The sequence below is a fragment of the Streptomyces sp. NPDC018026 genome, from assembly GCF_044327745.1.
GTDB lineage: Bacteria > Actinomycetota > Actinomycetes > Streptomycetales > Streptomycetaceae > Streptomyces > Streptomyces rubrogriseus.
This window is the reverse complement of the sequence record NZ_JBIRFY010000001.1, coordinates 1,041,230-1,154,721: the sequence shown is the minus strand read 5'-3', so window position 1 is coordinate 1,154,721 and position 113,492 is coordinate 1,041,230. Positions and strand designations below refer to the sequence as shown.

Below are 113,492 nucleotides of genomic sequence, written 5' to 3'. Positions count from 1 at the left end.
CGACCGGGCCGGGCGCCTCGGAAGCGGGAACGGGAGCGGACGTGGGCGCGGGTGCGGACGGGGCGGGCGCCGGGATCACCGGCCCCGGCGTGGCCGGTGCGGCCGGAGCAGGTGTGTCGAAGGCCGGGGCCGGTGCGCCGAAGGCCGGTGCGTCCAGGGACGGTACGTGCGCCGTGGCGGACGCGTCCGGAGCCGGTGGCACCGCGGGCGGCACGGCCCGCAACTGCTGCCGGGGCGACGCCACGGTCACCGGTCCGGCACCGCTGACCGTGGCCGGGTGGGCGGCACCCCCGGGGAGCGCACCCGGCTCGGTGCCCAGCAGCGCCTGCGGCACGACCAGGACGGCCTGGACACCGCCGTAGATGTTGGTCTGCAGCCGCACGGTGATCCCGTGCCGCTTGGCGAGCTGGGAGACGACGAACAGTCCGATGCGCCCGTCCGCGAGCAGGCGGGCGACGTTGACCTGGTCGGGGTCGGCGAGCAGGGCGTTCATCCGGTCCTGCTCACCGACGGACATGCCCAGCCCGCGGTCCTCGACCTCGACGGCGAGGCCCGAGGTGACGAGGTTGGCGCGCATCAGCACCTGGGTCTGCGGGGCGGAGAACAGGGTGGCGTTCTCGACGAGTTCGGCCAGCAGGTGAATGACGTCGGCGACCGCGTGGCCGCGCAGGGTGCCGTCGATCGGCGGGACCAGCCGGACCCGGGAGTACTGCTCGACCTCGGCGATGGCCGAGCGCAGCACCTCGGTCATGTCGACCGGGTTGCTCCACTGGCGGCGGGAGACGGCACCGCCGAGCACGGCGAGGTTCTCGGCGTGGCGCCGGATGCGGGTGGCGAGGTGGTCGACGTGGAAGAGGCCCTTGAGGAGGTCGGGGTCCTCGATCTCGTTCTCCAGCTCGTCCAGGATGGAGATCTCCCGGTGCACCAGGGACTGCAGACGCCGCGCGAGGTTGACGAAGACCTCCAGCTTCTGTTCGCTGCCCGCCTGGCTGGAGAGCTGGGCGGCCCGGACGACGGCGGTGACGGCGCCGTCGTGCGCGCGGGAGAGGTCGGCGGCGAGCAGTTCGAAGTCGTCGGCGTCGTCCGGCGGTCCGCCGCGCGGTGTGCGCGGGGTCGGGGACTCGCCCCGGCGCAACGCCTCCACGACGGCGCGCAGGTCGCCCTCCTGGCGCGCGGTGCTGCGGCGCAGTGCCCCGACGCGGTCGTGCACGGATCGCGCGGCGCGGTCGGCGGCGACGGCCGCGATGACGACGGCCGCGACGGTCACCGACACCGCCCCGGCGAGCACCGCCCACAGGACGGGGCCGGGCCGGGTGCCGGTGGACCGGACGGTGAAGAGGACGACCGCGCAGGCGCTGAGGGCGACCGCGACCGGTGGCAGGACGGCGAGCCTCAGGAGTTGGGGCCGTATGTGGGTCTCGGGCAGCGCGGCGGTGGTACGTGGGGCCGGCCGGCCGTGCCGTCCGCCCTCGCGGCGGTCTGCTCGCGCGGCCGGGGCGCGGAGGTGAGACATCGGTGTCCTCGTACTGGTCCGTGTACTGGTCCGTCGGCCCTACGTCGCCCGACGGACACTGACAGTAGTCGGCTGCCCCTCATGTGCGGTGGGCAGTTGCCAAAGTCCCTCGGACAACGTCCCGCTCTGGTATGAGGCCTCGTACGACAGACCGATAAGCCGGAAACGTAACCGTTCCGGCATGACCGAGAACCGGTCGGACCCGATCAGAAACGGTCACCGTCAGTGACGTCCGGCGGAGAGCCGGAGGCGCACCCCGGCGCACGATGCGCCTGACACCGGACCGTTCACCCCGCCAGGATCCCAACTTTATGCACGGTCGTTCGTGCTAATATCGCGCTCCCCTTGCATCGACGAAGGAGCCGCGGACATGAAGCTCAGCGAGACAGTGCCGGGTGTTGCCCTGAACGCCCTCTCCCGCGTCGCGGGCCGTACCGCGGGCGCGGCCACGTTCACCCTGTTCCACATGCCCCTCGCCCGCAGCGCGGCCCGGCCTGCCGAACGGGAACTGATCGAGCGGGCGCGTGTCGGCCGGGTGGAGCTGGAGGGCAAGCACGCCGTCACCTACGAGTGGGGCGAGGGCACGCGGACCGTCCTGCTGGTGCACGGATGGCAGTCGCGGGGCTCGCGCCTGTCCGACCTGGTCACGGCGTTCCTGGACCGGGGATTCCGCGTCGTCGCGTTCGACGCGCCCGGGCACGGCGCCGCCTCCGGCCGCAGCGCGACGATCCTCGACTACCGCACCGTCCTGACCACCCTCCACGAGCGGTACGGCGCGTTCGACGGTCTGGTGGCCCACTCCCTGGGCACCCTGGCGGCGTTCTTCGCGCTGCGGCACGGGGTGAAGGCGGAGCGGATCGTCACCGTCAGCGGAGTCTGCGACTTCGACTACCTGGTCGAGGAGTTCGCCACCGCACTGGGGCTTCGCCCCCGGCTCAAGGCCGAGCTGCACCGGCGGATCGCGAGGGACCTCTTCCCCGGCCTCCCGGCGGACCGGTCACCCTTCTCCGCGGCCCACACCGCCGAGGAGGTGGCCGCGCCGCTGCTGGTGATCCACGATGCGGACGACACCCGCATCGGGGTCGAGCAGGGGCGGCGGCTGTCCGGCGCCTTCGGCGAGCGGGCCCGCCTGGTCGTCACCAGCGGACTCGGACACCGTCGCATTCTCGGCGACCCCGAGGTCGTACGGGCCGCGGTGGACTTCGTCGAGCACGGGCCCGACCCCTCCCACCTGCCACGACACTGACCGCACGGACGTCCGTCCGTTCGCTACACTCGGGCAGTCCCATCGGCGCCGAGGGGTCGGGAGTCAAGTCCGGGAGAGCAGGTAAGACATGGGCACGACCGAACGCGTCGACGGCCGGATCGCGCGGGGCAACGAGACCCGTCGGCTGATCCTGGAGCGCGCCGTGCGGACCGCTTCGGTCGAGGGCCTGGAGGGACTGTCCCTGGGGCGCCTGGCGAGCGAACTCAAGCTGAGCAAGAGCGGTGTCTTCGCCCTGTTCGGCTCCAAGGAGGACCTCCAGCTCGCCACCGTACGCGCGGCGATCGACGTGTACGTGGACGTCGTGGTCCAGCCGGCCCGCGACCTGCCGCCCGGCATCGGCCGCCTGTGGCGCCTGTGCACCGGCTGGCTCGCCTACTCGCGCGACCGCGTCTTCCCCGGCGGCTGCTTCTTCTACTCGGTCACCGCCGAGTACGACTCCCGCCAGGGCAAGGTCCACGACGCGCTGGCGGGCGCCCGGACCAACTGGCTCGCGTACGTGGAGCAGACGGCCCTCGAGGCCCGGCAGGCCGGTGAGGTCGCGGAGGGGACGGACGTCTCCCAGCTCGCGTTCGAACTCGTCGCCCTCCTGGAGATGGCGAACGCCGAGTCGGTACTGCACAACGAGTTCACCAGCTACGACAAGGCGGGCAGGGCCATCCTGGACCGGCTGCGCGCCGTGGCCACCGACGTCTCCACGCTGCCCGACAGCCTCTGAAACCCCAAACCGACCCCGGGCACCGGTCTCCTGCTCGCCGCACTGTTCGACGAGGCCGTGCCCGGGATGGCGCGCGAGGTGACGGCGGTCTGCGCCGAGACGCGGTGTTCTGCGCCAGCCGGCGCACCGGGGCCGCGATCGTTCCTCCATGTTCGGCAGCGCGGTCCCCGCTTGGTCCAGGCGCTGGCAGAACGCGGGACGGGTTCGCCAACGTCACCAACGGCCGGAGCACCAGCGGACGACGGGCTCAACCGACCCCGGTATCGGCTCGGACGACCGAGCCGGCCCCGGTTGCCAGGAGATCGCGCACATGGTCGGACTCGGAGGCATTCGTCGCCTCGAAGACATCCAACGCCTCCTGCCAGCAGGCGCGCGCACGATCAGCGGCGCCCACCGCATGAAGAGCCTTCCCGAGAACGACGAGAACGTTGGCCAGGCGCCAGGCGCCACCGATGTCACGCAGGACAAGGGCCTGCTCAGCCTGCGCGGCGGCCTGAGAGGGTCGGTTCGCTGCCAGGTGAGCCTCAGCCAGCCGGAGGTGGGTCATGCCCTCCCACAGGACCTGGTGACCATCACGGAAGAGCGGCAATGCCTCGCCGAGTTGGTGCGTTGCCTCGTCGATCCGACCAGCCCGGGTGAGGGCGATGCCGAGCGTATAGCGGCCGTTGGCGAGACGCAGGGGCAGACCCATCCGCTCGTAGATGGCGATGCCCTGCCGGGCGAGTTCGATGGCGCTGTCCAGTCGGCCCATGGCGACATGGACGCGAGAGAGATTGCACAGGGCGCTGGCCTCGCCAACCAAGTTGGCGTCGGCCCGGAAGCCGTCAATGGCATCGGACAGGTAGCGCTCGCCGTCGTCGTAACGTCCCTGGTGAACAGCGATGATTCCACGGTCGTTGGGGGCCCAGCAGCTGAGCAGAGGATCGTTGGCCCGGTGCGCCAACTCCATGGCCTGGCGCGCTTCGTCGTCGGCCTCGGTGAAGCGGCCCGCGACGATGTGGACGTTGGTGAGCGTGGTGCGGGCGCGGCCCTCAGCACCCCGGTCACCGGCGGCGCAGGCAGCGTCGCGCAGGGCCACCGCAGCTGCCTCGTACTGCTTGGCACGGGCTCCGGATTCAACGAGGTCCTTGGCCGCCCACAGCAGGTCCACGGCTCGGCGCAGCATCCCAGGTCGTCCAGTGACTTGCTGAACGCACGCCAGCAGCGGGCCGGCCTCACGATAGAGCCAGTCCTGGGCGGCCTGTGGCTCAGCGAAGGTCAGTCCGGTGTGGCCAGGGTCGGACAGGTGCGCAGGGAACCGATCGCCGGGGCGTTCCAGAGCGTAGACACCGGAAGCGGTGGCCAGGTAGAAGCCCAGCAGGCGCTCCAGCGCCGCCTCCCGCTCGCTCGCCTGCTCGTCACGCTCGGCGCACGCGCGCGCGTAGAGACGGACGAGGTCGTGGAAGCGGTAGCGGCCGGGTGTGACCGACTCGAGAAGGGAGCAGTCCGCCAGGGTTTCGAGGAGGTCCTCGGTGTCCCGTTCGGGCAGGTCGAGGACGGCGGCCGCGGCGGCAAGAGAAATGTCGGGGCCGTCGGCGAGGCCGAGGAGACGGAAGGCGCGGGCCTGGGTCGGCTCCAGTTGGCCGTAGCCGAGTTCGAAGGTGGACTTGACCGCCAGGTCGCCGGCCTGGAGTTCGTCGAGGCGGCGACGCTCGTCGACGAGCTTGGCCGCGAGGACGGAGACGGTCCAGGTGCGGCGGGCGGCGAGACGGGATGCGGCGATACGGATGGCGAGCGGCAGGAAGCCGCATGCCTCGACAACGTCGAGGGCGGCCCGCCGGTCGGCACGTACACGCTCCTCTCCGACGATCCGGGTGAAGAGCAGCAGCGCCTCCTCCGGGCTCATCACGTCCAGGTCGACCAGGTGCGCGCCGGCCAGCCCCGCCATCCTCGCTCGGCTGGTGACCAGAGCCGCGCAGCCGGCGGTGCCCGGCAGTAGCGGGCGGACCTGCGCGGCGTCGCGAGCATTGTCGAGCAGGACCAGGACGCGACGGTCGTCGAGGAGTGAACGGTACAGAGCAGACCGCGCCTGCAAGCTGTCGGGGAGATCCGCGGAACGGACCCCCAGTGTGTGCAGGAAGTCGCCCAGGACAGCCTCCGGTTCGGCTGGACGAAGTCCTGTGCCTTGCAGGTCGGCGTAGAGCTGGCCGTCGGGAAAGTGCCGGCGTGCGGCGTGCGCGACGTGGACGGCGAGAGTGGTCTTGCCGATGCCACCGATTCCGGAGAGCGCGGAGATCGCCATGGCCTGACCCTCGGCACCCGTGGACAAGGTGTCCCTGAGTTCCTCGACGAAGCCGGTGAGCCCTGTGAAGTCGGGTACAGCCGCCGGTAGTTGTGCGGGCCTTACTCGAACAGGCACGACAGGCGCACTCGGTGGCTCGGGGTGGGAGAGTTCCACATCGGCGTGCAGGATGCGCTGCTGAAGGTCGGACAGTTCGGGACGCGGGTCGACACCGAGCTCGTCGGCGAGGAGTCGGCGGGTGTCCGCGTAGACGGCGAGAGCCTCGGCCTGCCGACCGCTTCGGTACAAGGCGACCATGAGCAGTTCACGCAGCCGTTCCCGCAGCGGGTAGGCGGCGGTCAGAGCGGTGAGCTCGGAGACGATCTCCGCGTGGTGGCCGAGCTCCAGGTCGAGCTCGAGGCGGATCTCCAGCAGCTGAAGGCGCCATTCGAGAAGCCGCGTACGCTCGGTTTCGGCACGCGGACCGGGCACCCCGGCGAGAGGCTCGCCGTCCCACAGGCTCAGCGAGCGGTCCAGCAGAGTGCGGGCAGACTCGCGGTCACCGGACGTGCGGGCCGATTCGGCTTGGTCGGCGAGACTCTGGGCGAGACCGAGGTCCACCGAACCTGGGGGAAGGCGGAGGGCGTAGCCGCCGGACTCGCTCACGAGGTGCGCACTCGAGAGGGTTTTCCTGAGCCGGGACATATACGTGCGCATGACGGCCAGGGCTTGCGACGGCGGATCATCACCCCAGACGGCATCGATCAGTTCCGGCGCGGTGGCGGTGCGGCCGTCCCGCAGGAGGAGGGCGGCGAGCAGGGCGCGCTGCTGGGGGCTGCCGGAGGGAAGGGCGTCGGATCCGCGCCAGGCGCGAACCGGGCCGAGCACCGCGAACCTCAGACTCGCCTCACCTGCAGCTGTCACCTCGTCTCGGACCACGGTTCCTCCGACGACGCCCGGCCCGTATGCAGGACGTACATCATTCGTATATCTCCAAAGGCCAGCATGGTTGTCCTGACGTCCGCCACCAGACTGCCCAGTCCGGAGGATCACGCGTCGCGAAGGGTACCCCGGGATGGCTTCCCGGGGCCCTTGGCGTACCATTTTCCCTCAACTCTAGTGCGCACAGGTGGCTTTGAGCTACCTTCGGAGCGTCGTCACGCCGTCGCAGGGTGCCGAGGGTCCTCCAGCCAAGGACCCGCTGACGCAGCTCTCCCGCAGCGTGCCGATGCCGTAACGGACTGGGCATTCGGACGTTAGGAGCGCGCACTCTCATGCATCTCACGAACTCAACAGCCGGATTACTGGCCGGCGTGATCATTTCGCTGGCCTACTTCGCACTCGTGGCCCACCTGGTCAGGTCGCTGCGCACCACCCACCAACTTCCCACGGTCATCGTGGCGGTTTCAGGCCTGATCGGAGCACTTCCGGCAATCCTCTACGCGCTGTACCGCGCCCTCAACGTGATCGCCTAGCGCAGGCGGGCGCGCCTGACATCAACAGGGTTGGGGCCGCGGCACGGTGCGTGTCGTGGCCCTGAACCAAGGGTCGCGCGCAGTGCAGTCGACGCACTTGAGCTCGGTGAATTCGAGCCGGTGCCTCGCTCATGCCATGATCCGGCCTCATGAGTGACCGACCGCTTGCGCGCGCCTGGCTCGCCTCGTGGGCGGAGAGAGTCTCCACGAACCTCACGGCCATGACAGACGAGTTCGAGGACCGGCACGGCTTCCCTCCCGGGACCAACGAGGTCCGGCCGGCTGACCGCGATGATCAAGTCGCGGCTCGCAGACTTGCTCAAGTCGCCCCCGCGTCGGCTGATCTGGTCACCTTCTACACCAGCATCGGCGATGTCACCTGGGAAGACGTCGGCAACGGCTGATTCCTTGAGTCGGCCCTTGACGTCATGCGGCGGTTCCAGGAGGACGGCATCGTCGATGCCGGCACAGACCGAAAGGTCCATGGCCTGGTCATCGGCTCGAACGGCGGTGGCCAGGCCTACATCGCGGCCCCTGACGGGGCGGTCCACCGGACGCGGACGGCGTCGCTGGACGAACCGGAACTCGACAGGGTGGCCGCTGACCTACGGCAGTTCCTGGAACTGCTGGAGCACTCCCTTGCACGGTTCGTCGCCGACGGCGAGACGGGAAACCTATGACCGCACGCACCAAGCGCCCACTCTGTCGGGCGCTGTTACCCGGACCCTCACCGCTCCCCCGCGAGATCGAGATCGCCCTTGCTCGTCCCGGCCACGCCTTCAGCGATCCGGGGACTGCGCCACGGGTGCGCGATCGGCTGCGACACCGCCCGCCACCACGCCTCGACCGGCAGCTCCCCCGCCGGCTCGAACGGCTCCCCCGGCCGTGGGAACGCCACCGCCTGGCCGACCTCCTCTGCCGCGTCCTTCGTCCACTCCCCAGGCTCCGCCCACGCGTGCGGCGCCAGGTTGAAGGTGCCCCAGTGGATCGGCAGCAGGGCACCGTGCGGGCTGCCGCCCTGGAGGTCGAGGTGGGCCCGGACGCCCTCCTCGGGGGTCATGTGGATGTCCGGCCAGAACTCGGCGTACGCCCCGAGCTGGATCATCGTGGCGTCGAACGGGCCGTGCGCGGCGCCGATGTCGCGGAATCCGTCGAAGTATCCGGTGTCCCCGCTGTGGTACACGCGGTGCTCGGCACCGGCGACGACCCAGGACGCCCAGAGGGTGTGCTGGGTGTTGCGCAGGCCGCGCCCGCAGAAGTGCCGGGCCGGGGTGGCGGTGAGTGTGAGGCCGCCGACGCGCGTCGACTCGTGCCAGTCCAGCTCGCGCAGCCGGTCGGGGGAGACACCCCAGTGTTCGAGGTGGCCGCCGACGCCGAGCGGCACGGCGAACACGGTGTCCGTGCCGGCCAGTGCCTTGATGGTGGGCATGTCCAGGTGGTCGTAGTGGTCGTGGGAGATGACGACCACGTCGACCGGGCCCAGGGCGGCCAGTGGCAGCGGGACCGGATGCAGGCGCTTGGGGCCGGCGAAGGGGAACGGGGAGCAGCGCTCGCCCCACACCGGGTCGAAGAGCACGCGCTGCCCGTCGATCTCGGCAAGCACGCTGGAGTGGCCCATCCAGGTCAGCCGGAGCCCGGTGGCGGGTGGCCGGTTGAGGTCGGCCAGGGTGGTGGCGTGCACCGGGACCGGCCCCTGCGGGGACCGGCGCAGCCGCGCCTCCTTGTTGAAGTAGATCTTGGCGAATTCGGCGGCCGATCCGGAAGGCCGGGTCCGTGCCGTGCCCCCGGGGTTCTGGAAGACGCCGTCGCGGAAGTGCGGCGATCTGCGGATGCGCGCCATGCGCTCACCGCTCGGGTCGGCGCCGAAGGCCGCGGGCCGGGGCACGCTGAACCCGGGACTCGGGGATCGGAAAGCGGCCACGGTACCTCCAGGTGGAGTGGTTCAGGCTCTCATTGTGTTCGTCTCGTCCTACGTCACCTCGAACGACGGATGTGACATCCGTGTTCCCCCGGGCCGCCGCGATCTGGAAGCGCGTCGGCGCAGGTCCTGGTGCCTGTATAGGGTGACGTGCGTGGGGAGAGTGCGGTTGAGCGTGGCGGAGCGGCGCGAGGAGCTGCTGGGCGCCGCCATCGAGCAGATATCGGCGCGGGGCGTGGCGGCGTTGCGGATCGCCGACGTGGCCGCGGCGCTCGGCGTCAGCAACGCCCTGGTGCTCTATCACTTCTCCACGAAGGAGCGCCTGGTCGCCGCCGCGTTCACGCATGCCGCCGAGGACGACCTGGCCCATCTGCGGGGGCTGCTCGCCCGTCGTACGTCGGCGCTGCGCCGTCTGCGGGCGGCCGTGCGGTGGTACGCGCCGACCGGGCCGGCCAAGGGCTGGCGGCTGTGGATCGAGGGCTGGGCGGCGGCGCCGCGCGAGCCCGCGCTGCGGGAGGTCACGCGCGAGCTGGACCGCCAGTGGAAGGCGGCGATCGCCGGGGTCATCGCCGAGGGGGTGGCCGCCGGTGAGTTCTCCTGTCCCGAGCCGGACGCCGCGGCCCTGCGGCTGACCGCGTTGCTGGACGGGCTGGCGGTGCAGCTCACCTCGTACACGGGCACGGTCTCGCGGGCCCGGGCGCAGGAGTGGGTGGACGACGCCCTTGCCCGGGAACTGGGCCTGGAGCGGGCGGCGTTGACAGCGACGACGCGGCGTTAGCGCCCGCCGGGACACCGGCCCCGCCGGTGCACCGCCCCCGCGCCGGGACAGCACCGGCCGTCGCGTCAGGCCACCGAGGCGATCCGCGTCTTGATGTCGTCCGGCGACAGCGTCCCCTTGGCCGTCACGTGGTCGCCCGACGACTCGCCCCGCAGCCGGCGCCCGATCCACGGCACCAGGTACTCGCGCGCCCAGTGCACGTCGTCGCGCCGTACGTCGAGCGTGCCGCGCGGCGGCAGGGGCGACCAGGGCTGGTCCGGGTCGGCCGGGACGCGCAGGCCCAGGGCCTGCCCCGCGCGCAGCGCCACCCGGGTGTGCCCCTCCGGCGACAGGTGCAGCCGGTCGGCGTCCCACGCCCTGCGGTCCTGGACGCTCCGCAGCGACCACAGGTCGAGCACCGGGCAGCCGTAGCGGTCGGCGATGGCGCGGACGTGCCCGTTGTACGTGGCGATCTTGCCGCGCAGGTGCTTGAGGACGGGCACCCCGCGGGTGTCGAACCCGGTGGTCACCAGGACGGTTCCGGCCGCGGCGGTCAGCGCGGCCACCGCCAGCTCGAACCGCTCGGCGACCTCGTCGGGATCGGTGCCGGGCCGCAGGATGTCGTTGCCGCCGGCCGCGAACGAGACGAGGTCCGGCGCGAGTCCGACGACCCGCGGGAGCTGTTCCGCCACGATCTGGTCGAGGAGCCTGCCGCGCACGGCGAGGTTCGTGTACGTGAAGTCGCCCTCGGGGCGCCGGTCCGCGAGCAGTACGGCGAGCCGGTCGGCCCAGCCGACGAACGCCCCGTCGGGGCCGTGGTCGCCGACGCCCTCGGTGAAGCTGTCCCCCACCGCCACGTACGACCCGATCACTGCTCTGCTGTCACTCTTCGAATCGTCTGCCACATCGGCCCATGATTCACCCTGGAATGTGACCTACGCGACCGTAGGAAGGGATTGACGGGCGGTGAGAAAGGCCACGCCTAAAGTATTCGTCAATTCCGGAATACGCCGGGTCCGGACACACCGAAGGCCGGACCCGGGGATCGGGGTCCGGCCTTCGGGGCGCGGAGGCCGCGCGGCGGAACCGGTCGTCAGACGGAGACGCCGTGCGAGCGCAGGAACGCCAGCGGGTCGATGTCCGAGCCGTAGTCCGGCGTGGTGCGGATCTCGAAGTGCAGGTGCGGGCCGGTCACGTTGCCGGTGGCACCCGAGAGGCCGACCTGCTGACCCGCCGTCACCGACTGACCGGCGGAGACGGAGAGCGAGGAGAGGTGGGCGTACTGGGCGTAGTGGCCGTCGGCGAGCTGGATGACGACCTGGTTGCCGTACGCGCCGCCCCAGCCGGCGGAGACGACGGTGCCCGCGCCGACGGCCTTGAGGGAGGTGCCGGTCGGGACGACGAAGTCGGTGCCGGTGTGGTAGCCGCTGGACCACATGCTGCCGGACTGGTGGTACGGGGTGCCGACGGTGCCGCCCGCGACGGGGGAGGTGTAGCCGCTGGTGGTGCCCGTGGACTGGCTGCCGGTGTCCGAGGAGGAGGCCTTCTCGGCATCCGTCGACTTCTCGGCCGGCTTCGCGGCGGCGGACTTCTCGACGGACTTCTCGGCAGGCTTCTCGGCGGACTTCTGCGCGGGCTTCTGCGACTGCGCGGAGGACGGCGCCGACGACTTGGCGGCCTGGCCGCCGATCGAGAGCTTGAGGCCGGGGTGGATCAGCGACGGGTCGGAACCGACGGCCTCGCGGTTGTCCGCGTAGAGCTTCTTCCAGCCGCCGTCGACGTCCTGCTCGTCGGCGATCTTCGAGAGGTAGTCGCCGCTCTTCACGGTGTAGGTGTGCGAGTCGGAGTTCTTCTCGGCGGCGGCCTTCTTGGCCGACGCCGGAACGGACTGCACGGCCTGCTCGGAAACGGAGTGCGCGGGGGCGGCGTTGGCGGCGGCGGCACCCATCAGCGGGAGCGCGAGCGCGGCGCCACCGGTCCCGGCGACGGCGATGGTGCGGGTCAGGCGCATGGCCCTGGTACGGCGGTGCTTACCCTTCGCGGGCATGGCGAATTCCTCTCCGGCGCCTGCGAGGTGAGCTGTCGGGTGCGGGCTGGAGATGCCCGGCCGCGCCGAAACGCGGCTTTACCCCAAGCCGTTCCGGGAACCGGAACAGGCAGTTCTACCTGTGGGTCCCCCGCTCCTGCCGTGTACGGGTGGTCGATGAGTGCGGGCTCCGGTCGGCGGCAGGATTAGGCGTCCGTCCGGATCGGTGGTGAACGTAAGGGACCAAGACGCACAGGGACAAGCGAGGGGTTGCCCCGACAGGTGTTCCGATTGATCCTTTACGGGAATATCCGGTAACCCTGCGTCGATTTCCACCGCGCGCTTTTACTTGAAGCCCCTTGAGAAACACTTGAATTACGTGAACATGACGGGCAACGCACGGTCACGGATATGACGCTGCTCACGCGCCTCTCATTCACCCTCCGCCATTTCAGGGCCACTTGTCATCAAGGCCGCCAATTCGGACAGAAGGCTCTTATTGGAGCGGAATATGCCTCGGGGCGCCATTTCGCGCACAGGTGATGCCGTATCGTCGGGTGGAGCCCGCCGGCGAGCAGCGGCGGCGGGGCGGAGTGGGAGGAGCCCCCGTGACGCAGCAGGTCCCGTCGACCGAACCCGAGCTGACCGGTGTGCGCAACTTCCGGGACGTGGGCGGACTGCCCACCGTGGACGGGCGGCGGGTGCGGCAGGGGGTGCTGTTCCGCAGCGGTCACCTGGCTCACGCCACCGGGGAGGACGCCGCGTTCCTGGCCTCGCTGGGCCTGCACACGATCTTCGACTTCCGCAACGCGGCCGACCAGAAGCTGGAGGGCCCGGACGTCGACCTGCCGGGCGTGCGCAATGTGAACCTGCCGCTGAGCGACCCGGCCGACGGCGCCGAGTTCTGGAAGATGGTCCGCGACGGCGACCTCGACCAGCTGCGCGGGATCCTGGCCGACGGCAGGGCCGCGGACCGGATGATCGCCTCCTACCGCGCGATCGTCACGGAGCGCACCGCGGAGCACTCCCGCATCCTGCACGCGCTCGCCGAGGACAGCGTCCCGGCCTTGATGCACTGCGCCGCCGGGAAGGACCGCGCGGGCCTGTCGATCGCCGTCACCCTGCTCGCCCTGGGTGTCGAGCGCGAGGCCGTCGTCGAGGACTACCTGAAGTCGAACGCCGCGCACCGCCGCTACAAGGTGCGCCGCAGCGGCTCCGCCGCCTCCGCCTACTCCCCCGAGGTCATGGAGCTGCTCGGTCCGCTGTTCGACGCGCGCGCCGAGTACCTGGCGGCGGCCTTCGAGACCGTCGAGGAGACGTGGGGCGGCGTCGACGCCTACCTGGAGCAGGGCCTGCGGCTCACTCCCGGGACCCGGGAGCGGCTGCGCGAGCGGATGCTGGACTGAGCCACCCGCCCGTGGCGGCGCTACTTGGCGCCCACCTCGAACAGCAGGTAGAGGAAGCCGCCGAAGACGTGCCCCAGGGCGATGTAGATGACCAGCCGCACCCACAGGGCGCGCGGGAACTTCTCCTGCATGGTGCTCATGGCGTCTCTCCAGGGGTCGGGCCGAGGCACAGGGCGGCCGTCGGGCTCTGCAGCAGGGTGTGGACGAACAGCAGCTCGACCCCGTCGGGGTCCTGCGCGGCGATCCGGTGCGGGGTCATCGAGTCGAAGTGGGCGCTGTCCCCCGCGGTGAGCCGGTGCTCGGTGTCCCCGAGGCGCAGTCGCAGCCGGCCCCGCAAGACGTGCAGCCACTCCTCACCGGGGTGCACCCGCACGACGTCGCCCTGGGAGCCGTACGGAACCTGGACGCGCAGGGCCTGCATGCCGCGGCCCGGGGCTCCGGCCCGCCAGTACGTCCAGCCGCCCGCGGCGGTGGGTTCCATGTCGGCGGCGCGCACGACGGCGTCCCGGTCGGCGGCCGTCTCGCCCAGCAGCTCGGCGACGGTCGTACCGTAGACCCGGGCCAGGGAGAGCAGCATCGGCAGCGAGGGCTGGCGCTGCCCGGTCTCCAGCCGGGAGAGGTGGGCGGGCGAGAGCCCTGCGGCGCGGGCCGCGGCCTCCAGGGTGAGGACGGCCCGCCGCCGCAGCTCACGCAGCTGGGGCGCGACGGCGGCGACCGTCCCCTCGGCGGGGCCGGTCTCGGAGGAGCTCATGCCTCCATTCAGCCCGAATCTTGCCCACCAGGCAAATTCCTTGCCTCTGAGGCAAAGACGCCGGAGGGTGCGCTCAGCGGTTGGCCACCGCCTGCTTGACCAGGGTCTTCCCGAAGTCCCACATCAGGCCACCGCCATTGTGCGCGTCCTCCATCACCTCCGTGAAGGCGTCGACGAACCGGTCGGCGTCGTCGGTGTCGACGATCAGCGGCGGGATCAGCTTGATCACCTCCAGGTGGTCGCCGGACACCTGGGTCAGGATCCGGTGCCGTTGCAGCAGCGGCACGACCACCATCTGCGCGAACAGTCCCTTCCGCGCCGCCTGCAGCATCGTCCAGCGGCTGCGCAGCTTCAGGGACCTGGGCCGGCCGAACTCGATGCCGATCATCAGTCCGCGGCCCCGGACGTCGGCGAGCAGCTCGTAGCGGTCCACCAGCTCCGCGAGCCGGGACTTCAGCCGCTCCCCCACCGCGGCGGCGTTCGCGACGATCTCCTCGTTCTCCATCACCGACAGCACCGCGAGCCCGGCGGCCATGGCCTGTGCGTTGGACCCGAAGCTCGCCGAGTGGACCTGCACGCGGTCCATCGAGGAGTACACCTTCTGGAAGATCCAGTCCTTGCCCAGGGTGGCCCCCAACGGCACGTATCCGCCGGACAGCGCCTTGGCCACGCAGACCAGGTCGGGCTCCACCCCGTCCGAGTGCTGGTAGGCGTAGAACTTGCCGGTGCGGCCGAGGCCCGTCTGCACCTCGTCCGCGATCAGCAGCGCCTTGTGCCGGTGCAGCAGCTCCTGCGCGGCGAGCAGGTAGCCGGGCGGGGCCTCGTGCACGCCCTTGCCCTGGACCGGCTCCACGATCAGGGCGGCCACGTCGCCCTTCCTCAGCTCCCGCGCCAGGGCGTCCAGGTCGCCGAGTGGGACGGCGGTGTCGGGCAGCAGCGGCGCGAAGCCCTTGCGGAAGCCGTCCTCGCCGTTGACGGAGAGAGAGCCGGTGGTCAGTCCGTGGAAGGCGTGCGAGCAGTACAGGATCCGCTGTCTGCCGGTCGCGTACCGGGCGAACTTCAGCGCGGTCTCGACGGCCTCGGTGCCGCTGTTGCCGAAGAAGACGCGGTCCAGGTGCGGGCTGTAGGAGAGCAGTTTCTCGGCCAGCAGGCCCGGCAGCGGCGGGCAGTCGAAGCGGGTCAGGTCGGCGAGCGAGGCGTCGAGCACGTCGTGCAGCGCCTTGCGGACGACCGGATGGTGACGGCCGAGGCCCATCACCGCGAACCCGGCGAGCATGTCCAGGTAGTCGTTGCCGTCCGCGTCCCAGAAGTGCGCGCCCTCGGCACGCTCGTAGACCTTGTCGAAGCCGATGGTGTGCAGCATGCGCGGCAGCTGGTGGTTGAGGTGCTTGGCGTGCAGCTCGTACCGCTCGGCCCCGCGCTCGGCCAAGAGCGCGGCGAGGTCGAACTCCTTGGTCATTCAGTTCTCTCCTTGCGCTGGCATGACGATCCGTCCGTCGCCGGACATCCGGCCGTCGCCGGACACCCTTCGGTCGCCGGGCTGTTCCACTGCCGGTTCCGCCGCCCGGTCCACGGCCGGTTCGGCGAGGGCCAGGCTCGCGGCGATCCGGCCGGCGACGTCGACCGGGGTGAGGCCGATGTCCGCGAGCACCTCGGCGCGCTTGGCGTGCGCGAGGAACTGCTCGGGGATGCCGAAGCGGCGTACGGGGACGTCGACCTCGGCGTCGCCGAGCGCCAGCGCCACCGCGGAACCGACGCCGGCGGCCCGGCTGTTGTCCTCGACCACGGCCACCAGCCGGTGCCGGGCCGCGAGCGGTGCGAGCGCCGGGTCGACGGGCTTGACCCAGCGCGGGTCGACGACGGTGCAGCCGATGCCGCGGGCCTCAAGGAGTTCGGCGGCACCGAGGCAGACGGGTGCCATCACGCCCACCGCCACGAGCAGCACCTCGGGCCGGTCCGCGGCGTGCAGGACGTCCAGGCCGCCGATCCGGTCGACGGCGGGTACGGCGGGGCCGACGGACTCCTTCGGGAAGCGCAGCACTGTCGGCGCGTCGTCCACGGCGACCGCCTCGCGCAGCTGGGCGCGCAGCTGGTCGGCGTCGCGCGGCGCGGCGATCCGCAGCCCGGGGACGACCTGGAGCACGGACATGTCCCACATGCCGTTGTGCGAGGCCCCGTCGACGCCGGTGACGCCGGCCCGGTCCAGCACGAAGGTGACGCCGCAGCGGTGCAGGGCCACGTCCATGAGGAGCTGGTCGAAGGCGCGGTTGAGGAAGGTGGCGTAGACGGCGACGACCGGGTGCAGTCCGCCGGTGGCGAGACCGGCGGCGGACACGGCGGCGTGCTGCTCGGCGATGCCGACGTCCCAGACCCGGTCGGGGAAGCGCGCGGCGAAGGGCGCCAGGCCGACCGGGTGCAGCATGGCCGCGGTGATCGCCACCACGTCCTCGCGCTCCCCGCCGATCCGGACGATCTCCTCCCCGAACACCGAGGTCCAGGAGGGCCCGCCCGCCGGGCTGAGCGGCTCGCAGGTGAGGGGGTCCATCACGCCGACCGTGTGGAAGTGGTCCTCCTCGTCGCGCAGGGCGGGTTCGTAGCCGCGCCCCTTCTCGGTGAGGCAGTGCACCAGCACCGGTCCGTGGAAGCGTTTCGCACGCCGCAGTGCCGACTCGACGGCGCCGATGTCGTGCCCGTCGATCGGGCCGAGGTACTTCAGCCCGAGGTCCTCGAAGAGGCCCTGCGGGGCGAAGGCGTCCTTGAAGCCCTTCTTGGCGCCGTGCAGGGCCTCGTAGACGGTGTTGCCGACCACGGGCGTGCGCTGGAGCACGTCCTTGCCCCAGGCCAGGGCACGCTCGTAGCTGTCGGTGGTGCGCAGGGTCGCGAGGTGGTTGGCGAGGCCGCCGATGGTCGGGGCGTACGAGCGTTCGTTGTCGTTGACGACGATGATCAGCGGCCGGTCCCTGGCCGCCGCGATGTTGTTCAGCGCCTCCCAGGCCATGCCGCCGGTGAGCGCGCCGTCACCGATGACGGCGACGACGTGGCTGCGCTCCCCCCGCACCTGGCGGGCCTTGGCGAGGCCGTCGGCCCAGCCGAGGACGGTGGAGGCGTGGCTGTTCTCGATGACGTCGTGCTCGGACTCCTCGCGCGAGGGATAGCCGGACAGGCCGCCCTTGCTCCGCAGCTTGGAGAAGTCCTGACGCCCGGTCAGGAGTTTGTGTACGTAGCTCTGGTGGCCGGTGTCCCACAGGATGCGGTCGTCCGGCGACTCGAAGACCCGGTGCAGGGCGACGGTGAGTTCCACCACGCCGAGGTTGGGTCCGAGGTGGCCGCCGGTGCGGGCGACCGCGTGCACCAGGAAGTCACGTATCTCGTCGGACAGTTCACCGAGTTCCGCCTCGGACAGCGACTTCAGGTCGCGTGGTCCCCGGATGTTCTCCAGAATCGTCACGCTCGGGCCCCCTTCGGTCCGCGTTTCAGCTCACGGTGACGGCCGGCGCCCCCGAGGCGCCGTCCTTCTCCATCTGCTCCGCGATCCTCATCGCCTCCTCGATGAGGGTCTCCACGATCTTCGACTCGGGCACGGTCTTGACGACTTCGCCCTTGACGAAGATCTGCCCCTTGCCGTTGCCGGAGGCGACGCCGAGGTCGGCCTCGCGGGCCTCGCCGGGGCCGTTGACGACGCAGCCCATGACGGCCACGCGCAGCGGCACCTCCATGCCCTCCAGACCGGCGGTGACCTCCTCGGCCAGCTTGTAGACGTCGACCTGGGCGCGGCCGCAGGACGGGCAGGAGACGATCTCCAGCCGGCGTTCCCTGAGCCCCAGCGACTGGAGGATCTGGATGCCGACCTTGACCTCCTCGACCGGCGGCGCGCTCAGCGACACCCGGATGGTGTCGCCGATGCCCTGCGAGAGCAGCGCGCCGAAGGCGACGGCCGACTTGATCGTGCCCTGGAACGCGGGCCCGGCCTCCGTCACCCCCAGGTGCAGCGGGTAGTCGCACTGGGCGGCGAGTTGCCGGTAGGCCTCGACCATCACGACCGGGTCGTTGTGCTTGACCGAGATCTTGATGTCCCGGAAGTCGTGCTCCTCGAAGAGCGAGGCCTCCCACAGCGCGGACTCCGCCAGCGCCTCGGGAGTGGCCCTGCCGTACTTCTGGAGCAGCCGCCGGTCCAGCGAGCCCGCGTTCACACCGATGCGGATCGGGGTGCCGTGGTCGCGGGCCGCCTTCGCGATCTCCCTGACCTGGTCGTCGAACTTCTTGATGTTGCCCGGGTTCACCCGGACCGCCGCGCAGCCCGCCTCGATCGCGGCGAAGACGTACTTGGGCTGGAAGTGGATGTCCGCGATCACCGGGATCTGCGACTTCCTGGCGATGACGGGCAGCGCGTCGGCGTCGTCCTGGGTGGGGCAGGCCACCCGGACGATCTGGCAGCCGGACGCCGTCAGCTCGGCGATCTGCTGGAGCGTCGCCCCGATGTCGGACGTGCGGGTCGTCGTCATCGACTGCACCGACACCGGGGCCCCGCCCCCGACCGCCACCGGCCCGACCTGGATCCGCCGCGACACGCGCCGCTCGGCGATCGGCCGGACCGGTACCCCGGGGAGCCCCAAGGGGATGGCGGTCACGACGTCACTCCCGGTTCCCGGAGACCGTCTCCCGCATGGCGCGCAGGGACTCCTTGAGGGAGCCCATGGTGGCCAGGACGGCGGTGGGTTCGTAGCCGCAGTGCGCCATGCAGTTGTCGCAGCGCGGGTCCTTGCCGCGGCCGTACTTGTCCCAGTCGGTCTTCTCGATCAGCTCCCGGTACGTGGGGACGTAGCCGTCGCTCATCAGGTAGCAGGGGCGCTGCCAGCCGAAGAGGGAGTAGTTCGGGATCGCCCACGCGGTGCACGGGAAGTCGACCTTGCCCTCCAGGAAGTCGAGGAACAGCGGGGAGTGGTTGAGCCGCCAGCGGGCCCGGTTGCCGCCGGAGAAGGCCTTCTTGAACAGCTCGCGGGTCTGCTCCACGCCCAGGAAGTGCTCCTGGTCGGGTGCCTTCTCGTAGGCGTAGGCGGGCGAGATCATCATCTCGTCGACCTTGAGGTCGTCGTTGAGGAAGTTGAGCACCTCGACGATGGTCTGCGGGGTGTCGGTGTTGAAAAAGGTCGAGTTGGTGGTCACCCTGAAGCCGCGCCGCTTGGCCTCCTTGATGGCCTCCACGGCCTCGTCGAACACGCCCTCCTTCGCCACGGACTCGTCGTGCCGCTCGCGCAGGCCGTCGATGTGCACCGCGAAGGCGAAGTACGGCGAGGGCTTGAACTTGTCCATCTTCTTGCGCATGAGCATGGCGTTGGTGCAGAGGAAGACGTACTTCCGCTTGGCCACCAACTGCCGCACGATCTCGTCGATCTGCGGGTGCATCAGGGGCTCGCCACCGGCGATGGAGACCATCGGCGCGCCCGATTCCAGCACCGCCCCGACGGCCTGCGCGACCGGCATGCGCTGCTTGAGCACACCGGCGGGGTGCTGGATCTTGCCGCATCCCTCGCACGCCAGGTTGCAGGCGAAGAGCGGTTCCAACTCCACGATGAGCGGGAACTTGTCCCGTCGGCGAATCTTCTGTTCGGCCAGGTATGTAGCGACCTTGATGGACTGGCGCAGCGGCATGGCCATCTGGGCTCACCTCCGGGGAAGCAACAAAGAACGGTGCCATTCGAAAAATGCGGGAAGAACGGATCGAAGAACGCGGAAAGCAGATATTCCACCGCGCACGGTGCCGATCCGGACGAGTTCGTGTTCTGGAGCGTCGACGACCACCCGGACGGCCGCAACCGGGCGCGGGCCGGTGCGGACGGCGCTGAGGAGCGTGGCCGCGGACTCCATGTCCACGGCGATCGCGCCGGTCGCGAGCAGGTCGGCGCGTTCGGGGCCGCGGACGACGTGGTCCGAGCCGGTCAGCGGCCCGGTGTGGACGGTGCGCCCCGGGACGGCTCGCGCGAGTTCCTTGACGAGCCGGTCGGTCGCGACGCAGGGGACGGTGGCGCGCGGGTCCCGGGTCTCCTCGGCGACGACCACGTCACCGGGGTGCATGCCGGGCGAGAGTCCGGCGCAGAAGCCCGTGGCGAGCACGGCGGCGCCGTCGAGCGCCGGGTCGGCGAGGACCCGGGTGACGGAGCGTTCGGCCGCCTTGGGGCCCATGCCGGTGCGCAGGACGGTGACCGGCCCGCCGGCGCCGGCGCGGTCGCCGGTGCGCAGGGCGAGGTGCTCGATGCCGAGCGCACAGGCGATCAGCAGCGGGGACGGGCCGGTCTGCGGGGTCATCAGCTGCCCTTCACCTCGGCCGGGGCGGCTGCGGCGGGGGCCTCGGCCGCGCGGGACTTCTTGGCGAAGGGCTCCCCGTGGACGTACCGGCCCAGCGCGGTGAGCGGGAAGACCTGGCGGTAGAGGTTGTAGTTGATGGAGAAGTCCCACGGGAAACCGGTACCCGTGAAGTACGGCTCGTCCCAGGAGCCGTCCTCCCGCTGGGTGGCCGCGAGCCATTCGACGCCGCGCTCGACGGCCTTGGAGTCCCGCTCCCCCGCCGCCAGCAGGGCCATCAGCGCCCAGCCGGTCTGCGAGGCGGTCGAGGCGCCCCGGCCGCTCCACTCCCGGACGTAGCGGTAGGAGCGCAGGTCCTCGCCCCAGCCGCCGTCCTCGTTCTGGACGGACTCCAGCCAGCGCACCGCCCGGCGGATGGCCGGGTGCGAGGTGGGCAGTCCGGCCGCGGTCAGCGCGGGGATCACGGAACCGGTGCCGTAGACGTAGTTGACGCCCCAGCGGCCGAACCACGAGCCGTCCGATTCCTGGGCGTCGAGCAGCCACTGGATGCCGCGGCGGGTGCGCGGGTCGTGGGCGAGGCCCTCGACGGCGAGCATCTCGACCACGTGCGCGGTGACGTCGGCGGACGGCGGGTCGATGACCTCGCCGAAGTCGCAGAACGGCAGCCGGTTGGGGAAGGCACTGGTGTTGTCGACGTCGAAGGCGCCCCAGGCGCCGTTCTTCGACTGCATGCCGAGGTTCCAGCGCACCCCGCGCCCGATCGCCTTCTCCACCCGCTCCGGGTCGTGATGCCTGACCCGGCGCAGGGCGAGGACCACCTCGGCGGTGTCGTCGATGTCGGGGTAGTTGTCGTTGTGGAACTCGAACGCCCAGCCGCCGGGCGGCAGTCCGGGGCGCTTCACCGACCAGTCGCCGGGGCGCACGATCTGCTCGCCGAGCATCCAGTCCGAGGCCTTCACCAGCTGCGGGTGGTCCTCGGGGACGCCCGCGTCGGCCAGCGCGATGGTGGCCAGGCAGGTGTCCCAGACCGGGGACTGGCAGGCCTCGATCATCCGGGCGCCGTCCTCGCGCCACACGGCGAAGCGGTCCAGCGACTCCAGGCCCGCGCGCATCACGGGGTGTTCGAGGTCGTAGCCGAGCAGGTAGAGGGCGATGACCGAATAGACGGCCGGGGGCTGGATGCCGCCCCAGCAGCCGTCGTTCTCCTGCCGCTCGATGATCCAGCGGGCGGCGCTGTTCATCGCGGCCCGGCGCAGCCGGCGCGGGGCGACCTTGCGGTAGGCGTGCAGGGCCTTGTCGATGCGCTGGAAGGCGCCGTCCCAGCTGGCCGCCGGGGCCAGGGGGCGCGGCGGGTTGGGGCGGACCGGGTCGGTGTGCAGTTCGTCCAGCGGGAACGGCGCGGGACGCACCGGACGCTTCGCGGAGACGATGGTGAGCGGCACGATGGTCTGCCGGGCCCAGCAGCCGAAGTCGTAGATGTTGAGCGGGACCCAGGTGGGGAAGTAGATGAGCTCCGGCGGGAGTTCGGGCAGGTCGTCCCACTTCCACCAGCCGAACAGGGCCAGCCAGATCCGGGTGAAGACGCGGGCCGAGGCGATGCCGCCGCGGGACCTGATCCACTCGGCGGCCCGCGTCATGTGGGGCGCGTCTGGCGAGTCTCCGGCCAGCCGGAGGGCGACGTAGGCCTCGATGGTGGTGGACAGTTCGCCGGGGCCGCCGTAGAAGGTGGCCCAGGTGCCGTCCTCGCGCTGCTCGCCGCGGATGAACAGCGCGGCGGCGCGGGTGGTCTCCTCGTCCTGGATGCCCAGGAACTGACGCAGGAGCAGGTCCTCGGCGTCCATCGTGACGTTCGTCTCGAGGTCGCCCTTCCACCAGCCCTCGGCGTCCTGCTTGGCGAGCAGGAAGTCGGTGGCACGCCGGGTGGCGCGGGCGGCGGCTTCGGGTACCCCGGCCGCCGCGGCGGGGATCGTGATGTCGGTGTCGCTGGCCGAGGCTGCCAGGGGCCGCAGGGAGGCTCCGGTGCTTCCGTCGGTCGTCGCTGTCATGGCTTCCCCTTCGTGCAGTGTGCATGTGGTGCGTCTGCTGGGTCCGCCGTCGGCCGGTGCTCGTGTCTCCACGGCACCGGCCGGCGACTACGCGAGGGCTATTCGACCGATAATGATCATCTCTTTCGTACGACGACGAAGTCCGCGAGTGCCGTGAACCGGTCCCGCACCCGGTCGGGCATGTCGACGGCGTCGAGGGCTTCGATGGCGATGGTGTGCTGGCGACGCGCCTCGTCGGCGGTCCACTCCCGCCCGCCCGCTTCCTCGATGAGGGCGGCGCGGGCCGCGAACTCCTCCTCGGAGAAGTTCGCGAAGTCGCTGGCCTTGGCGTCGGCCGTGAGGATCTCGCCGAGCCGCTCGGAGGCGGGCCCGCCGGCCGCGAGGGCGGCGACGACCGGCAGCGACTTCTTGCGCTGGCGCAGGTCGCTCCAGGTCTGCTTGCCGGTGGCGTCCGGGTCGCCCCAGATGCCGAGCAGGTCGTCGACGGCCTGGAAGGCGAGACCGAGGTGGTAGCCGTACTTCTCGAGGGTGTCGGCGGTGTGTTCGTCGGCGCCGCCGAGCACCGCTCCGACGGAGCTGGCGCAGGCGAGCAGGGCGCCGGTCTTGTTGCCCTCCATCTCCAGGCACTCCTCGACGCTGACGCGGTCGCGGTGCTCGTAGGAGATGTCCTGGGCCTGGCCGTCGATCAGGGAGCGGCTGGCCTTGGTCAGACGGCGGGTGGCCCGCCCGGCCTCGACGGTGCCCAGTTCGAGCAGCACCTCGTTGGCCAGGGCGAACAGGGCGTCGCCGACCAGGATGGCCTGGGCGGGGCCGTGCACCTTCCAGACGGTGTCGCGGTGGCGGCGCTGCTCGTCGCCGTCCATCAGGTCGTCGTGCAGGAGGGAGAAGTTGTGGACCAGTTCCACGGCCACCGCGCCGGGCACGCCGACCTCGGGCGCGGCGCCGGTGACCTCGGCGGAGAGCACGGCGAGCGCGGGGCGGACGGCCTTGCCGCCATCGCCGTCCGCGGGGTTGCCCTGGGCGTCGATCCAGCCGAAGTGGTAGGCGGCGACGGTGTCCATGGGAGGGGCCAGGCGGTCGACCGCGGCCCTCAGGACAGGCGTGGCCAGGGTCCGGCCGCGCTCCAGAAGCGCGGTCACGTCCACCGTGGTCCGTCGATCGGCCTTCGGGGCCGGGGGCACAGTGGGCACAGTCTTTCCTCCAGTTGCGGTGCCGGGAGTGCGGGAGCCGGTCCCGCGCGGATCGGCTTTCACGCCGCCTCCTCGAAGAAATCGGGAAGGAGGCCGCGGGACCGGCCCAGGGCGCCGAGCGCGGCGGCCGCCGCCCCGACGCCGCTGCGAACCGCACTCTCCATGGTCGCGGGCCACCCGGTGGCGGTCCACGCTCCGGCCAGGTAGAGGCCGGGTGCCTTGGTGCGGGCGCCGGGCCGCAGACGGCCGACGCCGGGGGCGGGGGCGAACGTGGCGGTGCGCTCCCTGGTCACGAAGAAGTCCTTCACCTCGGCACCCCGGGTGCGCGGCAGCAGCCGCTCCAGTTCGGGCAGGTACCGCTCGCGCAGTACGGCCACGGGCTCGTCGATGTCGTTCTGCGCGGTCGACTGGGACAGCGCCAGGTATTGACCCTCCTTCAGCCCGGAGGCGTCGGTGCGGTCGAACACCCACTGGACCGGGGTGCCCAGGGCCGTGAGGAACGGCGTGGCGAGCACCTTGCGGTCGTAGATCACGTGGATGTTGAGGATCGGCGCGGTGCCGATCCGCAGAAGATTTTCCGGGGCGTCCAGCGCACCGTCCGGCAGCAGGTCGTGGGCCTCGCGCTGGGGTACGGCGAGGACGACGGCGTCCGCTTCGAGCGTCTCGCCGGGAACCTGAACGCTCCAGCCTCCGTTCTCGTTTACGGAGACGGAGGTGACGCGTGTACGGACCTCGGTACGGACGCCCGCGGAGTCGAGCGCCTTGCGGGCCAGCCGGTCGTGCAGTTCGCCCAGCGGGACACGGGCCCACCCGATGTCGGCCGCTCCCGGGTCGGACAGCAGACCGGTCTTGAACACCATCGCGGCGAGCCCCAGCGAGGCGTCGCCCGCGACCGCGTTGAGGGTGGCGACCCCGACCAGGTCCCACAGGGCCTCGACGGCACGCGCCGACTGACCGTGCGCGGTCAGCCAGCTGCCGAAGTCCTGGGTGTCCAGGCTCGGATCGGCGAGGTCGAGCCCCTTGAGCGCGAGCGCGGCGCGCCCCACCGAGGCGCGTTCGGCGAGGGAGAGGTGCGGGTAGGTCGCCAGGCTGCGCCCCAGATGCAGGGGGACGGGCAGCGCGTCGCGCCGCAGTCTGCCGAGCCGGTTGCCCTCGGTCCTCGCCAGGTCGACCACGGGCACGTCGAGACGTTCCTGCACCGGTGCGAGCGCGGCTCCGCCGATCCGGTCGAGGAACCACCGGTAGGCGGTGCAGCAGCGCAGGTACACGTGCTGGCCGTTGTCGACGGTGAGGTCGCCGCGCTGGAAGGAGAAGGCGAGCCCGCCGAGCCGGGGGCGCCCTTCGAGCAGGGTGACGCGCACACCGGCGTCCGCCAGTGCCAGCGCGGTGGTGACCCCCGCGAGTCCGCCGCCGACCACGACGGCATGCCCGCCGGGGCCGAGGGCCGAGACGTCCGCGAGCACTCCGCCCTCGCGCGTGCCCTTGCCCTGCGTCATGGTGCGCCCTTCCCTGTCCGGCCGCCGCGGTGTTTGAACGGCGTACGGCTGACCGTCTCAGTCAGGGACGCCGACCGCCACCGCAGGGTTGCCCGCCGCCGCCCGCCGCCGGTTTTGTGCGGGTCCCGGGTGTCGAGTGTGCCCGGTGTGTCCATCAGGCGCGCCTCCTGACGGTCCGCCGGGTGACGTGCCGGGCGTCGAGGCCGGACAGGCCGCGCACGGCGACGTACGCCTTCTCGCGTCCCGGCAGGGAGACCCGGCCGCGCAGTACGGCCTCGGGGTCGCGCTCGATGCGGTCCAGGAGACGGCGGTAGATCCCGGCCATGGCGGCCACGCAGGCGCCGCTGCGCCGGTCGAGCATGGGCAGCAGCCGGTAGCCCTCGGCGAAAAGGGCGCGGGCCCGACGCACTTCGAAGTGCACGAGGCCCGCGAAGTCGGAGCCCTCGGGTGGGGTCGGCCCGTCGAACCCGGCCGAGCAGCCGAACTTGGCCAGGTCGTCGGCGGGCAGGTAGGTACGCCCGCCCTCGGCGTCCTCCCGGACGTCGCGCAGGATGTTGGTGAGCTGCAGCGCGAGACCGAGCGTGTCGGCGTACTCGGGCGCGCGCTCGGCGCCGCGCGCCCCCGGTTCGGTGCCGAACACGCCGAGCGAGAGGCGTCCGATGGCGCCCGCCACGCAGCGGCAGTAGACCTTCAGGTCGTCCCAGGTCTCGTAGGTCTCGCCGCGCAGGTCCATCTGGACGCCGTCGATCAACTCGTCGAGGCCGCCGAGCGGGATGGGAAACCGCCGGGCGGCGTCGGCGAGGGCGACGGCGACCGGGTCGGTGTCGTCCTCGTCGACCGCGCCGTCCTGGATCCGGGCGAGCACGGCCCGGGTCTCGTCCAGCCGGGCGGCCTTGACGTCGTCCGCCAGCACCCCGTCGCCGATGTCGTCGACCCGGCGCGAGAACGCGTACAGCGCGGACATCGCCCGCCGCTTGGGCGTGGGCAGCAGCCGGATGCCGTAGGCGAAGTTGCGTGCCTGCTGACCGGTGACGGCCTCGCAGTAGCTGTAGGCGGCGAGCACCGGTGCCGGCATGTTCGCTGACGACTCCACGGACCCGATCACCCCTCTCCTCGCAGGACCACGCCCGCCTCGCGCAGCAAGTGGACCTTGCCTGACTTGGGCGGGCCGGGAAGTACGTCGTGATCCGCCGCGGCGATCGCGTTCAGCGCCGCCCTGCCACCCGCCACGAAGCCCGCGAGGAGCAGTCGCAGCCTGCCGTGGACGCTACCCACCAGGGGGGCACCTTCATTCAGCAGGTCGCGGGCGCGGGCGGCCTCGTAGGCGATCAGTGCGCGCACGGAGGCGTTCGCGCTGGGCGCGGCGAGGTCCGTCTCCTGGACGTGGAAGCGCTTCATGTCCTCGGCGGGCAGGTAGATCCGGTCCCGTGCGAGGTCCTCGGCGACGTCCTGGAGGTGCTCGACGATCTGCAGGGCGGTGCAGATCTCGTCGGAGCGGCGGATCCGTTCGGGGGTCGAGGTGCCGGTGACGGCGAGGACGAGACGGCCGACGGGGTTGGCGGACAGCTCGCAGTAGGCGAGGAGGTCGTCGTAGGTCTCGTACCGTGCGACCAGCTGGTCCTGGCGGTTGGCGGCGATCAGGCCGAGGAAGGGCTCGGGGGTCAGCGCGCGGCGGCGCACGGTGGGCACCAGACGGCGCAGCAGCGGGTGGCGGGGCGAACCGTCGGAGCCGTCGAAGACACGACGCAGGTCCGCCTCGAAGGCGTCCAGCATCAGCAGCCGGTCGTCGGCGCGGCCCTCGGGGACACCGAGCAGGCGGGCGTCCGCTCCGCCCGGGGCGAGGTCGCCGTCGCCGATGTCGTCGACGAGGCGGGCGAAGCCGTAGACGGCCATGAGGTCGGTGCGCCAGGCGCGGGGCAGGAAGAAGGGGGCGACGGGGAAGTTCTCGTCCGCGGCCTTGGCGAGGGTGCCGCGCTCCGGGTCGACGGCGTGCGCCGTGTCGGTGACCGTCATCGCGGGCTGCCCTGGGCGGGGACGGCGCACGCTTCGCGGAGCTGGGGAGTTTCCGTAGCCATTGCCGTCACATCTCCCGTTCTACACTGCCGACCCAATACACACTATTTCGGACACGCCGCCCCGCCACCCGCGCGGCAGGCCCGCTCCAGGGTGTCGGGCATTATCGCCCCATGTGCCGCGTTTCGGGACCGGTACAGCTTACGTTGTACAACTCACGGGCGTGCGCCGGGGTGCACAGCGCATCACAACAACACACCGATTGACTTCAAGATTCCTGAGAAAGCCAGGAGTTGACGCTTCCTTTGCAGACGCGGGGCCTCGCCGGAACAGTTCCGGCGAGGCCCTGGCGTGTCGGACTAGGGCCTAGCGGCCCGTGAACTTCTCGTACTCCTTGAGCACCTCGTCGGTCGGGCCGTCCATGCGCAGTTCGCCGCGTTCCAGCCACAGGACCCGGTTGCAGGTGTCACGGATGGACTTGTTGTTGTGGCTGACCAGGAAGATGGTGCCGGCCTGCTTCTTCAGCTCCCGGATGCGCTCCTCGGAGCGGGTCTGGAACTTGCGGTCGCCGGTGGCCAGCGCCTCGTCGATCATCAGCACGTCGTGGTCCTTGGCGGCGGCGATGGAGAACCGCAGCCGGGCGGCCATGCCGGAGGAGTACGTGCGCATCGGCAGGGTGATGAAGTCGCCCTTCTCGTTGATCCCGGAGAAGTCGACGATCTCCTGGTAGCGCTCCTTGATCTGCTCGCGGGACATGCCCATGGCCAGGCCGCCGAGGATGACGTTCCGCTCGCCGGTCAGGTCGTTCATCAGGGCCGCGTTCACGCCGAGCAGGGAGGGCTGCCCGTCCGTGTAGACCTTGCCGCGCTCGGCGGGCAGCAGCCCGGCGATGGCCCGCAGCAGGGTCGACTTGCCGGAGCCGTTGGAGCCGATCAGGCCGATGGCCTCGCCCCGGTAGGCGGTGAAGGAGACGCCGCGCACGGCGTGCACCTTGCGCACCCCCCGCTTCGCGTCGTCGGAGCCCTTCTTGAGCATGCGGCTGAGGGCGGCCGTCGCGCTGCCCTTGCCGGTCCTGGCGCCGTTGACGCGGTAGACGATGTGCACCTCGTCCGCGATGACCGTCGGCACCCGCTGGTCCTGCTGCTGTTCAGCCACGGCCGTACCTCTCCTCCGCCTTCCAGAAGTACACGAAGCCGCCCACGGCGAGGACCACGGCCCAGCCGAGCGCGACCGCCCACACGTGCGGCGGCAGGTTCTCGGAGCCGTACCCGTCGATCAGCGCGAAGCGCATCAGGTCCATGTAGACGGCGGTCGGGTTCCACTGGAGCACGTCCGCGATCCAGGCCGGCTTGTCCTCCAGCATGATCGGGATGGAGAACATGACGCCCGACGCGTACATCCAGGTCCGCATGATGAACGGCATCAGCTGGGCCAGGTCCGGCGTCTTGGCGCCCATCCTGGCCACGACCAGCGCGAGGCCCACGTTGAAGAGGAACTGCAGGACCAGGACCGGCACGGTCAGCAGCCAGGACAGCGAGGGGTAGCTGCCGAAGCCGATGACCACCGCGAACAGCACGATCATGGAGGCCAGCAGCTGCTGGAGCTGCTGCAGCGCGAAGGAGACCGGCAGCGAGGCCCGCGGGAAGTGCAGCGCCCGCACCAGCCCGAGGTTGCCGGCGATGGCGCGCACCCCCGCCATCGCCGAGGACTGGGTGAAGGTGAAGACGAACACACCGGTGACCAGGAACGGGATGTAGACGTCCTTCTCCATGCCCCGGCCCGCGTTGAGGATCAGGCCGAAGATCAGGAAGTAGACGAGCGCGTTCAGCAGCGGCGTGGCCACCTGCCACAGCTGGCCGAGCTTGGCCTGGCTGTACTGGGCGGTCAGCTTCGCCTGGGAGAAGGCGAGGATGAAGTGCCGCCGCCCCCAGAGCTGACGGACGTACTCCCTGAGGCTCGGTCGGGCGCCGCTCACGGACAGCCCGTACTTGGCGGCGAGCCGGGCCGGTGTGAGGCCCTCGTCGGGCGACACGGGCTTGGTCATGGCGACCGTGCCGTCGTGCGTTGTCTCACTCACTGGTGGAAACTTTCGTCTTCGAAAATGCTCGGCCGCGCGGGCCTGGCATGGACCTGGTGGCCCCGTGCGGGGCCGGAACACTCTCGGGTACGAGCTTGTCAGATCACCGGGGGGCGGCCCAGCCGGGTCAGGCGCCACACCGTACGCCACCGCATGGGCCGGCGGGGACCGCACGGGGTGGCCCAGCCCTCGCGGAAGCCGCCGAACCAGGCCTTCAGCGCGGGTCGCGACGGCCGGCGCAGCAGCGTGAGGGCCATCCAGACGCCGAGGTAGACCGGGACCAGCAGGGCGGGGAGGTTGCGGCGGGCCAGCCACACGCGGTTGCGGGCGACCATGCGGTGGTAGACCGCGTGCCGGGACGGCGCGGTCGTGGGGTGGTTCAGCACCATGTCGGACCGGTAGTCGATCATCCAGCCCGCGTCGAGGGCCCGCCAGGCCAGGTCCGTCTCCTCGTGGGCGTAGAAGAAGGCGTCCGGCAAGCCGCCGACCTGGGTGAGGACGCGGGTGCGCACCGCGTTGGCGCCGCCGAGGAAGGTGGTGACCCGGGAGGAGCGCATCGGGTCGGAGGCGCGCAGCCGCGGGACGTGCCGGCGCTGGGTCTCGCCGGTGTCCGGGTCGGCGATGCGGAAGCTGATGATGCCCAGCTCGTCGTCGGCCGCGAACGCCTCGCGGCACAGCTCGGCGGTGTCGGTGCGGGCGAGCAGGCCGTCGTCGTCGAGGAAGAGCAGGATGTCGACGTCGCCGCCGCCGGGGCCGAAGGCCTCGATGCCGACGTTGCGGCCGCCGGGGATGCCCAGGTTCTCGGGCAGCTCGACGGTGCGCACGCCTTCGGGCACCTCCGGGACGGGCGAGCCGTTGCCGACCACGACCACCTCGACCGGGTCGCCGTCCTGCCCCGCGACCGAGTCGAGCAGGGCACGCAGCTCCTCGGGGCGGTTGCCCATCGTGATGACGACGGCGCCGACCTTCACGGGCGCGCTCACTTCAGCCTGCTGGAGGCGAGGACGGACACCAGGTGCAGCAGGGTCTGCAGCAGCGCGATGCCGGCGAGCACGGCGGTGCCGAGGCGGGTGAAGAACAGGTCGCCGCGCGCCTGGTCGACGATCGCGAGGACCAGGATCAGCAGGGAGGCCTCGATGCCCAGGATCAGCCGGTGGAACTTGAGCGCGCCGGCGGCCCGGCGGGCCAGCGCCATGCCGGAGGAACGGATCTCGGAGGCGGCCTCCTTGACCGGCGGCATCCCGTTCTGGTGCCGGGCGACGCCCACCAGGTCCGTCTCGGCCTTGATCAGGATGGCGCCGAGCGCGGCCAGGGTGCCGAGGAAGGCCCACAGCCAGTCGATGCGTCCGGTGCCCCAGATGTCGGCGGCGCGCATGCCGAGGCCGACCAGGACCGCGGCGTCGGTCAGGTAGGCGCCGACCCGGTCCAGGTAGACGCCGCCGAGCGAGTACTGCTTGCGCCAGCGCGCGATCTCACCGTCGACGCAGTCGAGGAGCAGGTACAGCTGGACCGCGACCACGCCGAGCACGGCGCCCCAGATGCCCGGCACGAGCAGCGCCGGGGCCGCCAGCACGCCGCAGACGGTCATCAGGTACGTGAGCTGGTTGGGCGTGATCCTGGTGTTCACCAGGTAGCGGTCGATCCGCAGCGAGACCTCGCGCATGTAGAGGCGTCCCGCCCAGTGCTCACCGCTGCGCCGGTCCTTGACCCCCGCGGGATGGACGACCGGGCGTAGTTCAGCTACCGATGGCCTTGACATAGTCGGCGTACAGGTCCTTGATCTGGTCGGTGGTGAGGTCGAGGTGCTCGAGGATCGTGTAGCGGCCGGGCCGCGTCTGGGGGGCGAACTCCACGGCCCGGAAGAACTCCTCGGGCGTGAACCCGATCTCCTCGGGCAGGACCGGCAGCCCGTGCCGCCGCAGGACCCGGGCCATGTTGGCGGACTCCTCGTGGGCCCCGCGCAGGTACATCGCGAAGGCCGCGCCCAGGCCGCACTGCTCGCCGTGGGCGGCCGCGCGCTCGGGGAAGAGCAGGTCGAAGGCGTGGTTGATCTCGTGGCAGGCGCCCGAGGAGGGCCGCGAGTCGCCGGAGACCGACATGGCGATGCCGCTGAGCACCAGCGCCTCGGCGAGCACCTGGAGGAAGTCGTTGTCGCCGATGCCGCCGGGGTGGCGCAGGACGGCCTCACCGGCCTGGCGGGCCATCGCGGCGGCCAGGCCGTCGATCCGCTCGCCCTTGACCCGGTTGGCCAGCTCCCAGTCCGCGATCGCGGAGACGTTGGAGACGGCGTCGCCGATGCCGGCGCGTACGAAGCGGGCCGGTGCCGCGCGGATGACGTCCAGGTCGATGACGACGGCGATCGGGTTCGGCACACCGTAGGAGCCGCGGCCCGCGTCGTTGTCGAGGGTGGCGACCGGCGAGCACAGTCCGTCGTGCGCGAGGTTGGTCGGCACGGCGACCAGCGGGAGGCCGACGCGCGCCGCCGCGAACTTGGCACAGTCGATGATCTTGCCGCCGCCGAGGCCGACGACCGCGTCGTAGTGGCCGCCCTTCATGGCGCCGGCCAGCTTGATCGCGTCGTCCAGGGTGCCGCCCGCGACCTCGAACCAGTCGGCGCCGGGCAGGGACGGGGCGACGCGGTCGCGCAGCCGGGCGCCGGAGCCGCCGCTGACGGCGACGGCGAGCTTGCCCGAGTGGGAGATGCGCTCGTCGGCGAGTACGCATCCCAGGTCGTCGAGGGCGCCCGCGCGGATGTCCACGACGACCGGCGACGGGATGAGCCTCGTCAGTACTGGCACGCGATCTCCCTGCCCTTGGCGAGGTCGTCGTGGTTGTCGATCTCGACCCACTTGACGTCGCCGATCGGCGCCACGTCGACCTTGAAGCCGCGGTTGACCAGCTCCTGGTAGCCGTCCTCGTAGTAGAGCTGCGGGTCGCGCTCGAAGGTGGTCCTCAGCGCGTCGGCCAGCTCCGCGGCGGCCTCGCCCTCGATGAGGGTGACGCCGATGTACTCGCCGGTCGCCTCGGCCGGGTCCATCAGCTTGGTGATGCGCCGGACGCCCTTGTCGGGGTCCACGACGACCTTCATCTCCTCGTCGGCGAGGTTCTTCACCGTGTCGAGGGCGAGGATGATCTTCTTGCCGTCGCCGCGGGCGGCGAGCAGGGTCTTCTCGACGGAGACCGGGTGCACGGTGTCGCCGTTGGCGAGGATCACGCCGTCCTTGAGGGCGTCACGGCCGCACCACAGGGAGTAGGCGTTGTTCCACTCCTCGGCCTTGTCGTTGTCGATGAGGGTGAGCTTGACGCCGTACTTCTGCTCCAGCTCCGCCTGGCGGTCGTACACGGCCTCCTTGCGGTAGCCGACGATGATCCCGACCTCGGTGAGGCCGACCTCGGCGAAGTTCGCCAGCGTCAGGTCGAGGACCGTGATGCTGTCCTCCGCGCCCTCGGGGCCGACCGGGACCAGTGCCTTGGGCAGGGTGTCGGTGTAGGGGCGCAGACGGCGTCCGGCGCCGGCCGCCAGCACGAGGCCGATCATGCGGGTTCTCCTTCGTCGTGTACGGCGGGTGCGCCGACCTGGTGGGCGGCGACCCAGAAGCGGATGCTCTCGACGAGCACCACGAGTGCCACAACCACGGCGAGGACCGTGAGCGCGACCTTGAACTGTGTGGCGGTGAGGAGCACGGCCAGCAGGGCGACCACCAGCGTGCGGCCCTCGTGCCCCCCGACCGTCCGCACCAGCCACTGCGGCGGCGCGCCCGCGTCGCCACGGATGCGGTAGACCGTGTCGTAGTGATGGTAGGCGACCGCGGCCACCAGCCCGAAAGCCGCCGGAAGGGCCCCGTTCACGTCGGCTTTCGCTGCCAGGAACAGGACGGTGAGGTACTCGGCGGCCCGGAAGAACGGGGGGACCAGCCAGTCGAGGGCGCCCTTGAGGGGGCGGGCGACGGCGAGCGCGGAGGTCAGCACGTACCCGAGCGCGGCGACGAGCGGCCAGGGGCCGCCGAAGTCGGTGAGCGCGGCGGTGGTGACGACGGCGGCACCGCCGAGGAGGGCGACGGCGGGGGCGGTGAAGCCGGGCAGCCGGCGGGCGGCCGCGCCGAGGCCCTTGGCACCGGCCTCGGCGAGCGGACCGGAGTCGGCGAGGTCGGCCAGCGCCTTCGCCGCCCGGTCGGTGCGGGTGGCCCTGCGGGTCAGCGAGCGCAGGACGCGGCCCGCGGTGGTGTACGTCGCGGCGAACGCACAGCCGATGAGCAGCGCGTAGAAGGTGATGCGGGGCGTGGTGAGCGCGGTCAGGACGGCGATCATGGCCCAGCGTTCGCCGATGGGCAGCACGATCATGCGGCGCAGCCACACCGTCCAGCCGACGCTGTCGAGTTTGTCGGAGAGGGCGGCGGTGGGGCTGGTGTTGGCCGAGGCGTCGTGATTGGCCTCGTTGAAGGAGAAGTCGACGACGTGCCGGCAGGTCTGGAGCACCATCGCGCCGAGTGCGAGGGCCCATACGTCGTCGTGGCCGCCACCGCGGGCCGCTCCGAGGGCGAGGCCCGCGTAGTAGGCGTACTCCTTGGCCCGGTCGAAGGTGGCGTCGAGCCAGGCACCGAGCGTGGAGTACTGAAGGGAGTACCGGGCGAGCTGTCCGTCGGTGCAGTCGAGGACGAAGGAGGCGATGAGCAGGACGCCGGCAGCGACGAAGCCGCCGCGGGTGCCGGTGGCCGCGCAGCCGGCCGCTATGAGCGCGGTGATCAGCGAGGCGGTGGTGACCTGGTTGGGGGTCAGGCCGCGGCGCGCGCACCAGCGGGCGATGTAGCGGGAGTAGGGGCTGATGAAGTGGGTGGTGACGAAGCCGTCGCGGGCCTTGACCGCCGACTTCAGGCGTACGGCCTCGTCGTCGACGGCGGCGACGGCCTGCCGTGCCTCGTTGCGGGCCTGCGGGTCGGCGGGGACGGCGGCCACGAGGCTGCCGAGTTCGGGCCGGTGCACCTCGGCGCCGTCGGCGTCGAGGGCGGCGGTGATCCGGTCGGCGAGGCTGTCGACGGCCACGGCGGTGCCGCCGCCCGCGGAGTTCTCGCGGGCCATCGCGCGGGTCAGCGTCTGGCGGGCGGCCGGCTGGGCGGTCACGGCGCCCGGGATCGCGGCGAGCGGGAAGCGGGGGTCGGTGAGGCCGAGGCGCAGCGAGTGCGGGTGGCCCACGAAGCGGGCGTCGACGACGGCGACCCGCTCCTCGCCGGGGACCCGGGCGAGGAGGGTCTCGGTCTCGGCGGCGCCGGCTGCGAGGTGCACGTCGAAGCCCAGGGACCGCAGCTCGCTCTCGATGGACGAACCCGGGACCGGCTGACCGGTGAGGATGGCGGTCGGCAACCGAACTCACTCCCTGGTGCCGGCGCCTGGACGCCGGGCCTGTGCATGGTGGGGCGCCCGTGCCTGGGGCACCCGGGCGGCATGTCGGCAGAGGGTATCGGATGCCGGGAACGCCGTGTTCACCGCCCGTTTGACGGTCGGTCGACGCCACTTGCTCCCGCCTTTGCCGAGATCATCATCGTGGATTCGGGGCCCGCCCGACAAACCGCGCTCCCAGACCGGGCATCGCGGACATCGCACAGTGTCCGCCGTTGTTCGCACAGGGTCAGGACGAGCCCCGGCGGGCCGGTCCCCCGAATGGCGCAAGCCGCACCTTCCGCGCCCTCGCGGCGCTCTGACCTGCGGAACGTTTCCGCAGGTCAGGGCACATGACAACGGTGTTCAGTGCCGCGTTGCCCGATACCCCCTACCCGTAGTTGACTGGCATCCGGGCGCCGGGTCGCCGGACGCCGGTACACACAGGGAGGCGGCTTTCTCATGGGGGCTGGGCACGATCACGGGCACACGCACGGGGGGCACGCCGGCGGGACGGCGACCGCCGCGTACCGGGGCAGGCTGCGGGTGGCGCTGGCGATCACCCTCACCGTCATGGTCGTCGAGATCGTCGGCGGTCTGGTCGCCGACTCCCTCGCGCTGATCGCCGACGCCGCGCACATGGCGACCGACGCCCTGGGTCTCGGCATGGCCCTGCTGGCCGTCCACTTCGCCGGCCGCCCGCCGAGCGACCGCCGCACCTTCGGCTACGCCCGCGCCGAGATCCTCGCCGCCCTGGCCAACTGCCTGCTGCTGCTCGGCGTCGGCGGTTACGTCCTGTACGAGGCGATCGACCGGTTCGTCACGCCGGCCGAGACCGCGGGCGGCCCGACCGTCGTCTTCGGCGCGATCGGCCTGGTGGCGAACATCGTGTCGCTGTCGCTGCTGATGCGCGGCCAGAAGGAGAGCCTGAACGTGCGGGGCGCCTTCCTGGAGGTGGCGGCCGACGCGCTGGGCTCGCTGGCGGTGATCGTCTCGGCGCTGGTGATCCTGGCCACCGGCTGGCAGCCGGCCGACCCGATCGCGTCGCTGCTCATCGGTCTGATGATCGTGCCGCGGACCTGGCGGCTGCTGCGCGAGACCCTGGACGTGCTGCTCGAGGCGGCTCCCAAGGGCGTGGACATCGCGGAGGTGCGCGCCCACATACTGGCCCTCGCCGGTGTCGAGGACGTGCACGACCTGCACGCCTGGACCATCACCTCCGGCATGCCCGTGCTGTCGGCGCACGTGGTGGTGGACGGCGAGGCGCTGAGCGCGATCGGCCACGAGAAGATGCTCCACGAGCTGCAGGGCTGCCTGGGCGACCACTTCGACGTGGAGCACTGCACGTTCCAGCTGGAGCCCAGCGGTCACGCGGAGCACGAGGCGCGGCTGTGCCGCTGAGCCGTGGTGACGCGGCGGACGACAGGCGGGACCACAGGGGGCGCGCGCACACCGGAACGCGCCGCTGAACGCCCCGTTCCGCCTCCGGTCCGCCGCGGCACCGCTGGAGGAGGCGCGGACCTGACGGTTCCGGGGGCGCGCCCTCGGGAACGGTCGTCCATCGGACCCCTGCTCGGTGTCCGCCCGGCCGCCCCCCGGTGCCCGCACGGGCACGCGGGACATGCGGGTGTGCCGGGAAGTGCCGAGCGTGCCGGTTTCGTACGGCACACTTGGGGCGCGAGGACCGATGTGAAGGATGGGTATGCCGATCACTCCTGCCACCGCGACGCCCAGCTCGTCGAACGGCACCGCAGAAGCCATTTTGCTGGAACTGGTCGACGAGAACGGCGTGACGATCGGCACCGCGGAGAAGCTCTCCGCGCACCAGCCACCGGGGCGGCTGCACCGCGCCTTCTCCGTGTTCCTCTTCGACGAGCGGGGGCGGCTGCTGATCCAGCAGCGGGCGCTGGGCAAGTACCACTCCCCCGGCGTATGGTCCAACACCTGCTGCGGTCACCCCTATCCCGGCGAGGCGCCGTTCGCCGCGGCTGCCCGGCGGACGTTCGAGGAGCTGGGGGTCTCGCCCTCCCTGCTCGCCGAGGCGGGCACGGTGCGCTACAACCATCCCGACCCGGCCTCCGGGCTGGTCGAGCAGGAGTACAACCACCTCTTCGTCGGCCTGGTGCAGGCCGAGCCGCGCCCCGACCCGGAGGAAGTGGCGGGGACGGCCTTCGTGTCCCCGGCCGAGCTGACCGAGCGGCACGCGAAGGACACCTTCTCGGCGTGGTTCATGACGGTGCTGGACGCGGCCCGGCCGGCCGTGCGCGAGCTGACGGGCACGTCCGCGGGCTGGTGAGGAACGCCTCGGCGGCGGGCCCGGCGTGTACTGCCGGGCCCGGCGTGTACTGCCGGGCCCGCCGTGTCTAGCGCGGGGCGTGCTTGAGCGGCAGGGCCGCCCAGATCACCTTGCCGCCGCTCGCGGTGTGGGCCACGTCGCAGGCGCCGCCCGCCTCGCGGGTCGTCTCGCGGACCAGGAGCAGGCCGCGCCCGCCGGTGCGGCCGTGGTCGGTCTCCAGGGCGGTCGGGCGATAGGGGTGGTCGTCCTCCACGGCCACCCGCACCCACTCGGGCCCGACGGCGACCTCCACGGCGAGCACCGGCGAGAGCACCGCCGCGTGCCGCACCGCGTTCGTGACCAGTTCCGAGACGATCAGCAGCAGGGCCTGCGTCACGTCGTCGGAGACCGGCACTCCCTGGCGCACCAGCAGGTCGCGCACGGCGTGCCGGGCCTGCGGGACCGAGGCGTCCACGGCGGGGGCGGTGAACCGCCAGACGCCTTCGTACGGCAGCGGCCCGGCGGGCCCGGTCTCGTCCATCGTCCGGTCGCCACCCCTGGGCTCGATTGTCACCACGCCCCCGAGTCTTGGTAACGCGCCGCGCCGCCCCCACGGACTGAACACAAGTCAGCATGTATCGAGCGGTTTCTGACCGTTGGCGCATGAGACGCGACCGTTCCTGTCCCACCCGCCCGGCCGCCCACCCGTCCTCCCGTCCTCCCGTCCTCCCGGGCGATCGAGGCGGAGGGGCCGGTGGATAGCATCCGGTCCATGGAGCCGCAGCTGCTGCACCGGGTCGCCGACTCGGTCGCCACCGTCGTCGTCCACCACCCGGCCAAGCGCAACGCCATGACGACCGCGATGTGGCGGGCGCTGCCCGGCCTCCTCGACGGCCTGGCCGCCGATCCCGGGGTGCGGGCACTGGTGCTCACCGGCGAGGGCGCGACGTTCTGCGCCGGGGCCGACATCTCGACCCTGCGCGAGTCGGCCGAGGAGGCGCAGGGGCTGGCGGTGCGGGCCGAGGAGGCCCTCGCCGCGTTTCCCAAGCCGACGCTCGCTGCGGTCCGGGGTCACTGCGTGGGCGGCGGGGCGCAGTTGGCGGCGGCCTGCGACCTGCGGTTCGCCGAGGAGACGGCGCTGTTCGGCGTGACCCCGGCCAAGCTGGGGGTCGTTTACCCGGCCTCCGCGACCCGGCGGCTGGTGGCGCTGACGGGGCCCGCCACGGCGAAGTACCTGCTGTTCAGCGGCGAGTTGATCGATGCCGCGCGGGCGCTGCGCACCGGCCTGGTGGACGAGGTGCTCCCGGAGGGCGAGCTGGGCAAGCGGGTGGCGGAGTTCACCCGGGTACTCGTGTCCCGTTCCCTGCTCACGCAGGCCGCGGCGAAGGAGTTCGCCGCCGGACGCACGGACCGGGACGCACACTGGGCCGCGCAGGCGCGCGGCAGCGGCGACACCGCGGAGGGGGTCGCCGCCTTCCTGGAGCGCAGGCAGCCGCGTTTCGGCTGGAACGGCCCTACGTCAGGATGAACCGGCTCCGGCCGCGGAACTCCTCGACGAGGTGGGCGGGTGCCTTGGCCGGGGATCCGGCGTCGTAGGGCGGCTGCGGGTCGTACTCGGTGAGCAGCTGCACCGCCTGGGCGTGCTCGTCGCCGGCGATCCGGCCGAGCAGGGTCAGCCCCATGTCGATGCCGGAGGAGACACCGGCCGCGGTGACGTACTTGCCGTCGGTGACGACCCGTTCCCCGGTCGCTTCGACGCCGAACCGCTTCAGGAAGTCCAGCGCCAGCCAGTGCGAGGTGGCGCGGCGCCCCTCCAGCAGCCCGGCGGCGGCGAGCAGCAGGGAGCCGGTGCACACGGACGTGGTCCAGGTGCTGGTGGCGTCGGCGGCGCGCAGCCAGTCCAGCAGTGCCTCGTTCTCCATCTGCGGGGTCTGGCCGGGACCGCCGGGGACGACGACGATGTCGGGGCTCGGTACCTCGGCCAGGGTCTTGTCGGCGGTGAGCGCGAGGTTTCCGGTGTCGGTGCGCACGGGGCCGGTGCGTTCGGCGACGCACACGGTCTCCGCGTCCGGGAGACGGCCGAGGGTCTCGTACGGGCCCACGGCGTCGAGGGCGGTGAAGCGGTCGAACAGGACGATGGCGATCTGCACGGGTTTCCTTCCGTGGTCGGTCGGTGGTCGGCGGTGCGGGTACGGCCTTCAGCGGACCGGCGCGGGCCGGAACCGGCGGCGGTACTCCGCCGGTGAGGTGCCGAGCGCCTTGACGAAGGCGCGGCGCATGGCCTCCGGCGTGCCGTAGCCGCTGGCGCGGGAGACCTCCTCGACTCCGTCGCCGGTGTCCTCCAGGAGCCGGCGGGCGTGCTCCAGACGGACCCGGTCGACGTAGCGGCCCGGCGTCGTGCCGGTCTCCGCGTGGAAGGCGCGGGCGAAGTGGCGCGGGGAGAGACTGGCGCGGGCGGCGAGGGACTCGACGCTCAGGTCGCCGCCGGGGTGCTCGGTGATCCAGTGCTGCAGCTCCCGCAGCGGCTCGCGACGGGCGGTCTGGGCGGCCAGCTGCGCGCTGAACTGGGCCTGGTTCCCGGGCCTGCGCAGGAACACCACCAGGTGCCGGGCGACGGTCAGCGCGACGTCCCGGCCCAGGTCCTCCTCCACCAGCGCGAGCGCGAGGTCGATGCCGGAGGTGACACCGGCCGACGTGGCCACGTTCCCGTCCCGGACGTAGATCGGGTCGGGGTCCACCCGCACGGCCGGGTGGTCGCGGGCGAGCCGGTCGCTGTAGGCCCAGTGGGTGGTGACGCGGCGGCCGTCCAGCAGTCCCGCCCGGGCCAGCAGGATCGCCCCGGTGCAGACGGATACCAGGCGCCGGGCGCCCGTTCCGTGCTCGCGCAGCCACTCGGTCAGCCTCGGATCGGGGTTGCGGGTGCCCTGACCGCCGGGGACCACCAGGGTGTCCGGCCGCGGCCCGTCGCCCAGTGCCTGGTCCGGTACGAGGTTCAGACCGCTTGAGGTGCGCACGGGAGCGCCGTCCAGCGACGCCGTGCGGATGCGGTAGGTCCCCGGCGTGTGCTGCTCGGCGCCCGCGAAGACCTCCACGGGACCGGTGACATCGAGGCTCTGCACCCCGTCGAAGAGGAGGACCAGAACGGTTCGGCCGGTTCGGCCGGTTCGTCGCGCCATGCCGTCGATTCTTCGCCCGGCCGCCCCATGGCCGCAATGACGAGAACCCCTCCTTTCCTGCCATGCGTCCCGCAGGCCCGAAGCAACGTACTGAGCGGTTGGTAACGTGCGTGGCATGACGACTGCCGCCATCGACGCCCGCGCGGGCCGCCGCTGCCACAACGCACTCAACTCACTGCACTCCACGCACTACTTCTCCCCCGACCTGGGCCGGGAACTGGGCGACCTCGGGGTCACCGAGGCCCCGGCCGTCAACTTCGCGGCCCGCGCCGCCGCGCTGGGTCCGGTCGGCGCCGGTGCCGTCACGGCGGCCTTCTACAACTACAAGCACGACCTCGTCGCCCGGCACGTGCCCGCCGTGTGGGAGAAGGTCACGCCGGAGCAGGCGCTGGCGGCACGGGTGCGCGCCGTCGACGCGACGCTGCGGCGGCTCCTGGGCGAGGAGACCGTGACGTCGGCCGGGATGGCGGAGGCCGCCGGGCTGGCGCTGCGCGCCGCCGAGGGCTGCACGCGCGGCGCCCGCCCGCTCTACTCGGCCCACGCCGACCTGCCGGTGCCCGACGCGCCTCACCTGGCGTTCTGGCACGCGGCGACCCTGCTGCGCGAGCACCGCGGCGACGGCCACATCGCCGCGCTCGTGACGGCGGACCTGGACGGGCTCGAGGCGCTGGTCACGCACACCGCGACCGGCAAGGGCCTGGCACCGAAGTGGGTCTTCGTCACCCGCGGCTGGACACAGGAGGAGTGGGACGCGGCCGTCGGCCGGCTGCGTGGACGCGGGCTGCTCGACGCGGCCGGCGGGCTGACCGAGGACGGCACGGCCCTGCGCGAGCGGATCGAACGGGAGACGGACCGGCTGGACGCGGCACCGTACGCGCACCTGGGAGCGGAGGGCGTGGCGCGCCTGACGGAGCTCGGGACGGGCTTCGCGCGTACGGCGCTCGGCGCGGGCGCCTTCCCGGCGGACCTGCTCGCCGGGCGCTGACGCGACACGCCCGGGCGCGCACCGAAGGTGCGCGAACGGGCATGCGGAGCCGGTACGGAGGTACCCGTTCGTTTCCCGGCCGCAGCGGCCGGGAGACGAAAGGGGCTGCTCGTGTTCCGTGCCGTCGCAGACGTACTGCGCCAGATCGGTGGTGCGGTCGCCACCGTGGTGACGCTTCCCTTCCGGGCCCTGGCCCGGCTCTTCGGCGGGGCCTCGTCCGCCACCCGGGGCCGCCGGGTCTGATCCCGGCCCCCTCCCCGCCGGTTCCCGACCGGCCGGAGCGGTGCCCTGATCCCCGATTGTCGGTGCCACCTGCCACAATTGCCGCGCAACCTCAGTGAGAAGGCGGTACGGGATCGTGACGACACCCGACGTAGGGTCCATCGAAAGCAGGATCGCCGACGAGCTCGGCGTACGGGAGCGGCAGGTGAAGGCCGCGGTCGAGCTGCTCGACGGCGGCTCGACGGTGCCCTTCATCGCCCGCTACCGCAAGGAAGCGACCGAGATGCTCGACGACGCGCAGTTGCGCACGCTCGAGGAGCGGCTGCGCTATCTGCGGGAGCTGGAGGAGCGGCGCGCGGCGATCCTCGACTCGGTCCGCGAGCAGGGCAAGCTCACCGAGGAACTGGAGGCGCGCATCCGCGCGGCGGAGACCAAGGCGCGCCTGGAGGACATCTACCTGCCGTTCAAGCCTAAGCGGCGGACGAAGGCGCAGATCGCGCGCGAAGCGGGGCTGGAGCCGCTGGCCGAGGGCCTGCTCGCCGACGCGTCGGTGGATCCGCGGGCCGCCGCGGCCGCGTTCGTCGACGCCGACAAGGGCGTGGCCGATCCGCAGGCCGCCCTGGACGGGGCGCGCTCGATCCTCACGGAGAAGTTCTCGGAGGACGCCGACCTGATCGGCGAGCTGCGCGAGCGGATGTGGACGCGCGGGCGGCTCGCCGCCAAGGTCAAGGACGGCAAGGAGGAGGCCGGCGCCAAGTTCGCCGACTACTTCGACTTCACCGAGCCGTTCACCGCCCTGCCCTCGCACCGCGTGCTCGCGATGCTGCGCGGCGAGAAGGAGGACGTGCTCGACCTCGTCCTGGAGCCCGAGGAGCCCACCGAGGGCCCGTCGTCGTACGAGGCGATGGTCGCGAGCCGCTTCGGGATCGCGGACCGCGGCCGGCCCGCGGACAAGTGGCTGGGCGACACCGTCCGCTGGGCCTGGCGCACCCGCATCCTGGTGCACCTGGGCATCGACCTCAGGCTGCGCCTGCGCACCGCCGCGGAGGACGAGGCGGTCGACGTGTTCGCCGCCAATCTGCGCGACCTGCTGCTGGCCGCCCCGGCGGGCACCCGGGCGACGCTCGGCCTCGACCCCGGCTTCCGTACCGGCGTGAAGGTCGCCGTGGTCGACGCGACCGGCAAGGTCGTGGCCACGGACGTGATCCACCCGCACGTCCCGGCCAACCGGTGGGACGAGGCGATCGCCAAGCTGGCGCGGCTGGCGAAGGAGCACACGGTCGACCTGGTCGCCATCGGCAACGGCACTGCCTCCCGGGAGACCGACAAGCTCGCCGGTGAACTCATCACCAAGCACCCCGAGTTGAAGCTCACCAAGGTGATGGTGTCCGAGGCGGGCGCATCCGTGTACTCGGCCTCCGCCTTCGCCTCCCAGGAGCTGCCGGACATGGACGTCTCGCTGCGCGGCGCGGTGTCCATCGCCCGGCGGCTGCAGGACCCGCTGGCCGAGCTGGTGAAGATCGACCCGAAGTCGATCGGCGTCGGCCAGTACCAGCACGACCTCTCCGAGGTGAAGCTGTCCCGCTCGCTGGACGCGGTGGTCGAGGACTGTGTGAACGGCGTGGGGGTGGACGTCAACACGGCCTCCGCACCGCTGCTCGCCCGGGTCTCCGGCATCACCTCCGGGCTCGCGGAGAACATCGTGGCGCACCGCGACGCGAACGGGCCGTTCTCGTCGCGGACCGCGCTGAAGAAGGTGTCCCGGCTCGGCCCCAAGGCGTACGAGCAGTGTGCGGGCTTCCTGCGGATCCGGGGCGGCGACGACCCGCTGGACGCGTCCAGCGTGCACCCGGAGGCGTACCCCGTGGTGCGGCGGATGGTGCGGACCGCCGGGCAGGAAGTGACAGGTCTGATCGGCAACACGTCGGTGCTGCGGTCGCTGAAGCCGGACCAGTTCGTGGACGAGACGTTCGGTCTGCCGACGGTCACGGACATTCTGCGGGAGCTGGAGAAGCCGGGGCGCGACCCGCGGCCCGCCTTCAAGACGGCCACCTTCAAGGAGGGCGTGGAGAAGATCTCCGACCTGTCGTCCGGGATGGTGCTGGAGGGGGTCGTCACGAACGTCGCCGCGTTCGGGGCGTTCGTGGACGTCGGTGTGCATCAGGACGGGCTCGTGCACGTGTCCGCGATGTCGAGGACGTTCGTGAAGGATCCGCGGGACGTGGTGAAGCCCGGGGACATCGTGAAGGTGAAGGTGATGGACGTCGACATTCCGCGGAAGCGGATCTCGTTGACGTTGCGGCTGGACGACGAAGCGGCTCCGCAGGGGGAGCCGAAGAAGGAGCGGGGCGGGAAGCCGCCTCGGCAGCGGCAGCAGCGGGGTGCCTCCGGCGGGGGCGGCGGTAAGGGGCGGTCCTCGTCGGCGCCTGCCGCGTCCAACGGGGCGATGGCGGACGCGTTGCGGCGGGCCGGGTTGGCGTAGGCGCCCGGCGCCCGGCGCTGGGGGCGGGGCGGGGGGTGTGCGGCCCGGCGGTGCGGGGTGCCGCTGCGCCCACCCGTGCCGCCCCAGCGGCACGATTGCCCGCAGCTAACGCTCTGCGACCTTGCCGTTCGTTACCTCCAGGCGGCGGGTGACCTTGACCGCGTTGAGCATGCGGCGGTCGTGGGTGATCAGGAGGAGGGTGCCTTCGTAGGCGTCCAGGGCCGACTCGAGTTGTTCGATGGCCGGGAGGTCGAGGTGGTTGGTCGGCTCGTCCAGGACCAGGAGGTTGACGCCTCTGCCCTGGAGGAGGGCGAGGGCGGCCCTGGTGCGTTCGCCGGGTGAGAGGGTCGACGCCGGGCGGACGACGTGGTCGGCCTTGAGGGCGAACTTGGCCAGGAGGGTGCGGATCTCCGCCGGTTCCAGGTCCGGGACCGCCGCACGGAAGGCGTCGAGCAGCGTCTCGGGGCCGTGGAACAGCTCGCGGGCCTGGTCGACCTCGCCGAGCAGGACGCCGGAGCCGAGCGCCGCGTGCCCCGCGTCGAGGGGGACGCGGCCCAGGAGGGCGCCGAGGAGCGTGGACTTGCCCGCGCCGTTGGCTCCCGTCACCGCCACCCGGTCCGCCCAGTCGATCTGCAGGGAGACCGGACCGAGCACGAAGTCGCCGCGCCGCACCTCGGCGTCGCGCAGGGTGGCCACGACCGCGCCCGAGCGGGGAGCCGAGGCGATCTCCATGCGCAGGTCCCATTCCTTGCGCGGTTCCTCGACGACGTCCAGGCGTTCGATCATGCGCTGCGTCTGGCGGGCCTTCGCGGCCTGCTTCTCGCTGGCCTCGCTGCGGAACTTGCGGCCGATCTTGTCGTTGTCGTTGCCCGCCTTGCGCCGGGCGTTCTTGACGCCCTTGTCCATCCAGGCGCGCTGCGTCTGTGCCCGGTCCTGGAGGGAGGCCCGCTTGTCGGCGTACTCCTCGTACTCGTCGCGGGCGTGCCGGCGGGCCACCTCGCGTTCCTCCAGGTACGCCTCGTAGCCGCCGCCGTAGAGGTTGATCTGCCGCTGGGCGAGGTCGAGTTCGAGGACCTTGGTGACGGTGCGGGTGAGGAACTCGCGGTCGTGGCTGACGACGACGGTGCCGGCCCGCAGGCCGGTCACGAAGCGTTCGAGGCGCTCCAGGCCGTCCAGGTCGAGGTCGTTGGTCGGCTCGTCGAGGAGGAAGACGTCGTAGCGGGAGAGGAGGAGGGAGGCGAGACCCGCGCGGGCCGCCTGGCCGCCGGACAGGGACGTCATGGGCTGGTCCAGGTCGACGGTCAGACCGAGCGCGTCGGCGGTCTCCTCCGCGCGGTCGTCGAGGTCGGCGCCGCCGAGGCCCAGCCAGCGCTCCAGGGCGGTGGCGTAGGCGTCGTCGGCTCCGGGAGCGCCGTCGACCAGGGCCTGGGTGGCCTCGTCCATGGCGCGCTGGGCGTCGGTGACGCCGGTGCGGCGGGCCAGGAACTCCCGCACGCTCTCGCCGGGGCGGCGCTCCGGCTCCTGCGGAAGGTGGCCGACGGTGGCGGTGGGCGGGGACAGGCGCAGCTCCCCCTCCTCCGGGCTGGTCAGCCCGGCGAGCATCCGCAGGAGGGTGGACTTCCCCGCGCCGTTGGCTCCGACGAGACCGATGACGTCGCCGGGTGCGACGACGAGGTCGAGCCCGGTGAACAGGGAGCGGTCGCCGTGGCCGGCGGCGAGGTTCTTGGCGACGAGGGTGGCAGTCATCAGACCGTAGATGTTAGCCGCGGCCCGGCGCGCCCCGGGTCACCGCCGTCACCAGCACGCTTCCCGGCGTCCGGGCCACCACGAAGGCCTCCCCCTTCACCGCGCCGACGTCCAGGGCGAGGCGGTGGGCGCCCGGTTCGAGTACGCCGTCGAAGACCTCGCGGACGTGCGTGCGGTGGAGGCGGTCGAGGCGGTACGCGGTGAGTCGTACCCGGCAGGGCGAGGTGACCTCGACGTCCGCGCCAGCGGCGCTCGCCGTGAGGCTGGTCAGGCGGCGGCCTTCGGCCGGGCCCCGGGCCAGGGCGTGCTCGATCTGGGCGACCAGCACCGGCACGATCGGGGCGAGGCCGTCGACGTGGGCCACGTCCACCCCGGCGTCCGCGAAGGCGCGGCCCACCGAGGCGCGCTGTTCCGCGGTGACCGCGCGGCCGAAGGCGACGGCGTCGTAGGTCCGCAGTTCGTCGGCAGGGACGTCGCGGGCGTCCTGGGTGATGTCGGCGCCGATGCCGATGGTGCGCAGCGCAGCGGCGAGCCTGGCGAGCAGGGCGACGCGGGCGCCGATGAGCAGGACCCGGCGGCCGGGGTGCGCGGAGCCGTCGAGCAGGGTGGCGAGGGCCGCGCGGTACTCGGCGCCGGAGAAGCGGTAGGGGCCGATGCCGTGGTAGGCGTTCAGTTCCAGGTCGGCGTGTTCGGCGGTCTGCCAGGCGAAGTCCCGCCAGACGAAGTCGTCGCCGTCCCGCAGGATCACGGCGGTCACCGCGCCGCAGGCCAGGTCGGCGCACTCAGGGCAGCCGTAGATGACGTACCGGCCGCCGGGCAGGGGCGCGTCGGCCTCCAGGAGCAGGCCGCGGACCTGCGCGGTGAAGATGGCGGGCGGTACGTCGGAGGCGAGCGGCGAGACGGCGTCCAGATCGGAGAGCCGGAACAGGAGCGGGCGTCCGTCGACGACGAAGTCCGTGAAGTCGCGGTGCACCTGGAAGTCGCCGTCGGCGTGGACCCCGCCGGCGCGTGTCGCCGGGGCCAGACCGAAGGTCGCGTACTCGGCAGCCATGCGGTGAGTATTCCCTCGCCCGGGCCTCTTGGAGCACGCCGTCGGGCGTTCGGTTAACGTCCTGGTGTGGAAACCGAACTGGATGACGAGCGGGATGGCGAAGTCGTCGTGGTCGGCGGCGGGGTGATCGGGCTGACGACGGCCGTCGTCCTCGCCGAGCGGGGCAGACGGGTGCGGCTGTGGACCCGGGAGCCCGTGGAGCGGACCACCTCGGTGGTCGCGGGCGGGCTGTGGTGGCCGTACCGGATCGAGCCGGTCGCGCTGGCACAGGCCTGGGCGCTGCGTTCCCTGGACGTGTACGAGGAGCTGGCGGCCCGGCCCGGGCGGACCGGCGTACGCATGCTCGAAGGGGTGCTCGGCGAGACCGGCCTGGACGAGGTGGACGGGTGGGCCGCGGCCCGGCTGCCGGGGCTGCGCGCGGCGAGCGCCGCCGAGTACGCCGGGACGGGGTTGTGGGCGCGGCTGCCGCTCATCGACATGTCGACTCATCTGCCGTGGCTGCGGGAGCGGCTGGTGGCGGCGGGCGGCACGGTGGAGGACCGCGCGGTGACCGACCTGGCCGAGGCGGACGCGCCGGTGGTGGTCAACTGCACCGGCCTGGGCGCCCGGGAGCTGGTGCCGGACCCGGCGGTACGGCCGGTGCGCGGGCAGCTGGTCGTCGTGGAGAACCCCGGCATCCACACCTGGCTGGTCTCGGCCGACGCGGACTCCGGGGAGACGACGTACTTCCTTCCGCAGCCGGGGCGGCTCCTGCTGGGCGGGACGGCCGAGGAGGACGCCTGGTCGACCGAGCCGGACCCGGCGGTCGCGCAGGCCATCGTGCGGCGGTGCGCGGCCCTGCGTCCCGAGATCGCCGGGGCGCGGGTGCTGGCGCACCTGGTGGGGCTGCGGCCCGCCCGGGAGGCGGTCCGGCTGGAGCGCGGGACGCTGCCGGACGGGCGGCGGCTGGTGCACAACTACGGCCACGGCGGCGCGGGCGTCACCGTGGCCTGGGGCTGCGCGCAGGAGGCGGCCCGGCTCGCCTCCTGACGCCGCCGTCCCGGTCGGCAGGCCCGGGGGTCAGTCCTGGTGGTGGTGCTTGCCGATCGGGTCGCCCTCCACGTCGGTGCCGGGGCCGGGACCGATCCGGATCTCGAACTCGCCCTCGTACTGCTTGTGACCCTCGATGACGGCCAGCTCGACGGCTTCGTTGGCCATCTCGCCGCGCACCATGAGCGGGTCGCGGCGCAGATCGCGCATGAGCGCGACGCACATGAAGATCATCACGATGACGAAGGGCGCCGCCGCGAGGATCGTGAGGTTCTGCAGACCGGTGAGCGCGTCCGCCTCGCCGCTGCCGATCAGCAGCATGATGGCCGCGACCGCGCCGGTCACCACGCCCCAGACGACCACCACCCAGCGGCTGGGTTCGAGCGCGCCCCGCTGCGAGAGCGTGCCCATCACGATGGAGGCCGCGTCGGCGCCCGAGACGAAGAAGATGCCGACGAGGATCATCACCAGCAGGCTGGTGGCGGTGGCGATGGGGTACTCCTGGAGCACGCCGAAGAGCTGGCCCTCGGGGGTCGAGTCGTCGCCCAGCCGGTTCTGCTCCTGCAGGCGCATCGCCGAGCCGCCGAAGATGGCGAACCAGATCAGGCTGACCGTGCTGGGCACCAGGATGACGCCGCCGATGAACTGACGGATCGTCCGGCCGCGGCTGATGCGGGCGATGAACATGCCGACGAAGGGCGTCCAGGAGATCCACCACGCCCAGTAGAAGACGGTCCAGCTGCCCAGCCAGTCCGCGACTCCCTTGCCGCCGCTGATCTCGGTGCGGCCGGCCATCTGCGGCAGGTCGCCGAGGTAGGCGAAGACCGAGGTCGGCAGCAGGTCAAGGATGAGGATGGTCGGGCCCGCGACGAACACGAAGACGGCGAGCACCAGCGCCAGCACCATGTTGGTGTTGGACAGCCACTGGATGCCCTTCTCCACGCCGGAGACCGCGGAGGCCACGAACGCCACCGTCAGCACCGCGATGATGCCGACGAGCAGTCCGGTGCTGACCTTGTCCATCCAGTCGAGCTTCTCCATGCCGGAGCCGATCTGCAGCGCACCGAGACCGAGCGAGGCCGCGGAACCGAAGATCGTCGCGATGATGGCCAGGATGTCGATGACCCGGCCGCCCGCGCCGTTGGCGTGCTTCTCGCCGATGAGCGGGGTGAACACCGCGCTTATGGTCTGCCTGCGGCGCCTGCGGAAGGTGCTGTAGGCGATGCCCAGGCCGACCACGGCGTAGATCGCCCACGGGTGGAGGGTCCAGTGGAAGAGGGTGGTGGCCATGGCCGTGGCCATGCGGTCGCCGGAGTCGGCCGGGCTGGTGCCGGGCGGGGGCGTGGTGTAGTGCGCCAGCGGCTCGCTGACGCCGTAGAACATCAGGCCGATGCCCATGCCCGCGCTGAACATCATGGCGACCCAGGACACGGTCCGGAACTCGGGTTCCTCGCCCTCGGCCCCCAGGTGGATGCGGCCGTAGCGGCTGGCCGCCAGCCAGAGGGCGAAGACCACGAAGCCGGAGGCGGCCAGCGTGAACGCCCAGCCGCCGTTGTGCAGCAGGCCACCGAGCATGCTGCTGGAGACGTCCTCCAGCGAGTCGGTGGCGGCGGCGCCCCAGACGACGAACGCCAGGGTCAGAACGGCCGTGACGCCGAAGACGACGCGGTCGGTCCGGGGCCTGTGCTCACGCCCCGACAGGCCCGCTTCCGAACCCGGGAGCGTGCCTCTGTCGTGCTCTTCCTTGTCGCTTGGTCGGTCCTGCGTCACAGGCGGCACCTTTCAAGTCGATCAGGCCGAAAATACTCCTCCGCTACGCCCTTACCACGTAAGACGCGGAACTCACCTCCTCAGCAGCGGGTGTCCGGTTCACCCACCGTCACGTGGTACGTCGCGCGCTCGTCCAGGAGCAGCGGCACCAGGGCACGCTGTGACTGGCGCAGCGGTACGTAGGCGCCCTTCTCCCCGGTCGGGCGCGCCCGTACACCGTGCAGGGCGAGTTCGTCCCGGACGTCCCGGTACTGGGCGGGGGTCAGCCGGTAGCCGCAGGGCGGGTCCTGGATCACCTCGGAGGCCTCGGCCGGGTCGTTGTCCGCGCCGCCCAGGTAGACGGGCCCGGAATCGGACAGGCCCGCCCGGCGGGCGGCGCCCGTGGCCGCCTCGACGCGTGCGCGCCGCAGGTCCGTGAAGCGGAACAGCCCGTCCAGGGCGGCGAGCTGGGAGTCCACCCGCCGCCGGTGGTTGCGGGCCGGGTCCTCGCGCTCGGCGTCGGTGAGGGCGTCGACACGGCTCTCGACGAGCAGGCCGACCGCGTGCTTCACGCCGGACATGTTGCGCAGGATGCGTTCCTGGCCGTCGCCGGCGGTCTGCTTGACGGGGTCGCCGGTCTCGGGGTCGGTCCAGATGCCGTACGTGCCCGTCGAGTACCCGGCGTGCCCGGCGGCGGGGCGGACGTAGGCGCCGGACAGGGTGCGGGCCTCGTCGTGGACCGGCGCGGCGGTGTTGAGGTTGCGGGGCCAGAGGTCGAAGAGGTCCTTGTCGTAGTACGGGGGTGTGGCGCTGTACTCGTGCAGGTCGTAGATGACGTCGGGGCGCTCGTCGCGGACGACGGCGGCCAGGGCGCGGGCCTCGGCCGTCGCCAGCGCGAGGTGGTCGCGGTTGACGTCGACGCCGTCGCCGTTGCCGCGGGTGTCGGCGGCCCGGCCGTCGGGGTTGGCGGTGGGCACCACCAGCACGGCGGTGCGGTCCAGGAAGCGCCGGGTCGCGCGGTCGGTGGCGTAGGCGAGGTCCCGCACGGTGGTCAGGCAGGCCTCGCGGCCGGAGGGTTCGTCGCCGTGCTGGCTGCACACGAGGAGGACCTTGTTGGCGGCGGAGGGCCTGCCGACGGTCACGAGTTGGAGGGGACGGTTCTGCTTCGTGGTGCCGATGCGGTCGAGGGTGACGCGGTCGCTCGCCCGGTCGGCGGCGGACAGGAGGGCCTGTTCCTCCGGCTGGGTGGTCCAGTGGGCGCCGTGGGTGCGCTCGAAGCCGGTGCGGGGCGCGCGGGGTGTGGAGCCGTCGGCGTGGGCGGGTGCGGTGAGGAGGGAGGGGACCAGGAGGGACACGGCGAGGGCCGCGGTGGTCGCGGTGAGGGTGCGCGGGCGGTTCATCGGCCTCCCTTCGGGACGCGGTGCGTGGGGTGCGGCGCGGGTGCCGGACAGGTGCTGCTCGTAGGGGCGACGGCCCTGGTGAACGCGGGGGTGCCGCCGACGAACGGTACGCGGGCCGACGTGCGGGATCGGTCCACCGCGGGCGTCGGCGTGTCGGCGCGGGGGCCGGGGGAGCTGCTGTCGGCGCGCACGGCGGACTGGTGGGGCGGGGCCGCAGTCGCGAGCGGTCTCCGCAGGGTGAGGCGCATGCGTATCGGCATGCGCGGACGGTACATCGGTCCACTGGCCCGCATAAGAGGGCCGGGCACGGCCCATGACGGCCGGATGGCAATCGTGTGACCGGAGTGGCCGTGGACATGACGGCACGCACAGCGGCTGAATAGGCTCCGAACGGATTCCGAACGGATCCCGTGCCCCTACGACTTGGAGCTTTCGTGCACCGCAGATTCATCGTGCCGGGCGCACTGGGCGCCGCCTCCCTCATGCTGGCGATCCCGGCGTCGGCGGCGGCCCACTCCCCCGGCGCTCCGGGCATCGGCGACCCCTACTACCCGTCCTACGGCAACGGCGGATACGACGTCTCGCACTACGACCTGCGCCTGAAGTACCAGCCGGCCACGGACCGGCTGGAGGGCACCGCGACGATCCTGGCCCGCACCACCGCGGACCTGTCGCGGTTCAACCTGGACTTCCTGCTGGACGTCGGCGAGGTGCGGGTCAACGGCGCCAAGGCGTCGTTCACGACCTCGGGCGAGCAGGAGCTGGAGGTCACGCCGAAGAAGCCGCTGGACAAGGGGTCGCCCCTCACCGTCGTCGTCCGCTACAGCGGTGTGCCGTCCTCGAAGCAGGCGTTCGGCTTCACCAGTTGGCACCGCACCCCGGACGGCGGCGTCGCCGCGAACGAGCCCGAGGCCGCGGCGTGGTGGTTCCCCAGCAACGACCATCCGCTCGACAAGGCCACCTACGACGTGTCGGTGCAGGTGCCGGACGGCACCCAGGCGATCTCCAACGGCACGCTCCAGTCGACGAGTTCACGGCTCGGCTGGACCCGCTGGAACTGGCGCTCGGACCAGCCGCAGGCCACGTATCTCGCCACGCTGGCGGTGGGGAGGTTCGACCTCACCACCGGCACCACCGAGGGCGGCATTCCGGTCGTCAACGCCTACAGCAGGGACCTGGGCGCGAACGACGGGGCGGCGCGGGCCAGCGTGGAGCGGACCGGGGAGGTCGCCGACTGGCTGAGCGAGTACTTCGGGCCGTATCCGTTCAACGCGCTCGGCGGCTACGTGCCGAACACCACCACCGGTTACGCCCTGGAGACGCAGACCCGGCCGTTCTACAGCCCGCGGCAGTTCGCGAACGGGTCGAACGTGTCCGTCGTCGTGCACGAGCTGGCCCACCAGTGGTACGGCGACCTGGTCTCGGTGCGCGGCTGGAAGGACATCTGGGTCAACGAGGGCTTCGCGCGCTACGCCCAGTGGCTGTGGTCCGAGCACGAGGGCGAGGGCACGGCGCAGGAACTGGCCGACTACACGTACGCCTCGCACCCGGCCGACGACCCGTTCTGGACGGTGAAGCCCGGTGACCCGGGTCCGGAGAACCAGTTCGACGGCGCCGTCTACGACCGGGGCGCGCTGGCCGTGCAGGTGCTGCGCAACGAGATCGGGGACGACGCCTTCTTCACCGTGCTGAAGGGCTGGCCCGCGAAGTACGCCCACGGCAACGCGTCCGTCGCCGACTTCCAGCGGTACGCCGAGGAGGTGTCGGGCAAGCCGCTGGCCGCGCTGTTCGACACCTGGCTGTTCCAGCCGTCGAAGCCGGACGCCCCGGCGGCGAGCGCCCGTTCCCTCGCGAAGGCCGCCGCGGCGCCCGTGCAGCCCCGTTCCTGGCGGAAGATCGCCGCGACGAACGACGTGCACGAGCACTGAGCCGCCGGACAGGCCCTAGGCGGCGTCCCCGTGGTCGTAGACGGTCACGGGGATGCCGCGCCGGGCGAGGCGGTCGGATATGAGCGGTTCCACGCGCGACCACTTGCCGCCGGCCAGGCCGCAGCCTATGCGGGGCATGTGCACGGACGCCTCCAGCTCGGCCGCCCGGTCGGCGACGCGGCCGAGTGCGGTGCCGATGGCCTCGTAGCGCACGGGGACGCCCTTGCTGCCCGTCCGCATGCCGTGCTGGCCGATCATGTTGGCCACCCACACGTACGGCTCGACCTGGACGAACTGGACCGCGCCGAGGCCGAAGTCGTTGGCCGCGCGGTCGCGGTGCCAGGCGCGGTAGGCCGCCTCCGGCCGCGGCCACCGGCGGGAGAGGGCCAGGACGAAGCCCTTGCCCCAGCCGCCGAGGTCGTTGCACACGTGGGCGATCACCTTGGCGCCCTTGACCGACGGCGCGGTGGCGTCACCCCGGACATAGCTGATCTCCGACATGACGCCACCGTAGGGGGTGCCACTGACAGTGGCCCCGGGGCGCTACTCGCTCGGCGCCGACGGCTCCCGCCCGGCCTGCTGCGCCACCCGACGCCGGACGCCGAACCAGCCGGCCACCAGCAGCACCGCGATCACGGGCACCAGCAGCACGGTCTTGCGGCCGACCTCCTCGTCGTTCCACATCAGGCCGATGACCGCCAGCAGGAAGGCGATGGTGACGATCTCCGTGCCGGGGCTGCCGGGCAGCCGGAAACGCGGCCGTTCGACCAGGCCGGCGCGCGCCCGGCGGACGAACACCAGGTGGCAGATCATGATGATCACCCAGGTGCTGATGATGCCCAGGGAGGCGACGTTCAGGACGATCTCGAAGGCCTTGTCCGGCACCAGGAAGTTCAGTCCGACACCGAGGACGCAGACCGCGCAGGTCAGCAGGATGCCGCCGTAGGGCACCTGACTGCGGCTCATCACGCCGGTGAACCTGGGCGCGGAGCCCGCCATCGCCATGGAGCGCAGGATGCGGCCGGTGGAGTACAGGCCGGAGTTCAGGGACGACATCGCGGCGGTGAGGACGACGAGGTTCATCACGTCACCGGCGGCCGGTACCCCGATGCCCGACAGCACCGTGACGAAGGGGCTCTCGTCGCCCGAGTAGAGCGAGCTCGGCAGCAGCAGTGCCAGGAGCACGACCGAGCCGACGTAGAACAGGGCGACCCGCCACATGATCGAGTTCACCGCGCGGGGCACGATCCGGTGCGGCTCGGCGGTCTCGCCGGCGGCGACGCCGACCAGCTCCAGGGCCGCGTAGGAGAAGATCACGCCCTGCATGACGAGGACCACGGGCATCGCGCCGTGCGGGAGGATGCCACCGTGCTCGGTGATCATGCCCATGCCCGGGGTCTGCCCGCTCACCTCGTGCCGGGTGGCGAGCAGGAAGATGCCGATCAGCATGAAGCCGACGAGGGTGGCGACCTTGACGATCGCGAACCAGAACTCCATCTCGCCGAAGATCTTCACCGAGATCAGGTTCACGGCCAGGACCACCGCGAGGGCGACCAGGGCGAGCACCCACTGGGGGATGCTCGTGAACATGCTCCAGTAGTGGGTGTACAGCGCGATCGCGGTGATGTCGGCGATACCGGTCGTGGACCAGTTCAGGAAGTACATCCAGCCGGCGACGTAGGCGCCCTTCTCGCCGAGGAACTCGCGCGCGTACGACACGAAGGATCCGGAGGAGGGCCGGTACAGCACCAGCTCGCCGAGTGCCTTGACGACGAAGAAGGCGAAGACGCCGGCGACGAGGTAGGCGACGGCGAGCGCCGGTCCGGCGTCCCGCAGGCGCCCGCCGGCGCCGAGGAAGAGCCCGGTGCCGATCGCGCCGCCGATGGCGATCATGTTGACGTGGCGGGCCTTGAGGTCCTTGCTGTAACCGGCGTCGCCCGCGTCCGCGGGGATGGTCCCGGTCGCCTGGGGAGGGGCGGCGACCTGTGCCGTGTCGACGGCGTCCTTGCTCACGGGTGGTTCCACTCTCTGGTGCGCTCGGGCGGGGTGCGCCCGAGTCGTCCGTACGTGTGTCTCGGGCCCGCACCACCCAATGGCGCGGCACAGACCAAGACGGCACCTTCCCAAGACGCTGCGTGCACATGCGGTGGCTTATGTCACACAGCGTGACTTCTCACAAGATCCACCGATGGCCCGCACAGGTCGGGCAAGAGGCGTGCGACAGGTGCGGGAGAGACGCGCGAGAGAGGCGCGGGAGGTTTCACAGCACTGGTGAGACAGCGATACTGCTGCACATGACGACCACCGACACCGCGGAGCCGGCCCTCACGATCGACGAGCTGGCCGCGCGGGCCGGCGTCACGGTGCGCACGGTCCGCTTCTACGGCACCAGAGGACTGCTGCCGCCGCCGGTGCTCGGTCCGCGCCGGGTGGGGCACTACGGCCGGGAGCACCTGGCGCGACTGGCGCTGATCGAGGAGTTGCAGCACCAGGGCATGACGCTGGCCGCCATCGAGCGGTATCTCAAGCGGCTGCCGGACGACCTGAGCCCGCACGACCTGGCGCTCCACCGGGCGGTGGTGGCCTCCTGGGCGCCGGAGACGGTGGAGCGGGTCACCCGCGAGGAGCTGGGCAGGCGCGCGGGGCGGCCGCTCACCGACGACGAGGTGGACCGGCTGGGGGCGATGGACGTCGTGGTGCCCGACGGCGACGCCTACCGGGTGGACGTCGGGCTGCTCCGGCTCGGCGTCGAGCTGCTCGACGTGCCCTTCTCCCCCGAGACGGTCCTCGCCGCCCGCACCGCCCTCCTGGAGCACTCCCGCGCCGCCGCGCGCGACCTGTCGCGGCTGCTGCGCGACGCGGTCGCCGAACGGGAGGCGCCGGAGGTGCGGTCGCTCTCCGCCCACATGCACCCGCTGGTGGTGCAGGCGCTGCTGACCACCTTCCAGCGGTCGCTGCGCGAGGAGCTGCGGGAGTGGCTCGACAAGGGGGCCGGTGAGTGATCCGGCGGCTCAGCGGCCGTCCGTGAAGACCTCCCCGTTGTCCGCCTTCTCCACCAGCAGCGCGGGCGGGGTGAAGCGGTCGCCGTAGCGGTCGGCCAGCTCGCGGGCGCGGGCGACGAAGCCGGGCAGGCCTCCCTCGTAGCCGTTGATGTACTGCAGGACGCCGCCGGTCCAGCCGGGGAAGCCGATGCCGAAGATCGAGCCGATGTTGGCGTCGGCGACGGAGGTCAGCACGCCCTCCTCCAGAAGCCTGACGGTGTCCAGCGCCTCCGAGAAGAGCATCCTCTCCCGCATGTCGTCGAAGGGGATCTCGTGTCCCGGCTTCGTGAAGTGCTCGCGCAGCCCCGGCCACAGCCCGGCCCGCCTGCCGTCCTCGCCGTACTCGTAGAACCCGGCGCCGCCGGAGCGTCCCGGGCGGCCGAACTCGTCGACCATGCGGTCGATGAGCGCGTCGGCGGGATGAGCGGTCCAGGTGCCGCCCGCCTCCTGGACGGCCCGCTTCGTCTCCTCGCGGATCCTGCGGGGGAGGGTGAGGGTCAGTTCGTCCATCAGGGACAGCACCTTGGCCGGGTAACCCGCCTGGGCGGCGGCCTGCTCGACCGAGGCGGGCTCGATGCCCTCCCCCACCATCGCGACACCCTCGTTGATGAAGTGGCCGATGACCCGGGAGGTGAAGAAGCCCCGCGAGTCGTTCACCACGATCGGCGTCTTGCTGATCTGCCGGACCAGGTCGAACGCGCGGGCCAGCGCCTCGTCGCCGGTCCGCTCACCCTTGATGATCTCCACCAGCGGCATCTTGTCCACGGGTGAGAAGAAGTGCAGCCCGATGAAGTCGCCCTGCCGCTCGACGCCTTCGGCCAGCGCCGTGATCGGCAGCGTGGAGGTGTTCGAGCACAGCAGGGCGTCGGGGGCGACGACGTGCTCGATCTCCTGGAACACCTTGTGCTTGAGCGAGGTGTCCTCGAACACCGCCTCGATCACCGCGTCGCACCCCGCCAGATCACCCACCTCCGCGGTCGGCGTGATCCGGGCGAGCAGCGCGTCCGCCTTCTCCTGACTCGTACGGCCCTTCGCCACGGCCTTCGCGCACAGCTTCTCCGAGTACGCCTTGCCCTTGACCGCCGACTCGAGGGCGACGTCCTTGAGCACGACGTCGATGCCCGCGCGGGCGCACGAGTAGGCGATGCCCGCGCCCATCATCCCCGCCCCCAGCACGGCGACCTTGGTGACCTTGCGGGGCTCGACGCCCTTGGGGCGGTTGGCGCCGGAGTTGACCGCCTGGAGGTCGAAGAAGAACGCCTGGATCATGTTCTTCGAGGTCTGCCCGGCGGCCAGTTCGACGAAGTAGCGGGCCTCGATGACCTGGGCGGTCTCGAAGTCGACCTGGGAGCCCTCGACCGCCGCGGCCATGATGTTGCGCGGCGCCGGGTAGGGGGCGCCGTTCGTCTGCTTGCGCAGGTTGGCGGGGAAGGCGGGCAGGTTGGCCGCGAACTTCGGGTGGGCGGGGGTGCCGCCGGGGATGCGGTAGCCGGGCCGGTCCCAGGGCTGGGCGGACTCCGGGTGGGCGTCGATGAAGGCGCGGGCCTTGGCGAGCATGTCCTCGCGGCTGTCGGCGACCTCGTCGACCAGGCCGTTCTCCTGCGCGCGGCGGGGGTTGTACTGGGTGCCCTGGAGGAGGACCTTCAGCAGGGCGTCGGTGATGCCGAGCATCCGGACGGTGCGGACGACGCCGCCGCCCCCGGGGAGCAGGCCGAGGGTGACCTCGGGGCAGCCGATCTTGGAGCCGGGGGCGTCGAGGGCGACGCGGTGGTGGCAGGCCAGCGCGATCTCGTAGCCGCCGCCGAGCGCGGCGCCGTTCATGGCGGCGACGACGGGCTTGCCGAGGGTCTCGATGCGGCGCAGGTTCCGCTTGATGGCCATGCCGCCGTCGAAGAGGTCCTGGGCGGTCTCCGGGGTGACGCGGATGAGGTCGCGCAGGTCGCCGCCCGCGAAGAAGGTCTTCTTGGCGGAGGTGACGATGACGCCGCGGACGGAGTCCTTCTCGGCCTCCAGGCGGTCGGTGATCGCCGCCAGGGAGTCGCGGAACGCCTGGTTCATGGTGTTCGCGGACTGGTCGGGGTCGTCGAGGACGAGGGTGACGACACCGGTGTCGTCCCGCTCCCAGCGGATGGTGGTGGGCTCGGTGCTCATGAGGGTGTGCTCCAGGTGATCCGTCGTGGCCGTCGCGGCGGCCGAGGCCGTCGTGGCCGCCGTATCCGTCGGGAGGGGGTCAGATGCGCTCGACGATGGTGGCGATGCCCATGCCGCCGCCCACGCACAGGGTGGCGAGGCCGTAGCGCTTGTCCTGGCGCTCGAGTTCGTCGACGAGGGTGCCGAGGATCATCGCGCCGGTGGCGCCGAGCGGGTGGCCGAGCGCGATGGCGCCGCCGTTGACGTTGACCTTGTCCAGCGACAGGCCCATGTCCTTCGCGAACCGCAGGACGACCGCCGCGAACGCCTCGTTGATCTCGACCAGGTCGATGTCGTCGATGGTCAGCCCGGCCTTCGCGAGGGCCTTGCGGGTGGCCGGTGCGGGGCCGGTGAGCATGATGGTGGGCTCGGATCCGGAGACCGCGGCGGAGACGATCCGGGCGCGCGGCCGCAGACCGTAGCGGTCGCCGACCTCCTTGGAGCCGACGGCGACCAGGGAGGCGCCGTCGACGATGCCGGAGGAGTTGCCCGCGTGGTGGACGTGGTCGATCTTCTCCACCCAGTGGTACTTCTGCAGCGCCACCGCGTCGAACCCGCCCAGTTCGCCGATGTCGGCGAAGGACGGCTTGAGCCCCGCGAGGGAGTCGGCGGTGGTGCCGGGCCGGGGGTGCTCGTCGTGGTCGAGGACGGTGAGACCGGCGCGGTCCTTCACCGGCACGACGGAGCGCTCGAAGCGCCCCTCCTTCCAGGCGGTGGCCGCCCGCTCCTGGGAGAGCGCCGCGTACTCGTCCACGTCACGGCGCGAGAAGCCCTCGATCGTCGCGATCAGGTCGGCGCCGATGCCCTGCGGGACGAAGTTGGTGGCGAGGTTGGTCATCGGGTCGTTGAACCAGGCGCCGCCGTCCGAGGCCATCGGGACGCGGGACATGGACTCGACACCCCCCGCGAGGACCAGGTCCTCCCATCCGGAGCGCACCTTCATGGCCGCCATGTTGACGGCCTCCAGGCCCGAGGCACAGAAGCGGTTCTCCTGCACACCGGCCACCGTGTCCGGCAACCCGGCCGCGATCGCCGCGATCCGCGCGATGTCCGAGCCCTGGTCGCCGACCGGACCGACGACGCCGAGCACGATGTCGTCCACCGCCGCCGGGTCCAGACCCGGGAAACGGCCACGGACCTCCTGGATCAGGCCCACGACCAGGTCGACGGGCTTGGTGCCGTGCAGGGCGCCGTTCGCCTTGCCGCGTCCACGCGGAGTGCGGATCGCGTCGTACACGTACGCTTCGGTACTCACTGGCGGGCCTTTCACTGAGGGTTGTGCGCTGCGGGGTTCGGGAGGGTGGCCGGGGCCGGGCCGCCCCAGGCGCGGGGCAGCCCCCAGTCGCGGACCACGGTCGCGGTGTCGGCGCCGGGCCGGGCCGGGCCGGTGCGGACGGCGGTGGGGGTCGCGGAGAAGCGGGGTGCGGGGGCCGGCTGGGTGATGCCGTCGTGGTCGGTGAAGGTGGAGCGGGCGGCGAGGTGCGGGTGGTGCGGAGCCTCCCGCAGCGACAGGACGGGGGCCGTGCAAGCGTCGGAGTCGGTGAAGACGGCCGTCCACTCGTCGCGGGTACGGGACTTGAAACGGGCGGCGACGGCCGCGCGCAGCTCGGGCCAGCGGGACATGTCGTCGCGGGCCGGTGCCAGGTCGGGGAGGCCGAGCAGCCCCATGAACTCGGCGTAGAACTGCGGTTCGAGCGCGCCGACCGCCATGTACCGGCCGTCGGCGGTCTCGTAGGTGCCGTAGAAGGGGCAGCCGCCGTCGAGGAGGTTGGCGCCGCGCCGGTCCTGCCAGCCGCCGGCGGACAGCATGCCGTGGATCATCGCGGAGAGGTGGGCGGTGCCGTCGACGATGGCGGCGTCCACCACCTGCCCGGTGCCGTGCTCGCGCGCGTGGTGCAGTGCGGCGAGGATGCCGACGACCAGGTAGAGGGAGCCTCCCGCGTAGTCGCCGAGGAGGTTGGCGGGGACCGCCGGGGGCTCGTCCGGGGCGCCGATCAGGCCCAGGGTGCCGGTGAGCGCGATGTACCCGATGTCGTGCCCGGCGCGCCGGGCGAGCGGGCCGTCCTGGCCCCAGCCGGTCATGCGGCCGTAGACGAGGCGCGGGTTGCGGGCGTGGCAGTCCCCGGGGCCCACGCCGAGCCGCTCCGCGACGCCGGGGCGGTAGCCCTCGATCAGGACGTCGGCGCGTTCGGCGAGGTCGAGGACCCGGGCCGGGCCGTCCGGTGCCTTGAGGTCGACGACCACGGAGCGCTTGTTGCGGTTGGTGACGTCGCGGGCGGGGTCGATCCCGAGGCCCGGCCCGCCGGGACGGTCGACGCGCACGACGTCGGCGCCCAGGTCGGCCAGGAGCATGGCGGCGAAGGGTCCGGGACCGATACCGGCCAGCTCGACCACGCGCACACCGGCGAGCGGGCCCTCGGCGCCCGGGCTCCGCGTCGGCGTCCTCACTTCCGGCATTCAGCTCCCCAGCTCTGTGACACAACCGATGTAACACCAGTGATGCTAAGAACGTGTTCCACTGGGCACAAGACCCGGGCGAGCAAGCGCTTAGCCAATTGTGGTGCGGGCTCCTCGCCGGGCCGCGCGATCCTCACGCTAGCCTCAGCCACCGGCAACGGCGCGTGCTGCGGACCCAGGGGTTGCCGACGGGTGACGGAGGGATGTCATGAACAGGCTGAAGGCGGCCGGCCGGCCGTACGACATCGTGCTGTTCGGGGCGACGGGGTTCGTCGGTGAACTGACCGCGGAGTACCTCGCCGCACACGCGCCGGACGGGCTGCGCTGGGCGGTCGCGGGCCGCGACGAGGAGAGGCTGCGTCGCCTGTGCGAGCGGCTGACCGGTGCGGCGGGCACCTCGGCGGGCACCGCGGCGGACGTCGGCGTGCTGCTCGCGGACGCGTCCGATCCGGACTCGCTGCGCGAACTGGCCGGGCACGCGCGCGTGGTGGCCACGACGGTCGGCCCCTACGTCCGTTACGGCGACGCGCTGGTCGCCGCCTGCGCGGACGCCGGCACGGACTACCTCGATCTCACCGGGGAGCCCGAGTTCGTGGACCTGTCCTACGTCCGCCACGACACCCGCGCGCGGGAGACCGGCGCCCGCCTGGTGCACGCCTGCGGTTTCGACTCCGTCCCGCACGACCTCGGCGTGTACTTCACCGTGCGGCAGCTGCCGGAGGGCGTGCCGCTGACCGTCGACGGCTTCGTGACCGTCGGCGCCGCGTTCTCGGGCGGTACGTTCGCCTCCGCGCTGGGCCAGTTCGCGCGCGGCCGCGAACTGCGGGCCGCGGCGCTGGAACGCCGGCGGCACGAGCCGCGCCTGGTCGGCCGCCGCGTCGCGACGCCGATCGGGGCGCCGCGGTTCGCCGGGGAGGTGGGGGCGTGGGCGCTGCCGCTGCCGACCGTGGACCCGCAGATCGTGCGCCGGTCCGCGAAGGTTCTGGACCGCTACGGCCCGGACTTCCGCTACCGCCATTACGCGGCCGTGCGGCGGCTGCCCGTCGCGGTCGGCGGGGTGGCGGCCGTGGGCGCGCTGGTGGCGGCGGCCCAGGTGCCGCCCGCACGGCGCAGGCTGTCGGCCCGGCTCGCGCCGGGCGAGGGACCGAGCGCCGCGCGGCGGGCGAGGAGCTGGTTCTCGGTCCGCTTCGTGGGCGAGGGAGGCGGCCGGAAGGTGTTCACCGAGGTCGCGGGCGGCGACCCCGGGTACGACGAGACGGCCAAGATGTTCGCCGAGGCGGCGCTCTGTCTCGCCCTCGACGCCCTGCCGCCGACGGCCGGGCAGGTGACCACGGCCGTGGCGATGGGCGACGCGCTGACCGAGCGGCTGCGGGCGGCGGGCATCGGCTTCCGGGTGGCCGCGACCCGCTGACGGGCCGCCCCGGGGCACCGTGCGGCGCTCCGGGGGCCGGGGCCTACCCGGACCACCCGGCGATCGTGTAGATCATCCCGCCGATCCAGGCCAGACCCGCGCCCACCGCCAGCACCAGACCCGCGACCACGGACCGCTCGACGGGGCGGCCGGACCGGGCCGAGTACTTGGGTGCGCGGTGTGTCGTCATGCCGTCCACCCTGCCGGGACCGCGCGCGGTGGCACATCCGTACGGATACTCAGATCCCTCTGGGCGCTCGGATCCACCGATTTGGGACTTTCACGGCGCCGCTCTCCGTGCCACCGGGCACCGTGCGCGGCGAAGTGCCAAAAAGGAGTTCAATGAAACCCTTGAAGGCATGAAGTTCCTTCTCGAAGTCACCATGGACGAGGGCGCGCTCGCCGAGGACCCCACGGGCGAGTTGCAGCGGATCCTGCGGTACTGGGGCGGCAACCTGAAGCACTACGCGCTGCGGCCCGGCGACGGTTCCGGGATCTACGACTCGGCGTACCGGGAGGTGGGCCGCTGGAGCGTCGAGGATCAGGCCGGGTAGGCGGCGTCCCGCAGGGCCGCGCGGCACAGGGCGTCGGCCCTGCGGGTGGTCTCCGGCAGCCGGTAGGCGGGTGTGAGGGCCAGGGTGTGGGCGCAGGCGTTGCCGAGGCCCACGCGGTGCCCGACCGAGACGAAGACCGGCTTCACGCCGTCGCGGGTGCGCACCGCCCGCCCGACCTCCTCGGCACCGGCGAGCAGCGGGGACGTGCTGCCGCGCGGGGTGTCGGGGTCGTCGTGGGTGAAGGTGAACGGGTTCTTGGCCACGCCGATCGTGGGCAGGCCGGTGAGGACGCCCAGGTGGCTCGCGAGGCCGAAGCGGCGCGGGTGGGCCAGGCCGTATCCGTCGCACACCACCAGGCCGGGCGGGCAGGGCAGCGCCTCCAGGGCGGCGAGCACGGTCGGGATTTCCCGGAAGGCGAGCAGGCCGGGCACGTAGGGGAAGGAGATCCGCCCGACGGCGGTGGCCTCCGCGACGACGGCGAGGGTCGCGGCGTCCAGCACGACGGCCGCCGCGGCGACGACGTCGCGTTCGTCGTCGTAGGCGACGTCCACGCCGGTGACCCGGCCGGTGCCGGGGGGCGGGCCGGGCTCGTCGAGCACCACGCGGGCGCGCAGTTCGTCCTGGACCGCGCGGGCCCCTTCCTCGGTCGTGGGCCAGCCGGCGGGGATCTGCACACTCACGGTCGTCATGGTGGCCGCAAGCCTACGGGAGCCCGAGTAGGCTCGCGATCATGTTCGTACTGGAGCTGTCCTACACCGCCCCGCTCGAAGCCGTCGACGCCCTGCTGCCGGACCACGTGGCCTGGCTCGACGGACTGTACGAGCAGGGCGTGTTCCTGGCGTCCGGGCGCAAGGAACCCCGCGAGGGCGGGGTGATCCTTGCCGTCGCGGGGGACCGGGCGCGGATCGAGGAGATCACCGCGGGCGACCCGTTCGTCAGGGCCGGTGTGTGCGCGTACCGCGTCACCGAGTTCGTCGCCACGAAGACGGCGCCCACGCTGGAGCGCTACCGGGAGACCCTTCCCTAGGCGCCGCGGCTCACTTGCCGAGTGCCTGGCGCAGCTCGCCCTTGTTCATGTTCGAACGGCCGTGGACGTCACGGCGCCTGGCCTCCTCGTACAGCTGGTCGTAGGTGGGCCCCTGGGGGCCCTGACGGTTCCCGGACCGCTGGCCGCCGCGCCTGCTCGGCGACTTGTCCTGTGTCGAGATGCGGCTGGCGGTCCTCGACTCGCCGGACTGCGCGCGCTCCTTGTTCACCGTCCGCGCCGCGATCTCCTTGGCGCGGCCGGTACTCTCGCCGCGGTCCTCCGCGCTCTTCTTGATGTGCTCGTACTGCCGCTCCCGCTTGGAGCTGGAACCGCTCGGCATGTCCGCTCACTTCCTCTCACGTTCAGCGAACGGTTACCCACGTTACGGACAAACACCCCGGCCCGCCCGGCGTCAGCGCTCCAGCCGGGCGACCCGGCCCTGCTCGCCCGCGGCCCAACAGCCCAGGTCCGGGGTGCAGTCCACGGTGTCGTAGGAGCCGGTGTCGACCGTCCGCCAGGTGTGGCCGCCGTCCGTGGTGAGGTCGGTGCCGGTGGGGCCGACGGCGAGGGCGGCGGAGCGGCTGTGCGGGAGCCAGGCGACGCCGGAGCGGTAGGCGGGCGGCGGCCGGTCGGCGGGGCTCCAGGTGCGGCCGGCGTCGGCGGTCCGGGCGGCGGCCCGCGGCGACGCCTGCCCGGGGCGGTAGTCGCCGCCGACGGCGAGGCCGTGGGCACGGTCGCGGAAGGCGAGGGCGAAGACGCCGCGGGCCGGGTCCCCGGCCGGGACCGGGGCGTCGGTGGCCGTCCAGGTGCGCCCGCGGTCGGCGGAGTGCAGCACGCGTGCGCGTGCGGCCCCGCCGGTGGCCAGCCACACGTCCCTCGGCCCGGCGGAGACCAGGCACTGGCCGCTCGCCGCGAACCCGGCCTCGCCCTGCTGCGCGGCCGGCATTCCCGCGTCGGGCAGCACCTTCCAGGAGCGGCCGCCGTCGCCGGTCGACAGGATGCGGAACTTCCCGTCCACCGGGTCGCTCATGGCGAGGCCGTGACCGCGGTCGAAGAAGGTCAGGCAGTCGTAGAAGGCCCGGGCGTCGGTGTTGCGGAAGGACTCGGTCCAGGTCGCCCCGCCGTCGTCGGTGCGGTAGATCCGGGACGCCTCGCCCTCGCCGATGGCCAGGACCACGGCCCGGCGGGCGTCGAAGGCCTCGATGTCCCGGAACTCCAGCTCACCGGCGCCCGGCGGGGAGACGTCGCCCCAGGTGTCGCCGCCGTCGGTGGTGCGCAGGACCGTCCCCCCGGTACCGGCCACCCAGGCGGTGTGCCGGCTGACGGCGGCGAGCCCCCGGAACCGGACGTCGACGACCCCGGTGTCCTTCACGTCCCACTGCGGCCGCTGGTGCGCCTGGGCGGGTACGGCGGTCAGCGCGGCCAGCGCCGCCGCGCAGACCGCCCCGGCGAGCGCCACCCGCCCCGTACGCCTGCCGCCGGCTCGAATGGTCCGTCCCGTGCGTCGCGTGCTTCCCAAGCGCCTCATGGCGGGCGAAGCTAGCCCACGGCCCGCGCGCCGTCCAGAGGGCCGCGACCGCTCGCGCGCACGGTGCGGGCGTGCCGCAAGTGCCTTTCGGGGCACGGGAGGAGAGGCGTGACACTCCTGGGAGCTCCCGGGCATGAACGCGGTGACAGAGGTCACTCGCTCGTCGTGTGCACGGATGGGCTGATTCCGACGTCTCTTCCAGTGCCCGGCCCGCACCGCCCGCGAAGCCCGTCCAGCCGTCACGAGGGAGCAAGGCGTTGTCCACCGTCATCGAGCAGCCCGTCGAGGCGCGTCTCGTCGCCGCCGCGCCGCGTATGCCGAGCATTCCCGCCACCCTGCACTACGACCGCGCCGACCCGTTCGCCGTCCGCATGACGTTCCCGGCCCCGGCCACCCTCGAAGGCGTGGAGGTCTGCTGGACCTTCTCCCGCGAGCTGCTCATCGCCGGGATGCGGGAGCCCAACGGCCACGGCGACGTCCGGGTGCGCCCGTACGCGTACGACCGCACCGTCCTGGAGTTCCACGCGCCCGAGGGCACCGCGGTGATCCATGTCCGCTCGGGCGAGCTGCGCCGGTTCCTCGCGGCCGCCGGCGAACTGGTGCCGGTGGGTCTCGAGCACCTCCAGCTGGACCTGGACCACGACCTGGCGGAGCTGATGCGCGGGAGCTGCTGACGCCCTTCCGGCTCGCGCGGCGCCGGACGGCGCTCAGCCGCGCGCGGACACCGGTGCCCGGGCCGTCTCGTCGCTCACCGCGTCCCACACCTCTCCCACGATCTTCCGCAGGCCGGGGCCCGCGCTCGCGCACCGCCGGGTCAGCTCCGCGATCCGGTCCCGTCCGGGGACCCCGCCCGCCGTGCCGCCGGGCGCGCCCAGTCCGGCGGCGGCCGCCAGCACGGCCAGCGCCGCGTCCCGCTCGGAGACCTCACCGGCCGGCAGCGGCCCTTCCAGCAGGTGCCGCGCCTCCTCCCGCAGCGCCCGCGCCTCGGCGGCCCGGGCGAGCACGTACGCCACGGACGGGAACACGCCGAGCACGCGCTTCTTCTCCGCCCGCAGGTACCCCTCGGCCACCAGTTGCTCCCGCACGGCGTCGAAGGTGACCCGGGCGTGCAGCCGCACCCAGGCGCGCCACCGGTGCGGCAGCGACTCGCGGACGAGTTCCAGCAGCCCGTCGAGGACGGCGTCCCCGGTGCGGGAGTCCAGGTCGGCGGGGGTGGCGATGCCGTCGTCGTCGGTGAGCAGCCCGCGCTGGGCCAGTTCGGTGAGCGCACCGGCGCGCACCAGGTGGTGGACGCGGGCGGTCTCGGCCGCCGAGGACCGCTCGGGGTCCCAGGCCAGCAGGCAGAGCCGGGCCGGCAGTGAGAGCGAGCCGTTGGGCACGGGGGCCTCCTCGGGGTCCGCGTAAATGCGTTGACAGGCCAACCGGGTCTTCTTTAGGTTCGGTACCGCTTCTGTTGCCGCCGATTGGAGAAGGACGTTGCTCGTCTGAGGTCCTGAGACACCGCGTCACACGTATCTCACGTGTGTCCGCCGCGTGCGACCTCGGCGTTCGAGCCGTCCCAGCCTCCTGACGGAGCAGGGCTTCCTTCGTGCCCTCCCCCCGTCCGACGGCGGTCGCCCGCTTCCGGTGTCTCGATACGCGTTTGCCCCTGACCGCTTCGAGCAACCGCGGAGACCCGTATGTCTACTTCCCCCACTTCTCTCACCTGTACGTCCCTGTCCTTCGCCTGGCCCGACGGCACGGCCGTCTTCGACGGACTCGACGTCGCCTTCGGCCCCGGCAGGACCGGCCTGGTCGGCCTCAACGGCGCCGGGAAGTCCACCCTGTTGAAGCTGATCGCCGGGCGGCTCACCCCGGCCGACGGCACCGTCCGGGTGGCCGGCGAGGTGGGCTACCTGCCGCAGAACGTCACGCTCGACACCGCGCTGCGGGTCGACGAGGCGCTCGGCATCGACGGCCGCCGGGCCGCACTGCACGCCATCGAGGCGGGTGACGTGAGCGAGGAGCACTTCGAGACCGTCGGCGACGACTGGGACGTCGAGGAACGCGCGCTGGCCACGCTCGGCGAGCTCGGCCTGGGCCACATCGGCCTCGACCGCACCGTCGGCGAGGTGTCGGGCGGCGAGTCGGTGCTGCTGCGGCTGGCCGCGCTGCTGCTGCGCCGGCCCGACGTCCTGCTCCTGGACGAACCCACCAACAACCTCGACGTGTACGCCCGCAGGCGGCTGTACGCGGCCGTCGAGTCCTGGCCGGGGGTGATGGTCGTGGTCAGCCACGACCGCGAGCTGCTGGAACGGGTCGACCAGATCGCCGACCTGCGGGCCGGCTCGGTCACCTGGTACGGCGGCAACCTCACGGCGTACGAGGAGGCGCTCGCCGTGGAGCAGGAGGCGGCCGAGCGGATGGTCCGGGTCGCCGAGTCCGATCTGCGCCGGCAGAAGCGCGAACTGGCCGACGCCCAGGTCGTCCTGGCCCGGCGCAGGCGCTACGGGCAGAAGATGTACGACACCAAGCGCGAGCCCCGTGCGGTGATGAAGCTGCGGGCCCGGACGGCCCAGCAGTCCGCCGGAAAGTACCGCATCATGCACGAGGAGAAGCTCGCCGGGGCGAAGGAGCGGCTCGACGACGCGGTGGAGGCCGTGCGGGACGACGACGAGATCCGCGTCGACCTGCCGTACACGGCCGTACCGCCGGGCCGGACCGTGCTGACCCTGCGGGCGCTGGAGATGGCGTACGGCGCCAAGGTGGCGGGCGGTCTCGATCTGCACGGTCCGGAGCGGATCGCGCTGGTCGGGCGCAACGGCGCGGGCAAGACCACGCTGCTGCGCACCGTCGCCGGGGAGCTGGCGCCGGTGGCGGGCGAGGCGACGGCTCATGTGCCGCTGCGGTTCCTGCCGCAGCGTCTGGACGTCCTCGACGACGGGCTGAGCGTCGCGGAGAACGTGGCCCGGTTCGCGCCGGGCGCCACCAACAACCGGATCCGGGCGCGGCTGGCGCGCTTCCTGTTCCGGGGTGCCCGCGCCGACCAGCAGGCGGCCACGCTGTCCGGCGGCGAACGCTTCCGGGCGGCGCTGGCGGCGCTGATGCTGGCCGAGCCCGCGCCGCAGCTGCTGATGCTGGACGAGCCGACCAACAACCTGGACATGGCGAGCGTGCGGCAGCTCACCAGCGCGCTGGAGGCGTACGAGGGGGCGCTGCTCGTGGCCAGCCACGACCTGCCGTTCCTGGAGTCGCTCGGCATCACGCGCTGGCTGCTGCTGGAGGAGGGAGAACTCAAGGAAATCACGTCGGAAGCTGTCGGACATTCCGCCTGACGTCCGCCGGTTCACCTGGTCGAGGGCACCCCGCACGGACTGCTCGCGGCCCGCGGCTCCAGCAGCGCCGAGCATCTCAGGAGGGCTACGAGGGGCTGACGGGGGTTTCGCGGGCGCGGGCCCCCGCTGCATGATGGCGCGGACCGGCGCCGCGTCACGGCTCCGGCCAGCCGACGTCGACACCCGCCGATCCGCGCCGACACGAAAGGCCCCGCGTGCCCAGCAAGAAGGCCCTCGTCCGCCGCCCCAGCCCCAGGCTCGCCGAAGGACTGGTGACACACGTCGAGCGGGAGAAGGTCGATCACGGCCTGGCCCTCGAACAGTGGGACGCCTACGTCGAGGCCCTCGGAGATCACGGCTGGGAGACGCTGGAGGTGGACCCGGCCGACGACTGCCCGGACTCGGTCTTCGTCGAGGACGCCGTCGTCGTGTTCCGCAACGTCGCGCTGATCACCCGGCCCGGCGCCGAGTCGCGGCGCGCGGAGACGGCCGGTGTCGAGGAGGCCGTGGCCCGGCTCGGCTGCTCGGTGAACTGGGTGTGGGAGCCGGGCACCCTGGACGGCGGCGACGTCCTGAAGATCGGCGACACGATCTACGTGGGCCGCGGCGGACGGACCAACGCGGCCGGTGTGCAGCAGCTGCGGGCGGCGTTCGAGCCGCTGGGCGCGCGGGTCGTCGCCGTGCCGGTGAGCAAGGTGCTGCACCTGAAGTCGGCGGTCACCGCCCTGCCGGACGGGACGGTGATCGGACACGTCCCGATGACGGACGTGCCCTCGCTGTTCCCCCGTTTCCTGCCGGTGCCGGAGGAGTCGGGGGCGCACGTGGTGCTGCTCGGCGGGAGCAGGCTGCTGATGGCGGCGAGCGCGCCGAAGACGGCGGAGCTGCTCGCCGATCTCGGGCACGAGCCGGTGCTCGTCGACATCGGGGAGTTCGAGAAGCTGGAGGGCTGTGTGACGTGCCTCTCGGTCAGGCTGCGCGAGCTGTACGACTGAACCCGACGCGCGGGGCGTTCGCCCGGCCCCGGACCTGCGGGTCTCGGGGCCTTGTCGGGTGCCGCCGGACGGCTGCTGATCAGCGACCTTTACAGTGCGTTTAACCTACGCTCTCGTAACCTACGGTTTCGTAGCCTACGATCCCGTAGGTTCCCGGCACCGCTCGCCGGCTGCTCCGCCCTGTCACACGTCCCTGGAGTTCTTCGTGACGATCGTCTCCCCGCACCTCGGTACTTCCGCCGACTGGACCGACGCCCGGCTGCTGTACGCGCTGGAGGAAGTGGTCGAGAAGGAGCTGAACCGGCATCTGAAGGTCGCCAAGGACTGGATGCCGCACGAGTACGTGCCGTGGACCGAGGCGCGGAACTTCCCGGGGATCTTCGAGGACGGCGAGGCCTGGGAGAAGGAGCAGTCCAAGGTCACCGAGATCGGCCGGATCGCCCTCGTGGTGAACCTGCTGACGGAGGACAACCTCCCCAGCTACCACCACGAGATCGCCAGCCTCTTCGGCCGCGACGGCGCCTGGGGCACCTGGGTGCACCGCTGGACCGCCGAGGAGGGCCGGCACGGCATCGTGATGCGCGACTACCTCCTCGCCTCGCGTGCGGTCGACCCGGACAAGCTGGAGCAGTTCCGCATGGCCCACATGAGTGAGGGCTTCGAGTCGGACAACCGGCACTCGATGCTGCACTCGGTGGCGTACGTGGCCTTCCAGGAGCTGGCCACCCGCATCTCGCACCGCAACACCGGTCACCAGTCCGGCGACCCGGTCTGCGACCGCATGCTGGCCCGCATCGCGACCGACGAGAACCTGCACATGGTCTTCTACCGGAACCTGCTGAAGGCGGCCTTCGACCTGGCCCCGGACCTGACGATGCAGGCGGTCCGGGACGTGGTCGTCGACTTCCGGATGCCGGGTCACGGCATGCCCGGCTTCGAGCGGGCCGCCGCGCAGATGGCCATCGGCGAGGTCTACAACCTGCGCATCCACCACGACGACGTGATCCAGCCCGTGCTGCGCTTCCTGAAGATCATGGAGATCGACGGACTCGGTCCGGAGGGGCAGCGGGCTCAGGAGGAGCTGGGGCTGTACATGGGCGGGCTGGACGCCGAGGCCGCCAAGTTCGACGAGAAGCTGGCGGCGCGCAAGGCCCGGATGGCGGCCCGCGCGGCGGGCTGACCGCCCCCGGCCCCCGCTGCCGCACCCGGCCCCCGCTGCCGCACCCGGTCTTCGCGCGACGCCCGGCGTCACTCGTGGATCGTCGTCTCCTCCAGTGCCGCGTCGCGCACGTCGGGGACCGGGTGGCGGCGCAGGGCGCGCAGCAGTTCCCGCCACGGCGCGGGCCAGTCCTCGCGCTCGCCGAGCGCTCCGGTGACGGCGACGGCCATCAGCCCCTGGGCGTGTCCGCCGTGCCCGGCCAGCGCCGTGGCCTCGGCGAGCAGCACCGTGGCGTCGCCCGGCTGCTCCCGGCCCCGCAGGCGTTCGCCGATCTCGTCGGCGATCCGCGCGGCGAGCGCCGGCCGGTCGGTGCCGGCCAGGGCGGCCACCCGGTCCAGGTGCGGCGGTACGGCGGTCAGGTCGACGTGACCGGCCGCGAGTCCGGCGGCCTGCGCCACGTGGGCGTCGTACCCGTGGAGCAGTTCGGCGGCGGCACGGGCGACCGGGCGGACCGCCGCCTTCGGGCGCAAGACGCTCGCCCGGAGCCCGGTGACGAGGTACTCGACGCGCTGCCGGGCCGGCCGGTCCCGCCGCTCCCCCGCGTCGTCGTCCCCGCCGGCTTCCGCCCCGGCCAGCGCGCGCAGGGTCTCCAGCAGGCCGGACCGGCCCTGCGGAGCGCTCGACGCCGCGCTGATCAGTGCGTTCGCCGCCGCGTGCCAGGTCGCGCGGTTCGCCAGGTCCGTGACGGCCCCGGCCAGTACCCGGGCGCCGTCGTCCGACCAGGGGATCCAGCGGCCCAGGGCGTGGTGGGCGAGGAGCGTGGTGGCGGGGTCGTCGCCGCCGGCGGCCACGTCGCGGACCAGGCGGGCGTACCGGCCGCGGTGCGCCTCGGGCAGGTCCCGCGGCACCGTCCGCAACAGCGCGGCCCGCAGCACCGGCGGACCGCCCGCGGCGTCGCCCAGCAGGTCCCAGACCTCCTCGCGCGCCAGGAGCCCCGGGGCGAAGGCGACGCAGGCGGCGCGTACGTCGGGGTGGGTTCCCGGGCGGGCGCAGACCTCCGTGACCAGGGCCGCCGCGTCCGGCACGGGAAGGCGGACCGCGGCGAGCCGGACCGCCTCCTTGCGGCTGGTCACCTTGGCGTCCGGCGCCCCCAGCACGTCCCGCAGGGCGCCCGCGAGGCGGGAGGGCGGCGCCTGCCGGGACGCCTGGGTGACCGCGTACACGGCGACGCGGGCCCGGTCGCCGCCGGCGTGCGACAGCAGCTCGGGCAGCGCCTCGGCGGCCCGGTCGGTGCGGGCCAGGGCGGCGAGCGCGGCCTCGGTGAGGACGACGTTCGCCGACCCGGTCCAGCGGCGTACGAGGTCGGCGCCGCCGTCGGGTACGGTGGCCGCCCGCGCGATGGCGTTCGCGCGCGCGTGCAGCGGCAGTCCGGCGTCGGCGGCCAGGGCGGCGCACCGCCTCAGCAGCGCGGCCTGCTGGCGCGGCACCCACCGGCTCACCTCGTGCGCGGTCACGGGCACGGACCAGGGGGTGCCCTTGGTCAGGAAGCGGCCGTAGGGCGGGTTCTCGGCGAGCAGCGGGTCGAGCAGGTCGGTGCGGCGCCCGACGAGCACCGCGCGCACCGGTTCCAGTACGGCCGCCGAGGGTTCGCGGGCGAGGACGCGGGCCGCCCGTTCGTCGCGGGTGGCGGACGGTTCCAGCCACAGGCCGATCGCGGTGCGCGCGGTGGTGTCGTTGCCGTAGCGGACGGCCTGCCACAGCTGGTCCTGGAGTTCGGGCAGGCCGCAGGCGCGCGGTCCCACGGCGCGGGCGAGCGCGAAGGCGAGGCCGTAGTCGGCCTTCTCGGCGCCCGCCTCGATCCACGGGCGCAGCGCCTCGTACACCTGGTGCTCCTGGCCGCGGCGCAGGGTGCGGTCGAGGCGGCCGAGGTCGGCGCCGCCCGTGGTGCCGGATATCCGCACGAGGGTGCGCAGCGCCCAGTTCACCAGCGTGCGGGTGCCGCCCGCCGCGTGCTCGCACAGCACGGCCAGGGCCAGTTCGCCGAGCGCCCGGCGGGTCTGGGGCGAGGAGTCGCGCGCCTCGACGGCGTCGGTGGCGAGGCGGGCCAGATGCTCGGCGGCCTCCTCGGTGAACAGCCCGGCCGGGATGCCGCACGCCGCCCGCAGCGCGGCGCCCCGCACCGGATCCTGCTCGTTGCGCAGCCGCGCCATGTCCTCCAGTACGGCGGTGACGGCGGCCGGGTCGGCCGAGCGGGCGGCGTTGCGGATCAGCAGCGGCCAGGCCCGGGCGCGGTCCTCGGCGTCCGGGCGCCTGGTGGCGGCCAGCAGCCGGTCGTGCGCCTCGGCCACCGGGAGGAAGGACTCGGCGACGAGGACCGTGTACTCGCCCGCACCGGCCTCCCGCGCGCGTGCGGCGGCCTCCCGGGCCTCGCGCGCGGCGTGGCGGCGCGGCAGCACCTCGAGGAGCGCCTCGTCGACGCCGACCGTGCCGCCGGTTCCCCGGCCCTGGTTCACGGCCGTCCACAGGGCGTGCCGCCGGGCGGGCGGGAGCGCCTTGAGCAGCCTCGGGAGGCCGCCGAGGGGCAGCAGGGCCCGGGCGTAGGCGACGAGTTCGGGCGAGTCGGTGCGGGTCAGCCGGTACAGCGCCGTGCGTCCCAGCCGGTGGACGCCGACGGCGGACGCCCAGGCGGGGGTGAGCAGCAGGCGCAGGACGCGCCGCGGGTCGGCGCCGGCGAACGCGGGAAGGTGACCGCGCAGTTCGTACGGCAGGCCGCTCGGTCCCCGCTCCTCCAGCATCCGCAGCACCCGCGCGGGCTCTGCGGGCGCGAGGGTGGCCACCGCGGACGCGTACCGGCGCCACCAGTCGTCGCGCAGGGCCTCGGGCGTGGCGTCCAGTTCCGCCTCCAGCACGGCGGACAGCGTCGCGCGGTGCCGCCCGGCGAACGGGTTCCAGGACCGGACGGCGTACAGCAGCTCGGGCAGCAGCAGGGCGACCTTCGGTGTGGTGCAGCCCGGCAGCAGACGGGTCGCCTCGGTGTCGCCCCAGTCGCGGCGCACCCCGTCCACCAGCCGGTCGGCGAGGGCGGTGCGGCCGCCGGCGGCGACGGCGCGCAGCAGGCTGCGGCGGACCGCCTCGGGGGCGTCGGCGAGACCCGCCTCGAAGGCGGCGTCCGGCACGCCCAGCGGGTCGGCCACCCGCAGGGCGTGGCCGCGCACGTACGGGTCGGGATCGGCGATCCGGTCCGCGATCCACTCGGTGTCGCGGGCGGCGGACGCGGCGACGACGGCGAGCCGGCGCCCGTACGCGCCGTGCCGTTCGAGCTCGACGAGGAGGGGCCGCGGGCCGGGCGACTCCCGGGTGCGCGCCACGAGTTCCCGCATGCGCCGCGGGTGGGCGAGCGGATCGAGGGCGTGCAGCAGACTCTCGGCCTCGTGCTGTGCGGCGGTTCGGGACATGCCGGGATTCTGCCCGGCGCGACGGGTGCGGCACAGCGAATTACCGGGGCCGTGCTCAGGGGATGGTGCGCCGCAGCGCCAGCCGTTCCTTCTCCGACAGGCCGCCCCAGACGCCGAAGCGCTCGTCGTTGCTCAGCGCGAAATCCAGGCAGGTCGAGCGGATCGGGCACAGGGCGCAGATGCGCTTCGCGTCCCGTACGGAGCTGCCGGGCTCGGGGAAGAAGAAGTCTCCCCCGGTCTGCGCGCACAACGCCTCCTCCTGCCAGCTGAGGTCGGGCGCCGCGGTCGTCTCGATGTGCATGCGCAGCAGCCTGCCGGGAGGCGAAAAACGTTCGATCAACGCGGCATCAACGCCGTGCGTCCGGCACCCCCAGCAGATCAGATGGTCCTCCGCCGCGCACAGCGGCGCACGGCGGCGCGCGGAAGCGGTCGCCGGGGGTCGGTGGAAGACTCGTCAGTGCAGGCAACGGGACCCTTCCGAGGAGGGCGGATCATGCTCACCACCCGTTTCGTCACCGGCGCTCCGAACTGGCTCGACGTCGGCACCTCCGACCTCGACGGCGCCACGTCCTTCTACGGCGGCCTCTTCGGCTGGCGGTTCCGGTCGGCGGGGCCGGAGGCCGGCGGCTACGGCTTCTTCGAGCTGGACGGCCGGATCGTGGCCGGCGGCATGGGCACCACCGAGGAGCAGGGCCCGCCGTCGTGGACCGTGTACTTCCAGGCTCCGGACGCCCGTGCCGCCGCCCAGGCCTCCGGGCAGGCGCACGGCGGTGTGCTCGTGCAGCCCATGGACGTCATGGACCAGGGCACCATGGCGATCCTGGCCGACCGGGCCGGGGTGCCGTTCGGCATCTGGCAGCCGGGGCAGCGCGCGGGCCTGGACGTGACCGGCGAGACCGGCGCGCTGTGCTGGGTCGAGCTGCACACCGCGGACATCGCGGCAGCCGCCGCGTACTACCGTGCGGTGCTGGGCCTGGAGACCTCCGGCGTCTCCTTCCCCGGCGGCTCCTACACCTGCGTCAACCCGGCCGGAGAGGGCGAGGACGCCATGTTCGGCGGTCTCGTCCCGCTCGCCGAGGATCCGGCGGACACGGACACGGACGCCGGATGGCTGCCGTACTTCGCGGTGGACGACGCGGACGCCGCGGTCGCCCGGACCACGGAGCTGGGCGGCACGGTGCGGATGCCCGCCACGGACATCGAGGACGTCGGCCGCGTCGCCCGCCTGGCCGACCCGTACGGCGCCCGGTTCGCGGTGCTCAGGCCGGCCCCGCGCCAGGGGTAGGCGCGGGGCGCGTCCGGCACTCGCGTCACGTCGAGGCCCGGCACCCGGACGCACGGTAGGGAACCCGGCATCGGGAGCAACCCACCACCCGGTCCCGGCCCGCCGCCCGGGCTCACGCGGTGGGGCCGCGGCGACAGGGCCGAGCGCGCACCCGGCGCCCGGGGGATGCGGCCGCCCCCGCCCGCCGAGACACACCCCCGGCACCGGCGCGGACGCGGGCGCATCCGGCATCCGGGCGCCGTCCGGTGCCCAGCCTCGCCCACGCCACGGCGTCCGGCTCGCGCGGACGCACGCGTGCCTGCCCGAGCGGACCGCCGTCCGGGGCTCGCGCGGTGACGCGGCGGGCCGTGGCGACGCGAACGCCCCGCACCTGGCAGACGACGCCGGAGGCCTGTGGCCGGCCCGCTCGCGAAGAACGGTTCGGCACCCGGGTGCACCCGCGTCCAGGGCGAGGCCGGTGTCCGGCCTTCCGGGGTGCCGGACCGGCTCATGCCGTGGATCGGTGGACCAGGGTCGTCGGCAGGACCACGCCGGGCGGGGCGGGGTTCGGTGTTCGCGCGGCGTCGGAGTCGGTGGCGTCGGTGGCGGCGGCGGTTCCGCGGTCCAGGCCGCGCAGGAGCAGGCGGGCCATCAGCCGGCCCATGCCCTCGATGTCCTGGCGGACGGTGGTCAGCGGCGGGTCGGTCTGTTCGGCGACGGGCAGCATGTCGTCGAAGCCCACCACGGCCACGTCGTCCGGCACCCGCCGCCCGCGTTCGCGCAGCACCCGCAGGGCGCCCGCCGCGGTGAGGTCGTTGGCCGCGAACACGGCGTCCAGGCCGGGGCACCGGTCGAGCAGTTCCCGCATCGCCCGCTCCCCGCCGCCCGAGGTGAAGTCCCCTCGCGCGACCAGGTCCGGGTCGGCGCCGGGGCGGACGTCGCTGAAGCCCGCGAGCCGGTCGGCGGCCGAGGTCTGGTCGAGCGGGCCGGTGATGTGCGCGATGCGGGTGCGGCCGAGCCCGGCCAGGTGGTGGACGGCCGAGCGGGCGCCGCCGCGGTTGTCGCTGTCCACGTAGACCACGTCGTCCCGCCCGTCGTCCCAGTCGGGGCGCCCGCCGAAGACGGTCGGCACTCCGGCACTGCGGACCAGGCCGGGCAGCGGGTCGTGCAGGTGCAGGGAGAAGACGAGGGCACCGTCGACGTGGCCGCCGGCCAGGTAGCGCCCGACGCGGGCGTGGTCCTCGCGGCCCTCGGTGAGCAGCAGCACGAGCTGGTTGTCGTGGGCCGTCAGTTCCTTGCTGATGCCGCGCAGTTGCTGGGCGAAGTAGGGGTCGGCGAACACCCGGGTCTCCGGTTCCGCGGCGACGACGGCGACGGCCTGGTGCCGCCGGGTCACCAGGGAGCGGGCGGCCTGGTTGGGGACGTAGCCGAGTTCCTCCACCGCGCGCCGCACCCGCTCGGCCAGCGCGTCCCGGACCCCGTGGGCGCCGTTGACCACGCGGGACACGGTGGCCCGCGAGACCCCGGCGCGCTCGGCCACGGCCTCGAGCGTGGGGCGCGGCCCGGTCTCGGTCACGTGCGGCTCCTCCTCGGCGGCTGCGGCTCAGGATAGCGGCAGGCCGCGCCGCGGGAGGGGGCGCTCCGGGGACCGAAAACGCTCTTGTGCCAAGGCGGGTGCGGTCGTCAGCATGGGCGCATGTACAGAAGAACGGCCCACGACAGCTGACCGGCGGCGCCGGTGGCGGCGCCGGCCGCCCTCGGCTCAGTGCTCGTGTTCCTGCGCGGGCGCCTCGCCCGACACCGTCCCGCCGTGCTCGTGCGGTTCGTACCCCGGGATCGTGCCGTCCGGCTTCTTCACCAGGAACAGCCCCACCATCCCCATGTCCGAGTGGCTCTGGACATGGCAGTGGTACATCCACGCTCCGGCGCCCACCCCCTCCCCCGCGACGATCTGGAAGCCGAAGGAGTCGGCCGGGCCGGTGATCTTGTTGTCGATGACCCGGCTCGGGTCGTCGGGCCCGGTGAGGATGCCGGTGCGGTTGTCCGCCCAGCGGTGACCGTGCATGTGGAAGGTGTGGTAGTACTCGCCGTGCGTGATCATGACGATCTCGACGCGGTCGCCCACGGTGGCCTCGAAGTCGGGGCCGGTGTGCGGCTTGCGGTTGTTGATGGTCATGTCGTTGAAGACGATCGTGTGCGTGGCGTCCGGCAGCACGTCCCCCTTGCGGCGCACGATCACCGGGCCGTAGAGGCCGTTGCGGATGCCTCCGGTGCCGTGCTCGGTGCCCACGACGTGGTCGTGGTAGTGCCAGTAGCCCGCGCTGCCCGGCCGCCAGGTGCCGTCGTCGCGCCGGCCGGGCCTGTGGGTGCGCCAGGTGTAGGTGCGGGTGCCGCCGGGCTCGACGTCGCTCTTGTTCATCGCGGTGCCGTCGCTGGAGATCTCGTAGTCCAGGCCGTGCACGTGCAGGCTGGCCCGTACGTCCATCGTGTTGGTGAACTCGATGTGCAGCGTGTCGCCTTCGTTGACCTCGATCAGCGGGCCGGGGACCGACGCCTTGCCCTTCTCGAAGCCGTAGCCCATCTGACCGTCCGCCAGCCTCTCGGCGTACATCCTGAGGTGTCTCACCTCGCCCCCGGCCGGTGCCGTCTTCGCGGTGATCCCCTTGGCCGCAGGGGCGGCGCCCGCGGCCTCCGGAGCGATGGACAACGATGTCGCGGCAGCCGCGCCGCCCAGCAGTACCCGTCGGTTGAAGCCTCGCCTGTCCATGCCGAACTCCCCACGCCGATACGGAATGTGCGCAGACCCAGGACCTGATTGGCTGTGATGAGCCTGTGGGACCGTACCGGTTGCCGCCATGTTTATCCACACTCAGGACAAAGTTCGTTCGATCCCGGTCATACCTATTGGCGTACCGCGCAAAGAGGTCTAGCTTCCTTGGCGCTGCTGCCGTGACCGAGGAGGTGCCCATGCCCTTAAGAGGGTTGAGCGCGAGAAGAAGAGGCTGGGCGGCGTGCGCCACCGCCGCATTCGTCGCCGCGGGACTGCTGGCCGGCCCTGCCGCCAGCGCACGTCCGGCGCCGGACCCATCCCTGACAACGATGTCGATCAAGTCGCCGCCCGGCGGCGCCAATGTACGGGTGCTGATCTTCTACGGTTCCGCCGCGGCCGGGGACGAGTCGCCGGTCGTGAACGCCGGCATCTCGGCCATCGAGCGGATCGGTCTCTCCGGGCCCGCCAAGGAGCGGTTCAAGGTCGAGGCCACGGACAACGCCGGCGTCTTCACCAACGAGAAGAAGCTCGGCCGCTTCAACGCGGTCGTCTTCCTGACCGGCGGCGGCGATGTGCTGACGCCCGCTCAGGAGGCGGGCCTGGAGGCGTACATGGAGGCCGGCGGCGGGTTCGTCGGCGTCCACGACGCGGCCCGCGCGGAGCCGTACTCGGACTGGTTCACCGGTCTGGTCGGCGCCCGTCCGGCGGCCGGCAGTCCCACCAAGGTCCAGCGGGCCACGGTCGAGGTCGGTGACCGGCGGCATCCGGCCACCAAGGACCTGCCGCTGGAGTGGAAGCGCCCCGACGAGTGGCTGAACTGGCAGCAGAACCCGTCCGGTGAGGTCCACACCGTGGCCCGGGTGCGCGAGTCCACCTACGCGCCCGGGACGAGTGCCAACGGGGCGGACCACCCGGTCAGTTGGTGCCGGGACTACGACGGCGGCCGGTCGTTCTACACCGGCATGGGCGGCACGGTGTCGTCGTACGACGAGGCCGACTTCCGCACCCATCTGCGCGGCGCCCTGATGTGGACGACCCGGCTGTCGCAGGCCGACTGCAAGGCGACCATCAACGCCAACTACAAGGCCGAGCGGCTCACCGATCCCAACCAGCCCGGCCAGAACGACCAGATCGGCGAACCGCACGGCCTGGTCACCGCACCCGACGGCCGCGTCTTCTACATCGGCCGCGGCGGCGCGGACTCCTCCCAGCCGGTGGTGACCGACTGGAACGACCCGAACGTCGGCAAGGGCACGGGCGAGATCCACGTCTGGGACCCGAAGACCGACAAGGTCACCCTCGCGGGCGCGCTGACCGTCTTCGGCAACAAGGGCGGCGGCGACGAGCTGACCAAGGTCGAGGAGGGCCTGCTCGGCATCGAACTGGACCCGGGGTTCGCGGAGAACGGGTGGGTGTACCTGCACTACACCCCGCACTCCGAGATCAACCGGGACACGCACATGGCCGAGCGCCGGGTCTCGCGCTTCACCCTCGACCCGGCCACCAACAAGCTGGACATGGGCAGCGAGAAGGTGCTGCTCAAGTGGCCGGTGCAGATCCACAGCTGCTGCCACGCGGGCGGCGGGATGGCCTGGGACTCCAAGGGGAACCTGTACATCGCCACCGGTGACAACAACTCCAGTGGATTCAGCGACGGTTACTCCGGCAACAACCCGGAGCCCAACTTCAAGGGCGTGTCCTTCGCCGACGCGCGCCGCACGGCCGGCAACACCAACAACCTCAACGGCAAGATCCTGCGCATCCACCCGGAGCCGGACGGGACGTACACGCTCCCGGAGGGCAACCTCTTCACCGGCGAGGAGACCGCCGAGGGCGGCGGCAAGACGCGGGGCGAGATCTACGTGATGGGTGTGCGCAACCCGGCGCGCATCTCGGTCGACAAGAAGACCGACACCCTGTACGCGGGCTGGGTCGGCCCGGACGCCGGCGCCCCGTCGCCGACGTGGGGTCCGGCCAAGTACGACACGTTCGCCACCATCACCAAGGCGAGCAACCGCGGCTGGCCGTACTGCATGGGCAACAAGCAGCCGTACCGGGACCGGAACCTGCCGGACCCGTCGAAGCCGCTGGGCTGGTACGACTGCGACCACCCGAAGAACGAGTCGCCGAACAACGACGGCCTGGTCAACCTGCCGCCGGTGACCGGCAACAACATCTGGTACTCGCCGCAGGGCGGCGGCCCCGACTACCCGCGCGACGAGAACGGCGTCCCGTCGTACGAGCAGGACGAGGCCACCTACCGGCTGCCCTGGCTCAAGGGCGGCGGCCAGGCCGCGATGAACGGCCCGCTCTACCGCTACGACGCCGACAGCACCAGTGACACCAAGTGGCCCGCGTACTGGGACGGCAAGTGGTTCGTCGGTGACTTCTACGACGCCGACCAGCCGCGCAACGCGGTGCTGATGGACCCGAAGACGCAGGGCGACGGCGGTCTGCCGGTGCACTCGGAGTCCCTGAAGAAGATCGTGCCGATCGGCAACGACGGCATCAAGAACCTGATGGGCTGGAAGTTCGGCCCGGACGGAGCGCTGTACGTCCTGGACTACGGCCGCGGCTTCTTCACCTCGGACTCCAAGTCGGCCCTGTGGCGGGTCACCTACGAGGGCGGCGGCCCGACGCCGGCCGCCGGACAGCTGGCGAGGGGGACCGAGTGATACGCCAACGAAGAATGTGGGCCGCGCTGCTGGCCGGCCTGCTGATGGTGCTCGGACTGCAGGCGACGTCCGCCTCCGGGCAGCCGGCAAAGGCACCCGCCGCGGCCGCCGCCGACCAGGTGCTCACCTGGACGGCCGGTGACGACATCACCAAGTACACGTCGGCGCCCGAGACGGCGGTGGCCGGTCCGGCCACGATCGTCTTCGAGAACAGTGAGGCCACCGGCAACACCACCGGCATGCCGCACACGCTGACGTTCATGACCAGCGACCCCGCGTACAACCAGGACGTCCAGCTGAACATCCTGTCCAACCCGTTCGATGCCGAGGGCGGCAAGCACACCGCCGAGGTCACCCTCACCCCCGGCAAGTACATGTACCACTGCACGATCCCGGGCCACGGCCAGATGACGGGCGTGCTCGTGGTCACCGAGGGCGGCGGCGGCGAGGACACCACGGCGCCCGCGACCTCGGCCGAGGTGGGCGGCACGCAGAACGCCGACGGCGCGTACGTCGGTTCCGCGACCGTGAGCATCGCCGCCACCGACGAGGGCGGCTCGGGCGTGGAGCGGATCGAGTACGCGATCGGTGCCGACGGCGCCTGGCAGCCGTACACCACGCCGGTCGTCGTCGACCAGGTCGGTGAACACGTGGTGCGTTACCGGGCGTTCGACAAGGCGGGCAACGCCGCCGAGGAGAAGAGCGTCACGTTCGCCGTGACCGCGCCGGACACCGACGACTCGACCGCGCCGGAGACCTCGGCGACGGTCAGCGGCGAGAAGAACGCGGACGGTGCCTACATCGACATGGCGACGGTGACCGTCACCGCCTCCGATACCGGTTCCGGCGTCAACACCATCGAGTACGCGGTCGGCGACGGCGCCTGGACGGCGTACACGGCGCCGGTCATGGTGCACGAGGTCGGCGAGCACACGGTGCGCTACCGGGCCACCGACAAGGCGGGCAACATCGCCGCGGAGAAGAGCGTCGCCTTCACCGTGGCCGCCGCTCCCCCGCAGGACACCACCCCGCCGGTGACCGGCGCGACCGTGGACGGCACCAAGGACTCCGACGGCGCCTACGTCGGCAGCGCGAAGGTGACCGTGAACGCCGCGGACGAGGGCGGCTCCGGTGTCGCCGGTGTGGAGTACTCGCTGGACGCCGGGCCCTACCTGGCGTACACCGACCCGGTGGTCGTGGACCGGGTGGGCCGGCACACCGTGACGTACCGGGCGAGCGACAAGGCGGGCAACACCTCCGAGCCGCTGGCCGTGAGCTTCACGGTGGTGGCGGGCCAGGTGCCGCCGCCGCCCTGCCCGGAGTACGACGAGCGCCTCACGGTGATCGTCGGCACGCTCGACTCGGGGGTGCCGAACCGGGTCACCAACAACCGGTGCCGGATCGGCGAGCTGATCGAGGACGAGAAGGAGTGGACGTCCCAGGCGCTCTTCCTCAAGCACGTCCGTGAGGTCATGGACGGTCTCCTGGACGAGGGCGTCGTCGACAAGCGGGAGTACCGGGCGATCAACAGGGCCGCCAAGCAGTCGAAGATCGGCCGGCCCGGTCAGACCGAGGGCTACCGCAACATCCTCGACGGCAGCCAGGAGTCCTTCGCCAAGTGGGAGCAGGTGGGCGGCGGTTCGTTCGGGCTGAACCCGGACGGGTCGATCACGTCCAGCACCAGCACGCCCGGCATGGGCATGCTGTGGTTCCCCGAGCGCAAGTACGGCGACTTCTCACTGAAGCTCCAGTGGCGGGACGACGCGGCGGGCACCTCGAACACCAACGGCGGCGTCTTCGTACGCTTCCCGCAGGTGCACGACCACCCGGAGGAGTCCCGGCCGGAGTGGGTCGCCATCAAGTACGGGCACGAGGTGCAGGTGTTCGACAGCCCGACCGGCGACATGTACAAGACGGGCTCCCTCTACGGCTTCGACCGGGTCGGCCTGGCCGGCGCGGGCGTGACGGAGAAGGGCACCTGGAACGACTACGAGATCCGGGTGGTGGACCAGCACTACTCGGTCTACCGCAACGGCGTGCTGATCAACGAGTTCGACAACTTCGGCGGCCAGACCTTCTACCCCGAGCGCTCGGACGACCCGGGCACCGACGGGCGGCGGTTCGCCTCCGGCTACATCGGACTGCAGGTGCACAGCACCTCGGACGTGGTCTCGTACCGCGACGTCCGGATCAAGGACCTGTAGAAACCGGATGATTGGGGCTCAGTCCGGGCCGGGAGTCTTCTTCCTGGCCCGGCTGGGCTGGACCCGGCTCGGCTCGCCCGGCATCTTCGGATACTCGGGCGGGTACGGCAGATCACCGAGCCCGTGGTCGTGCTCGTCCTTCGTCGCCAGCTCCAGCAGCGCGTCGAGGGAGTACCTCGTGTCGTCCATGCCCGCGTGCACGTCGCCGAGTTCGGCGAAGCGCGCGGGCATGGTCGTGATGTCGAAGTCCTGGGGGTGCGCGACGCCCACCTCGTCCCAGGTCAGCGGGGCGGAGACCGGGGCGTTCGGGCGGGGCCGCACGGAGTAGGCGGAGGCGATGGTGCGGTCGCGGGCGGTCTGGTTGTAGTCGATGAAGATGCGCTCGCCGCGTTCCTCCTTCCACCACTTGATGGTGACCCGCTCGGGCATCCGCCGTTCCATCTCCCGGCCGACGGCGATGGCGGCGCGCCGCACCTGGGTGAAGGTCCAGCGCGGCTCGATCGGCACGAAGACGTGGATGCCGCGCCCGCCGGAGGTCTTGGGCCAGCCGCGCAGAGAGCCGAACTCCGCCAGCACCGCGCGCAGTTCGTGGGCGGCGCGGGCGGCGTCGTCGTAGTCGGTGCCGGGCTGCGGATCGAGGTCGATGCGCAGTTCGTCGGGGTGGTCGACGTCGTCGCGGCGCACCGGCCAGGGATGGAAGGTGAGGGTGCCGTACTGGGCGGCCCACAGCACCGCCGCCTCCTCGGTGGGGCACATCTCGTCGGCACTGCGTCCGCTGGGGAAGGTGATGTGCGCGGTCGGGATCCAGTCGGGCATCCCCTTGGGCGCGCGCTTCTGGTAGAACCACTCGCCGGTGATGCCGTCCGGGTACCGCTGCAGGGTGGTGGGCCGGTCGCGCAGGGCGCGCAGGATGCCGGGGGCGACGGCCTGGTAGTAGCGGGCCACGTCGAGCTTGGTGTAGCCGCACTCCGGGAAGAAGACCTTCCCCGGGCTGGACAAGCGCACGCTCCGCCCGCCCGCCTCCAGTTCCACCGCTTCCGCCATGCGAGCCACGGTAGGCGCAGCCCGGGAGCTTCGCACATCAGGCGGCGGCGGGCGGCGGCGTACAGAATCGGAGCATGGAGCTCCCCGTCATGCCGCCCGTGAAGCCGATGCTCGCCAAGTCCGTGGCGAAGATCCCGCCGGGGATGCACTACGAGGCGAAGTGGGACGGCTTCCGTGCGATCGTGTACCGCGACGGGGACGAGGTGGAGCTGGGGAGCCGGACGGGCAAGCCCTTGACCAGGTATTTCCCGGAGCTGGTGGCGGCGGTGCGGGAGCGGCTGCCCGAGCGGTGCGTGGTGGACGGGGAGATCGTCATCGCGCGGGACGGGCACCTGGACTTCGACGCGCTCACCGAGCGGATCCATCCGGCGGACTCCCGGGTGCGGACCCTGGCGGAGCGCACCCCGGCCTCGCTGGTCGCCTTCGACCTGCTGGCGCTGGACGACGCGTCCCTGCTCGACGTGGGGCTGACCGACCGGCGGGCGCTGCTGGAGCGGGCGCTGGGCGGGGTGACGCCGCCGGTGCACGTGGCACCGGCGACGGACGACGTCGAGGTGGCCCGGCAGTGGTTCGAGCAGTACGAGGGGGCGGGGCTCGACGGGGTGGTCGCCAAGCCGCTCGACCTGCGTTACCGGCAGGACGAGCGGGCCATGTACAAGATCAAGCACGAGCGGACGGCGGACGTCGTCGTCGCCGGGTACCGCTTCCACAAGAGCGGGCCCGTGGTCGGCTCGCTGCTGCTCGGCCTGTACGACGACCGGGGCGTGCTCCAGCACGTGGGCGTGTGCGCCGCCTTCACGATGAAGCGCCGGGCCGAGCTGGTGGAGGAGCTGGAGCCGCTGCGCATGGACGACGCCCGGGGGCATCCGTGGGCCGCCTGGGCCGAGGAGGCGGCGCACGAGGGGGCGCGGCTGCCCGGCGCGCCCAGCCGGTGGTCGGGCAAGAAGGACCTGTCCTGGGTGCCGCTGCGCCCCGAGCGGGTCGTCGAGGTGGCGTACGACCACATGGAGAACGGGGCGCGCTTCAGGCACACGGCCCGCTTCCGCCGGTGGCGCCCGGACCGGACCCCCGAGAGCTGCACCTACGCACAGCTGGAGGAGCCGGTCCGCTACGACCTGTCGGAGATCCTCGGCGGGCCGTGAGGCCGCCGCGGAACCTCCTGGCGGCTACGGCTTCATCAGCACCTTGACCGCGCCGTCCTGCTTCTTCTGGAACATCTCGTACGCGTGCGGCGCGTCCGCCAGCGGCACCCGGTGGGTGGCGAAGCCGTCGACGCCGAGGGGGTCCTGGTCGGTGAGGTACGGCACGATCTCGTCGCTCCAGCGGCGTACGTTGGCCTGGCCCATCCGCAGCTGGACCTGCTTGTCGAACAGCGTGAGCATCGGCATCGGGTCGGCCATGCCGCCGTACACGCCGGACAGCGAGATGGTGCCGCCGCGGCGCACCAGGTCGATCGCGGTGTACAGGGCGGCGAGCCGGTCGACGCTGAACCGCTCCGCCAGGGGGCCGCCGATGGCCCGGGGCATCACCGCGGCGGTCTGCTGCACCAGCTTGGCCACGGCGCCGCCGTGCGCCTCGGTGCCGACCGCGTCGATCACGGCGTCGGGGCCGCGGCCGTCCGTCCGGTCCTGGATCGCGGCGACGAGTTCCTTCTCGTTGTCGAAGGACCGCAGGTCGAACGTCTCCACGCCCCGTGCGCGGGCCCGCTCCAGCCGCTCGGGGACGAGGTCCACGCCGAACACCTTGTCGACCCCCTTGAGCCGGGCGATCCGGCACGCCATGTCGCCGATGGGGCCGAGGCCCAGCACGGCGATGCCGCCGCCCCGCGGCACCTCGGCGTAGGCGACCGCCTGCCAGGCGGTGGGCAGGACGTCGGAGAGGTAGACGAAGCGGTCGTCGGCCGGGCCCTCGGGCACCTTGATCGGCCCGTACTGGGCCTGCGGCACGCGCAGGTACTCGGCCTGGCCGCCGGGCACCGCGCCGTAGAGGCGGGTGTAGCCGAACAGCGGGGCGCCCATGCCCTCGCCGTGGACCTGGGTGGTCTCGCACTGCGTCGGCAGCCCGGTGCCGCACATGTAGCAGTGTCCGCACGCGATCTGGAACGGGACCACGACCCGGTCGCCGGGCTTCAGCCCGGTCACCTCGGGACCGACCTCCTCCACGATGCCCATCGGCTCGTGGCCGAGGATGTCGCCCGGTGTCATGAACGGCGTGAGCACTTCGTAGAGGTGCAGGTCGGAGCCGCACAGCCCGGAGGAGGTGACGCGGATGACCGCGTCGGTGGGCTCCTCGATCCTTGGGTCCGGCACGTCCTCGACCCGGACGTCCCGCTTGCCCTGCCATGTCACTGCCTTCATCGCCCCGCGCTCCCTCCGTCGCCGTGCGCGTCGGTTCCGAGTGGCGGCCGGGTACCCCGGGGCTCCCGTCGCCGAACCCGGCGGTCTTTTCGGCCGAACAGCGGATTATCTGCCCCGTTCCGTGTGCCGTATCGGATTCAGTCAGGTATGGCACTAAATGCTTTAAGAAGCGCACAATCAATGACACGGGATGGGTGGACGGATGGCCGGGATGCGACAAGGGACGCGCAGGGGACGGTATGCCGCCCTGCTGACGGCGGCGGTGGCGGCCTCGCTGGCCGCCGCGGGCTGCACGGCGGGGCCGGGCGCGAAGGAGGACGGGCGGGCGCCGGAACCGGAGCGCTCGCACAGCGCCGCCCCCGCCCCGGGACCGGTGCTCGCCGTGAAGGTCGACAACGTGCGCGCGGCCCGCCCGCAGACGGGTCTGGAGGACGCGGACGTCGTGTACGCCGAGCCCGTGGAGGCGGGACTGAGCCGGCTGATGGCGGTCTACGCCACCGAGCTGCCCGAGTCGGTGGGGCCGGTGCGCAGCGCCCGCGAGTCCGACCTGGAGCTGCTCGGCCAGTTCGACCGGCCGGTACTGGCGTTCTCCGGCGCGCAGAGCAAGCTGCTGCCGCTCATCGACCGGGCCCCGCTGCGTGCGGAGCCGCCCGGCGAGGACTCCGACGCCTACGTCCGCGCCGGGGACCGGCAGGCCCCGCACAACCTCTATCTGCGGCCGGGCAGGCTGCTCCAGGAGCCTTCCGGGCCCGCGGCCCTCACCACCGGGTTCACCTACGGCAAGGCTCCCGCGGGCGGCAAGGCGGAGTCCTCGCGCACGGTGCGCTACCCCTCGGCGAGCTTCGCCTTCACCTGGTCCGACAGCCGGGACCGGTGGCTGGTCTCCATGGACGGCAGCCCGGCCCGCACGGCCGACGGCGGGCGGCTGGCCCCGGCCACGGTCGTCGTGCAGCACGTGAAGGTGCGCGAGTCGGACTTCCGCGACTTCCGGGGCAGCAACTCGCCCTACGTCGAGTCGGTGGGCTCGGGACAGGCGGAGGTGCTGCGCGACGGGCGCACGTACGACGCGACCTGGAAGCGCGGGGCGGCCGCCGACGGCACCGCCTTCACCACCGGGGACGGCGAGCCGCTGAACTTCGCCGAGGGCCAGGTGTGGGTCGTCTTCGCCGGGCACTCCTGACGGAGGGGGAACCCCCGGTCAGCCCGGTGCCACCGTAGGCTGGGCCGGGTTGCGGAGCCCCTCCGCGGCGTCCGCGACCCGGCGGATCAGGTCGATGAACACCGCCTGCTCGTCGGCGGCGAGCGGGGCCAGGAACACCTGGTTCATCCGGGCGATGCGCACGCCCAGCCTGCGGTGCACGCGCAGCCCCTCGTCGGTGAGCCGGAGCAGGGACCGGCGGCCGTCCTGCGGGTCGCGGACCTTGTCGAGCAGCCCGCGGCGGCCGAGCCGGCTGACCACCTCCGCGATGGTGGACCGGTCCAGGCCCACCCGCTCCCCCACGGTGCGCTGGTCGAGCCCCGGCTCGGCGACCAGGGCGTTGAGGACGGCGTACTGCGGCGAGGTGGTCTCCTCGGAGACCATCGTGTTCCACAGCAGGTAGTGCGCCTGCTGCAGCCGCCGGGCCAGGTGGCCGGGGTGGGTGGCCAGATCGACCGCTGCCATGTGCACTCCCCGTGGTCATTTTCGTAGGTGCACTGACGATACATGGCACCGCGTACCAACATCCGGGAACGCCTCATCCGATCCGCCTCGGATCCACCCCGGCTCTGCCTCGACTTTGCGGGTCTTGACGCCCCGGCCGTCCGGTGGCAGCGTGTGGGCAATCTCGCTGAAATACTCAGTGCCCTGACTATCTGCTCCCGGGGCACGCGGAAGAGATGGGGCTCCTCGGATGGACAAGGTGGTGGCCACGGCCGGTGCGGCGGTGGCCGACGTGGCCGACGGCGCGTCGCTCGCGGTGGGCGGCTTCGGGCTGAGCGGTGTGCCGAACGTGCTGATCCAGGCGCTGTACGAGCGCGGGACCGGCGGGCTGTCGGTGGTCTCCAACAACTGCGGGGCGATGGAGTCGGGGCTGGCCGTCCTGCTGGCCGCCGGGCGCATCGCCCGGGTGACCGGGTCCTACATCGGCGCGAACAAGGAGTTCGCGCGCCAGTACCTCGGCGGGGAGCTGGAGGTGGAGATGATCCCCCAGGGCACCCTGGCCGAGCGGCTGCGGGCCGGCGGCGCGGGAATACCCGCCTTCTACACGCCCGCCGGGGTCGGCACCCAGGTCGCCGACGGCGGGCTGCCGTGGCGGTACGACGGGTCGGGCGGGGTCGCGCTGGCCTCGCCGCCGAAGGAGGTCCGCGAGTTCGACGGCACGGAGTACGTCCTGGAGCGCGGCATCCGCACCGACTTCGCGCTGGTCCGCGCGGCGAAGGGCGACCGGCACGGCAACCTGGTCTTCGCCAAGTCCTCCCGGAACTTCAACCCGCTGGCCGCGACGGCCGGACGGGTGACGATCGCCGAGGTGGAGGAGCTGGTCGAGCCGGGCGGGATCGACCCGGACGCGGTGCACCTGCCGGGGATCTTCGTCCAGCGGGTGGTGGCGCTCACCCCGGAGCAGGCCACCGACAAGAAGATCGAGCGGCGGACGGTGAGTTCCTGATGGCGTGGACGCGTGAGCAGATGGCCGCACGGGCGGCGCTGGAGCTGGCGGACGGCCAGTACGTCAACCTCGGCATCGGCCTGCCCACCCTGATCCCGAACCACCTCCCCGAGGGCGTCGAGGTCACCCTGGAGTCGGAGAACGGCATCCTGGGCACCGGCCGGTACCCCACCGAGGCCGAGGTGGATCCCGACCTGATCAACGCGGGCAAGGAGACGGTCACGGTCCGCCCGGGCGCCGCCTTCTTCGACTCGGCCCTGTCCTTCGGCATGATCCGGGGCGGGCACATCGACGTCGCGGTGCTCGGCGCGATGCAGGTCTCCGCGCGCGGCGACCTGGCCAACTGGGCCGTCCCCGGAAAGATGATCACCGGCATCGGCGGCGCGATGGACCTCGTCCACGGCGCCCGCACGGTCATCGTGGTCATGACGCACACCGCCAAGGACGGCTCCCCCAAGATCGTCGAGGAGTGCGCGCTGCCGCTCACCGGCAAGGCGTGTGTGAACCGCGTCATCACCGACCTCGGCGTCCTAGACGTCACCGCCGACGGCCTGGTCCTGGTGGAGACCGCCCCGGGCGTGGGCGTCGAGGAGGTCGTCGCCAGGACCGACGCCAAGCTCGTCGTCGCGGAGAGCACGGAGGGACCGAAGTGAGGGACGTCTACATCGTCGACGCGGTGCGCACCCCGTTCGGCAAGTACAACGGGGGCCTGGCGGGCGTACGGTCGGACGACCTGGCCGCGCACGCGATCCGGGAACTCCTCGGCCGGACCCCCGGCCTGGACCCGTCCCGGATCGACGACGTGTACTTCGGCAACGCCAACGGCGCCGGTGAGGAGAACCGCAACGTCGCCCGGATGGCCGCGCTCCTGGCCGGCCTGCCCACCACCGTCCCCGGCGTCACGGTGAACCGGCTGTGCGCGTCCGGTCTCGAAGCGGTGATCCAGGCCGCCCGTGCCATCGCGGTCGGCGACGCGTCGGTCGCGCTCGCGGGCGGCGTGGAGTCGATGACCCGGGCGCCGTACGTGCTGCCCAAGCCGGACCGGCCCTTCCCCGCCGGGCACACCGAGATGTACTCGACCACCCTGGGCTGGCGCATGGTCAACCCGGCGATGGACCCGCGGTGGACGATCCCGCTCGGCGAGTCGGCGGAGCTGATCGCGGACAAGCACGGGATCACCCGCGAGCAGCAGGACGCGTACGCCCTCGCCTCCCACCACAAGGCCGCCCGCGCCCGGGCCGACGGCCTGTTCGACGCCGAGCTGGCGCCCGTGCCGGTGCCGCGCCGCAAGGGCGACCCGGTGGACTTCGCCGCCGACGAATGCGTACGCCCGGACGCGTCCCTGGAGGCGATGGCCAAGCTCAAGCCGTCCTTCCGGAAGACCGACGGCACGGTGACCGCCGGGAACGCCTCCCCGCTCAACGACGGTGCCGCCGCGCTGCTCCTGGCCGACGAGGAGGGCCTGCGGGCCACCGGGCGCGAGCCGCTCGCCCGGGTCTCGGCCACCGGGGTCTCGGCGACCGACCCGCAGTACTTCGGCCTCGCGCCCGTCGAGGCCGTGAACCGGGCGCTCGCCAGGGCCGGACGGACCTTCGCCGACCTGGACGTGCTCGAACTCAACGAGGCCTTCGCCGCCCAGGTGCTGGGCTGCGTCGCCGAGTGGCCCGAGTTCGACCCCGCGGTCCTCAACCCGCAAGGCGGCGCCATCGCCCTCGGCCACCCGCTCGGCGCCTCCGGCGCCCGACTCGCCGGCACCGTCGCCCACCAGCTCGCCCGCAAGGGGAGCGGCACCGGCATCGCCACCCTCTGCATCGGCGTCGGCCAGGGCCTCGCCCTGGTCCTCGACCGCTAGTCACCCCCGGGACCCCCTATGACTCTCACCCAGCACGACATCGACGCGGAGATCGCGGCCCAGCACGCCGCCTACGAGAAGCGGGTCGCCGACGGCGCGCCCGTCGAGCACCACCCGCGCCGCGACTACGCCCCGTACCGCTCCTCGGTGCTGCGCCACCCGAAGCAGCCGCCGATCGCCATCGACGTCACCAAGGACCCGGAGCTGGTGGAGCTGGCCTCGCCCGCCTTCGGGGAGCGGGACATCACCGACATCGACAACGACCTGACCCGGCAGCACACCGGTGAGCCGGTCGGCGAGCGCATCACCGTCTCCGGCCGCCTCCTGGACCGCGACGGGAAACCGGTCCGCGGGCAGCTCGTGGAGATCTGGCAGGCCAACTCGGCCGGGCGCTACGCGCACCAGCGCGAGCAGCACGACGCACCGCTGGACCCGAACTTCACCGGCGTCGGCCGCACCCTCTCCGACGACGACGGCTGCTACCGCTTCACCACGGTGCAGCCCGGCCCCTACCCGTGGCGCAACCACGTCAACGCCTGGCGCCCGGCGCACATCCACTTCTCCGTGTTCGGCTCGGCGTTCACCCAGCGCCTGGTCACGCAGATGTACTTCCCGAACGACCCGCTGTTCCCGTACGACCCGATCCTGCAGTCGGTGACGGACGACGCCGCGCGGCAGCGGCTGATCGCGACCTACGACCACAGCCTGTCCGTGCCGGAGTTCTCGCTCGGCTACCACTGGGACATCGTGCTCGACGGCCCGAACGCCACCTGGATCGAAGAAGGACGCTGACCCGCCATGACGAAGATCGACACCAGCCGCCCGGAGCAGGTGCTGCCCACCCCGTCGCACACGGTCGGCCCCTTCTACGGGTACGCCCTGCCCTTCCGCGGCGGCGAGGACATCGCGCCCGCCGGGCACCCCGACACGGTCACCGTGCACGGGTACGTGTACGACGGCGAGGGAAACCCGCTGCCCGACGCCCTCCTGGAGCTGTGGGGCCCGGACAGCGAGGGCAACGTCCCCACCGTCGACGGGTCGATGCGGCGCGATCCCGCCTCCGGCGGCTTCCTGGGCCGCAACGGCGTGGAGTTCACCGGCTTCGGGCGCATTCAGACCGACGCGAACGGCCACTGGTACGCGCGGACGCTGCGGCCGGGCGCGCGTGGGCGCGGTGCGCCGTACATCAGCGTGTGCGTGTTCGCGCGCGGGCTGCTGGTGCACCTGTTCACCCGGATCTATCTGCCGGGCGACGCGACGGTGCCGGACGCCGACCCGCTGCTGTCCCGGGTGCCCGCCGGACGCCGCGACACGCTGATCGCCGCGGACGAGGGCCAGGGGACGTACCGTTTCGACATCCGCCTTCAGGGCGAGGGCGAGACGGTCTTCCTGGAGTTTCAGTGACATCACCCGCCGACCCCGCCGATTGCGGCACCGGCCTGCTCGCCCCCGGGTGGACGGGCGCGCCGGCCGCCGCCGCGACCGGTGACCGCGCGTACCTGCGGGCCCTGCTCGACGCGGAGGCGGCGCTGACCCGCGCCCAGGCCGTGCTGGGGCTCGCCCCGGCCGAGGCGGCGGACGCGGTGGGCGCGGCCGCGGCCGACCCCGGCGCCTTCGACGCGCGCTCCCTGGCCGAGCGCGCCCGGGGCGGCGGGAACCCGGTCATCCCCCTGGTGGCCGATCTGACGAAGGCGGTCGGCGAGCCGTACGGGCCGTACGTGCACCGGGGTGCGACCAGCCAGGACATCCTGGACACGGCGACGATGCTGGTCGCCGCCCGCGCCCTGGACCTGCTGCTGCCCGATCTCGCCCGCACGGAACGGGCGCTGGCCCGGCTGGCCGCCGCGCACCGGGACACGCCGATGCCGGGCCGGACCCTCACCCAGCACGCCGTGCCGACCGTCTTCGGGCTCAAGGCGGCCGGATGGCGCGCGCTGGTGCTGGACGCGCGGGACCGGATCACGGCGGTGCGGGACGCGCTGCCCGCCCAGCTCGGCGGCGCGGCGGGCACCCTGGCCGCCTTCGAGGCGTACGGTGCGACGGACCCGGCCGCGCTGCCCGCCGCCTACGCCCGCGAACTGGGGCTGCGGGCGCCCGTACTGCCGTGGCACACGCTGCGCACTCCGATCGCCGACCTGGCCGGGGCCCTCGCCCTCACCGCCGGGGCGCTCGGGAAGTTCGCCGTGGACGTGCTGACGCTGTCGCGCACCGAGATCGGCGAGGTCGCCGAGGGCAGCGGGGGCGGTTCCTCGGCGATGCCGCACAAGGCCAACCCGGTGCGGTCCACGCTGATCGCGGCCGCCGCCCGGCGCGCACCGCAGCTCGCGGCCACGCTGTACGGCTCACTGGCCGCCGAGGACGAGCGGCCGGCCGGGGCCTGGCACGCCGAGTGGGAGCCGCTGCGGGACCTGCTGCGGCTGGCCGGCGGCGCCGCCCGCGATGCCGCCGAGCTGGCCGAGGGGCTGCGGGTGCGCCCGGACGTGATGCGGGCGCACCTCGGGCTCACCCACGGGCTGATCGTCTCGGAGCGGCTCTCGGCCGAACTGGCGCCGGTGCTCGGGCGGGCCCGCGCCAAGGAACTGCTCACCGAACTGGCGGCACGCGCCTACGCCGAGGACCGGGACCTGGGTGAACTCCTGGCCGAGGTACCGGAGTTGCGGGACCTCGACCTGGCCGGCCCGAGCGACCCCGCTCGCTGCACGGGCGCCGCCGCCACCCTCACCGACCGTGCTCTGGAGCGACGTTGACGACCATGCTCAACCACCTGTCCGAAGGCCCCGCCTCCGCTCCCCCGCTGCTGCTGGGCCCCTCGCTGGGCACCTCGTACGCGCTGTGGGACGCGGTGGCGCCCGAACTGTCCGTCCGGCACCGGGTGATCCGCTGGGACCTGCCCGGGCACGGTGGTTCGCGGGCCGACCTGATCGGGCCCGGCGCCACCGTCGGGGACCTGGCCGATCTGGTGCTGGCGCTCGCCGACTCGCTCGGGCTGGAGCGGTTCGCCTGCGCCGGGGTGTCCCTGGGCGGCGCGGTGGGCCTGCATCTGGCCGTGCACCACCCGGAGCGCGTCTCGTCCCTGGCGGTCGTCTGCTCGTCGGCGCACTTCAACGGCGCGAAGCCGTGGGAGGAGCGGGCCGCGCGGGTGCGCGCGGAAGGGCTGGCACGGCTCGCGGACGGTGCGGAGGCGCGGTGGTTCACGCCGGGGTTCACCGTGCCGCGGCTGGTCCGGGACCACCGGGAGGCCGATCCCGGTGCGTACGCGGCCTGTTGCGACGCGCTGGCCGGCTTCGACCTGCGGGAGCGGGTCGGTGAGATCTCCGCGCCGACCCTGCTGGTCGCGGGGCGCGAGGACCCGGCCACACCGCCCGCGCACCTGCGGGAGATCGCCGACGCGGTGCCGGGCTCGACGCTGACGGAGATCCCGGGTGCCTCGCACCTGGCGCCGGCCGAGCGTCCGGAGGCGGTGCTGACTGCGCTGCGGGCCCACTTCGACGGCGGGGCCCGGCGGGGCATGGCGGTGCGGCGCGAGGTGCTGGGCGACGCGCACGTGGACCGGGCGCAGGCGCGGCAGTCGCCGTTCACCGCCCGTTTCCAGGACTTCATCTCGCGCTACGCGTGGGGCGAGATCTGGACCGACGAGACGCTCTCGCGCCGCGAGCGCAGCATGGTCACACTGACGGCGCTGGTCGCGCACGGCCACTACGAGGAGCTGGCCATGCATGTGCGGGCGGCGCGCCGCAACGGACTGACGCCGGACGAGATCGGCGCGGTACTGCTCCAGACCGCGGTGTACTGCGGGGTCCCGGCCGCGAACTCGGCGTTCGCGACGGCCCAGCGGGTGCTGGCCGAGGAGGCGGAGGGCACCGCGGGGTGAATCCCCTCGGGGCGCCCTGACGCACCTCAGCCCGCCCGGCCCACCACCGCCAGGGCCTCGCGGGCGCGGATGGCGAGGCCGTCGGCGCCGCAGGACTCGGCCAGCGCCAGTCCCCGGTTCAGCTCGGCCGCCGAGCGGGCCGCGAGGCCGTACTCCACGCGGGCGGCGGCGTGCTCGTACTGGCAGGGCGAGGCCTCCAGATAGGTGACGGCCTGGGCGGCGAGCCGGACCGCGCGCTGGCCGGTCTCCAGTGCGGCGGCGCAGCGCAGGGCCTCTCCTATCGCGGTGTCCGTGCCGAAGCGCTCGGCCTGGCGGCGGGCGTCGGTGGCCAGTCGGGCGGCGCGGCCGGGGTCCTCGCCGGCCAGCGCCCGGGCCAGTTCGGTCGCCCAGGGGACGACCACCGGGTTGTGCCGGCCGCGGGCGGCGGCGGCCTTCTCGGCGGCCTCCAGTTCGTTGACGCCCTCCTTGGTGCGGCCGGTGGCGAGGAGCAGGCGGGCGCGCACCGGGCGGGGGTCGGGCAGCACGATCGTCGACGGGTACGGCGGCGCGAAGCCGTACTGGTCGGCGACGGTCCTGGCCTCCTCGACATGGCCGCGGGCGAGCAGGGTGTCGATCAGGTTGCAGGTCGCCGACCAGTACAGCGGCAGTCCGCGGCCGACGCGTTCGGCGATGCGCAGGGACTCGCGCAGCGACTGCTCGGCCTCCCTGAGGCGGCCCCTCCTACGGTGGCCGAGGCCGACGTAGGCGTGCGCGAGGGAGAGGTGGCCGCCGCTCCAGCCGGCGCTCTCGTAGGCGCGCAGGGCCTCGGTGAACAGTGCCTCGGCGCGGTCCAGCCGATCGGCGTAGGCGTAGGAGCTGGCCAGCATCATCGGCAGTTCCAGGCCCCACTCGGTGTCGGTCCAGCCGAGTCCGGGTGCCAGGCGGCCGTTGACGAGGGCGCGGTCGCACAGTTCGACGACCTCCTCGGCGCTCTCGCCGTGGGTCATGGCGTCGAAGCCGCGCAGGATGAGCAGGGCGCGCTCGGCGTTGTCGCGGCCGGTGCAGGTGGCGGCCAGTTCGGCCAGGCGGGCAGAGCGGTGCGGCGAGGAGGTCTCGCCCGCGTGGATGCCCTCCCACATGTACTGGGCCGCCTGGAGCCGCAGGCGCGCGGAGGGGTCGGGGTTGCGGGCGGCCTCCGCCTCGACGGTGCGGACGGCCTCCTCCAGCTGGTCGTTGTGGAGCAGGGCCTGGGAGAGCCGGAAGACGGCGTCCACCCGCTGCTCGCCCTCCAGGCCGGGCATGGCGAGCGCGGTGCGCAGATGTCCGATGGTGGTGGCGGGCGCGGTGAGGAGGGTGGCGCAGCCCAGTTCGAACAGCACGCGGGCGTGGGACTCGGGCAACGGCGGTTCCTGCAGTGCCCGTTCGAGGCAGCGCCGGGCCGCGTCGGGGGCTCCGACGGCGAGGTGCTCGCGGGCGGCCTCGCGCAGCTGGGCCACGACTTCCTGGTCGTCGTCGGGGTGCACCTTGAGCAGATGGCGGGAGGCCGCCGCCGCACCGAGCCCGGAGTCGGCGACCAGCTGGGCCGCTATGCCGTGCATCGCCGTGCGCAGCGCGTCGGGGATGGAGTTGTAGACGGCGGTGGCGATCAGCGGATGGACGAACTCCAGGTCGCCCGTGGCCGGTTGGCCGGCGCCGGCGTCCGGTACGGACAGGATCCGGGCGCCCCGGAGCAGCTCGGCGCAGCGGGCGGCGTCGGCGCGGTCCAGGGTGGCGAGCCTGGCCACCATGTCGACGGTGATGCCGCCGCCGAGGATGGCCGCGGCCCAGGCGAACCGGGTGGAGTCGACGCCCAGTTGCTCCAGGCGGGCGACGAGACCGCCGCCGCGGGCGGAGCGGTTCAGGGCGCGCAGTTCGGCGGCCTCCGCCTCGACGGGTTGCAATTCGCTGTCCTGGACCTTCGCGAGGAGTTCGACGGTCTCGTAGGGGTTGCCGCCGGTGACGGCCCACACCTCGCGGCAGAACGCGGCCTCGGCGTGTGCGCCCAGCGTGTCGCGGGTGAGTCCGGCCGTCGCCTCGGGGGTGAGGGCGTTCAGCGGGGCGAGAGGCCGGCCGACGGCGGTGGCCGCGTCCAGGTGACGGGCGCTGTCGCCGCTGACGTCGCCGGGGCGGCGGGCGATGACGACCAGGACGGAGGTCTCGTCGAGCCGTTCGGCGAGCGCGGCGAGCCAGCGCAGGGTCTCCTGGTCGGCCCAGTGGGCGTCGTCGATCAGCAGCACCAGCGGCCACTCCCGGCGGGCGAGCCGGCGTACGGCGGCGACCAGGCCGTCGCACACGCCTTGCGGGTCGGCCTGCCGCTCACCGGGGTCCGCTATGCCGAGGGCGGGACCCGCGATGTCGTACCAGTCGCCGAGGTACTCGCGGGCCTCCTCGGGCAGCATGGACACCAGGGCGGGCTGGAGCAGTTGGCGCACCACGTTGAAGGGGACGGACCTGAGGGTCTCGCCGCCGCGTGCCGACCAGACGGTGCAGCCCCTCGCCTCGGCGATCCGGCGGGTCTCGGCGAGCAGCGCCGTCTTGCCGACCCCGGCCTCGCCGCGGGCCTCCAGCAGGGTGCCGGGGGACGAGCGGTCCGCGCACAGGGTGTCCACCGCGCGTGTGATGGTGGCGACTTCCTCGTCGCGCTCCCAGAGGGAGGCCGGGACGGCGCCCGCCCGCCGTACCTCCGTCATCCCGCTACCTCCCCGAGTCGCCCGAATGACGTACAGAGCCTGAGCCTAGCCCTCCGATCGCGCAAGTGGTGGGCGCTCCGCCGACCAGTTGCCGTGACGGGTGACATGCGGTAAAGCGTGAACGACGGACCGGGCCCGTCATCAGCGGCGGTGCGGCCGGGAGCCCGTCAACCTCGCGCGGCGCGGGGCGCCGGGCCCTCCGGAGGACGGGGTGCGGCCGGGGTACGGCCGGGCCTCTCATCCGGCTTTCACCGACGCCTCATACGGTGGGCACATGACGCAGGCGACTCCTCCCGGGTGGTACCCGGACCCCGGACAGAAGAATGACGGTCCCGCCACCGAACGCTGGTGGGACGGCACGGCGTGGACCGACCGGGTGCGCCCCGCGGAGGCGGCCGCCGCCTGGGCTCCCCCCGCGCAGCCGCCGGGGCAACCGCCGGTCCAGCCACCGGTGCAGGACACCGCGGCCGGGCCCTACCCCGTGCACCCGGGCTATCCGGGCATACCCGTCCAGCCCCCGTCCGCGCGACGGCGGCGGCTGCGTACCGGCATAGCCGTGGCGGCGGCCGTGGCGGTGCTGGCCGGCATCGGGGTCGGCGTGTACGCGCTGACCGACGACGGCTCGGGCGGCAACGACGCGGGCGGCGCGCAGCAGGACCGGCGCGCTCCGGGCGACCGGAACGACCCCTTCGGCGACTCGGGCGGCGGTGAGGGCGGCGAGGACGGCCGGTCGCCCGCGCCGGACTCGCCGGACCGGTCGGAGCCGCCCACGGTGGACAGCGGCTCGGTGACGGACGCGTTCAGCGGGATCAGCCTGCCCATACCGGACGGCTGGTCGGGACAGGAGTTGCAGGTCGGTGCGCAGGTGACGTCGGAGGACGCCTACAAGTGCCCCGGCGACACCTCCAAGTCCTGCACGAAGGGCGGCGCCTACTCGGCCCCCGCCGTGCTCCTGAAGACCGAGGGCGACACCGCGGAGGAGGTCGCCAAGGCCGACATCGAGGCGAACGCCGAGGAATCCTACGGCGGCGAGTCCTACGGCGGGATCACCTCGCACGAGGAGCTGGCCTCCAAGGCGGTCACGGTCGCCGGGCAGAAGGGCTACCTGGTCCGCTGGAAGGCGGTCACCGCCAAGGGCTCCGACGGCTTCGTCGAGTCGCTGGCGTTCCCCTCGCCCGCCGACCCCGAGCGGATCGTCGTCGTCCGCTTCGGTGTCGACACCGACCAGAAGCAGACGGTCATCGACGAGATCACCAAGGGCATCGAGGTGGACACCTCGGGCGGCGGCGGGGGCAACGGCCAGGACGTCTGACCGGCCCGGCGGCGCCCGCGGAGGTACCGCCGGCGTACCGCGGAAAACCGCCGGCCGGGCGGGGCGCCCTTCCGCTCAGAGGGTGCCCCGCCCGGCCGGGGGTGCGCGCCGCCCCCGTCCCCACGGTGCGGCGCGGGCAGGCCACCGTCCAGTCATCCCGTGGACGGCGGCCTGAGTCTCAGGGGAGGCCGAGCGCCGGCAGCACGACGGCCTCCACGAACCGGACGAGGTAGGCCGCGTCCGCCTGCTTGCCCTCCAGGACGGGCCGCATCCGCAGCATGCCGAAGAGCTGGGCCGGCACGTACTCCAGCGCCGGGTGGCCGGCCGGCACCTCTCCCCGGGCCACACCGCGCGCGAGGATCGCCCGCAGCGCGGCGATCTCCGGCTCGACGAGCGCCTCGCGCAGCGCGCACTTGAGCTCCGGATCCTCCATGACCGCGTGGCCGAGCGCCTGGAGCAGCCCGGTGTCCTTGCCCGCCCCCTCGCCCGCGGCCGCGGCCGCCTGGCGGAGGTCCTCGGCGAGCGAACCGGTGTCGATGTCGGTGAAGCGCACCCGGCGGTTGGAGCGCAGGGCGGCGGCCACGAACTGGGGCTTGGTCTTCCACTGCCGGTAGAGCGTGGACTTGCTGCACCGGGTGCTGGCGGCGATGCCCTCCATGGTGACGGCGTCGTAACCGCAGGCGCGGAGCTGGTCGAGCACGGCGTCGAAGAACTCCTGCTCACGCTCCGGCGTGAGCTTGGAGCGGCGCGAGGTGCCGACCGCTTCCGGTCGGTCCGCGTCCTGCGACGTCATCGGCCCCGCTCCTTCCCGTTTCCGGTGTGTCCTATGTCTATCGATACGCCAGTGTACCGGTACACCACCGTATCGGTACACTGGCGTATCGGAACGAGGTCGTATCGATGAGAACCGTCACACGCCCCGTACCCGACGAGCCGCACGCACCACCGTCAGCGAAGGGGCCGGGGGATGAATGCCCGCAGTGAGCCTGCAGAAGCGGGGCCGGACGCGCCCGCGCGCCCACCGCTCGTCCGTGAGCTCCTGCTCGTGGCCGGGCTCTTCCTCGTCTACAAGTTCGGCCGCCGGCTGGCGACGGGAGACACCGCCGAGGCGTTCCGCAACGCCCACCACGTGTGGGACTGGGAACGGGCGCTGCGGCTGCCCGACGAGGGCGCCGTCCAGTCCCTGCTGCTGCACGGCGACACGCTGATACACGTCGCGAACACGTACTACGCCGCCGTCCACTTCCCGGCCACCGTGGCCTTCCTGGTCTGGCTCTACCTGCGACGGCCCGCGCACTATCTCTGGGCCCGCCGGGTGCTGGCCGCCGTGACCGGCGCCGCGCTGGTGCTGCACCTCCTCTTTCCGCTCGCCCCGCCGCGCATGCTGGCCGCCACCGGCCTGATCGACACGGCCCGGCTCTACGGGCCCTCGGTGTACGGGCCACCGCGCACCGACACCTTGTCGAACCAGTTCGCGGCGATGCCCTCGCTGCACTTCGGCTGGGCCCTGATGCTGGCGATCGGTCTGATCGTCGCGACGCGGACCCGGTGGCGCGGGCTGTGGCTGCTGCATCCGCTGGTGACGCTGCTGGTCATCGTGGGCACCGCGAACCACTACTGGCTCGACGTGATCGTGGCCACGGCCCTGCTCGGCCTCGCGCTCGCCGTACTGCGGCTGCCCGAACGGCCCCGACGGCCCCGGTGCGCACTCCCGCACCGGCGGCCCGAGATCCGGCGCCGGACGTCTGCCGAGCGGCCCGAGCTGGTCGGGGCGGGCCGGTGAACGCCGCCCTGGTCGCGGTACTGCTGTCGCTCGTCTCCGCCTGCGCCTACGCCGCGGCGGCCGTCGCCCAGGAGCGGCTGGCCTCGCGTGCCTCCGGCGCCGGGCCGCTGCGGATGCTGGCCTCCGGCGCCTGGTGGTGGGCGGTCGCGCTCAACGCCTCGGCGGCACTGCTGCACGTGGTGGCGCTCAAGTACGGCCCCCTCACCGTGGTCCAGCCGCTCGGTGCGCTCACCCTGGTCGCGGCGGTGCCCCTGGGGGCGCGGCTGGCGGGCCGGCGGGTGAGCGCGATCGAGTGGCGGGGCACCGGGCTGACGCTGCTGGGCCTCGGCGCGCTGCTGCTCACCGCCTCGGGGCCCGCCCCGGACGACGTGCTGAGCGTGCCGGAGGCGCTGACGGTGTCCGGCGCGACGGCGGCGCTGATCGGCGTGCTGTCGTGGCCCGGCGCCCGGCCGGGACTGCGGCACGCGACGGCCTCCGGGATCGCGTCCGGCGTGGCCTCGGCACTCACCCAGACCGTCACGGTCGCCGTCACCGACCGGTCGGGCCCGCTGCTGAGCGTCCAGGTGATCGGCGTGGCCGTGCTGGTGGCCGCGTTCGCGACCGGCGGACTGCTGCTGTCCCAGACGGCGTACCGCGGGGGCCTCGGCGCCCCGCTGGCGGTGGTGACCCTGGCCAATCCGGTGGCCGCCGCGGTGATCGGGCTCTCCCTGCTCGGGGAACGGCTCCGGGGCGGCGCGGGCGGCGTGCTCCTCGCGCTGACCGGTGCGGCGCTGGCCGCCTGGGGAGTGCTCCAGCTGAGCCGGGCGGCCCCCGAGCGGCCGGAGCCGGCCGCACCGGGGCTCGCGGGCCCGGCGACGGAACCGAAGGGACCGGCACCGGCGGGACCCGGACTGGTGCCCCGCCAGCCGGGGCCGGGGCACCTCACGCGGCTCTAGCCTTGCCGCCGGTCCGGGCGCCGTCTCAGTCCGTGATGATCGCCGGGTCGCTGGTTCCCGGCCGGCCGTTCTCCACGTGCCCGGCGAAGCGGCGCAGGAAGGCCGGGTCGGTCTCGGAGGTGACCGTCACGTCGTACCAGCGCCGGCTGCGCGCCAGGCCGACGGTGTGGTGCACGGTGGCGCCGGGGCGGACGGTGACGGTCCGGGTCCGGCCGTCGTGGGCGTTCGCGATCCGGAGCCGGACCGTGCCGGTACCGGTGTGGGTGAGGGTCAGCCGGAGGTCTTCGCCGTGGTGCCGTGCGGTGACCTCGGGTCCGGCGGGCCCGGCGACCTCGTTGGCGCCCCGGAAGACCCGCAGGAATCCGGCCGGGCCGTGCACGGTCAGGTCGTAGGAGCCGCCGGAGTAGGCCGAGTTCCAGGTGTCCGCGATGTCCTTGCCGGCCTCGGTGGTGTAGGTCCAGGGGCCGTCGGTGCGGTTGCCGGAGGTGACGAGGAAGGCGGCTCCGGCCCGGGCCCCGGAGGCGAAGGCCAGGGTGAACTTCCCGGCCGCCGGGTCCGCGGCACCGTCCACGTACGGGGCGTAGCGCAGCGGGCGGGTGGGGCGTGTCCCGCGTTCCTGCCGGGGCATGCCGGGCTCCGCGGGCGGCGTCGGACGGTAGTCGGGGTGGCGTTCGCGGTCCGGCGGCTCGTAGGCGTCGGTGTCCGGCAGCCGGGCCGGGCGGCTGTCCGTGCGGGAGAAGTCGAAGGCGGAGGTCAGGTCGCCGCAGACGGCACGCCGCCAGGGTGAGATGTTCGGCTCGCGGACGCCGAAGCGGCGCTCCATGAAGCGGATGACCGAGGTGTGGTCGAAGGTCTCGGAGCAGACGAAGCCGCCCTTGCTCCAGGGCGAGACGACCAGCATGGGCACGCGCGGGCCCAGCCCGTAGAAGCCCTCGCGGTGGGAGGCGCTGCCCTCGAAGACGTCCAGGGAGACGTCGACGGTGGACCGGCCCTGTGCGGCGGACTTCGGCGGCAGCGGCGGCACCACGTGGTCGAAGAAGCCGTCGTTCTCGTCATACGTGATGAACAGGGCGGTCTTCGCCCACACCGCCGGGTTGGAGGTGAGCGCGTCCAGGACCTGGGAGATGTACCAGGCGCCGTAGTTCGACGGCCAGTTGGAGTGCTCGGAGAAGGCCTCCGGGGCGGCTATCCAGGAGATCTTCGGCAGCTTGCCCGCCTTGACGTCGGCGCGCAGCCGGTCGAAGTAGCCCTCGCCGCTCTTCGCGTCGGTGCCGGTGCGGGCCTTGTCGTACAGGGGGTCGCCGGGCTGCGCGTCGCGGTACTTGTTGAAGTACAGCAGGGAGTTGTCGCCGTAGTTGCCCCGGTAGGCGTCGTCGATCCAGCCCCAGTGGCCGGCCGCGTCGAGGCCGTCGCCGACGTCCTGGTAGATCTTCCAGGAGACCCCGGCCGCCTCCAGCCGCTCGGGGTACGTCGTCCAGTCGTAGCCGAGTTCGTCGTTGCCGAGGACCGGGCCGCCGCCCGCGCCGTCGTTGCCGGTGTGTCCCGACCACAGGTAGTAGCGGTTGGGGTCGGTGGAGCCGATGAAGGAGCAGTGGTAGGCGTCGCAGACGGTGAAGGTGTCGGCGAGCGCGTAGTGGAAGGGGATGTCCTCGCGGGTCAGGTACGCCATGGTGGTGGTGCCCTTGGCGGGCAGCCAGCGGTCGTACTTGGCGTTGTGGTAGGCGTCCTGGCCGTCGGACCAGCCGTGCGGCAGCCCTTCGAGGAACTGCATGCCGAGGTCGTCGGCCTCCGGGTGGAAGGGCAGCACCTCGGTGCCGTCGGCCTTGCGCTGGTGCCACACCGACCGGCCGTCGTCCAGCCGCGCCGGGTGCGGGTCGCCGAAGCCGCGGACCCCGCGCAGTCTGCCGAAGTAGTGGTCGAACGAACGGTTCTCCTGCATCAGGACGACGATGTGCTCGACGTCCTCGATCGACCCCGAGCGGTGGTTCGCCGGGAGCGCGGCAGCCCGGTCGATGCTCGCGGACAGGGCACTGAACGCCGTGGTGGCGCCCGCGAGTTGGAGGAATCTGCGCCGGTTCACTTCGGCCATGGGGGTGAGGGACCTCTCGCCTTGGGGGGTTCAGCCGGCCGGACGGTGCCGGGTGATGACGGAATGCGCGCGAAAGGAGTGTTCCAGGAGCAGCAAACGTCGGGGAAGGGTGCGGTGGCGCCGGTGTGAAAGTCACCGGTACGCGAGGTGTGCCGGGTCCGCCGCCCGGGGATGGTCGCGATCATGACAGGCATGGACACGGAAGCACCGGCGCCCCCGACCCGACGGCCCGTACGCCAGCTCCTCGCCGCCTCGGTGGGCAACGCGGTGGAGTGGTACGACTGGTACGCCTACACCTTCCTGGCGACCTACATCGCGGACCAGGTCTTCCCCAAGGGCGCGGACAACTCGCTGGTGCCGCTGCTGTCGACGTTCGCCGTCTTCGCGGTGGGCTTCTTCATGCGGCCCGTCGGCGGGCTGCTGATGGGCGCGATCGCGGACAGGCGGGGGCGGCGGGCCGCGCTGACCGTCACCATCCTGCTGATGGGCGGCAGCAGCCTGCTGGTCGGGCTGACCCCGACGTACGCGGCGGCCGGTGTGCTGGCCCCGGTGGTCCTGGTCCTGGCGCGGCTGCTCCAGGGGCTGTCGGTGGGCGGCGAGTTCGCGGCCTCGACGACCTTCCTGGTGGAGTCGGCGGGGCCGGGGCGGCGCGGCCTGTTCTCCAGCTTCCAGTACGTCTCGACCACCGCGGGGCAGCTGGTGGCATCCGGGATCGCCACGCTGCTGGTGGACACGCTGAGCGAGGACCGGATGAACGGCTGGGGGTGGCGGCTCCCCTTCGTGTTCGGCGCCGTCCTCAGCCTGGTCGGCTTCTGGATCCGGCAGGGCGCGCAGGAGACCCGCAGCACCGAGCAGCGACGGGCGCCGCGTCCGGCCCTCTTCGAGGCGCTGCGCCGTCATCCGCGCGAGTCCCTGCTGATCTGCGGCATCACGGCGGGCGGCACGATCGCGTACTACACGTGGACGTCGTACCTGCCGACGTACGCCGAACTCAACGCGGGTGTCGCCAAGTCGGACGCGCTGCTCGCGGGAACCATCTCGCTGGCCTTCTTCGGGCTGCTCCAGCCGATCGGCGGCCTGCTCTCCGACCGGTTCGGGCGCCGTCCCCCGCTGCTCTTCTTCGGCGTGGGCTTCGCGCTGCTGAGCGTGCCGCTGCTGCACTCCCTGCGCGACTCCTTCGCCGTGCTGCTGCTCGTGCAGTGCGCCGGGATGGTCCTGCTGACCGGCTTCACCTCCATCAGCGCCGCCGTCAACGCCGAGGTCTTCCCGCCCCGGGTGCGGGCGGCCGGGATCGGCTTCCCCTACTCGCTCACGGTGGCGCTGTTCGGCGGCACGGCACCGTACGTGGGCACGCTCTTCAAGGACCTGGGCCACCCCGGGATCTTCCCCTGGTACGTCGCCGTGCTGTGCCTGCTGTCGTCGCTGGTGTACCTGCGGCTGCCGGAGACGGCGCACAAGGAACTGCGGCGCTGACACCGGGCCTTCGCGCCGGACTCTCGCGCCGGAATCCCGGGCCTTCCCGCGGGGCTTCCGGCCGGGCTTCCGGCTCACCGGTGCCAGAGGCCGCGCCCCAGGGCCGCTTCCGTGCCGGTGAGGTAGACCGCGGCGGCCAGCCACTGGGCCGCGTACTGGTCGAGGTCGTCCCCGGCCGGGCGGCCGAAGGCGTCCCGGGGACGGCGGGCGGCCACCGTGCCGAGTGCGGCGAACAGGTCCGCACCGGTGGCGAACCCGCCGCGGCGCAGCGCGGCGGCGTGGGCGCCGCGGTCGCCGTCGCGCGCGGGCTCCGCGGCGGCGCGCCGTCCGCCCGTGACCGCCAGTTCGACCAGGTCGCGCACGCGCCGGAGCGGCGGGTCGAGCGGACCGGCGTCGGCGGCGGCGAGCGGGGCCGGTGCCGGACCGGGAGCCGCTGCCGGGAAGTGCGCGTCGCACAGCCGGTCGTAACCGAGGTCGGCGCGGTCCCGCCACTCCTGCGGGAATCGGAGGGTCGCCGCCCCGGCGCCGGGAACGGGCCCGACGGCCAGCGGGCGCAGGGTCGTGACCCGGTCGGGATCGACGCGCCCGAGCACCCGTACCCGCAGCCCCGGACACGCGCCCAGCCGACGGAGGTTGGCGGTGTGCGCGAGGGCGGGATGCCGGTGGGCCGGTGCCAGCCGGACGGTCGGCCCCGGACCGTCGCCGGTGCCGACCCGGGCCAGCACCGCCTCGCCGTCGGCGGCGACGATCTCCACGTCGCACCCGGTCAGCGGCGCGGCACTCCAGGCCCCGGTCCCGGTCCCGGCCCCGGCGACGGCCACGGGCTCGAATCCGGCCCAGGGGCGCCCGGCGGCGAACGTGGCCCGGACGCCGGGCTCCGCGAGCAGACGGCCGTCCGGAGCGACGACGGCCCCGGCGACGACCAGACCGCCCCGGGACAGCCGCTCGTGATCGCTCAGGAAGGACCGGACTGCGACGTGGGCGGTGCCGGCGCGGCGGGCTCGCTCCGGTCCCCCCGGTGCGACGTCGCGGAGGGTGTACCAGCGGCCGGCGTCGTCGACGAGATGGGTGAGGACACCGCCCAGGCCACCGGGGCCGACGACCGGTTCCCGGCAGACGCCGTAGAGGCGCAGGGGCCCGTCGGGGCGGTGGTTGTGGTGGACGGCGCCGATCAGCTCCGGGTCGGGATCGGCCGCCTTCAGCCGGTGGGTGACGAGGAGGAGTTCCCGCAGGGCGGCGGCCGACTCGGCGGGCCGCTGGACCCGGTGGGCACCCTGCGGGTCGCGCGCGTCGCGCAGGTGGCGTACGACGTCGAGGGCCGCGCCCTGCGCACGGTGCAGGCCGGCCAGGCGTGCGGTGTGCGCGGCCCGGAGCAACTCGGCCCGCGCCACCGCGCCCGCCGCGGTGACCCCGGCCGCCAGGACGGCCGCGGCCGCCGTCCAGAGGGCCTCGGCGGCGCGGACCTGCCCGGCGGAGGGCCCGCTCGCGGGAAGGACGACCGGTGCGGTGGGCGGCGCCGTCCCGGCCGGCGGGGCCGGGTCCGCGACCGGGGCGGCGCCCAGGGTCGCGGCGCGGTGCAGGCAGCGCGGGGCCAGGAGGCAGGTGCAACGGGCCTGGTCCGGTGAGGTGATCGTGCCGGACGCGCCGGGCTCCAGAGTGACCAGCGCGTCCTCGCCGCAGCGGATGCCGTACGTGCCGTCCTCGGCGGCGTCGACGGGGGTCGCGGCCAGCGACTCGACGGCCGCGTCGAGCCTGCCGCGCAAGCGGGTGGACAGGCCTTCCACCGTGGCGGCGAACACCTCCGGCGCGACCGGCGGCAGCGACGGGAGCGACGGGGCGGTGCCCGGGCGGGGACGGGTCATCGGGCGGCTCCACGGACCTGCGCGCCGACCCAGCGGGCGAGCGATAGCGGGCTGAGGGCGGCCACCGGCATTCCGGCGGCGACGAGTTGGCGGGTGACGGGCACGGAGTAGCGGGGCGTTCCCTCGCCGTCCAGCGCGGCGCAGCCCAGCAGCCGGACGCCGGAGGACACCAGGGCCCTGGCCTCGGCCAGCAGTCCCTCGACCGCGGCACCCTCCTCGAAGTCGCTGACGACCACCACCAGGGTCCGGTCGGGCACCTTCACCAGGGAGCGGGCGTGGGCGAGACCGGCCGCGATGTGTGTCCCGCCGCCGACCGCCACCTCGAGCAGCAGCGAGAGGGGGTCGTCGACCAGGCCGGTGAGGTCGGCGACCTGGGTGCTGAAGGTGAGGAAGTGGGTGGAGAGCATGGGTGCTCCGCCCAGGATCGCGGCGGTGAGCGCCGACCAGACGACCGAGGTCTCCATGGAGGCGGAGACGTCGACGACCAGGATCAGCCGCCAGTCGTTCTGCCGCGCGGTCCGGGTCCTGAACACCGGCTGCTCGGGAACGACTTCGACCTGCCCGTCCTCCCGGCGCCGGATGTGCGCGAGGTTGGCCCGCAGCGTGCGGGGCAGGTCGAGGGGGCCGCCGGGGCGGCGGGTGGGACGCGGGGTGGTCAGGCCCGTCAGGGTGGGGCGCAGGCGGGTGGCGAGTTCCTTGGTGAGTTCCTCGACCAGCCGCTTCACGAGCGGCCGCAGGCTCGCCACCCGCTGCTCGGGCATCCCCCTGGCCAGGGTCAGCACGGCGGACAGCAGTTCCACGGAGGGCCGTACGGAGGCCGGGTCGAGCAGCGGGATGGCGTCCATGCGGCCGTCGGCGACGGCACGTTCGAGGACTTCCTCCCGGATCTCCGCGCCGAACAGCGTCCGGAGGTCCTCGGCCCAGTGCCGGACGCTGGGAAAGCTCCGCGCTCCGCCGCCGGTCCGGTCGTCGTCGCCGTCCTTGGAGGTCCCGTTCGCGCCGGGTTCCGGTTCGCCCCCGTCCCCGCCCTCCTTCGTCTCCCCGCTCTCCTCGCCCGTCTCCTCGCCCTCCCGGTCGAAGAGTTCGTCGAGTGCCCTGGCGTACGGCCGCAGGGCGGCGGGAAGTCTCGCGGTGTCGCGGCCGAGCAGCAGCCGCCAGCGGTCCGCGGGCCCGAGCCGCGGGGCTCCGGCTCCGGGCGGGGCCTCGGCGGCGGGCTCCGTCCGCGGCGCGGGGGGCGGCGTGGCCCCGGTGTCCCTTGCGGCCGGGGCACTCACCAGGTCCGCCAGTCCCGCCTCCCGGAGCAGGGCGAAGCCCTCCCCGTCGGCCGCGGCCCACCGCCCGACCAGCTCGGCCGGCGCGGGGAGCCGCAGGTCGGGCCGGTCGGCCAGTCGGGCGGAGACGGCCGCGAGGACCCGGCTCCGTCCCTGCGGTGTGAGCGCCCGGAAGCCGCCGCGCAGGGCGTACAGCCGGTCGAGGAAGCCGCGGTCGCTCATGGTCTCCACCCGCTCGAACAGCGGGCCGAGGGCGGTGGACGCGGACTCGATCAGGAATCCGGCCGCGACCAGCACCCCGGTGAGCCGGCGTTCCAGCCGTCGCCGTCCGTCGGGCCCGGTCGCCGTGTCCACCCAGCCGGCGAGCCTCGTCCCGAGCACGTCCGAGCCGTCGAGGTCCAGCAGTACCCGGGCGGCCTGGGCGGCGCCCTGGAGGAGCGGGGAGCCGCCGCGGGAGAGCGCGTACAGCTCGCCGTCCAGCCGCAGGCCGAGCCGGTCCGCCGCGCTGCGCACGGCGAGGGTGACGACGGCGACGGCGTCCCGGGTCTCGTCGCTGCCCGCCAGCCCCGGCAGTACGCGGACGGCGGCGTCCAGCAGGAGAGCGGCGAGCCGGGCCGCCCGGGTCCGGACGCGCTCGGTGGTGCCGGGCAGATGTTGTCGGCGTATGGACTCCAACAGGTCCAGGGCTTCGATGAGTTCGGGCAGGCCGGCGGCGCCCGGCAGGACGCGCTCGGCCTCCGTGATGCCGTCGTGGAGCAGGTCCGTGAGGGCGCACCGGGCCGCGGCCCCCAGGAGGGCGACGACCCGGGCCGGGGTGACCCGGCCGGCCTCGGCCGCCCTGCGGTGGTTCTCCCGGAGGGTGCCGTCGGCCGCCTGGGCGGCGGTCACCCCGCGGACGCCGACGAGGTCGAGGCGGGCGGCGACCGACGGGGTCCACGCGGCCCGCCACCGGGTGGTGAGCGTGCCGCCCTCCCCGGCCGCGGTCACCTCGACGGGCCGCGCGTAGTCCACCCCGCATTCCCTCAGGCGCTGGAGCAGGATCTCGCGCCGGGCGTCGAGTGCGGAGCGCAGCGGCGTGAGCCGGAGGTCCCGGCCGCCCGGGTCGGCCGGGCCGGGCAGCCGCAGCGCGGCCAGTTCGGCCTCCACCCAGGGTCCGAGGCCGGAGCGGGGGGTGCCGGGCGCGAGGTGGCCGCGTCCCGTGCCGACCAGGACGGCCCCCAACTCCCGTTCGAGGGCCTGGCCCCGGCCGAGTACGGACGTCACCGCCTCCACCAGTTCCCGGCGCCCCGGTGCGGGCAGACCGCGCAGGGTGCCGAGGTCCCCGGCCAGCCGCAGGGCCTCGACGGCCTCACCGGTGCCCGCCGTGTCCCCGGACAAGCGGATCTCCCGGCACACTTCGGTGAGCAACCGGGCGGCGGCGGCCCGGACGCGGCCGGGGTCGCCACCCGCGTCGAGCACCGCCTGCCGCCAGCGCGGGGCGCGGATGCCGGCGGGGTACCCGGAGCCGGGGTCCAGCAGGGCGAAGGCGTACGGCACGAGGGACGTGACGACCGGGGAGCCCGGCCCCGCGTCCGGCGCGGTCTCCGCCACCTCCCCCGGGTCGCCCTCGTCGGACAGTCCGGGCACGTGGAAGGCGCCGATCACCGCCGCGACCCGGCGCTGTCCCCGGGCGGCGAGGACCCGCCGCATGTGTGCCTCGCGGGCGAGGTCACCGGCACCGAGCCCGGCGCGGGCCGCGGTGTCGTCGCGCAGCGCCCGCCCGAAGGCGAGGGCGGCGCGGCGCACGGCCTCGGGAGCGCTGCCCGGCGACAGTGCCTCGACGGTGCGGTCCCACAGCTCGTCGACGTCGACGCGGGTTCCGTCCGGCGGCCCGCGGAACCACGCCGGGTCCGCCAGCGGCAGATCGCAGCAGACCACCTCCGCGCCCCGGTCCCGCGCCCAGCGGATCGCCGCCAGTTCCGGCGAGAAGTCGGCGAGCGGGTAGAGGTGCAGCCGGCCGTCCTCGCGGGCACCGCTCAGGGCCACCGGCGCCACGGTCCGCGGATCGGCGAGGTAGGGCAGCCAGGGCTGGAAGTCGGCCGGCAGTTCCACGCAGACGACCTCGGCGTCCGCCGCGTCCAGCAACCGGGGGACGGCGACGGCCAGTGCGGGACTGTGGTGACGTATGCCGATCAGGTACGGCTGCGTGCGAGCCGTCGGCACCACCACCTCGGTGGCGGTCTCTTTGCGTGCGGTCATGGGTCCAGGTGCGTGGGCGTGCGGGAGGGGTGGACGGAAGGCGGAGGGGGCGGCCGCCCGACGGCCGTCCCCTCCACCCGGACGTCAGCGGCGGCGCTTGCGCGGCCGCGGCACCTCCAGTTCCTCCAGACGCGGCCCGTCCCCGTCCTGGACGCGCTGCCAGGCCTCGCGGTACAGCCCGGCGACGGGCCGGGTGGGCACGACGACCCCCAGGACGGGCGGCTCGCCCTCCAGCAGGTCGTACATCGGCAGCTTCCACCGCTCCAGGGGGAGGTGCGGGTTCGGCGGCTGGGTCCAGCCGCCGGGCAGGAACAGCGAGCGTCCGGCCTTGGCACGGCTGCCCTCGACCACGAGGTCGGTGGCGGCCAGTTCGGCGCGGGCCGCGCGCAGCCTGGCCGTTCCGCCGCGCTGCCCGCCCCAGCCGGTCCAGCGGGCGGTGTTGCGGTCGGTGGGGTCCGGCATGGCGAGCAGCATCAGGTAGAGGACGGCGGCGTCCTCGCCGATGCCGTACCGCTTGGCCGCCTCGCCGACCAGGTCGGGCACCGAGCGGGCGGGGTCCTGGGGCCACCACAGCCCGTCCGCGTCGCGCTCCCCGGCCATCGGGTGACCCGGGTCGGCGAGCAGTTCGGCGAACGGCCGGTCGTGGACCAGGCGCAGTGCGCTCTCCTGGGCGTTCGGCCGCTCGCCGGTGAACAGCGCCGCCAGGTGCGGGTCGTGACCGGCGGCGTCCAGCAGCGCGGGCCGGACGGCGGGGACCGGTTCCGACCGCCCGGTGCCCAGGACGACCGAGCCGTGCCGCTCGAAGCCGTCGCCCGTCTCGGCGGGGTCTCCGGCGGCCCGCCGGAACGCCTCCCAGTCGACGCCCCGCCGGTCGAGGGCGAGCAGCAGGCCGGGATGGGCCAGCCGTTCGCGCAGCGCGGTCAGGACGCCGGGCAGGGCGGCGCGCAGCGGGTCGCCGGACGGGAGCCGGTGGGCGAGCCAAGCGGCCAGGGCCACCGAGCCCTTGAGGACCGAGCCGTCGAAGCCGGGCGACTTCTCGGCGGTCTCCACGTAGTAGCCGCCGACACTCCAGGTCAGGTCCTTCGTCAGCCGGGGCTCGGTGGCCAGGTCCACGAAGCCCCGCAGGGCGTCGGCGGGCGCCCAGCCGACGGGCTCGACGGTGCGGACGGCGTCGTGCAGCACCTCTTCGGGCAGTGGGGTCCGCCGGCCGAAACGCTCGTTCCAGACCTCGGCCGCGCGGGCGGTGTCGGGGCCGTGCGTCCAGAACCGGGAGGGTTCGGTGGGCAGCAGTGCCGCCAGGACGGCCCGCAGGGCGCCGCTGTCGAGGGACCTCAGCTCCTCCTTGGACACGCGGGCGTCGGCGGACTTCACCCCGATGACCTTGAGGGTGGCGGAGGGCACGCTCGCACGCTTGTCGTCGGTCTGCGGCACCCCGGCGAGCACCAGCCGGGCCGTGGTCGGGGTGACGCCGGTGAGCCGGGCGAACTCCTCGGCGGCCTCGGGGCGCCAGGGCACGGGGCCGCGCTCGGCCAGTTCGGCGCGGAAGGCGGCGACCCAGCCGGGCGCCCGGGCCGACTCCGGCACGAACGGCTCCTCGGACACCGGGATGTAGGGGGCCGGTGTCTCGAAGCGGCCGGTCGGGTCGTGGTACAGCGCGCCGTAGTGCTTGCCCTTGATCTCGTAGTGCCCGTATTCGCGGACGAACTGGTACCAGTCGTCGGGGAAGACGAGGAACGCGCCGCCGTCCAGGTCGAGCACCGTCCCCCTCGTGTACCCGTGGGTGGCGCCCGGCCCGGCGAACGTGTCGGGGTCGAAGGCCAGGTGCACCCGGCGCCAGTGGCCGGGGTCCAACTCCGTCAGCCCCTGCGCGTCCAGTTCGCCGAGGAAGGCGTCCAGCGCCTCCCGGTGCTCCTCCACGGTGGCCTCCGAGGCCGCCCTGAGCGCCACCACGGCGGGCAGTTCGGGCAGGGCCACCGCGTTCAGGTGCTCCAACGGGCCCCTGCTGTCGAGCGACAGGTGCAGGATGCCCGCCGGGGCGGGCTCGGCCAGCCCCTTCATCGACCGGGCGAGGAGCTCCGGCAGCTCGAAGAGGTTGTGCTGGAAGTCGTAGTACCAGCGCTCGTCGCGTTCGGTCAGGCCGCCGCCGTTCAGCGCGGAGGCGAGCAGGCGGTCGCCCAGCGGGGGCCGCGGTTCCTCCGGGGTGACGCCCCGGACCGCCGAGTCCAGCCGGGCGAGCAGCCCGTCCAGGACGCGCTGCTGCTCGGCGGCGTAGCGTGCCACGCCGGTGATGCCCCGGAGCAGCGCCTCGTCGCCGACCTCCGGGAGGAGCGTGCGTACGGGCCCGAGCACCGCGTCCCGGTCCGCCGCCCCGTCCCCGGCCGGCTCGGCCAGGGCCGCCGCCAGCAGCGCCGCCGCGACGTCGTCGCCGACCCGGCGGAGCGCCGCGGAGCCCTGCGGGTCGCGGGGCTGGAGCAGGTGCCAGTAGCGCAGGGGCGGCAGCAGGGGGGTGCCCGCGGAGAAGGGGCCGGCTGTCTGATCACGCTTGAACTCGGCGAGCACCGCGTTGTCGGAGTCCCGCAGTTGGAGTTCGCTCGACCATCGCATCACGGTGACGGCCCGGTCGGTGCCGGGGAAGACCAGCACGTTCTCCGGGTTCCCGCCCACCCGCCACGGTACGACGACCGAGCGGCCGGCCAGGTCCTCTCCCTGCCGCGCGCCGTCGGGCCGGATGGTCACCCGCCAGCCGATCAGCCCGTCCACCGGGGCGCACACCGGGCCCGGTTCGGCGGACGGGACGGGCAGCAGCCACGTGGTGCCGAGGGTGCTGCCCTCCGGTGCGGCGCGCAGCCCCTGGGCGAACCAGTCCGGACCGCCGCGCTCGCCCAGCGTGTCGTCGGCCGGGTCGTAGGCGTGCCAGGTGCTGTTCTGCCGGCGGGACCAGTCGTCGATCCAGACCCAGTACGAGGTGCCGTCGCCGATCACCCGACGCCGCCACGGGACGTGGGTGTCCCCGGGCCGCAGCACGCGGTAGCCGCTGGTCCTGCCGCCCCCGGCGAACGGGAGGGAGGCGGGCGGCATGCGGTTCGTCCCGCCGCTGCCGTCCGCGTGGCAGGCGTAGGAGGAGGTGACGTCGCCGACGAGTTCCGTGGGCGGCGAGACGCCCGTGTCGGGGTGGTACCAGTAGCCGTACGAGGTGGACGTGGCGGAGACGTGCCAGGAGACGAGCAGTTGGCCGTCCACGTACCGGACGTCGGGGTGGTCCGCGTCGTCCGGCAGGCGCAGTTCGTGACTGAGGACCGTGCCCTGCGCGCCGAGTACCCGGGCGGACGTGCCGTCGAGGACGACGAGGTGCGGCCATGCCTCGGCCACGCGTGTCGCGCGGA

95 protein-coding genes and 1 riboswitch (2 of these 96 running past the window's edge) are annotated in these 113,492 nt (G+C 73.0%); of the genes, 39 read left to right on the top strand and 56 right to left on the bottom strand.

The window, feature by feature from the left end; translation table 11 throughout:
• Positions 1 to 1,513, bottom strand: partial view of a sensor histidine kinase gene (locus ACH4D3_RS04715; RefSeq protein WP_398316281.1) — the 5' portion only. Its footprint begins 392 nt before the window's first position; the window shows 1,513 of its 1,905 coding nt (coding positions 1-1,513); it begins with the start codon at positions 1,511 to 1,513; its stop codon lies off the left edge, out of view.
• Between the two features lie 370 nt (positions 1,514 to 1,883).
• Here ACH4D3_RS04715 and ACH4D3_RS04710 point away from each other — a divergent pair, with 370 nt between their 5' ends.
• Together ACH4D3_RS04710 and ACH4D3_RS04705 are read left to right on the top strand one after the other, a co-directional pair.
• Positions 1,884 to 2,759, top strand: a complete 876-nt coding sequence (locus tag ACH4D3_RS04710) for an alpha/beta hydrolase (RefSeq protein WP_398316279.1) — start codon at positions 1,884 to 1,886, stop codon at positions 2,757 to 2,759.
• Positions 2,760 to 2,847: 88 nt separating this feature from the next.
• Positions 2,848 to 3,495 (top strand): TetR/AcrR family transcriptional regulator, encoded by a 648-nt coding sequence (locus ACH4D3_RS04705; protein WP_398316277.1) that lies wholly within the window; start codon positions 2,848 to 2,850, stop codon positions 3,493 to 3,495.
• 247 nt (positions 3,496 to 3,742) lie between these two features.
• On the opposite strand, the gene ACH4D3_RS04700 is transcribed toward ACH4D3_RS04705, so the two are convergent.
• Positions 3,743 to 6,859: a BTAD domain-containing putative transcriptional regulator gene (locus ACH4D3_RS04700; protein WP_398316275.1), complete on the bottom strand. Its 3,117-nt coding sequence runs from the start codon at positions 6,857 to 6,859 to the stop codon at positions 3,743 to 3,745.
• Positions 6,860 to 7,068: 209 nt separating this feature from the next.
• Here ACH4D3_RS04700 and ACH4D3_RS04695 point away from each other — a divergent pair, with 209 nt between their 5' ends.
• From ACH4D3_RS04695 to ACH4D3_RS04685, 3 genes are all read left to right on the top strand, one after another.
• A complete protein-coding gene (locus tag ACH4D3_RS04695) occupies positions 7,069 to 7,230 on the top strand; it encodes a hypothetical protein (RefSeq protein ID WP_361859514.1) in 162 nt (53 codons plus the stop codon).
• A gap of 221 nt (positions 7,231 to 7,451) precedes the next feature.
• A complete protein-coding gene (locus tag ACH4D3_RS04690) occupies positions 7,452 to 7,634 on the top strand; it encodes a hypothetical protein (RefSeq protein ID WP_398316273.1) in 183 nt (60 codons plus the stop codon).
• Positions 7,635 to 7,658: 24 nt separating this feature from the next.
• Complete coding sequence (locus ACH4D3_RS04685; RefSeq protein ID WP_398316271.1) at positions 7,659 to 7,910, top strand: hypothetical protein; 252 nt, start codon at positions 7,659 to 7,661, stop codon at positions 7,908 to 7,910.
• Between the two features lie 47 nt (positions 7,911 to 7,957).
• Here ACH4D3_RS04685 and ACH4D3_RS04680 read toward each other — a convergent pair whose 3' ends face one another.
• On the bottom strand, positions 7,958 to 9,151 hold the full coding sequence (locus tag ACH4D3_RS04680) for an MBL fold metallo-hydrolase (protein WP_398316269.1): 1,194 nt from the start codon (positions 9,149 to 9,151) through the stop codon (positions 7,958 to 7,960).
• Positions 9,152 to 9,302: 151 nt separating this feature from the next.
• Between ACH4D3_RS04680 and ACH4D3_RS04675 the strand changes: the two genes are divergently transcribed.
• Complete coding sequence (locus ACH4D3_RS04675; RefSeq protein WP_398316267.1) at positions 9,303 to 9,926, top strand: TetR/AcrR family transcriptional regulator; 624 nt, start codon at positions 9,303 to 9,305, stop codon at positions 9,924 to 9,926.
• 65 nt (positions 9,927 to 9,991) lie between these two features.
• On the opposite strand, the gene ACH4D3_RS04670 is transcribed toward ACH4D3_RS04675, so the two are convergent.
• Positions 9,992 to 10,777 carry an SGNH/GDSL hydrolase family protein gene (locus ACH4D3_RS04670; RefSeq protein WP_398316655.1) on the bottom strand — a complete coding sequence of 262 codons (786 nt, stop codon included), beginning with the start codon at positions 10,775 to 10,777 and terminating at the stop codon, positions 9,992 to 9,994.
• A gap of 221 nt (positions 10,778 to 10,998) precedes the next feature.
• Complete coding sequence (locus ACH4D3_RS04665) at positions 10,999 to 11,952, bottom strand: peptidoglycan DD-metalloendopeptidase family protein (RefSeq protein ID WP_398316265.1); 954 nt, start codon at positions 11,950 to 11,952, stop codon at positions 10,999 to 11,001.
• Positions 11,953 to 11,956: 4 nt separating this feature from the next.
• Positions 11,957 to 12,114, bottom strand: a riboswitch (cyclic di-AMP (ydaO/yuaA leader).
• Positions 12,115 to 12,539: 425 nt separating this feature from the next.
• Between ACH4D3_RS04665 and ACH4D3_RS04660 the strand changes: the two genes are divergently transcribed.
• Positions 12,540 to 13,337, top strand: coding sequence for a tyrosine-protein phosphatase (locus tag ACH4D3_RS04660; RefSeq protein ID WP_398316263.1), 798 nt, complete (start codon positions 12,540 to 12,542; stop codon positions 13,335 to 13,337).
• 20 nt (positions 13,338 to 13,357) lie between these two features.
• Here the strand turns inward: ACH4D3_RS04660 and ACH4D3_RS04655 are convergent, their stop codons facing one another.
• From ACH4D3_RS04655 to ACH4D3_RS04560, 20 genes are all read right to left on the bottom strand, one after another.
• On the bottom strand, positions 13,358 to 13,477 hold the full coding sequence (locus ACH4D3_RS04655; RefSeq protein ID WP_398316261.1) for a DUF6126 family protein: 120 nt from the start codon (positions 13,475 to 13,477) through the stop codon (positions 13,358 to 13,360).
• Complete coding sequence (locus ACH4D3_RS04650) at positions 13,474 to 14,088, bottom strand: helix-turn-helix domain-containing protein (RefSeq protein WP_398316259.1); 615 nt, start codon at positions 14,086 to 14,088, stop codon at positions 13,474 to 13,476. The genes ACH4D3_RS04655 and ACH4D3_RS04650 overlap by 4 nt, the downstream gene beginning before the upstream one ends.
• Positions 14,089 to 14,161: 73 nt before the next feature.
• Positions 14,162 to 15,547, bottom strand: a complete 1,386-nt coding sequence (locus ACH4D3_RS04645) for an aspartate aminotransferase family protein (protein ID WP_398316257.1) — start codon at positions 15,545 to 15,547, stop codon at positions 14,162 to 14,164.
• On the bottom strand, positions 15,548 to 17,536 hold the full coding sequence (dxs, locus tag ACH4D3_RS04640) for a 1-deoxy-D-xylulose-5-phosphate synthase (protein WP_398316255.1): 1,989 nt from the start codon (positions 17,534 to 17,536) through the stop codon (positions 15,548 to 15,550).
• Positions 17,537 to 17,561: 25 nt separating this feature from the next.
• On the bottom strand, positions 17,562 to 18,716 hold the full coding sequence (gene ispG / locus ACH4D3_RS04635; RefSeq protein WP_382884391.1) for a flavodoxin-dependent (E)-4-hydroxy-3-methylbut-2-enyl-diphosphate synthase: 1,155 nt from the start codon (positions 18,714 to 18,716) through the stop codon (positions 17,562 to 17,564).
• 4 nt (positions 18,717 to 18,720) lie between these two features.
• Positions 18,721 to 19,743, bottom strand: a complete 1,023-nt coding sequence (hpnH, locus tag ACH4D3_RS04630; RefSeq protein WP_003972231.1) for an adenosyl-hopene transferase HpnH — start codon at positions 19,741 to 19,743, stop codon at positions 18,721 to 18,723.
• 6 nt (positions 19,744 to 19,749) lie between these two features.
• Positions 19,750 to 20,391 (bottom strand): 1-hydroxy-2-methyl-2-butenyl 4-diphosphate reductase, encoded by a 642-nt coding sequence (locus ACH4D3_RS04625; protein ID WP_398316252.1) that lies wholly within the window; start codon positions 20,389 to 20,391, stop codon positions 19,750 to 19,752.
• Positions 20,391 to 22,433 (bottom strand): squalene--hopene cyclase, encoded by a 2,043-nt coding sequence (gene shc / locus ACH4D3_RS04620; RefSeq protein ID WP_398316250.1) that lies wholly within the window; start codon positions 22,431 to 22,433, stop codon positions 20,391 to 20,393. Before shc ends, ACH4D3_RS04625 begins: the two co-directional genes overlap by 1 nt.
• 116 nt (positions 22,434 to 22,549) lie before the next feature.
• Entirely contained in the window at positions 22,550 to 23,614 is a 1,065-nt protein-coding gene (locus ACH4D3_RS04615) for a polyprenyl synthetase family protein (RefSeq protein ID WP_398316653.1), read from the bottom strand.
• A 68-nt stretch (positions 23,615 to 23,682) separates the two neighbouring features.
• The gene (hpnE, locus tag ACH4D3_RS04610; protein ID WP_398316248.1) at positions 23,683 to 25,119 is read right to left on the bottom strand and encodes a hydroxysqualene dehydroxylase HpnE; all 1,437 of its coding nucleotides are present in this window, start codon (positions 25,117 to 25,119) and stop codon (positions 23,683 to 23,685) included.
• Positions 25,116 to 25,274, bottom strand: coding sequence for a DUF6380 family protein (locus ACH4D3_RS04605; RefSeq protein ID WP_398316246.1), 159 nt, complete (start codon positions 25,272 to 25,274; stop codon positions 25,116 to 25,118). The genes hpnE and ACH4D3_RS04605 overlap by 4 nt, the downstream gene beginning before the upstream one ends.
• Positions 25,274 to 26,224 carry a presqualene diphosphate synthase HpnD gene (hpnD, locus tag ACH4D3_RS04600; RefSeq protein WP_398316244.1) on the bottom strand — a complete coding sequence of 317 codons (951 nt, stop codon included), beginning with the start codon at positions 26,222 to 26,224 and terminating at the stop codon, positions 25,274 to 25,276. Before hpnD ends, ACH4D3_RS04605 begins: the two co-directional genes overlap by 1 nt.
• Positions 26,221 to 27,132, bottom strand: coding sequence for a squalene synthase HpnC (gene hpnC, locus ACH4D3_RS04595; RefSeq protein WP_398316242.1), 912 nt, complete (start codon positions 27,130 to 27,132; stop codon positions 26,221 to 26,223). The genes hpnD and hpnC overlap by 4 nt, the downstream gene beginning before the upstream one ends.
• A gap of 366 nt (positions 27,133 to 27,498) precedes the next feature.
• Positions 27,499 to 28,287 carry an ABC transporter ATP-binding protein gene (locus tag ACH4D3_RS04590; protein ID WP_398316240.1) on the bottom strand — a complete coding sequence of 263 codons (789 nt, stop codon included), beginning with the start codon at positions 28,285 to 28,287 and terminating at the stop codon, positions 27,499 to 27,501.
• The gene (locus tag ACH4D3_RS04585) at positions 28,280 to 29,209 is read right to left on the bottom strand and encodes an ABC transporter permease (RefSeq protein WP_398316238.1); all 930 of its coding nucleotides are present in this window, start codon (positions 29,207 to 29,209) and stop codon (positions 28,280 to 28,282) included. Before ACH4D3_RS04585 ends, ACH4D3_RS04590 begins: the two co-directional genes overlap by 8 nt.
• A gap of 98 nt (positions 29,210 to 29,307) precedes the next feature.
• Positions 29,308 to 30,180 carry a glycosyltransferase family 2 protein gene (locus ACH4D3_RS04580; RefSeq protein WP_398316651.1) on the bottom strand — a complete coding sequence of 291 codons (873 nt, stop codon included), beginning with the start codon at positions 30,178 to 30,180 and terminating at the stop codon, positions 29,308 to 29,310.
• Between the two features lie 8 nt (positions 30,181 to 30,188).
• Complete coding sequence (locus ACH4D3_RS04575) at positions 30,189 to 30,968, bottom strand: CDP-alcohol phosphatidyltransferase family protein (protein WP_398316236.1); 780 nt, start codon at positions 30,966 to 30,968, stop codon at positions 30,189 to 30,191.
• Complete coding sequence (locus ACH4D3_RS04570) at positions 30,946 to 32,007, bottom strand: iron-containing alcohol dehydrogenase family protein (protein WP_398316234.1); 1,062 nt, start codon at positions 32,005 to 32,007, stop codon at positions 30,946 to 30,948. Before ACH4D3_RS04570 ends, ACH4D3_RS04575 begins: the two co-directional genes overlap by 23 nt.
• Positions 31,995 to 32,747, bottom strand: a complete 753-nt coding sequence (locus tag ACH4D3_RS04565) for a sugar phosphate nucleotidyltransferase (protein ID WP_398316232.1) — start codon at positions 32,745 to 32,747, stop codon at positions 31,995 to 31,997. Before ACH4D3_RS04565 ends, ACH4D3_RS04570 begins: the two co-directional genes overlap by 13 nt.
• A complete protein-coding gene (locus ACH4D3_RS04560; RefSeq protein WP_398316230.1) occupies positions 32,744 to 34,567 on the bottom strand; it encodes a DUF5941 domain-containing protein in 1,824 nt (607 codons plus the stop codon). Before ACH4D3_RS04560 ends, ACH4D3_RS04565 begins: the two co-directional genes overlap by 4 nt.
• 477 nt (positions 34,568 to 35,044) lie before the next feature.
• Here ACH4D3_RS04560 and ACH4D3_RS04555 point away from each other — a divergent pair, with 477 nt between their 5' ends.
• Both ACH4D3_RS04555 and idi read left to right on the top strand, forming a co-directional pair.
• Positions 35,045 to 35,983 (top strand): cation diffusion facilitator family transporter, encoded by a 939-nt coding sequence (locus tag ACH4D3_RS04555; protein ID WP_398316228.1) that lies wholly within the window; start codon positions 35,045 to 35,047, stop codon positions 35,981 to 35,983.
• Positions 35,984 to 36,284: 301 nt separating this feature from the next.
• Positions 36,285 to 36,878, top strand: coding sequence for an isopentenyl-diphosphate Delta-isomerase (gene idi, locus ACH4D3_RS04550; RefSeq protein ID WP_398316226.1), 594 nt, complete (start codon positions 36,285 to 36,287; stop codon positions 36,876 to 36,878).
• A gap of 67 nt (positions 36,879 to 36,945) precedes the next feature.
• Here the strand turns inward: idi and ACH4D3_RS04545 are convergent, their stop codons facing one another.
• Entirely contained in the window at positions 36,946 to 37,398 is a 453-nt protein-coding gene (locus ACH4D3_RS04545) for an ATP-binding protein (RefSeq protein ID WP_398316649.1), read from the bottom strand.
• A 231-nt stretch (positions 37,399 to 37,629) separates the two neighbouring features.
• Between ACH4D3_RS04545 and ACH4D3_RS04540 the strand changes: the two genes are divergently transcribed.
• On the top strand, positions 37,630 to 38,385 hold the full coding sequence (locus tag ACH4D3_RS04540) for an enoyl-CoA hydratase/isomerase family protein (RefSeq protein WP_398316225.1): 756 nt from the start codon (positions 37,630 to 37,632) through the stop codon (positions 38,383 to 38,385).
• Here the strand turns inward: ACH4D3_RS04540 and ACH4D3_RS04535 are convergent.
• Together ACH4D3_RS04535 and ACH4D3_RS04530 are read right to left on the bottom strand one after the other, a co-directional pair.
• A complete protein-coding gene (locus ACH4D3_RS04535) occupies positions 38,372 to 39,007 on the bottom strand; it encodes a DJ-1/PfpI family protein (protein ID WP_398316224.1) in 636 nt (211 codons plus the stop codon). The two genes, ACH4D3_RS04540 and ACH4D3_RS04535, sit on opposite strands and share 14 nt — an antisense overlap.
• Positions 39,008 to 39,055: 48 nt before the next feature.
• A complete protein-coding gene (locus ACH4D3_RS04530) occupies positions 39,056 to 40,033 on the bottom strand; it encodes a GlxA family transcriptional regulator (RefSeq protein WP_398316222.1) in 978 nt (325 codons plus the stop codon).
• 115 nt (positions 40,034 to 40,148) lie between these two features.
• Here ACH4D3_RS04530 and ACH4D3_RS04525 point away from each other — a divergent pair, with 115 nt between their 5' ends.
• The 3 genes from ACH4D3_RS04525 to ACH4D3_RS04515 all read left to right on the top strand — a co-directional run bounded on the left by ACH4D3_RS04525 (position 40,149) and on the right by ACH4D3_RS04515 (position 43,722).
• The gene (locus ACH4D3_RS04525) at positions 40,149 to 41,018 is read left to right on the top strand and encodes a hypothetical protein (protein ID WP_398316220.1); all 870 of its coding nucleotides are present in this window, start codon (positions 40,149 to 40,151) and stop codon (positions 41,016 to 41,018) included.
• 111 nt (positions 41,019 to 41,129) lie between these two features.
• Positions 41,130 to 41,261, top strand: a complete 132-nt coding sequence (locus ACH4D3_RS04520) for an LPFR motif small protein (RefSeq protein ID WP_311570514.1) — start codon at positions 41,130 to 41,132, stop codon at positions 41,259 to 41,261.
• Between the two features lie 115 nt (positions 41,262 to 41,376).
• On the top strand, positions 41,377 to 43,722 hold the full coding sequence (locus ACH4D3_RS04515; RefSeq protein ID WP_398316218.1) for a Tex family protein: 2,346 nt from the start codon (positions 41,377 to 41,379) through the stop codon (positions 43,720 to 43,722).
• Positions 43,723 to 43,827: 105 nt separating this feature from the next.
• Here the strand turns inward: ACH4D3_RS04515 and ACH4D3_RS04510 are convergent, their stop codons facing one another.
• Both ACH4D3_RS04510 and ACH4D3_RS04505 read right to left on the bottom strand, forming a co-directional pair.
• The gene (locus ACH4D3_RS04510; protein ID WP_398316216.1) at positions 43,828 to 45,468 is read right to left on the bottom strand and encodes an ABC-F family ATP-binding cassette domain-containing protein; all 1,641 of its coding nucleotides are present in this window, start codon (positions 45,466 to 45,468) and stop codon (positions 43,828 to 43,830) included.
• A gap of 13 nt (positions 45,469 to 45,481) precedes the next feature.
• Positions 45,482 to 46,519 carry an oxidoreductase gene (locus tag ACH4D3_RS04505; protein WP_398316214.1) on the bottom strand — a complete coding sequence of 346 codons (1,038 nt, stop codon included), beginning with the start codon at positions 46,517 to 46,519 and terminating at the stop codon, positions 45,482 to 45,484.
• A gap of 66 nt (positions 46,520 to 46,585) precedes the next feature.
• Between ACH4D3_RS04505 and ACH4D3_RS04500 the strand changes: the two genes are divergently transcribed.
• On the top strand, positions 46,586 to 47,548 hold the full coding sequence (locus ACH4D3_RS04500) for an FAD-dependent oxidoreductase (protein WP_398316212.1): 963 nt from the start codon (positions 46,586 to 46,588) through the stop codon (positions 47,546 to 47,548).
• A 30-nt stretch (positions 47,549 to 47,578) separates the two neighbouring features.
• On the opposite strand, the gene ACH4D3_RS04495 is transcribed toward ACH4D3_RS04500, so the two are convergent.
• From ACH4D3_RS04495 to ACH4D3_RS04485, 3 genes are all read right to left on the bottom strand, one after another.
• On the bottom strand, positions 47,579 to 49,318 hold the full coding sequence (locus ACH4D3_RS04495) for a BCCT family transporter (RefSeq protein WP_398316210.1): 1,740 nt from the start codon (positions 49,316 to 49,318) through the stop codon (positions 47,579 to 47,581).
• An 80-nt stretch (positions 49,319 to 49,398) separates the two neighbouring features.
• Positions 49,399 to 50,697 (bottom strand): M14 family zinc carboxypeptidase, encoded by a 1,299-nt coding sequence (locus tag ACH4D3_RS04490; protein WP_398316208.1) that lies wholly within the window; start codon positions 50,695 to 50,697, stop codon positions 49,399 to 49,401.
• Entirely contained in the window at positions 50,694 to 50,957 is a 264-nt protein-coding gene (locus ACH4D3_RS04485; protein WP_398316206.1) for a hypothetical protein, read from the bottom strand. Before ACH4D3_RS04485 ends, ACH4D3_RS04490 begins: the two co-directional genes overlap by 4 nt.
• A 174-nt stretch (positions 50,958 to 51,131) precedes the next feature.
• Between ACH4D3_RS04485 and ACH4D3_RS04480 the strand changes: the two genes are divergently transcribed.
• Positions 51,132 to 52,625, top strand: coding sequence for a M1 family metallopeptidase (locus tag ACH4D3_RS04480; protein ID WP_398316204.1), 1,494 nt, complete (start codon positions 51,132 to 51,134; stop codon positions 52,623 to 52,625).
• Between the two features lie 15 nt (positions 52,626 to 52,640).
• Here the strand turns inward: ACH4D3_RS04480 and ACH4D3_RS04475 are convergent, their stop codons facing one another.
• Both ACH4D3_RS04475 and ACH4D3_RS04470 read right to left on the bottom strand, forming a co-directional pair.
• Positions 52,641 to 53,126, bottom strand: coding sequence for a macro domain-containing protein (locus ACH4D3_RS04475; protein ID WP_398316202.1), 486 nt, complete (start codon positions 53,124 to 53,126; stop codon positions 52,641 to 52,643).
• 42 nt (positions 53,127 to 53,168) lie between these two features.
• Entirely contained in the window at positions 53,169 to 54,638 is a 1,470-nt protein-coding gene (locus tag ACH4D3_RS04470) for an amino acid permease (protein ID WP_398316200.1), read from the bottom strand.
• 281 nt (positions 54,639 to 54,919) lie between these two features.
• On the opposite strand from ACH4D3_RS04470, the gene ACH4D3_RS04465 reads away from it, so the two are divergent.
• Positions 54,920 to 55,627, top strand: a complete 708-nt coding sequence (locus tag ACH4D3_RS04465) for a MerR family transcriptional regulator (RefSeq protein WP_398316198.1) — start codon at positions 54,920 to 54,922, stop codon at positions 55,625 to 55,627.
• A gap of 9 nt (positions 55,628 to 55,636) precedes the next feature.
• Here ACH4D3_RS04465 and ACH4D3_RS04460 read toward each other — a convergent pair whose 3' ends face one another.
• The 3 genes from ACH4D3_RS04460 to ACH4D3_RS04450 form a co-directional block, all read right to left on the bottom strand.
• Positions 55,637 to 57,817 (bottom strand): 3-hydroxyacyl-CoA dehydrogenase NAD-binding domain-containing protein, encoded by a 2,181-nt coding sequence (locus tag ACH4D3_RS04460; protein WP_398316196.1) that lies wholly within the window; start codon positions 57,815 to 57,817, stop codon positions 55,637 to 55,639.
• 79 nt (positions 57,818 to 57,896) lie between these two features.
• Positions 57,897 to 59,111 (bottom strand): acetyl-CoA C-acetyltransferase, encoded by a 1,215-nt coding sequence (locus ACH4D3_RS04455; protein WP_398316194.1) that lies wholly within the window; start codon positions 59,109 to 59,111, stop codon positions 57,897 to 57,899.
• An 11-nt stretch (positions 59,112 to 59,122) separates the two neighbouring features.
• On the bottom strand, positions 59,123 to 60,313 hold the full coding sequence (locus tag ACH4D3_RS04450; RefSeq protein WP_398316192.1) for a CaiB/BaiF CoA transferase family protein: 1,191 nt from the start codon (positions 60,311 to 60,313) through the stop codon (positions 59,123 to 59,125).
• Between the two features lie 208 nt (positions 60,314 to 60,521).
• Here ACH4D3_RS04450 and ACH4D3_RS04445 point away from each other — a divergent pair, with 208 nt between their 5' ends.
• A complete protein-coding gene (locus ACH4D3_RS04445; RefSeq protein WP_398316190.1) occupies positions 60,522 to 61,724 on the top strand; it encodes a saccharopine dehydrogenase family protein in 1,203 nt (400 codons plus the stop codon).
• A 43-nt stretch (positions 61,725 to 61,767) separates the two neighbouring features.
• Here ACH4D3_RS04445 and mmpA read toward each other — a convergent pair whose 3' ends face one another.
• Positions 61,768 to 61,914 (bottom strand): morphogenic membrane protein MmpA, encoded by a 147-nt coding sequence (mmpA, locus tag ACH4D3_RS04440; protein WP_398316188.1) that lies wholly within the window; start codon positions 61,912 to 61,914, stop codon positions 61,768 to 61,770.
• A gap of 169 nt (positions 61,915 to 62,083) precedes the next feature.
• Between mmpA and ACH4D3_RS04435 the strand changes: the two genes are divergently transcribed.
• Positions 62,084 to 62,278: a hypothetical protein gene (locus tag ACH4D3_RS04435; protein WP_398316186.1), complete on the top strand. Its 195-nt coding sequence runs from the start codon at positions 62,084 to 62,086 to the stop codon at positions 62,276 to 62,278.
• Here the strand turns inward: ACH4D3_RS04435 and ACH4D3_RS04430 are convergent.
• Positions 62,266 to 62,967, bottom strand: coding sequence for an endonuclease V (locus tag ACH4D3_RS04430; RefSeq protein WP_398316184.1), 702 nt, complete (start codon positions 62,965 to 62,967; stop codon positions 62,266 to 62,268). The two genes, ACH4D3_RS04435 and ACH4D3_RS04430, sit on opposite strands and share 13 nt — an antisense overlap.
• 41 nt (positions 62,968 to 63,008) lie before the next feature.
• Between ACH4D3_RS04430 and ACH4D3_RS04425 the strand changes: the two genes are divergently transcribed.
• Positions 63,009 to 63,305, top strand: a complete 297-nt coding sequence (locus ACH4D3_RS04425) for a YciI family protein (protein ID WP_398316182.1) — start codon at positions 63,009 to 63,011, stop codon at positions 63,303 to 63,305.
• 10 nt (positions 63,306 to 63,315) lie between these two features.
• On the opposite strand, the gene ACH4D3_RS04420 is transcribed toward ACH4D3_RS04425, so the two are convergent.
• Positions 63,316 to 63,645, bottom strand: a complete 330-nt coding sequence (locus ACH4D3_RS04420) for a plasmid stabilization protein (protein WP_398316180.1) — start codon at positions 63,643 to 63,645, stop codon at positions 63,316 to 63,318.
• Positions 63,646 to 63,717: 72 nt separating this feature from the next.
• Positions 63,718 to 64,764: a WD40/YVTN/BNR-like repeat-containing protein gene (locus tag ACH4D3_RS04415; protein WP_398316647.1), complete on the bottom strand. Its 1,047-nt coding sequence runs from the start codon at positions 64,762 to 64,764 to the stop codon at positions 63,718 to 63,720.
• A 326-nt stretch (positions 64,765 to 65,090) separates the two neighbouring features.
• Here ACH4D3_RS04415 and ACH4D3_RS04410 point away from each other — a divergent pair, with 326 nt between their 5' ends.
• Entirely contained in the window at positions 65,091 to 65,507 is a 417-nt protein-coding gene (locus ACH4D3_RS04410; protein ID WP_398316178.1) for an SsgA family sporulation/cell division regulator, read from the top strand.
• A gap of 33 nt (positions 65,508 to 65,540) precedes the next feature.
• Here ACH4D3_RS04410 and ACH4D3_RS04405 read toward each other — a convergent pair whose 3' ends face one another.
• The gene (locus ACH4D3_RS04405; protein WP_398316176.1) at positions 65,541 to 66,212 is read right to left on the bottom strand and encodes a GPP34 family phosphoprotein; all 672 of its coding nucleotides are present in this window, start codon (positions 66,210 to 66,212) and stop codon (positions 65,541 to 65,543) included.
• Positions 66,213 to 66,512: 300 nt separating this feature from the next.
• Here ACH4D3_RS04405 and ACH4D3_RS04400 point away from each other — a divergent pair, with 300 nt between their 5' ends.
• The 3 genes from ACH4D3_RS04400 (at position 66,513) to ACH4D3_RS04390 (ending at position 70,319) form a co-directional block, all read left to right on the top strand.
• Positions 66,513 to 68,147, top strand: a complete 1,635-nt coding sequence (locus ACH4D3_RS04400; protein WP_398316174.1) for an ABC-F family ATP-binding cassette domain-containing protein — start codon at positions 66,513 to 66,515, stop codon at positions 68,145 to 68,147.
• 215 nt (positions 68,148 to 68,362) lie between these two features.
• Entirely contained in the window at positions 68,363 to 69,139 is a 777-nt protein-coding gene (ddaH, locus tag ACH4D3_RS04395) for a dimethylargininase (RefSeq protein WP_398316173.1), read from the top strand.
• 205 nt (positions 69,140 to 69,344) lie between these two features.
• Positions 69,345 to 70,319 (top strand): acyl-ACP desaturase, encoded by a 975-nt coding sequence (locus ACH4D3_RS04390; RefSeq protein ID WP_398316171.1) that lies wholly within the window; start codon positions 69,345 to 69,347, stop codon positions 70,317 to 70,319.
• A 68-nt stretch (positions 70,320 to 70,387) separates the two neighbouring features.
• On the opposite strand, the gene ACH4D3_RS04385 is transcribed toward ACH4D3_RS04390, so the two are convergent.
• Together ACH4D3_RS04385 and ACH4D3_RS04380 are read right to left on the bottom strand one after the other, a co-directional pair.
• Positions 70,388 to 73,753, bottom strand: coding sequence for a hypothetical protein (locus tag ACH4D3_RS04385; RefSeq protein WP_398316169.1), 3,366 nt, complete (start codon positions 73,751 to 73,753; stop codon positions 70,388 to 70,390).
• A 55-nt stretch (positions 73,754 to 73,808) separates the two neighbouring features.
• Positions 73,809 to 74,054 (bottom strand): WhiB family transcriptional regulator, encoded by a 246-nt coding sequence (locus ACH4D3_RS04380; protein WP_385979704.1) that lies wholly within the window; start codon positions 74,052 to 74,054, stop codon positions 73,809 to 73,811.
• Between the two features lie 192 nt (positions 74,055 to 74,246).
• Here ACH4D3_RS04380 and ACH4D3_RS04375 point away from each other — a divergent pair, with 192 nt between their 5' ends.
• Positions 74,247 to 75,038: a VOC family protein gene (locus tag ACH4D3_RS04375; protein ID WP_398316166.1), complete on the top strand. Its 792-nt coding sequence runs from the start codon at positions 74,247 to 74,249 to the stop codon at positions 75,036 to 75,038.
• 487 nt (positions 75,039 to 75,525) lie between these two features.
• Here the strand turns inward: ACH4D3_RS04375 and ACH4D3_RS04370 are convergent, their stop codons facing one another.
• Both ACH4D3_RS04370 and ACH4D3_RS04365 read right to left on the bottom strand, forming a co-directional pair.
• A complete protein-coding gene (locus ACH4D3_RS04370; RefSeq protein WP_398316164.1) occupies positions 75,526 to 76,593 on the bottom strand; it encodes a LacI family DNA-binding transcriptional regulator in 1,068 nt (355 codons plus the stop codon).
• A 186-nt stretch (positions 76,594 to 76,779) separates the two neighbouring features.
• A complete protein-coding gene (locus ACH4D3_RS04365) occupies positions 76,780 to 77,784 on the bottom strand; it encodes a multicopper oxidase domain-containing protein (protein ID WP_398316162.1) in 1,005 nt (334 codons plus the stop codon).
• Between the two features lie 200 nt (positions 77,785 to 77,984).
• On the opposite strand from ACH4D3_RS04365, the gene ACH4D3_RS04360 reads away from it, so the two are divergent.
• Both ACH4D3_RS04360 and ACH4D3_RS04355 read left to right on the top strand, forming a co-directional pair.
• Positions 77,985 to 80,462: a ThuA domain-containing protein gene (locus tag ACH4D3_RS04360; protein ID WP_398316160.1), complete on the top strand. Its 2,478-nt coding sequence runs from the start codon at positions 77,985 to 77,987 to the stop codon at positions 80,460 to 80,462.
• 14 nt (positions 80,463 to 80,476) lie between these two features.
• Positions 80,477 to 82,666 carry an OmpL47-type beta-barrel domain-containing protein gene (locus ACH4D3_RS04355; RefSeq protein ID WP_398316645.1) on the top strand — a complete coding sequence of 730 codons (2,190 nt, stop codon included), beginning with the start codon at positions 80,477 to 80,479 and terminating at the stop codon, positions 82,664 to 82,666.
• Between the two features lie 18 nt (positions 82,667 to 82,684).
• Here ACH4D3_RS04355 and ligD read toward each other — a convergent pair whose 3' ends face one another.
• Positions 82,685 to 83,710, bottom strand: a complete 1,026-nt coding sequence (ligD, locus tag ACH4D3_RS04350; protein ID WP_398316158.1) for a non-homologous end-joining DNA ligase — start codon at positions 83,708 to 83,710, stop codon at positions 82,685 to 82,687.
• A gap of 74 nt (positions 83,711 to 83,784) precedes the next feature.
• On the opposite strand from ligD, the gene ACH4D3_RS04345 reads away from it, so the two are divergent.
• Positions 83,785 to 84,852 (top strand): ATP-dependent DNA ligase, encoded by a 1,068-nt coding sequence (locus ACH4D3_RS04345; protein ID WP_398316156.1) that lies wholly within the window; start codon positions 83,785 to 83,787, stop codon positions 84,850 to 84,852.
• Between the two features lie 24 nt (positions 84,853 to 84,876).
• Here ACH4D3_RS04345 and ACH4D3_RS04340 read toward each other — a convergent pair whose 3' ends face one another.
• Complete coding sequence (locus ACH4D3_RS04340; RefSeq protein ID WP_398316154.1) at positions 84,877 to 86,067, bottom strand: zinc-dependent alcohol dehydrogenase; 1,191 nt, start codon at positions 86,065 to 86,067, stop codon at positions 84,877 to 84,879.
• A 211-nt stretch (positions 86,068 to 86,278) separates the two neighbouring features.
• Between ACH4D3_RS04340 and ACH4D3_RS04335 the strand changes: the two genes are divergently transcribed.
• Positions 86,279 to 87,247: a DUF3048 domain-containing protein gene (locus ACH4D3_RS04335; RefSeq protein ID WP_398316152.1), complete on the top strand. Its 969-nt coding sequence runs from the start codon at positions 86,279 to 86,281 to the stop codon at positions 87,245 to 87,247.
• An 18-nt stretch (positions 87,248 to 87,265) separates the two neighbouring features.
• Here ACH4D3_RS04335 and ACH4D3_RS04330 read toward each other — a convergent pair whose 3' ends face one another.
• Positions 87,266 to 87,730: a MarR family winged helix-turn-helix transcriptional regulator gene (locus ACH4D3_RS04330; protein ID WP_398316150.1), complete on the bottom strand. Its 465-nt coding sequence runs from the start codon at positions 87,728 to 87,730 to the stop codon at positions 87,266 to 87,268.
• Positions 87,731 to 87,959: 229 nt separating this feature from the next.
• Between ACH4D3_RS04330 and ACH4D3_RS04325 the strand changes: the two genes are divergently transcribed.
• From ACH4D3_RS04325 to pcaD, 7 genes are read left to right on the top strand one after another with little or no spacing between them, the layout of a single operon-like run.
• Positions 87,960 to 88,715, top strand: coding sequence for a CoA transferase subunit A (locus ACH4D3_RS04325; RefSeq protein WP_398316148.1), 756 nt, complete (start codon positions 87,960 to 87,962; stop codon positions 88,713 to 88,715).
• The gene (locus tag ACH4D3_RS04320) at positions 88,715 to 89,368 is read left to right on the top strand and encodes a CoA transferase subunit B (RefSeq protein ID WP_398316146.1); all 654 of its coding nucleotides are present in this window, start codon (positions 88,715 to 88,717) and stop codon (positions 89,366 to 89,368) included. Before ACH4D3_RS04325 ends, ACH4D3_RS04320 begins: the two co-directional genes overlap by 1 nt.
• Positions 89,365 to 90,567 (top strand): thiolase family protein, encoded by a 1,203-nt coding sequence (locus tag ACH4D3_RS04315; protein ID WP_398316144.1) that lies wholly within the window; start codon positions 89,365 to 89,367, stop codon positions 90,565 to 90,567. Before ACH4D3_RS04320 ends, ACH4D3_RS04315 begins: the two co-directional genes overlap by 4 nt.
• A gap of 18 nt (positions 90,568 to 90,585) precedes the next feature.
• On the top strand, positions 90,586 to 91,359 hold the full coding sequence (gene pcaH / locus ACH4D3_RS04310; RefSeq protein WP_398316142.1) for a protocatechuate 3,4-dioxygenase subunit beta: 774 nt from the start codon (positions 90,586 to 90,588) through the stop codon (positions 91,357 to 91,359).
• A gap of 6 nt (positions 91,360 to 91,365) precedes the next feature.
• Positions 91,366 to 91,971, top strand: a complete 606-nt coding sequence (gene pcaG / locus ACH4D3_RS04305; RefSeq protein WP_398316140.1) for a protocatechuate 3,4-dioxygenase subunit alpha — start codon at positions 91,366 to 91,368, stop codon at positions 91,969 to 91,971.
• On the top strand, positions 91,968 to 93,314 hold the full coding sequence (pcaB, locus tag ACH4D3_RS04300; RefSeq protein ID WP_398316138.1) for a 3-carboxy-cis,cis-muconate cycloisomerase: 1,347 nt from the start codon (positions 91,968 to 91,970) through the stop codon (positions 93,312 to 93,314). The genes pcaG and pcaB overlap by 4 nt, the downstream gene beginning before the upstream one ends.
• Before the next feature lie 5 nt (positions 93,315 to 93,319).
• Positions 93,320 to 94,438: a 3-oxoadipate enol-lactonase gene (gene pcaD, locus ACH4D3_RS04295; RefSeq protein WP_398316643.1), complete on the top strand. Its 1,119-nt coding sequence runs from the start codon at positions 93,320 to 93,322 to the stop codon at positions 94,436 to 94,438.
• A gap of 26 nt (positions 94,439 to 94,464) precedes the next feature.
• Here pcaD and ACH4D3_RS04290 read toward each other — a convergent pair whose 3' ends face one another.
• Positions 94,465 to 97,146, bottom strand: coding sequence for an ATP-binding protein (locus tag ACH4D3_RS04290; RefSeq protein ID WP_398316136.1), 2,682 nt, complete (start codon positions 97,144 to 97,146; stop codon positions 94,465 to 94,467).
• Positions 97,147 to 97,420: 274 nt separating this feature from the next.
• On the opposite strand from ACH4D3_RS04290, the gene ACH4D3_RS04285 reads away from it, so the two are divergent.
• Positions 97,421 to 98,458 (top strand): DUF2510 domain-containing protein, encoded by a 1,038-nt coding sequence (locus ACH4D3_RS04285; protein WP_398316134.1) that lies wholly within the window; start codon positions 97,421 to 97,423, stop codon positions 98,456 to 98,458.
• Positions 98,459 to 98,636: 178 nt separating this feature from the next.
• Here the strand turns inward: ACH4D3_RS04285 and ACH4D3_RS04280 are convergent, their stop codons facing one another.
• Positions 98,637 to 99,251, bottom strand: a complete 615-nt coding sequence (locus ACH4D3_RS04280; protein ID WP_398316132.1) for a TetR/AcrR family transcriptional regulator C-terminal ligand-binding domain-containing protein — start codon at positions 99,249 to 99,251, stop codon at positions 98,637 to 98,639.
• A 174-nt stretch (positions 99,252 to 99,425) separates the two neighbouring features.
• Here ACH4D3_RS04280 and ACH4D3_RS04275 point away from each other — a divergent pair, with 174 nt between their 5' ends.
• Together ACH4D3_RS04275 and ACH4D3_RS04270 are read left to right on the top strand one after the other, a co-directional pair.
• Entirely contained in the window at positions 99,426 to 100,241 is an 816-nt protein-coding gene (locus ACH4D3_RS04275; RefSeq protein ID WP_398316130.1) for a phosphatase PAP2 family protein, read from the top strand.
• Positions 100,238 to 101,176 carry a hypothetical protein gene (locus ACH4D3_RS04270; protein ID WP_398316128.1) on the top strand — a complete coding sequence of 313 codons (939 nt, stop codon included), beginning with the start codon at positions 100,238 to 100,240 and terminating at the stop codon, positions 101,174 to 101,176. Before ACH4D3_RS04275 ends, ACH4D3_RS04270 begins: the two co-directional genes overlap by 4 nt.
• Before the next feature lie 25 nt (positions 101,177 to 101,201).
• Here ACH4D3_RS04270 and ACH4D3_RS04265 read toward each other — a convergent pair whose 3' ends face one another.
• Positions 101,202 to 103,265 carry a phosphocholine-specific phospholipase C gene (locus tag ACH4D3_RS04265; RefSeq protein ID WP_398316126.1) on the bottom strand — a complete coding sequence of 688 codons (2,064 nt, stop codon included), beginning with the start codon at positions 103,263 to 103,265 and terminating at the stop codon, positions 101,202 to 101,204.
• 171 nt (positions 103,266 to 103,436) lie between these two features.
• Between ACH4D3_RS04265 and ACH4D3_RS04260 the strand changes: the two genes are divergently transcribed.
• Positions 103,437 to 104,738: an MFS transporter gene (locus tag ACH4D3_RS04260; RefSeq protein ID WP_398316124.1), complete on the top strand. Its 1,302-nt coding sequence runs from the start codon at positions 103,437 to 103,439 to the stop codon at positions 104,736 to 104,738.
• Between the two features lie 74 nt (positions 104,739 to 104,812).
• Here ACH4D3_RS04260 and ACH4D3_RS04255 read toward each other — a convergent pair whose 3' ends face one another.
• The 3 genes from ACH4D3_RS04255 to ACH4D3_RS04245 form a co-directional block, all read right to left on the bottom strand.
• Positions 104,813 to 106,600, bottom strand: coding sequence for a hypothetical protein (locus ACH4D3_RS04255; protein WP_398316122.1), 1,788 nt, complete (start codon positions 106,598 to 106,600; stop codon positions 104,813 to 104,815).
• Positions 106,597 to 110,109, bottom strand: a complete 3,513-nt coding sequence (locus tag ACH4D3_RS04250; RefSeq protein WP_398316120.1) for a DUF5682 family protein — start codon at positions 110,107 to 110,109, stop codon at positions 106,597 to 106,599. The genes ACH4D3_RS04255 and ACH4D3_RS04250 overlap by 4 nt, the downstream gene beginning before the upstream one ends.
• A gap of 84 nt (positions 110,110 to 110,193) precedes the next feature.
• On the bottom strand, positions 110,194 to 113,492 hold the 3' portion of the coding sequence (locus ACH4D3_RS04245; protein WP_398316118.1) for a DNA-binding protein. Its footprint extends 1,732 nt past the window's final position; the window shows 3,299 of its 5,031 coding nt (coding positions 1,733-5,031); the start codon falls outside the window, past its right edge — the gene reads right to left on this strand; its stop codon occupies positions 110,194 to 110,196.

Coding starts and splice junctions, on each gene's coding strand:
- ACH4D3_RS04380 (WP_385979704.1), bottom strand. CDS start 74,054: ATGCACATCGAGACGACCGCGGCGCCCGACCTCAGCTGGCAGGAGGAG.
- ACH4D3_RS04575 (WP_398316236.1), bottom strand. CDS start 30,968: ATGTCAAGGCCATCGGTAGCTGAACTACGCCCGGTCGTCCATCCCGCG.
- ACH4D3_RS04605 (WP_398316246.1), bottom strand. CDS start 25,274: ATGGACACACCGGGCACACTCGACACCCGGGACCCGCACAAAACCGGC.
- shc (WP_398316250.1), bottom strand. CDS start 22,433: ATGACAGCGACGACCGACGGAAGCACCGGAGCCTCCCTGCGGCCCCTG.
- pcaG (WP_398316140.1), top strand. CDS start 91,366: ATGACGAAGATCGACACCAGCCGCCCGGAGCAGGTGCTGCCCACCCCG.
- ACH4D3_RS04710 (WP_398316279.1), top strand. CDS start 1,884: ATGAAGCTCAGCGAGACAGTGCCGGGTGTTGCCCTGAACGCCCTCTCC.
- ACH4D3_RS04290 (WP_398316136.1), bottom strand. CDS start 97,146: ATGACGGAGGTACGGCGGGCGGGCGCCGTCCCGGCCTCCCTCTGGGAG.
- ACH4D3_RS04265 (WP_398316126.1), bottom strand. CDS start 103,265: ATGGCCGAAGTGAACCGGCGCAGATTCCTCCAACTCGCGGGCGCCACC.
- ACH4D3_RS04355 (WP_398316645.1), top strand. CDS start 80,477: ATGTGGGCCGCGCTGCTGGCCGGCCTGCTGATGGTGCTCGGACTGCAG.
- ACH4D3_RS04280 (WP_398316132.1), bottom strand. CDS start 99,251: ATGACGTCGCAGGACGCGGACCGACCGGAAGCGGTCGGCACCTCGCGC.
- pcaD (WP_398316643.1), top strand. CDS start 93,320: ATGCTCAACCACCTGTCCGAAGGCCCCGCCTCCGCTCCCCCGCTGCTG.
- ACH4D3_RS04435 (WP_398316186.1), top strand. CDS start 62,084: ATGAAGTTCCTTCTCGAAGTCACCATGGACGAGGGCGCGCTCGCCGAG.
- ACH4D3_RS04460 (WP_398316196.1), bottom strand. CDS start 57,817: ATGAGCACCGAGCCCACCACCATCCGCTGGGAGCGGGACGACACCGGT.
- ACH4D3_RS04700 (WP_398316275.1), bottom strand. CDS start 6,859: ATGGTACGCCAAGGGCCCCGGGAAGCCATCCCGGGGTACCCTTCGCGA.
- hpnE (WP_398316248.1), bottom strand. CDS start 25,119: ATGACGCAGGGCAAGGGCACGCGCGAGGGCGGAGTGCTCGCGGACGTC.
- ACH4D3_RS04330 (WP_398316150.1), bottom strand. CDS start 87,730: ATGGCAGCGGTCGATCTGGCCACCCACCCCGGCCACCTGGCCCGGCGG.
- ACH4D3_RS04325 (WP_398316148.1), top strand. CDS start 87,960: ATGGACAAGGTGGTGGCCACGGCCGGTGCGGCGGTGGCCGACGTGGCC.
- ACH4D3_RS04625 (WP_398316252.1), bottom strand. CDS start 20,391: ATGACCCCGCAGACCGGCCCGTCCCCGCTGCTGATCGCCTGTGCGCTC.
- ACH4D3_RS04540 (WP_398316225.1), top strand. CDS start 37,630: ATGGAGCCGCAGCTGCTGCACCGGGTCGCCGACTCGGTCGCCACCGTC.
- ACH4D3_RS04475 (WP_398316202.1), bottom strand. CDS start 53,126: ATGTCGGAGATCAGCTATGTCCGGGGTGACGCCACCGCGCCGTCGGTC.
- ACH4D3_RS04525 (WP_398316220.1), top strand. CDS start 40,149: ATGACGACTGCCGCCATCGACGCCCGCGCGGGCCGCCGCTGCCACAAC.
- ACH4D3_RS04375 (WP_398316166.1), top strand. CDS start 74,247: ATGCTCACCACCCGTTTCGTCACCGGCGCTCCGAACTGGCTCGACGTC.
- mmpA (WP_398316188.1), bottom strand. CDS start 61,914: ATGACGACACACCGCGCACCCAAGTACTCGGCCCGGTCCGGCCGCCCC.
- ACH4D3_RS04365 (WP_398316162.1), bottom strand. CDS start 77,784: ATGGACAGGCGAGGCTTCAACCGACGGGTACTGCTGGGCGGCGCGGCT.
- ligD (WP_398316158.1), bottom strand. CDS start 83,710: ATGGCGGAAGCGGTGGAACTGGAGGCGGGCGGGCGGAGCGTGCGCTTG.
- ACH4D3_RS04400 (WP_398316174.1), top strand. CDS start 66,513: ATGTCTACTTCCCCCACTTCTCTCACCTGTACGTCCCTGTCCTTCGCC.
- ACH4D3_RS04530 (WP_398316222.1), bottom strand. CDS start 40,033: ATGGCGCGACGAACCGGCCGAACCGGCCGAACCGTTCTGGTCCTCCTC.
- ACH4D3_RS04260 (WP_398316124.1), top strand. CDS start 103,437: ATGGTCGCGATCATGACAGGCATGGACACGGAAGCACCGGCGCCCCCG.
- ACH4D3_RS04545 (WP_398316649.1), bottom strand. CDS start 37,398: ATGGACGAGACCGGGCCCGCCGGGCCGCTGCCGTACGAAGGCGTCTGG.
- ACH4D3_RS04345 (WP_398316156.1), top strand. CDS start 83,785: ATGGAGCTCCCCGTCATGCCGCCCGTGAAGCCGATGCTCGCCAAGTCC.
- ACH4D3_RS04285 (WP_398316134.1), top strand. CDS start 97,421: ATGACGCAGGCGACTCCTCCCGGGTGGTACCCGGACCCCGGACAGAAG.
- ACH4D3_RS04705 (WP_398316277.1), top strand. CDS start 2,848: ATGGGCACGACCGAACGCGTCGACGGCCGGATCGCGCGGGGCAACGAG.
- ACH4D3_RS04510 (WP_398316216.1), bottom strand. CDS start 45,468: ATGACTGCCACCCTCGTCGCCAAGAACCTCGCCGCCGGCCACGGCGAC.
- ACH4D3_RS04385 (WP_398316169.1), bottom strand. CDS start 73,753: ATGTCCCGAACCGCCGCACAGCACGAGGCCGAGAGTCTGCTGCACGCC.
- ACH4D3_RS04685 (WP_398316271.1), top strand. CDS start 7,659: ATGCGGCGGTTCCAGGAGGACGGCATCGTCGATGCCGGCACAGACCGA.
- ACH4D3_RS04420 (WP_398316180.1), bottom strand. CDS start 63,645: ATGCCGAGCGGTTCCAGCTCCAAGCGGGAGCGGCAGTACGAGCACATC.
- ACH4D3_RS04655 (WP_398316261.1), bottom strand. CDS start 13,477: ATGAGCACCATGCAGGAGAAGTTCCCGCGCGCCCTGTGGGTGCGGCTG.
- ACH4D3_RS04450 (WP_398316192.1), bottom strand. CDS start 60,313: ATGCCGGAAGTGAGGACGCCGACGCGGAGCCCGGGCGCCGAGGGCCCG.
- hpnH (WP_003972231.1), bottom strand. CDS start 19,743: ATGGCCATGCCGCTGCGCCAGTCCATCAAGGTCGCTACATACCTGGCC.
- ACH4D3_RS04555 (WP_398316228.1), top strand. CDS start 35,045: ATGGGGGCTGGGCACGATCACGGGCACACGCACGGGGGGCACGCCGGC.
- ACH4D3_RS04490 (WP_398316208.1), bottom strand. CDS start 50,697: ATGAACCGCCCGCGCACCCTCACCGCGACCACCGCGGCCCTCGCCGTG.
- ACH4D3_RS04335 (WP_398316152.1), top strand. CDS start 86,279: ATGCGACAAGGGACGCGCAGGGGACGGTATGCCGCCCTGCTGACGGCG.
- ACH4D3_RS04445 (WP_398316190.1), top strand. CDS start 60,522: ATGAACAGGCTGAAGGCGGCCGGCCGGCCGTACGACATCGTGCTGTTC.
- ACH4D3_RS04340 (WP_398316154.1), bottom strand. CDS start 86,067: ATGAAGGCAGTGACATGGCAGGGCAAGCGGGACGTCCGGGTCGAGGAC.
- ACH4D3_RS04425 (WP_398316182.1), top strand. CDS start 63,009: ATGTTCGTACTGGAGCTGTCCTACACCGCCCCGCTCGAAGCCGTCGAC.
- ACH4D3_RS04430 (WP_398316184.1), bottom strand. CDS start 62,967: ATGACGACCGTGAGTGTGCAGATCCCCGCCGGCTGGCCCACGACCGAG.
- ACH4D3_RS04320 (WP_398316146.1), top strand. CDS start 88,715: ATGGCGTGGACGCGTGAGCAGATGGCCGCACGGGCGGCGCTGGAGCTG.
- ACH4D3_RS04505 (WP_398316214.1), bottom strand. CDS start 46,519: ATGGCTGCCGAGTACGCGACCTTCGGTCTGGCCCCGGCGACACGCGCC.
- ACH4D3_RS04250 (WP_398316120.1), bottom strand. CDS start 110,109: ATGACCGCACGCAAAGAGACCGCCACCGAGGTGGTGGTGCCGACGGCT.
- ACH4D3_RS04275 (WP_398316130.1), top strand. CDS start 99,426: ATGAATGCCCGCAGTGAGCCTGCAGAAGCGGGGCCGGACGCGCCCGCG.
- hpnC (WP_398316242.1), bottom strand. CDS start 27,132: ATGACGGTCACCGACACGGCGCACGCCGTCGACCCGGAGCGCGGCACC.
- ACH4D3_RS04465 (WP_398316198.1), top strand. CDS start 54,920: ATGACGACCACCGACACCGCGGAGCCGGCCCTCACGATCGACGAGCTG.
- ACH4D3_RS04645 (WP_398316257.1), bottom strand. CDS start 15,547: ATGACCAAGGAGTTCGACCTCGCCGCGCTCTTGGCCGAGCGCGGGGCC.
- ACH4D3_RS04665 (WP_398316265.1), bottom strand. CDS start 11,952: ATGCCCGCGAAGGGTAAGCACCGCCGTACCAGGGCCATGCGCCTGACC.
- ACH4D3_RS04565 (WP_398316232.1), bottom strand. CDS start 32,747: ATGATCGGCCTCGTGCTGGCGGCCGGCGCCGGACGCCGTCTGCGCCCC.
- ACH4D3_RS04485 (WP_398316206.1), bottom strand. CDS start 50,957: ATGCCGATACGCATGCGCCTCACCCTGCGGAGACCGCTCGCGACTGCG.
- idi (WP_398316226.1), top strand. CDS start 36,285: ATGCCGATCACTCCTGCCACCGCGACGCCCAGCTCGTCGAACGGCACC.
- ACH4D3_RS04255 (WP_398316122.1), bottom strand. CDS start 106,600: ATGACCCGTCCCCGCCCGGGCACCGCCCCGTCGCTCCCGTCGCTGCCG.
- pcaH (WP_398316142.1), top strand. CDS start 90,586: ATGACTCTCACCCAGCACGACATCGACGCGGAGATCGCGGCCCAGCAC.
- ACH4D3_RS04690 (WP_398316273.1), top strand. CDS start 7,452: ATGACAGACGAGTTCGAGGACCGGCACGGCTTCCCTCCCGGGACCAAC.
- ACH4D3_RS04360 (WP_398316160.1), top strand. CDS start 77,985: ATGCCCTTAAGAGGGTTGAGCGCGAGAAGAAGAGGCTGGGCGGCGTGC.
- ACH4D3_RS04650 (WP_398316259.1), bottom strand. CDS start 14,088: ATGAGCTCCTCCGAGACCGGCCCCGCCGAGGGGACGGTCGCCGCCGTC.